The 112687-nt window shown below is 63.9% G+C and carries 107 protein-coding genes and 4 tRNA genes (1 of these 111 cut by a window edge); 63 read left to right on the top strand and 48 right to left on the bottom strand.

From position 1 onward, the window contains the following. Nucleotides 1-215, bottom strand: the start of a protein-coding gene (locus CCC_RS12110; RefSeq protein ID WP_009869401.1) for an SRPBCC family protein. It extends 247 nt beyond the left edge of the window; 215 of the gene's 462 nt are visible here — the first part of the coding sequence; its start codon is at nucleotides 213-215; its stop codon lies off the left edge, out of view. Nucleotides 216-303: 88 nt separating this feature from the next. Here CCC_RS12110 and CCC_RS12105 point away from each other — a divergent pair, with 88 nt between their 5' ends. Beyond that, the gene (locus tag CCC_RS12105) at nucleotides 304-1191 is read left to right on the top strand and encodes a DMT family transporter (protein WP_009869402.1); all 888 of its coding nucleotides are present in this window, start codon (nucleotides 304-306) and stop codon (nucleotides 1189-1191) included. Nucleotides 1192-1725: 534 nt separating this feature from the next. Next, nucleotides 1726-2604, top strand: a complete 879-nt coding sequence (rpoH, locus tag CCC_RS12100) for an RNA polymerase sigma factor RpoH (RefSeq protein ID WP_009869403.1) — start codon at nucleotides 1726-1728, stop codon at nucleotides 2602-2604. Between the two features lie 105 nt (nucleotides 2605-2709). On the opposite strand, the gene CCC_RS12095 is transcribed toward rpoH, so the two are convergent. The 3 genes from CCC_RS12095 to gltX form a co-directional block, all read right to left on the bottom strand. Then, on the bottom strand, nucleotides 2710-3051 hold the full coding sequence (locus CCC_RS12095) for a cyclic nucleotide-binding domain-containing protein (RefSeq protein ID WP_009869404.1): 342 nt from the start codon (nucleotides 3049-3051) through the stop codon (nucleotides 2710-2712). A gap of 197 nt (nucleotides 3052-3248) precedes the next feature. Further along, complete coding sequence (gene gltA / locus CCC_RS12090) at nucleotides 3249-4565, bottom strand: citrate synthase (protein WP_041041603.1); 1317 nt, start codon at nucleotides 4563-4565, stop codon at nucleotides 3249-3251. A gap of 49 nt (nucleotides 4566-4614) precedes the next feature. Then, nucleotides 4615-6048, bottom strand: a complete 1434-nt coding sequence (gltX, locus tag CCC_RS12085; RefSeq protein ID WP_009869406.1) for a glutamate--tRNA ligase — start codon at nucleotides 6046-6048, stop codon at nucleotides 4615-4617. Between the two features lie 176 nt (nucleotides 6049-6224). On the opposite strand from gltX, the gene CCC_RS12080 reads away from it, so the two are divergent. Then, nucleotides 6225-8357 carry a ComEC/Rec2 family competence protein gene (locus tag CCC_RS12080; RefSeq protein WP_009869407.1) on the top strand — a complete coding sequence of 711 codons (2133 nt, stop codon included), beginning with the start codon at nucleotides 6225-6227 and terminating at the stop codon, nucleotides 8355-8357. Nucleotides 8358-8366: 9 nt separating this feature from the next. Here CCC_RS12080 and CCC_RS12075 read toward each other — a convergent pair whose 3' ends face one another. Together CCC_RS12075 and CCC_RS12070 are read right to left on the bottom strand one after the other, a co-directional pair. Beyond that, the gene (locus tag CCC_RS12075) at nucleotides 8367-10085 is read right to left on the bottom strand and encodes an ATP-binding protein (protein WP_009869408.1); all 1719 of its coding nucleotides are present in this window, start codon (nucleotides 10083-10085) and stop codon (nucleotides 8367-8369) included. A gap of 63 nt (nucleotides 10086-10148) precedes the next feature. Further along, a complete protein-coding gene (locus CCC_RS12070) occupies nucleotides 10149-11450 on the bottom strand; it encodes a D-amino acid dehydrogenase (protein WP_269078881.1) in 1302 nt (433 codons plus the stop codon). Between the two features lie 50 nt (nucleotides 11451-11500). On the opposite strand from CCC_RS12070, the gene CCC_RS12065 reads away from it, so the two are divergent. Together CCC_RS12065 and CCC_RS12060 are read left to right on the top strand one after the other, a co-directional pair. Beyond that, complete coding sequence (locus CCC_RS12065; protein ID WP_041041599.1) at nucleotides 11501-12955, top strand: bifunctional ADP-dependent NAD(P)H-hydrate dehydratase/NAD(P)H-hydrate epimerase; 1455 nt, start codon at nucleotides 11501-11503, stop codon at nucleotides 12953-12955. Then, complete coding sequence (locus tag CCC_RS12060; RefSeq protein WP_009869412.1) at nucleotides 12948-14366, top strand: malonyl-CoA decarboxylase; 1419 nt, start codon at nucleotides 12948-12950, stop codon at nucleotides 14364-14366. The genes CCC_RS12065 and CCC_RS12060 overlap by 8 nt, the downstream gene beginning before the upstream one ends. 32 nt (nucleotides 14367-14398) lie before the next feature. On the opposite strand, the gene CCC_RS12055 is transcribed toward CCC_RS12060, so the two are convergent. After that, entirely contained in the window at nucleotides 14399-15730 is a 1332-nt protein-coding gene (locus CCC_RS12055; protein ID WP_009869413.1) for a globin-coupled sensor protein, read from the bottom strand. Between the two features lie 257 nt (nucleotides 15731-15987). Between CCC_RS12055 and CCC_RS12050 the strand changes: the two genes are divergently transcribed. From CCC_RS12050 to CCC_RS11915, 28 genes are all read left to right on the top strand, one after another. Continuing rightward, nucleotides 15988-16072: transfer RNA gene (locus CCC_RS12050), tRNA-Leu, on the top strand. Nucleotides 16073-16159: 87 nt separating this feature from the next. Continuing rightward, on the top strand, nucleotides 16160-17542 hold the full coding sequence (gene tig / locus CCC_RS12045) for a trigger factor (RefSeq protein ID WP_009869414.1): 1383 nt from the start codon (nucleotides 16160-16162) through the stop codon (nucleotides 17540-17542). A gap of 110 nt (nucleotides 17543-17652) precedes the next feature. Next, nucleotides 17653-18294, top strand: a complete 642-nt coding sequence (gene clpP, locus CCC_RS12040; RefSeq protein WP_009869415.1) for an ATP-dependent Clp endopeptidase proteolytic subunit ClpP — start codon at nucleotides 17653-17655, stop codon at nucleotides 18292-18294. A gap of 164 nt (nucleotides 18295-18458) precedes the next feature. Further along, the gene (clpX, locus tag CCC_RS12035; protein ID WP_009869416.1) at nucleotides 18459-19727 is read left to right on the top strand and encodes an ATP-dependent Clp protease ATP-binding subunit ClpX; all 1269 of its coding nucleotides are present in this window, start codon (nucleotides 18459-18461) and stop codon (nucleotides 19725-19727) included. A 252-nt stretch (nucleotides 19728-19979) separates the two neighbouring features. Further along, on the top strand, nucleotides 19980-22391 hold the full coding sequence (gene lon / locus CCC_RS12030) for an endopeptidase La (protein WP_041041597.1): 2412 nt from the start codon (nucleotides 19980-19982) through the stop codon (nucleotides 22389-22391). A gap of 227 nt (nucleotides 22392-22618) precedes the next feature. Beyond that, nucleotides 22619-22891 (top strand): HU family DNA-binding protein, encoded by a 273-nt coding sequence (locus tag CCC_RS12025; RefSeq protein ID WP_008617506.1) that lies wholly within the window; start codon nucleotides 22619-22621, stop codon nucleotides 22889-22891. Nucleotides 22892-22995: 104 nt separating this feature from the next. Continuing rightward, nucleotides 22996-23071: transfer RNA gene (locus CCC_RS12020), tRNA-Val, on the top strand. Nucleotides 23072-23198: 127 nt separating this feature from the next. Then, a tRNA-Asp gene (locus tag CCC_RS12015) sits at nucleotides 23199-23275 on the top strand. A 233-nt stretch (nucleotides 23276-23508) separates the two neighbouring features. Beyond that, nucleotides 23509-23874, top strand: coding sequence for an NADH-quinone oxidoreductase subunit A (locus CCC_RS12010; protein WP_009867777.1), 366 nt, complete (start codon nucleotides 23509-23511; stop codon nucleotides 23872-23874). Beyond that, nucleotides 23865-24431 carry a NuoB/complex I 20 kDa subunit family protein gene (locus tag CCC_RS12005; RefSeq protein ID WP_008617503.1) on the top strand — a complete coding sequence of 189 codons (567 nt, stop codon included), beginning with the start codon at nucleotides 23865-23867 and terminating at the stop codon, nucleotides 24429-24431. The genes CCC_RS12010 and CCC_RS12005 overlap by 10 nt, the downstream gene beginning before the upstream one ends. 22 nt (nucleotides 24432-24453) lie before the next feature. Continuing rightward, complete coding sequence (locus tag CCC_RS12000) at nucleotides 24454-25053, top strand: NADH-quinone oxidoreductase subunit C (protein ID WP_009867775.1); 600 nt, start codon at nucleotides 24454-24456, stop codon at nucleotides 25051-25053. Nucleotide 25054: 1 nt separating this feature from the next. After that, nucleotides 25055-26233 carry an NADH-quinone oxidoreductase subunit D gene (locus tag CCC_RS11995; protein WP_009867773.1) on the top strand — a complete coding sequence of 393 codons (1179 nt, stop codon included), beginning with the start codon at nucleotides 25055-25057 and terminating at the stop codon, nucleotides 26231-26233. Next, nucleotides 26230-26838, top strand: a complete 609-nt coding sequence (gene nuoE / locus CCC_RS11990) for an NADH-quinone oxidoreductase subunit NuoE (RefSeq protein ID WP_009867772.1) — start codon at nucleotides 26230-26232, stop codon at nucleotides 26836-26838. Before CCC_RS11995 ends, nuoE begins: the two co-directional genes overlap by 4 nt. Further along, the gene (gene nuoF / locus CCC_RS11985) at nucleotides 26838-28121 is read left to right on the top strand and encodes an NADH-quinone oxidoreductase subunit NuoF (RefSeq protein WP_009867771.1); all 1284 of its coding nucleotides are present in this window, start codon (nucleotides 26838-26840) and stop codon (nucleotides 28119-28121) included. Before nuoE ends, nuoF begins: the two co-directional genes overlap by 1 nt. 16 nt (nucleotides 28122-28137) lie before the next feature. After that, nucleotides 28138-30213, top strand: coding sequence for an NADH-quinone oxidoreductase subunit NuoG (nuoG, locus tag CCC_RS11980; protein WP_041041594.1), 2076 nt, complete (start codon nucleotides 28138-28140; stop codon nucleotides 30211-30213). Next, nucleotides 30206-31231, top strand: a complete 1026-nt coding sequence (nuoH, locus tag CCC_RS11975; RefSeq protein WP_041041592.1) for an NADH-quinone oxidoreductase subunit NuoH — start codon at nucleotides 30206-30208, stop codon at nucleotides 31229-31231. The genes nuoG and nuoH overlap by 8 nt, the downstream gene beginning before the upstream one ends. Nucleotides 31232-31244: 13 nt before the next feature. Continuing rightward, on the top strand, nucleotides 31245-31733 hold the full coding sequence (gene nuoI / locus CCC_RS11970) for an NADH-quinone oxidoreductase subunit NuoI (protein ID WP_009867456.1): 489 nt from the start codon (nucleotides 31245-31247) through the stop codon (nucleotides 31731-31733). Nucleotides 31734-31746: 13 nt separating this feature from the next. Further along, complete coding sequence (locus CCC_RS11965) at nucleotides 31747-32355, top strand: NADH-quinone oxidoreductase subunit J (RefSeq protein WP_041041590.1); 609 nt, start codon at nucleotides 31747-31749, stop codon at nucleotides 32353-32355. Next, nucleotides 32355-32666, top strand: coding sequence for an NADH-quinone oxidoreductase subunit NuoK (gene nuoK / locus CCC_RS11960; RefSeq protein ID WP_009867459.1), 312 nt, complete (start codon nucleotides 32355-32357; stop codon nucleotides 32664-32666). Before CCC_RS11965 ends, nuoK begins: the two co-directional genes overlap by 1 nt. Nucleotides 32667-32670: 4 nt before the next feature. Further along, nucleotides 32671-34599, top strand: coding sequence for an NADH-quinone oxidoreductase subunit L (nuoL, locus tag CCC_RS11955; protein ID WP_009867460.1), 1929 nt, complete (start codon nucleotides 32671-32673; stop codon nucleotides 34597-34599). Between the two features lie 18 nt (nucleotides 34600-34617). Next, complete coding sequence (locus CCC_RS11950) at nucleotides 34618-36132, top strand: NADH-quinone oxidoreductase subunit M (RefSeq protein WP_041041589.1); 1515 nt, start codon at nucleotides 34618-34620, stop codon at nucleotides 36130-36132. Between the two features lie 59 nt (nucleotides 36133-36191). Beyond that, complete coding sequence (gene nuoN, locus CCC_RS11945) at nucleotides 36192-37610, top strand: NADH-quinone oxidoreductase subunit NuoN (RefSeq protein WP_052473200.1); 1419 nt, start codon at nucleotides 36192-36194, stop codon at nucleotides 37608-37610. Beyond that, nucleotides 37607-38353: a biotin--[acetyl-CoA-carboxylase] ligase gene (locus CCC_RS11940; RefSeq protein WP_009868520.1), complete on the top strand. Its 747-nt coding sequence runs from the start codon at nucleotides 37607-37609 to the stop codon at nucleotides 38351-38353. The genes nuoN and CCC_RS11940 overlap by 4 nt, the downstream gene beginning before the upstream one ends. A 12-nt stretch (nucleotides 38354-38365) precedes the next feature. After that, nucleotides 38366-39148, top strand: coding sequence for a type III pantothenate kinase (locus tag CCC_RS11935; protein ID WP_009868519.1), 783 nt, complete (start codon nucleotides 38366-38368; stop codon nucleotides 39146-39148). Next, nucleotides 39145-40794 carry a ribonuclease J gene (locus tag CCC_RS11930; protein WP_009868518.1) on the top strand — a complete coding sequence of 550 codons (1650 nt, stop codon included), beginning with the start codon at nucleotides 39145-39147 and terminating at the stop codon, nucleotides 40792-40794. The genes CCC_RS11935 and CCC_RS11930 overlap by 4 nt, the downstream gene beginning before the upstream one ends. 81 nt (nucleotides 40795-40875) lie before the next feature. Next, nucleotides 40876-42921 (top strand): methyl-accepting chemotaxis protein, encoded by a 2046-nt coding sequence (locus CCC_RS11925; RefSeq protein ID WP_041041587.1) that lies wholly within the window; start codon nucleotides 40876-40878, stop codon nucleotides 42919-42921. Nucleotides 42922-42959: 38 nt separating this feature from the next. After that, a complete protein-coding gene (mobB, locus tag CCC_RS11920) occupies nucleotides 42960-43451 on the top strand; it encodes a molybdopterin-guanine dinucleotide biosynthesis protein B (RefSeq protein ID WP_041041585.1) in 492 nt (163 codons plus the stop codon). A 418-nt stretch (nucleotides 43452-43869) separates the two neighbouring features. Continuing rightward, nucleotides 43870-44505 (top strand): response regulator, encoded by a 636-nt coding sequence (locus CCC_RS11915; RefSeq protein ID WP_009868515.1) that lies wholly within the window; start codon nucleotides 43870-43872, stop codon nucleotides 44503-44505. 6 nt (nucleotides 44506-44511) lie between these two features. Here the strand turns inward: CCC_RS11915 and CCC_RS11910 are convergent, their stop codons facing one another. Genes CCC_RS11910 through CCC_RS11875 form a run of 8 tightly spaced genes read right to left on the bottom strand, consistent with a single transcriptional unit; the run spans nucleotide 44512 to nucleotide 51945 of the window. Beyond that, on the bottom strand, nucleotides 44512-45189 hold the full coding sequence (locus CCC_RS11910; protein WP_009868514.1) for an ABC transporter ATP-binding protein: 678 nt from the start codon (nucleotides 45187-45189) through the stop codon (nucleotides 44512-44514). After that, a complete protein-coding gene (locus CCC_RS11905) occupies nucleotides 45186-46433 on the bottom strand; it encodes an ABC transporter permease (protein WP_041041583.1) in 1248 nt (415 codons plus the stop codon). Before CCC_RS11905 ends, CCC_RS11910 begins: the two co-directional genes overlap by 4 nt. Nucleotides 46434-46445: 12 nt before the next feature. Continuing rightward, nucleotides 46446-47453: an efflux RND transporter periplasmic adaptor subunit gene (locus tag CCC_RS11900; RefSeq protein WP_041041581.1), complete on the bottom strand. Its 1008-nt coding sequence runs from the start codon at nucleotides 47451-47453 to the stop codon at nucleotides 46446-46448. Between the two features lie 17 nt (nucleotides 47454-47470). Next, nucleotides 47471-48790, bottom strand: a complete 1320-nt coding sequence (gene bioA, locus CCC_RS11895; RefSeq protein WP_009868511.1) for an adenosylmethionine--8-amino-7-oxononanoate transaminase — start codon at nucleotides 48788-48790, stop codon at nucleotides 47471-47473. Further along, nucleotides 48787-49404, bottom strand: a complete 618-nt coding sequence (gene bioD / locus CCC_RS11890; protein WP_009868510.1) for a dethiobiotin synthase — start codon at nucleotides 49402-49404, stop codon at nucleotides 48787-48789. The genes bioA and bioD overlap by 4 nt, the downstream gene beginning before the upstream one ends. Further along, the gene (locus CCC_RS11885) at nucleotides 49401-50135 is read right to left on the bottom strand and encodes a methyltransferase domain-containing protein (RefSeq protein ID WP_009868509.1); all 735 of its coding nucleotides are present in this window, start codon (nucleotides 50133-50135) and stop codon (nucleotides 49401-49403) included. The genes bioD and CCC_RS11885 overlap by 4 nt, the downstream gene beginning before the upstream one ends. After that, nucleotides 50132-50770, bottom strand: coding sequence for an alpha/beta fold hydrolase (locus CCC_RS11880; RefSeq protein WP_041041579.1), 639 nt, complete (start codon nucleotides 50768-50770; stop codon nucleotides 50132-50134). The genes CCC_RS11885 and CCC_RS11880 overlap by 4 nt, the downstream gene beginning before the upstream one ends. Next, nucleotides 50767-51945: an aminotransferase class I/II-fold pyridoxal phosphate-dependent enzyme gene (locus tag CCC_RS11875; protein WP_041041578.1), complete on the bottom strand. Its 1179-nt coding sequence runs from the start codon at nucleotides 51943-51945 to the stop codon at nucleotides 50767-50769. Before CCC_RS11875 ends, CCC_RS11880 begins: the two co-directional genes overlap by 4 nt. 111 nt (nucleotides 51946-52056) lie before the next feature. On the opposite strand from CCC_RS11875, the gene CCC_RS11870 reads away from it, so the two are divergent. From CCC_RS11870 to CCC_RS11860, 3 genes are all read left to right on the top strand, one after another. Continuing rightward, nucleotides 52057-52533: an AraC family transcriptional regulator gene (locus tag CCC_RS11870; protein WP_041041576.1), complete on the top strand. Its 477-nt coding sequence runs from the start codon at nucleotides 52057-52059 to the stop codon at nucleotides 52531-52533. 106 nt (nucleotides 52534-52639) lie between these two features. Further along, nucleotides 52640-53596 carry a biotin synthase BioB gene (gene bioB, locus CCC_RS11865; protein ID WP_041041574.1) on the top strand — a complete coding sequence of 319 codons (957 nt, stop codon included), beginning with the start codon at nucleotides 52640-52642 and terminating at the stop codon, nucleotides 53594-53596. 97 nt (nucleotides 53597-53693) lie between these two features. After that, nucleotides 53694-54083: a bacteriohemerythrin gene (locus CCC_RS11860; protein WP_052473169.1), complete on the top strand. Its 390-nt coding sequence runs from the start codon at nucleotides 53694-53696 to the stop codon at nucleotides 54081-54083. An 18-nt stretch (nucleotides 54084-54101) separates the two neighbouring features. On the opposite strand, the gene paaK is transcribed toward CCC_RS11860, so the two are convergent. The 3 genes from paaK to paaI are packed head-to-tail and all read right to left on the bottom strand — an operon-like array spanning nucleotide 54102 to nucleotide 57142. Continuing rightward, nucleotides 54102-55430, bottom strand: a complete 1329-nt coding sequence (gene paaK, locus CCC_RS11855) for a phenylacetate--CoA ligase PaaK (protein WP_041041693.1) — start codon at nucleotides 55428-55430, stop codon at nucleotides 54102-54104. Between the two features lie 53 nt (nucleotides 55431-55483). Next, nucleotides 55484-56686 (bottom strand): 3-oxoadipyl-CoA thiolase, encoded by a 1203-nt coding sequence (pcaF, locus tag CCC_RS11850; protein WP_009867695.1) that lies wholly within the window; start codon nucleotides 56684-56686, stop codon nucleotides 55484-55486. Next, nucleotides 56687-57142 carry a hydroxyphenylacetyl-CoA thioesterase PaaI gene (gene paaI / locus CCC_RS11845; protein WP_009867694.1) on the bottom strand — a complete coding sequence of 152 codons (456 nt, stop codon included), beginning with the start codon at nucleotides 57140-57142 and terminating at the stop codon, nucleotides 56687-56689. Between the two features lie 231 nt (nucleotides 57143-57373). On the opposite strand from paaI, the gene CCC_RS11840 reads away from it, so the two are divergent. Next, on the top strand, nucleotides 57374-58567 hold the full coding sequence (locus CCC_RS11840) for a GGDEF domain-containing protein (protein WP_041041572.1): 1194 nt from the start codon (nucleotides 57374-57376) through the stop codon (nucleotides 58565-58567). An 8-nt stretch (nucleotides 58568-58575) separates the two neighbouring features. Here the strand turns inward: CCC_RS11840 and CCC_RS11835 are convergent, their stop codons facing one another. Further along, nucleotides 58576-59040 (bottom strand): RidA family protein, encoded by a 465-nt coding sequence (locus CCC_RS11835; RefSeq protein WP_009866703.1) that lies wholly within the window; start codon nucleotides 59038-59040, stop codon nucleotides 58576-58578. Between the two features lie 161 nt (nucleotides 59041-59201). Here CCC_RS11835 and CCC_RS11830 point away from each other — a divergent pair, with 161 nt between their 5' ends. Further along, nucleotides 59202-59429, top strand: a complete 228-nt coding sequence (locus CCC_RS11830) for a DUF1127 domain-containing protein (RefSeq protein ID WP_041041569.1) — start codon at nucleotides 59202-59204, stop codon at nucleotides 59427-59429. Here CCC_RS11830 and CCC_RS11825 read toward each other — a convergent pair. Further along, complete coding sequence (locus tag CCC_RS11825) at nucleotides 59426-59896, bottom strand: thioredoxin domain-containing protein (protein ID WP_009866705.1); 471 nt, start codon at nucleotides 59894-59896, stop codon at nucleotides 59426-59428. The genes CCC_RS11830 and CCC_RS11825 overlap by 4 nt on opposite strands. A gap of 151 nt (nucleotides 59897-60047) precedes the next feature. Between CCC_RS11825 and CCC_RS11820 the strand changes: the two genes are divergently transcribed. Continuing rightward, the gene (locus tag CCC_RS11820) at nucleotides 60048-60806 is read left to right on the top strand and encodes a substrate-binding periplasmic protein (RefSeq protein WP_041041567.1); all 759 of its coding nucleotides are present in this window, start codon (nucleotides 60048-60050) and stop codon (nucleotides 60804-60806) included. 111 nt (nucleotides 60807-60917) lie between these two features. Further along, complete coding sequence (locus CCC_RS11815; protein ID WP_041041565.1) at nucleotides 60918-61097, top strand: hypothetical protein; 180 nt, start codon at nucleotides 60918-60920, stop codon at nucleotides 61095-61097. A 75-nt stretch (nucleotides 61098-61172) separates the two neighbouring features. Here CCC_RS11815 and CCC_RS11810 read toward each other — a convergent pair whose 3' ends face one another. Beyond that, the gene (locus CCC_RS11810) at nucleotides 61173-64994 is read right to left on the bottom strand and encodes a cadherin-like domain-containing protein (RefSeq protein ID WP_041041563.1); all 3822 of its coding nucleotides are present in this window, start codon (nucleotides 64992-64994) and stop codon (nucleotides 61173-61175) included. 146 nt (nucleotides 64995-65140) lie between these two features. Then, complete coding sequence (locus CCC_RS11805) at nucleotides 65141-66160, bottom strand: polyprenyl synthetase family protein (RefSeq protein ID WP_009868690.1); 1020 nt, start codon at nucleotides 66158-66160, stop codon at nucleotides 65141-65143. A gap of 129 nt (nucleotides 66161-66289) precedes the next feature. Between CCC_RS11805 and CCC_RS11800 the strand changes: the two genes are divergently transcribed. Then, on the top strand, nucleotides 66290-67042 hold the full coding sequence (locus CCC_RS11800; protein WP_009868691.1) for a tRNA1(Val) (adenine(37)-N6)-methyltransferase: 753 nt from the start codon (nucleotides 66290-66292) through the stop codon (nucleotides 67040-67042). Nucleotides 67043-67047: 5 nt separating this feature from the next. Further along, nucleotides 67048-67278, top strand: a complete 231-nt coding sequence (locus CCC_RS11795; protein ID WP_009868692.1) for a hypothetical protein — start codon at nucleotides 67048-67050, stop codon at nucleotides 67276-67278. On the opposite strand, the gene CCC_RS11790 is transcribed toward CCC_RS11795, so the two are convergent. From CCC_RS11790 to coxB, 4 genes are read right to left on the bottom strand one after another with little or no spacing between them, the layout of a single operon-like run. After that, entirely contained in the window at nucleotides 67279-68094 is an 816-nt protein-coding gene (locus tag CCC_RS11790) for a cytochrome c oxidase subunit 3 (protein ID WP_009868693.1), read from the bottom strand. It lies immediately after the preceding gene. Beyond that, on the bottom strand, nucleotides 68091-68645 hold the full coding sequence (locus CCC_RS11785) for a cytochrome c oxidase assembly protein (protein ID WP_009868694.1): 555 nt from the start codon (nucleotides 68643-68645) through the stop codon (nucleotides 68091-68093). Before CCC_RS11785 ends, CCC_RS11790 begins: the two co-directional genes overlap by 4 nt. Before the next feature lie 5 nt (nucleotides 68646-68650). After that, nucleotides 68651-70255, bottom strand: a complete 1605-nt coding sequence (ctaD, locus tag CCC_RS11780; protein ID WP_009868695.1) for a cytochrome c oxidase subunit I — start codon at nucleotides 70253-70255, stop codon at nucleotides 68651-68653. Continuing rightward, nucleotides 70252-71097, bottom strand: a complete 846-nt coding sequence (coxB, locus tag CCC_RS11775; protein WP_009868696.1) for a cytochrome c oxidase subunit II — start codon at nucleotides 71095-71097, stop codon at nucleotides 70252-70254. The genes ctaD and coxB overlap by 4 nt, the downstream gene beginning before the upstream one ends. A 216-nt stretch (nucleotides 71098-71313) precedes the next feature. Between coxB and CCC_RS11770 the strand changes: the two genes are divergently transcribed. From CCC_RS11770 to CCC_RS22565, 4 genes are all read left to right on the top strand, one after another. Further along, on the top strand, nucleotides 71314-71682 hold the full coding sequence (locus CCC_RS11770) for a rhodanese-like domain-containing protein (RefSeq protein ID WP_009868697.1): 369 nt from the start codon (nucleotides 71314-71316) through the stop codon (nucleotides 71680-71682). Between the two features lie 48 nt (nucleotides 71683-71730). Continuing rightward, nucleotides 71731-72024: a c-type cytochrome gene (locus tag CCC_RS11765; RefSeq protein WP_082036596.1), complete on the top strand. Its 294-nt coding sequence runs from the start codon at nucleotides 71731-71733 to the stop codon at nucleotides 72022-72024. Then, entirely contained in the window at nucleotides 72021-73292 is a 1272-nt protein-coding gene (locus tag CCC_RS11760) for an NAD(P)/FAD-dependent oxidoreductase (protein WP_041041559.1), read from the top strand. The genes CCC_RS11765 and CCC_RS11760 overlap by 4 nt, the downstream gene beginning before the upstream one ends. A gap of 68 nt (nucleotides 73293-73360) precedes the next feature. Beyond that, a complete protein-coding gene (locus CCC_RS22565) occupies nucleotides 73361-73534 on the top strand; it encodes a hypothetical protein (protein ID WP_009868700.1) in 174 nt (57 codons plus the stop codon). Nucleotides 73535-73735: 201 nt separating this feature from the next. Here CCC_RS22565 and CCC_RS11755 read toward each other — a convergent pair whose 3' ends face one another. From CCC_RS11755 to CCC_RS11745, 3 genes are all read right to left on the bottom strand, one after another. Beyond that, nucleotides 73736-73966, bottom strand: a complete 231-nt coding sequence (locus tag CCC_RS11755; RefSeq protein WP_009868701.1) for a TraR/DksA C4-type zinc finger protein — start codon at nucleotides 73964-73966, stop codon at nucleotides 73736-73738. An 80-nt stretch (nucleotides 73967-74046) separates the two neighbouring features. Beyond that, entirely contained in the window at nucleotides 74047-74523 is a 477-nt protein-coding gene (locus CCC_RS11750) for a hypothetical protein (protein ID WP_009868702.1), read from the bottom strand. 126 nt (nucleotides 74524-74649) lie between these two features. Continuing rightward, nucleotides 74650-74724 (bottom strand) — tRNA-Val (locus CCC_RS11745). 185 nt (nucleotides 74725-74909) lie between these two features. On the opposite strand from CCC_RS11745, the gene CCC_RS11740 reads away from it, so the two are divergent. The 3 genes from CCC_RS11740 (at nucleotide 74910) to CCC_RS11730 (ending at nucleotide 77502) form a co-directional block, all read left to right on the top strand. Beyond that, a complete protein-coding gene (locus CCC_RS11740; protein WP_041041557.1) occupies nucleotides 74910-75800 on the top strand; it encodes an N-formylglutamate amidohydrolase in 891 nt (296 codons plus the stop codon). Beyond that, complete coding sequence (locus CCC_RS11735) at nucleotides 75797-76390, top strand: GNAT family N-acetyltransferase (protein ID WP_009868704.1); 594 nt, start codon at nucleotides 75797-75799, stop codon at nucleotides 76388-76390. The genes CCC_RS11740 and CCC_RS11735 overlap by 4 nt, the downstream gene beginning before the upstream one ends. Nucleotides 76391-76698: 308 nt before the next feature. Then, nucleotides 76699-77502, top strand: coding sequence for a transglycosylase SLT domain-containing protein (locus CCC_RS11730; RefSeq protein ID WP_052473165.1), 804 nt, complete (start codon nucleotides 76699-76701; stop codon nucleotides 77500-77502). Nucleotides 77503-77505: 3 nt separating this feature from the next. Here CCC_RS11730 and CCC_RS11725 read toward each other — a convergent pair whose 3' ends face one another. From CCC_RS11725 to purE, 3 genes are all read right to left on the bottom strand, one after another. Next, nucleotides 77506-78111 (bottom strand): DedA family protein, encoded by a 606-nt coding sequence (locus tag CCC_RS11725; RefSeq protein WP_041041555.1) that lies wholly within the window; start codon nucleotides 78109-78111, stop codon nucleotides 77506-77508. A gap of 111 nt (nucleotides 78112-78222) precedes the next feature. Continuing rightward, nucleotides 78223-79332: a 5-(carboxyamino)imidazole ribonucleotide synthase gene (locus CCC_RS11720; protein WP_009868707.1), complete on the bottom strand. Its 1110-nt coding sequence runs from the start codon at nucleotides 79330-79332 to the stop codon at nucleotides 78223-78225. Continuing rightward, nucleotides 79329-79850: a 5-(carboxyamino)imidazole ribonucleotide mutase gene (purE, locus tag CCC_RS11715; RefSeq protein ID WP_041041553.1), complete on the bottom strand. Its 522-nt coding sequence runs from the start codon at nucleotides 79848-79850 to the stop codon at nucleotides 79329-79331. The genes CCC_RS11720 and purE overlap by 4 nt, the downstream gene beginning before the upstream one ends. A 149-nt stretch (nucleotides 79851-79999) precedes the next feature. On the opposite strand from purE, the gene CCC_RS11710 reads away from it, so the two are divergent. Continuing rightward, the gene (locus tag CCC_RS11710; protein ID WP_009868709.1) at nucleotides 80000-80740 is read left to right on the top strand and encodes a GGDEF domain-containing protein; all 741 of its coding nucleotides are present in this window, start codon (nucleotides 80000-80002) and stop codon (nucleotides 80738-80740) included. A 16-nt stretch (nucleotides 80741-80756) separates the two neighbouring features. On the opposite strand, the gene CCC_RS11705 is transcribed toward CCC_RS11710, so the two are convergent. Then, complete coding sequence (locus CCC_RS11705) at nucleotides 80757-81425, bottom strand: response regulator transcription factor (protein ID WP_041041551.1); 669 nt, start codon at nucleotides 81423-81425, stop codon at nucleotides 80757-80759. Between the two features lie 117 nt (nucleotides 81426-81542). Continuing rightward, on the bottom strand, nucleotides 81543-83621 hold the full coding sequence (locus tag CCC_RS11700; protein ID WP_009867471.1) for an ATP-binding protein: 2079 nt from the start codon (nucleotides 83619-83621) through the stop codon (nucleotides 81543-81545). A 127-nt stretch (nucleotides 83622-83748) separates the two neighbouring features. Here CCC_RS11700 and CCC_RS11695 point away from each other — a divergent pair, with 127 nt between their 5' ends. Next, on the top strand, nucleotides 83749-84411 hold the full coding sequence (locus CCC_RS11695; protein WP_041041686.1) for a hypothetical protein: 663 nt from the start codon (nucleotides 83749-83751) through the stop codon (nucleotides 84409-84411). Between the two features lie 10 nt (nucleotides 84412-84421). Here the strand turns inward: CCC_RS11695 and CCC_RS11690 are convergent, their stop codons facing one another. The 3 genes from CCC_RS11690 to CCC_RS11680 form a co-directional block, all read right to left on the bottom strand. After that, entirely contained in the window at nucleotides 84422-84970 is a 549-nt protein-coding gene (locus CCC_RS11690; protein WP_009867473.1) for a DUF882 domain-containing protein, read from the bottom strand. Between the two features lie 127 nt (nucleotides 84971-85097). Continuing rightward, nucleotides 85098-86705 (bottom strand): L,D-transpeptidase family protein, encoded by a 1608-nt coding sequence (locus CCC_RS11685; RefSeq protein WP_082036595.1) that lies wholly within the window; start codon nucleotides 86703-86705, stop codon nucleotides 85098-85100. 138 nt (nucleotides 86706-86843) lie between these two features. Next, nucleotides 86844-87278 carry a rhodanese-like domain-containing protein gene (locus CCC_RS11680; protein WP_009867008.1) on the bottom strand — a complete coding sequence of 145 codons (435 nt, stop codon included), beginning with the start codon at nucleotides 87276-87278 and terminating at the stop codon, nucleotides 86844-86846. 152 nt (nucleotides 87279-87430) lie between these two features. Between CCC_RS11680 and CCC_RS11675 the strand changes: the two genes are divergently transcribed. The 5 genes from CCC_RS11675 (at nucleotide 87431) to CCC_RS11655 (ending at nucleotide 94078) form a co-directional block, all read left to right on the top strand. Next, on the top strand, nucleotides 87431-89512 hold the full coding sequence (locus tag CCC_RS11675) for a nitrite/sulfite reductase (RefSeq protein WP_041041547.1): 2082 nt from the start codon (nucleotides 87431-87433) through the stop codon (nucleotides 89510-89512). Continuing rightward, nucleotides 89512-90210 carry a phosphoadenylyl-sulfate reductase gene (locus CCC_RS11670; RefSeq protein ID WP_009868124.1) on the top strand — a complete coding sequence of 233 codons (699 nt, stop codon included), beginning with the start codon at nucleotides 89512-89514 and terminating at the stop codon, nucleotides 90208-90210. Before CCC_RS11675 ends, CCC_RS11670 begins: the two co-directional genes overlap by 1 nt. Nucleotides 90211-90237: 27 nt before the next feature. Then, a complete protein-coding gene (gene cysD, locus CCC_RS11665) occupies nucleotides 90238-91038 on the top strand; it encodes a sulfate adenylyltransferase subunit CysD (RefSeq protein ID WP_041041684.1) in 801 nt (266 codons plus the stop codon). A 16-nt stretch (nucleotides 91039-91054) separates the two neighbouring features. Next, nucleotides 91055-92980, top strand: a complete 1926-nt coding sequence (cysC, locus tag CCC_RS11660) for an adenylyl-sulfate kinase (protein ID WP_041041545.1) — start codon at nucleotides 91055-91057, stop codon at nucleotides 92978-92980. 342 nt (nucleotides 92981-93322) lie between these two features. Next, on the top strand, nucleotides 93323-94078 hold the full coding sequence (locus tag CCC_RS11655) for an EAL domain-containing protein (protein WP_041041543.1): 756 nt from the start codon (nucleotides 93323-93325) through the stop codon (nucleotides 94076-94078). Between the two features lie 40 nt (nucleotides 94079-94118). Here the strand turns inward: CCC_RS11655 and CCC_RS11650 are convergent, their stop codons facing one another. Further along, on the bottom strand, nucleotides 94119-94610 hold the full coding sequence (locus CCC_RS11650) for an Hsp20 family protein (protein ID WP_009868128.1): 492 nt from the start codon (nucleotides 94608-94610) through the stop codon (nucleotides 94119-94121). 179 nt (nucleotides 94611-94789) lie between these two features. Here CCC_RS11650 and CCC_RS11645 point away from each other — a divergent pair, with 179 nt between their 5' ends. The 4 genes from CCC_RS11645 (at nucleotide 94790) to CCC_RS11630 (ending at nucleotide 98947) form a co-directional block, all read left to right on the top strand. Continuing rightward, the gene (locus CCC_RS11645; protein WP_169746891.1) at nucleotides 94790-96367 is read left to right on the top strand and encodes a fused MFS/spermidine synthase; all 1578 of its coding nucleotides are present in this window, start codon (nucleotides 94790-94792) and stop codon (nucleotides 96365-96367) included. Between the two features lie 9 nt (nucleotides 96368-96376). Then, entirely contained in the window at nucleotides 96377-97210 is an 834-nt protein-coding gene (locus tag CCC_RS11640; protein ID WP_009868131.1) for a metallophosphoesterase, read from the top strand. 72 nt (nucleotides 97211-97282) lie between these two features. After that, nucleotides 97283-97864, top strand: coding sequence for a TlpA disulfide reductase family protein (locus CCC_RS11635; RefSeq protein ID WP_009868132.1), 582 nt, complete (start codon nucleotides 97283-97285; stop codon nucleotides 97862-97864). A gap of 18 nt (nucleotides 97865-97882) precedes the next feature. After that, nucleotides 97883-98947, top strand: a complete 1065-nt coding sequence (locus CCC_RS11630; RefSeq protein WP_041041541.1) for a COX15/CtaA family protein — start codon at nucleotides 97883-97885, stop codon at nucleotides 98945-98947. A gap of 2 nt (nucleotides 98948-98949) precedes the next feature. On the opposite strand, the gene CCC_RS11625 is transcribed toward CCC_RS11630, so the two are convergent. Continuing rightward, nucleotides 98950-99747, bottom strand: a complete 798-nt coding sequence (locus tag CCC_RS11625; protein ID WP_009868134.1) for an RMD1 family protein — start codon at nucleotides 99745-99747, stop codon at nucleotides 98950-98952. Between the two features lie 181 nt (nucleotides 99748-99928). Between CCC_RS11625 and CCC_RS11620 the strand changes: the two genes are divergently transcribed. From CCC_RS11620 to CCC_RS11610, 3 genes are all read left to right on the top strand, one after another. Further along, on the top strand, nucleotides 99929-102499 hold the full coding sequence (locus CCC_RS11620; protein WP_041041539.1) for a PAS domain S-box protein: 2571 nt from the start codon (nucleotides 99929-99931) through the stop codon (nucleotides 102497-102499). A gap of 194 nt (nucleotides 102500-102693) precedes the next feature. Further along, nucleotides 102694-103137 carry a response regulator gene (locus CCC_RS11615; protein ID WP_269078880.1) on the top strand — a complete coding sequence of 148 codons (444 nt, stop codon included), beginning with the start codon at nucleotides 102694-102696 and terminating at the stop codon, nucleotides 103135-103137. A 59-nt stretch (nucleotides 103138-103196) separates the two neighbouring features. Next, nucleotides 103197-104279, top strand: a complete 1083-nt coding sequence (locus tag CCC_RS11610) for a cobalt-precorrin-5B (C(1))-methyltransferase (RefSeq protein WP_041041537.1) — start codon at nucleotides 103197-103199, stop codon at nucleotides 104277-104279. A 132-nt stretch (nucleotides 104280-104411) separates the two neighbouring features. Here CCC_RS11610 and CCC_RS11605 read toward each other — a convergent pair whose 3' ends face one another. The 9 genes from CCC_RS11605 to CCC_RS11565 all read right to left on the bottom strand — a co-directional run. Next, nucleotides 104412-105167, bottom strand: a complete 756-nt coding sequence (locus CCC_RS11605) for a cobalt-precorrin-6A reductase (protein ID WP_041041535.1) — start codon at nucleotides 105165-105167, stop codon at nucleotides 104412-104414. Beyond that, nucleotides 105164-105574: a response regulator gene (locus tag CCC_RS11600; protein ID WP_009867005.1), complete on the bottom strand. Its 411-nt coding sequence runs from the start codon at nucleotides 105572-105574 to the stop codon at nucleotides 105164-105166. Before CCC_RS11600 ends, CCC_RS11605 begins: the two co-directional genes overlap by 4 nt. 72 nt (nucleotides 105575-105646) lie before the next feature. Next, nucleotides 105647-107563, bottom strand: a complete 1917-nt coding sequence (locus tag CCC_RS11595; RefSeq protein WP_041041533.1) for an ATP-binding protein — start codon at nucleotides 107561-107563, stop codon at nucleotides 105647-105649. A 19-nt stretch (nucleotides 107564-107582) separates the two neighbouring features. Further along, on the bottom strand, nucleotides 107583-107957 hold the full coding sequence (locus CCC_RS11590) for a response regulator (RefSeq protein WP_041041531.1): 375 nt from the start codon (nucleotides 107955-107957) through the stop codon (nucleotides 107583-107585). A gap of 10 nt (nucleotides 107958-107967) precedes the next feature. Next, nucleotides 107968-108489: a chemotaxis protein CheX gene (locus CCC_RS11585; RefSeq protein WP_009869171.1), complete on the bottom strand. Its 522-nt coding sequence runs from the start codon at nucleotides 108487-108489 to the stop codon at nucleotides 107968-107970. Nucleotides 108490-108590: 101 nt separating this feature from the next. Further along, nucleotides 108591-109742, bottom strand: a complete 1152-nt coding sequence (locus CCC_RS11580; RefSeq protein WP_009869170.1) for a sensor histidine kinase — start codon at nucleotides 109740-109742, stop codon at nucleotides 108591-108593. 22 nt (nucleotides 109743-109764) lie between these two features. Continuing rightward, nucleotides 109765-110136, bottom strand: coding sequence for a response regulator (locus CCC_RS11575; protein ID WP_041041678.1), 372 nt, complete (start codon nucleotides 110134-110136; stop codon nucleotides 109765-109767). 241 nt (nucleotides 110137-110377) lie between these two features. Beyond that, nucleotides 110378-112156, bottom strand: coding sequence for an acyl-CoA dehydrogenase (locus CCC_RS11570; protein ID WP_041041529.1), 1779 nt, complete (start codon nucleotides 112154-112156; stop codon nucleotides 110378-110380). A 3-nt stretch (nucleotides 112157-112159) separates the two neighbouring features. Beyond that, the coding region (locus CCC_RS11565; protein ID WP_041041527.1) for an electron transfer flavoprotein subunit alpha/FixB family protein at nucleotides 112160-112687 on the bottom strand (528 nt) is incomplete at its 5' end.

Genomic DNA, 112687 nt, shown 5'->3' with positions numbered 1-112687 from the left:
CGCGCCTCCTCCACATCGGTGAGGGAAAGCAATCCGGTAAACCGGGCGGCCAAGGCTCCGACCCTAAGCGCCACGGTCGCGGTATAGGTTCCGGGGCCTGTGGCCTCAAGCGTCTCGCAGCCGGGGATGCAGGCAGCGAGAATGATCGGGTCGTTGAGGGCTTGCCAGACCTGGGCGCGCGTCGCGCCGATACGGTGCTCTCCATCGAAGTCCAATGGGTTTCTCCTGATTGATGCGGGAAAGAGTGGATCATGGCACGCCTGGCATGGCAAAGTCTGCGCCCCGATATTGGTAGGACCGGATATGCGTGCGGTGATCCTGCTGGCCTTGCTGGTCCTGGTCTGGGGCTGCAACTGGCCGATCATGAAGATCGGTCTGGCCCATATCCAGCCCCTTTGGTTCTGTGCCTTCCGGCTTGGCTTGGGCGCGCTCAGCATGTTCGTCATCCTGGTGCCGCTCGGGCGGTTGCGGCTGCCCCCTCGCGGGGATTGGCCGGTCCTGGCCTCGCTGGGACTGCTCAACATGGCTGCCTATCTGGTGCTGAGCAATCTGGCCCTGCTGGTGGTCCCCGCCGGGCGCTCGGCCATTCTGGCCTATACCACGCCGCTGTGGGTGGCTCCCGGCGCGGCGCTGTTCCTGGGGGAAAAGCTGACCCGTGGCAGGCTGGCCGGAGTGCTGTTGGGGCTGGGCGGCATATTGGTGCTGTTCAATCCGCTGAGCTTCGACTGGAGCAATGGCGAATTGGTGATCGCCAATCTGATGCTGCTGGCGGCGGCGTTGGTCTGGGCGGCGGCAATCCTGCATGTGCGTGGCCACCGCTGGTGTTCATCACCGTTGGATCTGGCGCCTTGGCAGATGCTGGTCGGTCTGGTGCCGGTAACGGCCGCCGCGGCGATTTTCGAAGGCGCGCCTCGGCCCGATGGCAGTTTCGAACTGGCCTGGACGCTGGCCTATAACGGAACCCTGGCGACGGCCTTCGCCTTCTGGGCGGCGGTGACGGTCAACCGGCTGCTGCCTGCCCTGACGGTCTCGCTCAGCTTTCTCTGCATTCCGGCGGCGGGCTTGGTATTTTCATCCCTGCTGCTGGGCGAGGGTCTGACGCTGACCAATATCGCGGGATTACTGCTGATCGCGGGCGGCGTCGGACTGGTGGCCCTGGTGGGGGCGCGCGAGCGTCGCGCCCCGTCCTGAAAAGACACAACCCTGAAAAACACACAACCCCGCCCCGGCAGGGAGGGCGGGGCGGGGTCCGTGCACTCCCACCCCCAAAGGGGAGAGGCGGGAGTCATGCTCTACGTTCGTCCGGTGGGGGAGGAGGCCCCTCTACCGTGGTACGAACTCATCATGACTCAGATTTCGTGCGCCGGAGTCGCATCTTTGGAATGGCGGCCATGCGCAGGGTGACGGCTTGCCACAATGCGGCCACGATCGCCTGATTAGCTGTCCTTACGAGCAGACGGCGGAGCCGTTTCGCCACCTCTTGATTTCGGCGGTGCCTTGTCGCCATAATAGAGATGGTGGAATCGGCCGGTGCCCATGATGGGGCCGGTCTTGCCGCCGGACGGGGTGCTGTCGCTTGTGACGGGCTCCGGGTCATGTTGCTCAACGGGAGGATATGACGATGCGTAATGTAATCATGGGCTTCGACTAGCGGTCTTTTCCGGTTTTCGAGCGGTTTCCTGGCGTGTTGGGCGCCGGGAAGGCATCAACTGGAGGGATTCGATCATGTCTGTAGCCAATCTTCCGGTCGTCGCAGGTGATGACGGCCTTGCCAAATATCTGAGAGATATCAAGGAATTCCCCGTCCTCGCCCCCGAGGAGGAATTCATGCTGGCCAAGCGCTGGGTGGACTACGAAGACACCGAGGCCGCCCACAAGCTGGTGACCAGCCATCTGCGTCTGGTGGCCAAGATCGCGCTGGGATACCGCCATTACGGCTTGCCGGTGGCGGATCTGATCAGCGAGGGCAATATCGGCCTGATGCGCGCGGTCAAGAAGTTCGAGCCCGACCGCGGTTTCCGTCTGGCCACCTATGCCATGTGGTGGATCAAGGCCTCGCTCAACGAATTCGTGCTGAATTCGTGGTCCATGGTCAAGATCGGCACCCTGGCGGCCCAGAAGAAGCTGTTCTTCAACCTGCGGCGCATCAAGTCGCGCCTGCGGCTGTTGGAATCGGGCGATCTGGCGCCGGAACACGTCACCACCATCGCCAGGGAACTGGATGTGGACGAGCGCGACGTGGTCGCCATGAACCGCCGCATGGCGGGCCGCGACTCCTCGCTCAACACGCCGGTGGGCGAAGGCGGGGCCGAGATTCAGGACCTGATGGCCGACGAGGCCGATAATCAGGAAACTTCGCTGGCCAAGCGTGAGGAACTGTCCAAGGGCCGGACCTTGATCGCCCGCGCCCTGGACAGTCTGACCGAGCGCGAGCGTGAGGTGTTCGTGGAGCGGCGCCTGCGCGACGATCCTCTGACTCTCGAGGAACTGGGCGGGCGCTATGGCGTCTCGCGCGAGCGGATCCGTCAGATCGAGGTCAAGGCCTTCGAGAAGGTGCGCGATCTGGTCCAGGCCGGTTTTCTGCCAGCACCCGCGCGGGCGTAGTTCGGTTTAAAGCTGCCGCGCACCCACCTCGCATCATGGCCGGGCGCGACCCGGCCATCCGTGGCCCCCGGATCAAGTCCGGGGGTGACGGGGGGAGGATGCGTGTCAGCCTAACTTGGCGGCCATGGTCCGGACGTTCTGGACCAGGATTTCCAGCAGTTTGATCACGAAGGGATCGACGCCCTTCAGCTTGGAATCCACCACCGAGCGGGGAATGACGATCAGAGTGGTATCGGTCTTGGCCCGCGCCGTGGCCATGCGCGGCGCACCGTCGATCAGGGCCATTTCACCGAAGATGGTGTTCTTGCTGAGCTCGGCGATCACGGTCTCGCCCTTGAGCAGTTCGATGGTGCCGGTCTGAATGATGAAGGCCTGATCGCCGGAACTGCCCTCCTTGAAAACGAAGCCCCCCGTGGGGACGACCTTGCGGTCGAGGAAGTTCATCATGGCCGTGTCTCCGGAATTGCGGTCAGTGCCATCCCGTCATGCTTACGGCCAGCAAGGCCAGCGCGGAAAGGACAAGGACCGCCGCGGCAAGAAGTGCGAGGCGACGGGTGTCGGGGTGAAAATTATCGTTGGCCGGTCTGGGAATACGTTGGGGCGGCGCCTTGCGGCGCCGCCCCTCCGATTTTCCTGAATCCGTCCTAGCCACGCTTGTGCAGCGGGACGAAATCCCGCTGCGCCGGGCCGACATAGAGCTGACGCGGACGGCCGATCTTCTGGTCCGGGTCGGTCAGCATCTCGTTCCACTGGGCGATCCAGCCCACGGTGCGGGCCAGGGCGAACAGGCAGGTGAACACCTGGGTGGGGATGCCCATGGCGCGGAAGATGATGCCCGAATAGAAGTCCACGTTCGGGAACAGCTTGCGCTCCACGAAATAGGGGTCTTCCAGGGCGATGCGCTCCAGCTCCATGGCCAGCTTCAGCAGGGGCTCGTCATGGACGCCCAACTCGCTCAGCACTTCGTGGCAGGTCTTCTGCATGATCTTGGCGCGCGGGTCGTAGTTCTTGTAGACCCGGTGGCCGAAGCCCATCAGACGGAAGGGATCATCCTTGTCCTTGGCCTTCTTGATGAATTCGGGGATGCGCTCCACCGAACCGATCTCGTGCAGCATCTGCAGCACGGCCTCGTTGGCGCCGCCATGGGCCGGACCCCACAGCGAGGCGATGCCCGCAGCGATACAGGCGAAGGGATTGGCGCCCGACGAACCGGCCAGACGGACGGTGGAGGTCGACGCGTTCTGCTCGTGATCGGCGTGCAGGATCAGGATGCGGTCCATGGCGCGGGCCAGGACCGGGCTGACCTTGTATTCCTCGCAAGGCGTCGCGTACATCATGTGCAGGAAGTTCTCCGAGTAGGAGAGCTTGTTCTGCGGGAACATGAAGGGCTGGCCCTGAGCATACCTGTAGGCCCAGGCGACGATGGTCGGCATCTTGGCCACCAGACGATAGCTGGCCACCATGCGGTGGTGCGGATCGTTGATGTCGATGGAGTCGTGGTAGAAGGCGGCCATGGCGCCGACCACGCCGCACAGCACGGCCATGGGGTGCGAGTCACGGCGGAAGCCGCGGAAGAAGAAGTTGATCTGCTCGTGCACCATGGAATGGTGGGCGATGTCGAATTCGAACTTGGTCTTCTGCTCGGCGTTGGGCAATTCGCCCTTGAGGATCAGATAGGCCACTTCCAGGAACGAGCAGTTCTCGGCCAGATCGGCGATGGCGAAGCCGCGGTGCAGCAGCACGCCAGCGTCACCGTCGATATAGGTGATGGCCGATTTGCACGAGCCGGTGGACATGTAGCCGGGGTCGTAGGTGAAGATATCCTGGCTGGCATACAAGGAGCGGATATCCGCCACCTTGGGGCCGATGGAGCCGGCCAGCAGCGGGAATTCGGTGGTCTTGCCCGTGCTGTTGTTGATCAGCGTGACGGATTCCTTGGGAGTCTTGTTCTCGTTCGTCATGTCTTCATACCCCGTGGTCTACTTCACTGTTTAAACGTGAGCGACGGCGTCAGGCCGCCGATGATGTGGTGGGCCGGGCGCCGCCCAGGGCGTCCGCGATACGGCCCAGTGATTCCTCTCGGCCCAGAACCTCCATCACCTCGAAGATGGGAGGAGAGACCGATGAACCGGCAAGGGCCGCCCGCAGGGGCTGGGCGATCTTGCCGAGCTTTTGCCCGCGCGCCTCGGCCAGACGGCGCGCGGCGTCCTCGAGCGCATCCCGTGTCCAGGCTTCCAGACCCGCGACCTCGGCCCGATAGGCTTCGAGGTCGGCGATGGCAGTTTCATCGGCCATGGTCTTGGCCGCCTTCTCGTCCAGGGCCAGCGGGCGCTGGGCCACATAGAACAGCGCCGAATCGGCCAGTTCCAGCATGGTCTTGGCCCGTTCCTTGAGACCGGTCATGCCGGTGCGCAGGCGAAGCACGCCTTCGCCGGACAGGGGCTTGCCCGTCTTGGCCTCCAGCAACGGGACCAGAACCTCGGTCAGTCGGCCATCATCGGCGGTGCGCATGTAATGGCCGTTGAGATTGGTCAGCTTGACGAAGTCGAAGCGCGACGGCGAGCGGCCAACCGAGTCCAGGTTGAACCATTCCGTGGCCTGCTCGGTGGAAATGATCTCGTCGTCGCCATGGCTCCAGCCCAGGCGCAGCAGGTAGTTGCGCATGGCCTCGGGCAGGAAGCCCATATCGCGATAGGCATCGACTCCCAGCGCGCCGTGGCGCTTGGACAGCTTGGCGCCGTCGGGGCCGTGGATCAGCGGGATATGGGCGAAGGTGGGAACCTCCCAGCCGCAAGCCTTGTAAAGCTGGTACTGGCGGAAGGCGTTGGTCAGGTGGTCGTCGCCCCGGATCACATGGGTGATGCCCATGTCGTGGTCGTCCACCACCACCGACAGCATATAGGTCGGCGTGCCGTCGGCGCGCAGCAAAATCATGTCGTCCAACTGGTCGTTGGCGACCCGAACATCGCCCTGAACCAGATCGGCGATGATGGTTTCACCTTCGACGGGCGCCTTGAGGCGCACCACGAAAGGAGTGCCAACCGGAGCATCGGAGGCGGGACGATCGCGCCAGATGCCGGGATAGCGCATGGGCAGGCCCTTGGCGCGCTGATCCTCGCGGATGGCGGTGAGTTCATCCTGGCTGCAGTAGCAGCGATAGGCCTTGCCCTCGGCCAGCAGTTGATGTGCCACCTCGGCATGACGGCCCGCGCGGGCGAACTGCATCACCGCCTCGCCATCCCAGTCCAGGCCCAGCCACCGGATGCCGTCGAAGATGGCTTCCACCGCCGCATCGGTCGAGCGCGCGCGGTCGGTATCTTCGATGCGCAGCAGGAACTTGCCGCCATGATGGCGGGCGAACAGCCAGTTGAACAGGGCGGTGCGCCCTCCGCCAATATGGAGGAAACCGGTGGGTGAGGGGGCGAAGCGAGTGACGACGGTCATGACGGTGCTTTCGGCGTCCTTTATGCCGAGTGGGACAAGGCTGCCTTGTGTAGCATATCTTTATGCCCCTGACAGCCCGGTGTTGGGGGTGGATGGCAAAAAACCCGCCCGATTGGATAGGGGTTTCCCCGACCGCGCGCTCCGGATCGGACGCGGCGGCGGGAATCTTGCGCGTAATGGCTGAGTCCGTGCTGGCCGAGCGCGGACGCTGGCCCCTTTGGCTGCCCGTTTTCCTGGGCGTGGGCATCGCCCTTTATTTCGCGCTTCCCGCCGAACCCTCGGTTTTTTGGGCGGCGGGTTTTGTCCTGGCGGCCGGGGCCGGGCTGTGGCTGGCGCGGGGGGAGAAAATTGCGCCGTTGCTGGTGGCTTCATGTCTGCTGGCGGTGGCCGTGGGATTCGCCGCCACCCAGTGGCGCAGCTTTCGCCTTGCCGGACCGGTCATCGAGCGCAACAGCGGCGCCTTGATGTTGGAAGGAATCGTGGTCGAGGTGGAAGTCCTGCCCGATGGCGGCGGCCGTCTTACCCTCGACCGGGTTTCCCATGACCGTGACGATGTGCTTACGCCCCTCAAGGCCCGCATCAAGGCCAAGCCCGGTCTGTCTTCCGCCATGGTGGGGGATCGGGTGCGGGTGCGCGCCATGCTGATGCCGCCGCCCCAACCGGCCATGCCCGGCGCCTTCGATTTCGCCCGCTTCGCCTGGTTCCGCCAGTTCGGAGCCATCGGCACGGCCCTGGGGCCGGTGGAGGTGACCGAGCCGGGGGCGGCCACAGGGTGGCGGGCCGATCTCACCACCACAATCAACGAGATCCGTCACGCCATCACCACCCGCATCATGGCGGTGTTGCCCGGGGACAGGGGCGCGGTGACGGCGGCCCTGACCACGGGCGACCAGATGCCCATCTCGGCCCCCATGATGCAGGCCTACCGGGATTCGGGGCTGGCCCATATCCTGTCCATCTCTGGCCTGCATATCACCATGGCGGCCGGTCTGGTCTTTGTCGGCCTTCGGACCCTGCTGGCCTTGTTTCCGCTGGTGGCGTTGCGTTATCCCATCAAGAAGTGGGCGGCGGCCCTGGCCATCGTCTTCGCAGGCTTCTACACCCTGCTGGCTGGGTCGCCGGTTCCGGCCCAGCGTTCCTTCTTCATGACCGGGCTGGTGCTGCTGGCGGTTTTGCTGGACCGTCGGGCGCTGTCCATGCGGCTGGTGGCCTGGGCGGCGGTGGCCATCTTGCTTTGGCAGCCCGACGAGTTGATCGGTCCCAGCTTTCAGATGTCGTTTGCCGCCGTTGTGGCCATGATCGCCGCCTATGAAAGCCTGACGCCGCGACAGACCCAATGGCGGGCCGCCCATCCCGGCTGGCTAGCCGCCATCGGCCTTTATGTGTTCGGTACGGTGGTGACCACCCTGATCGCCGGTTTCGCCACGGCGGTCTACGGCATTTATCACTTCAACCGCTTCGCCGTGTGGTCGGTGGCGGCCAACATGATCGCGGTGCCCTTGACCGGCTTTTGGGTGATGCCCTGGGCGCTGGTGATGTTCCTGCTCTTGCCCTTCGGTCTGGAAGCTCTGGCCTTGGTGCCGATGGGCTGGGGCGTCGAAGGGGTCAATTGGGTGGCCGTCTGGGTGGCCTCCTGGCCCAGTTCGGCGGTGACCCTGCCCATCTTGCCCCTTTGGGCCATGGTGGTGTTCACCTTGGGCGGGTGCTGGCTATGCCTGTGGCGGGGGAGATGGCGCTGGTGGGGGCTGGTTCCCATGATGGCGGCCTTGGCCTCCATGGCTTTCGCCCGGCCGCCCGACCTGCTGGTGGATGGGCGCGGCGACGGCATGGCGGTACGCTCCGCCGATGGCACTTTGCTGCTCAACGGCAAGGGGGGGGAGGATTCTCAAGGATACCTGGAGCCGCCGCGCCGGGCCCGAGGCCCGCGAACGCTGGCCCAAGAAAAGCTCGTCGCGGGACGGGCGGCTGCGCTGCGACGAGACCGGCTGCCTGTGGCGGGTGGAAGGCCGGGTGGTGGCTCTGGTCAAGGACGAGGAGAACCCGGAGAAAGCCTGTGCCGGCGCCGATATCGTGGTAAGCAGCGTGCCCCTGCGCGGGACCTGCCGGGGCGCCAGGGTGATCGTCGACCGCTTCGACCTCTGGCGCCGGGGGCCGTATGCCCTGTGGCTGGGACCGGACGGGGGCGTGACAATCGAGACGGTGGCGGGCTGGCAAGGCGACCGGCCCTGGGCCTGGCATCCCCATCCCCGCAAGAAGGCCAAAACTTCTCCACAGGCCCCTCCGCGCGAGCCGGAGGAGAAGAAGGATGACGAGGAGGATTAATCCCTAGTGGCGTCGTTGGCGGTGAAGAAGAAGGTAGAGCCTTCGCCCGGCTTGGATTCGACCCAGATCCGACCACCCAGGCGGGTGACGATGCGTTGACAGAGCGCCAGACCGATGCCGGTGCCGTCATAGGCTGAATCGGCGTGCAGCCGCTGGAAGATGACGAAGATCCGCTCGAAATGCTCGGGCTCGATGCCGATCCCGTTATCCTTGACCGCGAAACGCCAAAGAGTGCCGGACAGCCGGACCGCCTCGATGCGGATAAGGGGCTTGCGCTCGGGATGGCGGTACTTGATGGCGTTGCCCAGGAGGTTCTGGAACAGACTGGACAACTGGCTTTCATCGGCCTGGATGGTCGGCAGCGGGCCGACCGAGATGGTGGCGCCGTTTTCCTCGATCACCGCCTTCAAATTGCTGATGGCGATATCCGCGGCCCGGCCCGATGAAACCGGTTGCAGCGGCTTGGCCTGGCTGTTGATGCGGGAATAATGCAGAAGGTCGGTGATCAGCCGGTACATGCGCTTGGTCCCGGCGGTGAGGAAGGCGATATATTCGTTGGCCTCCTCGTCCAGCTTGTCGCGATAGCGGCGGTCCAGCATCTGGGCATAGCCGGTGATGACGCGCAGCGGCGTCTTCAGGTCGTGGGACGCCACATAGGCGAAGCGCTCCAGATCGGCATTGGAACGCTCCAGTAATTGGGCGGCGGCCCGGCTGGTGCGCTCGGCCTCGGCCAGGCGGCGGTTGCGCCCATCCATCACCAATATCAGCGTGGCGAAGGCCATGGCCGCCAGGGTGACGACGATCGTCTCGATCAGCTCGGAGCGTTTCATCTCGTCCAGACCGGCGGAAATGTCGGAATGGGCGAAGCCGACCACCACCACCAGGGGATAGTTCGCGAGTCGTTTGTACAAGAAGGTCCGTTCGATGCCGTCCAACAGCGAGCGCTTACGGAACCGTCCTTCCAGATTGCCCTCGGAATCGTTCCAGATCTGCAGCGTCCCCATTGGGGCGGCCTCCGCGACCGGCGGAGGCTGGCGCGCGATCAGCTTGCGATCCAGGCTGAAAATCGCCGCCGACGAGTTCTGCCCCAAGGTCATATCCCGGTAGAACGCGGCGATCTTGCTGGAATGAATATCGACAACAATGACACCGGTCAGTTCCTTGCCCACCAGCAGCGGCCGGGCGATATGGAAGAATTGCTGATCGGGCAGGGTGCTGTCGTTGACGGCGCTGATATGGATGGAATCGCTGGTGGTGCCCTGGAAGTGCAGGAAGACCGGCATGTCAGAATGGTCGGAGCCGGGCGTAAGGCTGGCATCCGTGCTGAACGTGACCCGTCCGCGGCGGTCCAGAACGGTCAAAGTGGTTGAATACAGATCGGATTTGGGCGGCGTGACCTGATCGAGAAAAAGTCCCAGATGCTGGGGGCCATCCTCCAAAACGAAATGTCGGGCCGATCGCAAATAGATGTCGGCCAGATCCAGCAGCCGGACGGTGTGCGTCTCGAAAGACAGCAGGATCTTGCTTGCCTGCGACTCGGCGAATGCGGTGCGCTCTTGCTCCATGTCGCGAAGATTGCTGACGATCACGGCCACATAGACGCCGATCAGGGCGGCGGTGGCGAAGACGACCCCGGCACGGCGCCACCATGTGCCGCGCGGAAATTCATCTCCGGGCTGGGCCGCCTCGTGAATGTCGCGGGAAATCTGGGGCAATGATGAACAGCCTGTGGCGATGACGGGACGGGGCGGCGATTCTATCGCGGATTTGTTCCTATGTCACTGGCGGGGCTGGGTGAACCGTCCCAGGCCCAATCCTTCCATGGGGATTTGGGGCGACAGGCCGGACACGAGATCGGCGATGACCCGGCCCGAGCCGCAGGACATGGTCCAGCCCAAGGTGCCGTGCCCGGTATTCAGCCACAGATTACGAAGGGGTGTCGCACCCAGAAGAGGGACGCTGTCGGGGGTAACGGGCCGCAATCCCGCCCAGGGTTCGGCCCGGTCGAAATCACCGCCATCGGGGAACAGCCGCCTTGCATTGTCCAGGATCAGGCGGGCGCGCACCGGGTTAAGGGTCAGGTCATAGCCCGCCATCTCGGCCGTTCCGGCGGCGCGCAATCGGTCGCCCAGGCGGGAATAGACCATCTTGTGCTCGTCATCGGTGATGGACACCGATGGTGCGCCTCCATGGCCCGCCACTGGCACGGTGATGGAATAGCCCTTGGCGGGAATGACGGGTAGGCGCAGGCCCAGGGGGCGGGCGAGAAGGGGACTGTCGCATCCGGCAGCCAGCACATAGGCCTCGGCACGGATCGTCCCTTGTGCCGTGGCCAGCCCAGCCACCCGGTCGCCATCCGGGATCAGGCCCTGGATGGGCACGTTCCAGCGGAACTCCACACCCTTGGCTTCGGCCAGGGTTGCCAGTCGGCGGGTGAATTTGTGGGCGTCCCCGCTTTCGTCATCGGGCGTGTAGATGCCGCCAGCCAGCTCGCTTTGCACGGCGGCCAGAGCCGGTTCGATGGCGACGCATTCGGCCGGAGTCCTGGGCAGACGCTTAAGGCCGTGGCGGATCATCACCTCGGCGGCGCGGCAGGCATGTTCGAATTCGGCGCCGTCGCGATAGACGTGGAGGATGCCCCGGATCTGCTGGTCGTACTCGATGCCGGTCTCCGCCCGCAATTCACCCAGGCAGGCGCGGGAATAGATGGCGACGCGCAAGGTGCGCTCGGTATTGATCTCGGCACGGGAGCGGGGACAGTTGGCGAGAAAGCGCAATCCCCAGGCCCAGAGCGCCGGGTCCCAACGGCTCCAGCGGAACAGCAGGGGCGCGTCCTCGCGGCCCAGCCATTTCAGCACCTTGGGCAGGACGGACGGATTGGCCCAGGGCTCGGCGTGACAAGGCGATATCTGGCCGCCATTGGCGAAGCTGGTTTCCAGCCCGGCGCCTTCGCGCCGGTCCACCACGGTCACGTCGTGACCGGCCTTGGCGAGATACCAGGCGCTGGTGGTGCCGATCACCCCGGCCCCGATGACGACGACCTTCACTTGCGTCCTCCTTGAGAGCCCAGAACACTTAATGCAGCCGCTCTGCGTTGGCAAATGGGCAGTTGCGCATTACCCTTCTAAGGATGAACCAAGAGATCCTCAGTGTTGAGCAGATGTACCGGGCCGATGCCCTGGCCCTGGCGGCGGGGATCGCTGGCGCGCGGCTGATGGAGGCCGCGGGCTGGGCGGTGGCCCGCGCGGCACGGCGCCTGCTGCCCAAGGGCCGGATCGCCATTTTGTGCGGTCCCGGCAATAACGGCGGCGACGGCTTCGTGGCGGCAAGGCTGCTGGCCCGCGACGGCTGGTCGGTGCGTGTCGCTCTGCTGGGCGCGGTGGAGCGTCTGAAGGGCGATGCCGCCATCATGGCCGGACGCTGGACGGGGCGGGTGGAGCCTCTGACCCCTGATGCGCTGCATGGCTGCGTCGGTGTGATCGACGCCCTGTTCGGAGCCGGTCTTGCCCGGCCTTTGGAGGGAGCGGCCAAGGCGGTGGTCGAGGAGATAGGCCGATTGCGCCTGCCAGTGATCGCCGTCGACGTGCCCTCCGGGGTTCATGGCGATAGCGGGGCGGTGCTGGGCCTTGCCCCCGATTGTCTGGCCACCGTGACCTTCTTCCGTCCCAAGCCGGGCCATTGCCTTTTGCCGGGGCGGCTGAAATGCGGCGAGCTGGTGGTGGCCGATATCGGCATTCCGGCTGCGGTGCTGGATGAAATCGCGCCGGATCTTTGCCGTAACGGGCCGGGGGTTTGGGCGCTGCCCGAGATCAAGGCCGAGGGGCACAAATATAGCCGCGGTCATGTCCTGATCCTAGGCGGCGCGGAGATGACCGGCGCCGCCCGGCTGGCGGCGCGGGCCGCGCGGCGGGTGGGGGCGGGCTTGGTCTCCATCGCCGCGCCTCCCGAGGCGTTGGGCGTCTACCGTGCCGGAGATCCCGGCGTGCTGGTCGCCAGTTCCGAGCCTTTCGCCGATCTGCTGGAGGATGGCCGCCGCAACGCCTTGCTGCTGGGCCCCGGCGGCGGAGTGGGAGAGGCCCTGGCGGGCAAGGTGCTGGCCGCTCTGGGCACCGGACGACCTTGCGTTCTCGATGCCGATGCCTTGAGCAGTTTCGAAGGGCGGAGCGCCGATCTGTTCCGTCATCTCTCGGATCGGGTTGTGCTGACGCCCCATGACGGCGAGTTCCGCCGCCTGTTCGGTGAGATGCCGGGCAGCCGACTGGAGCGGGCCCGCCATGCCGCCCGTTTGTCCGGGGCGATCGTGCTTCTGAAAGGGGCTGATACGGTGGTGGCCCACCCTAAGGGCGGCGCCACCATTACCACCGATGCTCCGCCCTGGTTGGCCACAGCCGGGTCCGGTGATGTCCTGGCGGGACTGCTGGCCGGGTTGCTGGCCCAGGGCATGGAACCGTTCGAGGCGGCTTGTGCCGCCGTTTGGCTGCACGGGCGGGCGGCGGCGGAGTTCGGTCCGGGCCTGATCGCCGAGGATCTGTCCGAGGCCATCCCGGCGATTTTGGCCGAGAGGAGATGGGACCCCCATGACTGAAGCGCAGACCAACGCCGCTTCCTTTCTATCCCGCCTGAAGGGACTGTGGCGCGATATCGCCCGTTCCGATGGGGCGGAAAAGATCCCGGCCCTGTCGCCCGGCCTGCCGGACGGCGATCTGGCGCGGCTGCGGATTCAGATGGAAGCCTGTCTGGACGCCAAGGGGGGCGAGGTTTCCGCCCGCGCCAGGGCCGCCGCCCTGGGGCGGGCCTATCTGTCCCTGTCGGCCGAGGGCAGGGCGCGTTTCCTCAAACTGCTGGCGGGCGCGTTCGGTCCTGACCGGGCGCGGGTGGATGCGGCGGCGGCCGCATTGGGCGAAGCGCGGGAGGAGGTTGCCCGTCTGCGCGCCGAGATGGAGTTGCGCCAGGCCCTGGAGCCGCCCCGGCTCAAACTGCTGACTCAGTTCAACGCTCTGCCCGAGGGCGTCAAGTTCCTGGTGGACATGCGCGCCGAACTGATGGGCCTGATGCGCGATCATCCCGATCTGGCGGCTTTGGAGGCCGACCTCAAGGGGCTGCTGACCTCATGGTTCGATGTGGGTTTTCTGGTGCTGGAACGCGTCACCTGGCGCTCTTCGGCGGCCGTTTTGGAAAAGATCATGCAATACGAGGCGGTGCATGCCATCCAGGGCTGGACCGATCTCAAGAACCGGCTGGATTCCGATCGCAGGCTTTATGCCTTTTTCCATCCGCGCATGCCCGACGAGCCGCTGATCTTCGTGGAGGTGGCCCTGCTTCCTGAGATGGCTGGCAATATCCAGGATCTGCTGGACCCCACCGCGCCCCTGGGCGACGTGGACAAGGCCGACACCGCCATCTTCTATTCCATCAATAACGCCCAGCGGGGGCTGGCCGGAATCAGTTTCGGCAATTTCCTGATCAAGAGGGTGGTGGATGATCTGTCGCGCGAGTTCAAGCAGATCAAGACCTTCGCCACGCTGTCGCCCATCCCGGGCTTCCGCCGCTGGCTGGACGGGCGCCTGACCGAGGGCGAACCGGGATTGCTGAGCGCCGCCGAGCACAAGGATCTGACGCGGGTGACCGGCGGCATGGGCGCCAAGGGCAGCCTCAAGGCCCTATTGGCCGAGCCAGACTGGACGGCCGAGCCTTTGCTGGCCCAGGCGCTGGAAGGGCCTTTGACCCGGCTGGCCGCCCGCTATCTGACCCGCGAGACGCGTTCGGGGGGGATGGCCGCCCTGGACCCGGTGGCCCATTTCCATCTGTCCAACGGCGCCCGTGTCGAGCGCATCAACTGGATGGCCGACATGTCGCCAAACGGCCTGGCCCAGTCGGCGGGGCTGATGGTCAACTATCTCTATGATCTTGACGACATCGAGGCCAATCACGAAGCCTATTCCGCCACGGGCAAGCTGGCGGTGTCGGCGCGGATCAAGGCTCTGTTGAAAGGATAGGGGGAGGGTATTGCGTCCCCCCCCCTGTCCGTTCAGCCAGCGCGGATCTGGCTGACGAAGCGGTCGACCTGGGTTTCCAACTGGTTGGAATTGCGCGACAGGGCCGAGGCGGCATCGAGAACCTGACGGGCGGCGGTGCCGGTTTCCGAGGCGGCGGCGTTGACGCGGGTAATGGTTTCGGTGACTTCCGACGTGCCCTGGGCCGCCTGCTGGACATTGCGGGCGATTTCGCCGGTGGCGGCACCTTGTTCCTCCACCGCGGCGGCGATGGAACTGGAAATCTGGTTGATTTGGCCGATGGTAGTGGCGATGCCGCCGATGGCGGTCACCGCATCGCGGGTGGCCGACTGCACCGCTGAAATCTGCGAGGCGATTTCCTCGGTGGCCTTGCCGGTCTGGTTGGCGAGGCTTTTGACCTCGTTAGCCACCACGGCGAAGCCCTTGCCCGCATCTCCGGCCCGCGCCGCCTCGATGGTGGCGTTCAGTGCCAGGAGGTTGGTCTGGGACGCGATGTCGTTGATCAGTTTGACCACCTGACCGATCTTGCTGGCGGCCTCGGCCAGGCTTTGCACCATCTGGTTGGTGCGGTCGGCCTCGACCATGGCGCTGGCGGCGATCTGCGCCGAGTGGGAGACCTGACGGCTGATTTCGGTGATGGAGGACGAGAGTTCCTCGGCGGCCGCCGCCACGGTCTGGATATTGACGGTGGCTTCCTCGGCGGCCGCCGCCACGGTGGTGGACTGGCGCGAGGTTTCCTCGGCGGTGGCGGTCATGGTCTGGGCCGTGGATTCCATCTGACTGGCGGAAGAGGCCACCGAGGCCACCAGCCCCTTGACCTCGCGCTCGAAGACATCGGCCTTGGACCCCAGTTCGCGGGCGATGATGGCGGCGGTGTTGGTCTCGATATAGACCGAGGTGGCCAGATCCATGTCCAGGAAGGCGGCCTTGTTGACGGCGGCCAGCACCTGGGTCAGGCGTTTGGGGTCCTTGCGGTAATGCTCGACCGCCACGCCGATCACCATGTTCAGCACGAAGCAATAGCCTGCCGTATACCACTTGGGATCGAGGCCGATGCGCTGGTGGACCTTGCCGATTTCGGTGACCTGAGCGAAATAGCGGTCGTCGAACTGGCCGAGGAACACGCTTTCCATCCAATGCTTCTTCTGCATGGAGCGCGCATGGGCCATGCGATCAGGATTGGCGAACATTTTCGCCGTGGCCGGATTGTTGCTCACATGACGATAGAAGGTGTCGAGGACCCCGTCGATATGACGGGACAAGACTTCCCGGAACTCCCGCAACGCCCGCTTGGTGTCTTCGTCGATCTGCAAGAATGCAATGCTGGATGTGCGGTCGAGTTCCATTTTGTCACCTAATTTGGGTCGTGATGCCAGGGAGTATGAGCCCGCCTCAATCTTGTTACAAACCCAATCCCATTGTGGAATAAAGATTTTCCGATCATTTCACTCGGAAATTTCAGGCCGATGATGCAAGGCCGGTTGCCAAACGGCTTTTCCCTATTTCCCTGGAAACGAACATGCTATAGACAGGACCCTCCCGACGGGGCGGCCCCAGGGTGCGCGGTTCTGCGCGCGTGGGTCCGTCGGCGTGCACGGTTCGTGCGGGCGTGGTGGAATTGGTAGACACACTGGATTTAGGTTCCAGCGGCGCAAGCCATGGGGGTTCAAGTCCCTTCGCCCGCACCATCCATCGCAGCCGGTACTGGGCTCTGGCGCATGCCGACCGGCGGGAACAGCGATTTCAACTCACTCGATTCGATTGGCGATAGACTGATGCAGGTAACCGAGATCAATGCCGAAGGCCTGAAGCACGAATTCAAGGTCGTCGTTCCCGCCCAGCAGCTGGAAACCCGGATGCAGGACAAGCTGGCGGAGATCGCCCGCACCGTGGCCATGCCCGGCTTCCGTCCCGGCAAGGTTCCCATGACCATCGTGCGCAAGAAGTACGGCGGCGCCGTGATGGGCGAGATCCTGGAAAACGCCGTCAACGACGGCGCCGGTAAGGCCATCACCGACAATGGTCTGCGCCCGGCCATGCAGCCCAAGATCGAGATCACCAAATACGAGGAGAACTCTGACCTGGAGTTCACCGTCTCGGTGGAAGTGCTGCCCGAGATCAAGATCATGGATTTCGGCACCGTCAATCTGGTGCGCGACAAGGCCGTGGTTCCCGATGCCGAGGTGGACGACGCCCTGGCCAAGATCGCCGAGCGCAACGAGAGCTCCGAGCCGGTCAAGCGCGCGTCGAAGTCGGGTGACGTTCTGGTCATCGACTTCGTGGGCAAGGTGGACGGCGTGGCCTTCCCCGGCGGCACCGCCGAGGGCTATTCGCTGAAGCTGGGCTCCAACACCTTCATTCCCGGCTTCGAAGACCAGCTGATCGGCAAGAAGGCCGATGCCGACGTCGAAGTGAATGTGACCTTCCCCGAGGGTTACGGCAACGAAGCCCTGGCCGGAAAGCCCGCCCTGTTCGAGGTCAAGGTCAAGGAAGTGCGCGCGCCGAAGGCCGCCGCCGTGGACGACGAACTGGCCAAGTCGGTCGGTCTGGAGAACCTGGACGCGCTCAAGACCGCTATCCGGGACGAAATCGCCCGCGAGTTGGACGGCGTGTCGCGCATCAAGCTGAAGCGCGCCCTGCTGGACGCGCTGTCGGCCGGTCATGACTTCCCGGTTCCCCCCAGCATGCTGGAAAGCGAGTTCGAGGCCATCTGGAAGCAGGTGGAAGCCGACAAGGAAGCCGGACGCCAGGACGCCGCCGATGCGGGCAAGTCCGAAGACGATCTGAAGGCCGAATACCGCACCCTGGCCGAGCGCCGGGTGCGCCTGGGCCTGCTGCTGGCCGAAGTGGGCCGGGTCAACGAGATCAACGTGACCCAGGAAGACGTCAACCGCGGCATCATGAATGAGGCCCGCCGTTACCCCGGTCAGGAGCATCTGGTCCTTCAGTACTACCAGAAGAACCAGGAAGCCCTGGAATCGCTGCGCGCTCCCATCTACGAGGAGAAGGTGGTCGATTTCATCCTGGAACTGGCCAAGGTGACCGATAAGGAAGTCTCGGTCGAGGATCTGCGCAAGGATCCCGACGAGGCTTCCGCCGAGGCCGCGTCTCCCAAGCCGAAGAAGAAGGCCGCCGCCAAGAAGAAGGCGGCCGAATAGGTCACGGTTTTTTCAGTGCAAAGCCCGCGATGTTCACCATATGAATATCGCGGGCGGCCAATCTCATCGGCGTCCGCCCCCGCCGTTGCCAAATCCAAGAAGGACGGAACATGCGCGAAAGAGACCCGATCGACGTCTATATGAACACCCTGGTTCCCATGGTCGTCGAGCAGACCAACCGGGGCGAGCGGTCCTATGACATCTATTCGCGCCTGTTGAAGGAGCGAATCGTCTTCCTCACCGGTCAGGTCTACGACGAAGTCGCCAGCCTGATCTGCGCCCAGCTGTTGTTTCTGGAATCCGAGAATCCCAGCAAGGACATCTCGTTCTACATCAACTCGCCGGGCGGCGTGGTGACCTCGGGCTTGGCCATCTACGACACCATGCAGTACATCCGCCCCGCCGTATCCACCCTGTGCATCGGCCAGGCCGCCTCCATGGGCTCGCTGCTGATGACCGCCGGTGAGAAGGGCAAGCGCTTCTCCCTGCCCAATTCCCGCATCATGGTGCATCAGCCCTCGGGCGGCGCCCAGGGTCAGGCCACGGATATCGAAATCCAGGCCCGCGAGATTCTGGCGCTCAGGGCCCGGCTCAACAACATCTATGTGGACCACACCGGCCAGCCGCTGGAAGTGATCGAGAAGGTGATGGAGCGCGACAAGTTCATGACCGCCGAGGAGGCCAAGGAATTCGGCCTGATCGACGAGGTGGTGAACAAGCGTCCTGTCGCCGAGGACGATTCCGCGTCCTAGGTTCCGTTCGGGCATAAGCGGCCGGGCCGATCCCTTGGACCAGGGGGATCAGCCCGGCCGTTTCCTTTTGCAGTCATGACAGAATTGTCGTTGTCTGGCGTGGCGGGCTGTGTCTAACATGATTTCGCGGGTGCGGTGCGGCCCCCTGATCCAATGGAGTTTCGATGACCAAGTCCACGAGCGGCGAATCCAAAAACACTCTGTACTGCTCGTTCTGCGGAAAGAGCCAGCACGAGGTGAGGAAGCTTATCGCCGGGCCGACCGTGTTCATCTGTGATGAATGCGTCGAGCTGTGCATGGACATCATCCGCGAAGAGCACAAGACCCATCTGGTGCGTTCGCGTGATGGCGTGCCGACCCCCAAGGACATCTGCCAGGTGCTCGATGACTATGTCATCGGCCAGGGCCATGCCAAGAAGGTGCTGTCGGTCGCCGTCCACAACCACTACAAGCGCCTTCAGCACGGCGGCAAGAACAACAATGAAGTCGAGCTGGCCAAGTCCAACATCCTGCTGATCGGCCCCACCGGCTGCGGCAAGACCCTGCTGGCCCAGACCCTGGCCCGCATCCTGGACGTGCCCTTCACCATGGCCGACGCCACCACCCTGACCGAAGCCGGTTACGTGGGCGAGGACGTGGAGAACATCATCCTGAAGCTGCTGCAGGCCGCCGAATACAATGTGGAGCGGGCCCAGCGCGGTATCGTCTATATCGACGAAGTGGATAAGATCAGCCGCAAGTCCGACAACCCGTCCATCACCCGCGACGTGTCGGGCGAGGGCGTTCAGCAGGCCTTGCTGAAGATCATGGAGGGCACCGTCGCCTCGGTGCCGCCCCAGGGTGGGCGCAAGCATCCCCAGCAGGAATTCCTGCAGGTGGATACCACCAATATCCTGTTCATCTGCGGCGGCGCCTTCTCGGGTCTGGAAAAGATCATCGGCTCTCGCGGGCGGGGCACCTCCATCGGCTTCGGCGCCGATGTGCGCGGCCCCGACGAGCGCCGCACCGGCGAGATCCTGCGGGAAGTCGAGCCCGAGGATCTGCTGAAGTTCGGACTGATCCCGGAATTCGTCGGCCGTCTGCCGGTTCTGGCGACGCTCGAGGATCTGGACGTCGACGCCCTGATCGATATCCTGTCCAAGCCCAAGAACGCCCTGGTGAAGCAGTATCAGCGCCTGTTCGAGATGGAGGACACCCGTCTGTCCTTCTCAGACGACGCGCTGAAGGCCATCGCCGAGAAGGCTATCGCCCGCAAGACCGGCGCGCGCGGGCTGCGTTCCATCATGGAAACCATCCTGCTCGACACCATGTTCGACCTGCCCGGCCTCGATGCCGTGGACGAGGTGGTGATCAACAAGGAAGTGGTGGAGGGTCGCGCCAAGCCGCTCTACATCTACTCCGAACGCCGCGAAGACGTGGGCTCCAGCGCTTAGGGCCTGCGAGAGGTGAAAAATCGGCAGGGGCGGGCTCCTTATGGGGGCCCGCCCTTCGCTTTTCCCACAAATCCTAGTGGTTCGCATCGGTCTGGGGCCAAAATGTGCATTGCGGACACCCCCGATAAGACACTAGAATCATCGGACATGGCTTGACGAGGGGCGGAATCCGTCCCAGCTAGAGCCTGTAAGGGTTACTGTACAAAGACGGGCCGGCCCGGTTGGGCGTCCCGCCGGCGTGAATGAGGCAGCATGGTTGATCTTCCTTCTGGCGATGTTTTCCCCGTCCTTCCGCTCAGGGACATCGTCGTTTTCCCCCACATGATCGTTCCGCTGTTCGTCGGCCGGGAAAAGTCGGTTCGCGCCCTGGAAGACGTCATGCGGGAAGACAAGCAGATCCTGCTGGTCGCCCAGAAGAACGCCGCCCAGGACGATCCCACCACTGACGACATCTATTCGGTGGGCACGGTGTCCACCGTGCTGCAGCTTCTCAAGCTGCCCGACGGTACCGTCAAGGTGCTGGTCGAGGGCGGCAAGCGCGCCCGCATCACCGGCTTTACCGAGAACGACGCCTTCTTCCAGGCCACCGCCGAGGTGGTGGACGAACGCGAAGGCGACCAGCAGGAGCTGGAGGCGCTGTCGCGCTCGGTGGTCAGCCAGTTCGAGCAGTACATCAAGCTGAACAAGAAGATTCCCCCTGAGGTTCTGGTCTCGGTCAATCAGATCGAGGACGCGGCCAAGTTGGCCGACACCGTCGCCTCCCATCTGGCGCTGAAGATCGCGGAAAAGCAGGAACTGCTCGAGGTCGAGGTGATTTCCGAGCGTCTGGAGCGGGTCTATTCCTACATGGAGGGCGAAATCGGTGTCCTTCAGGTGGAAAAGAAGATCCGCAACCGCGTCAAGCGGCAGATGGAGAAGACCCAGCGCGAGTACTATCTGAACGAACAGCTGAAGGCCATTCAGAAGGAACTGGGCGAGGGCGACGACGGCAAGGACGAAACCGCCGAGCTGGAAGAACGCATCGCCAAGACCAAACTGACCGCCGAGGCGCGCGAGAAGGCCCTGGCCGAGCTGAAGAAGCTCAAATCCATGAGCCCCATGTCGGCCGAGGCCACCGTGGTGCGCAATTACCTGGACTGGCTGCTGACCATTCCGTGGAAGAAGCGCACCAAGGTCAAGAAGGACGTCAAGCTGGCCCAGACGGTTCTCAATGCCGACCATTACGGTCTGGAGAAGGTCAAGGAACGCATCCTCGAATATCTCGCCGTGCAGATCCGCACCGACAAGGTGCGGGGGCCCATCCTGTGCCTGGTCGGCCCGCCCGGCGTGGGTAAGACCAGCCTGGGCAAGTCCATCGCCAAGGCGACGGGGCGCAACTTCGTGCGCATGAGCTTAGGCGGCGTCCGCGATGAGGCCGAGGTGCGCGGTCACCGCCGCACCTATATCGGCTCCATGCCCGGCAAGATCGTCCAGGGCATGAAGAAGGCCAAGAGTTCGAACCCGTTGTTCCTGCTCGACGAGATCGACAAGCTGGGCGCCGATTGGCGCGGCGATCCGGCGTCGGCCCTGCTGGAAGTTCTGGACCCCGAGCAGAACGCCACCTTCAACGACCATTACCTGGAGGTGGATTACGACCTCTCGGACGTGATGTTCGTCACCACCGCCAACACCATGCGCATGCCCCAGCCCCTGCTGGACCGCATGGAGATCATTCGTCTGTCGGGCTATACCGAGGACGAGAAGGTGGAAATCTCCAAGCGCCACCTGTTGCCTAAGGTCATCAAGGCGGCGGGCCTGCGCAAGGGCGAATGGTCCATCAGCGACGAGGCGCTGCGCCATATCGTGCGCTACTACACCCGCGAGGCGGGCGTGCGCAATATGGAGCGTGAACTGGCCAATCTGGCCCGCAAGGCGGTCAAGGAAATCGTTTCCACGGCCAAGACCAAGGTCGCCGTGACGCCGCGCAATCTGGAAAAGTATGCCGGTATCCACCGCTATCGCTTTGGCGAGGTGGAGGAGCAGGACATGGTCGGCGTGGTGACCGGTCTGGCCTGGACCGAGGTGGGCGGCGAATTGCTGACCATCGAGGCGGTCAGCATGCCGGGCAAGGGCACGTTCAGCCATACGGGCAAGCTGGGTGACGTGATGCAGGAATCCGTGCAGGCGGCCCGCTCCTATGTGCGGTCCCGCTCGGTCAGCTTTGGCATCAAGCCGACGGTGTTCGAGAAGCGCGACATTCACGTCCACGTCCCCGAAGGCGCCACCCCCAAAGATGGTCCCTCGGCCGGTATCGCCATGTGCACCACCATCGTCTCGGTGCTGACCGGCATTCCGGTGCGCCGGGATGTGGCCATGACCGGCGAGATTACACTGCGCGGCCGGGTCCTGCCCATCGGCGGTTTGAAGGAAAAGCTGCTGGCCGCTCTGCGGGGCGGCATCAAGACCGTTCTCATCCCCAAGGAGAACGAGAAGGATCTGGCCGAGATTCCCGATAACGTGAAGAAGGGGCTGGTCATCATTCCGGTGTCCACCGCCGACGAGGCTCTGACCCACGCCCTGGTTCACATGCCGGTGGCCATCGAATGGGACGAACCCACCGAAGTTGCCGAGGCCAAACCCGCCAAGGATGGTGAGGTAGCGGCCGGAGGGCTGGTCACCCACTGACCCTTCTTGCGGGTATTTTTTTAGGCCAAAGTCGGCGGTTTCCTTTGGAAACCGCCGATTTTGCATATGTATGGATGCTGCGGCGGGGGCTTGTATGCCAGCAAAGCCGCCATTTTTTACCGATTGCGCATTGACCTTATTCGATGGGCTGAATTAGACTGCCTCGGTCTAATTCGATAGGCGGTGTTGCTGGCTATCTTTGTCGGTATAACGAAGGGGGTCCTCAGGTGAACAAGAACGATCTCGTGACGGCTGTGGCTGGTGCCGCTGGCTTGTCCAAGGCCGATGCGGCTAAGGCCGTGGACGGTGTTTTCGAAGCCATTACCTCCGCGCTCAAGGGCGGCGATGAGGTTCGTCTGGTCGGTTTTGGCACCTTTGCCGTCGCGTCGCGCGCGGCGTCCGAGGGCCGTAATCCCCGCACCGGCGAAAAGATCAAGATTCCGGCCTCCAAGCAGCCGAAGTTCAAGGCTGGCAAGGGCCTGAAGGACGGCATCCAGTAAGGGGTGCCTTCTCGAAAGTACGTTGCACCGGCTGCCCCTTAAGGCGGCCGGTTTTGTTTTAAGGGCTTGCCCAAAACGCGCAGCCATCCTAGAACCTGCCTACCGGGCGGTTAGCTCAGCTGGTAGAGCGCCTGCTTTACACGCAGGATGTCGGCGGTTCGAACCCGTCACCGCCCACCAATCCATCTCCCAGAGTCAGCATTTAGACCGTTTAGCAAGTGCAAAATGGCATTTGAATGCGGCCTTGTTTGCTTGACAGGCCTTGGGGGGTGGATTACACCACGCCTACCCACGCGGGTGGCTGCGGGGGGGTGTAGCTCAGTTGGTTAGAGCGCCGGCCTGTCACGCCGGAGGTCGCGGGTTCGAGCCCCGTCACTCCCGCCATCCCGCCTGAGACCGATCGCCGAGCGAGGGGCTGGTGCGGTTGCGGGCGGGGGTGTCTGCGGTCTTTTGGTATGTTGCAGGAGGGGGTACCCGTTCGGCGCGTTCGCCAAAGTCGCTCATCCCACAGGTCGATCTCTTGCTTTGCAGCTCGGACACCGGCCGGTGACGGACGTGCGACGGCACGAAACGCCGGGGCTTCCTCCTGATTGGCACCTCTTGGTAGGGCAGGGACGATGGAAGCTTGGCTGCTCGAATATCTGCCGATCCTGATTTTCCTCGGCATCGCCATCGCGATTTCGGCGATCTGCGTCGGGGGATCTTGGATCGTGGCGCGCCAGAAACCCGACACCGAAAAGGCCACGGCCTATGAATGCGGCTTCGACGCCTTTGGCGACGCCCGTTCCCGGTTCGAGGTCCGGTTCTACCTCGTCGCCATCTTGTTCATCATCTTCGATCTGGAAGTGGCCTTTCTGTTCCCGTGGGCGGTCGCCCTGGGCAAGATCGGCATGTTCGGCTTCTGGTCCATGATGGTGTTCTTGGGCGTGCTGACCATCGGCTTCATCTATGAATGGCGAAAGGGAGCCCTGGAATGGGAGTGAACCCCGGCACCGGCGGCATTTTGTCGCCCGACCACGCGGCGGCGCTGCCTCCTGGCCCGGCCCAGGACGCGCTGCTTAAGGCCGTTACCACCGAGATTTCCGACAAGGGCTTCGTCCTGGCCTCTGTTGATGCCGTGGTCAACTGGGCCCGTACCGGCTCGCTTTGGCCCATGACCTTCGGTCTGGCCTGTTGCGCCGTGGAAATGATGCATGCGGGCTGTTCGCGCTATGACATGGACCGCTTCGGCGTCGTCTTCCGCCCCAGCCCGCGCCAAAGCGATCTGATGATCGTGGCTGGCACGCTGACCAACAAGATGGCCCCGGCTCTGCGCCGCGTCTATGACCAGATGGCCGAGCCGCGCTGGGTGATCTCCATGGGCTCGTGCGCCAATGGCGGCGGCTATTATCACTATTCCTACTCGGTGGTGCGCGGTTGCGACCGCATCGTGCCGGTGGATATCTATGTGCCGGGCTGCCCGCCCTCGGCTGAAGCGCTGATGTACGGCATCCTGCAGCTGCAGAAGAAGATCCGCCGCACCGGCTCCATCCTCCGATAGCGCCGAAGAGGGAAACCCCAAGATGACGCAAGCGCTGAAGGATCTGGGTGACTACATCGCCCAAGCCCTGCCCCAGGATGTGCTGGGAACCGAAGTCAATCGCTGTGACGAGCTGTCGCTCACCGTCAAGGCCGCCTCCATCGTCAAGGTGCTGAGCTTCCTGAAGGACGACGCGGGCTGTCTGTTCAAGCAGCTGGTGGATGTGTGCGGCGTGGACTGGCCGGGGCGCGAAAGCCGCTTCGACGTGGTCTATCACCTGCTGTCCATGAAGCATAACCAGCGGATCCGCGTGAAGGTCGCCACCGATGAGGAGACCGCCGTGCCGTCCGCCACCGCCGTGTTCAGCTCGGCTGGCTGGTTCGAGCGCGAAGTGTGGGACATGTACGGCGTGCTGTTCTCCGATCACCCGGACCTGCGCCGCATTCTCACCGATTACGGTTTCGAGGGTCATCCGCTCAGGAAGGACTTCCCGCTGACCGGCTATGTGGAGATGCGCTACGACGACGAGACCAAGCGCGTTGTCTACGAGCCGGTGAAGCTGACCCAGGATTTCCGCAGCTTTGACTTCCTGTCGCCCTGGGAAGGGCCGGGGATGCTGCCCGGTGACGAGAAGGCGAACTGAGATGGCCGAATCCCAGATCCAGAGCTACACCATCAATTTCGGCCCGCAGCATCCGGCGGCGCACGGCGTGCTTCGCCTGATCCTCGAGATGTCGGGCGAGGTCGTGGACCGCGCCGATCCCCATGTGGGCCTGCTGCATCGCGGCACCGAGAAGCTGATCGAGCACAAGACCTACCTCCAGGCGACACCCTATTTCGATCGCCTGGACTATGTGGGCACCATGAACCAGGAGCATGCCTTCGTGCTGGCCACGGAGCGGTTGCTGGGCATCGACATTCCGATGCGCGCCAAATTCATCCGCACTCTGTACGATGAGATCGGCCGCATCCTGAACCATCTGCTGAACGTCACCGCGTTCATCTTCGACGTGGGCGGCATGACTCCGCTGCTCTACGGCTTCGAAGAGCGCGAGAAGCTGATGGAGTTCTACGAGCGTGTCTGCGGTGCCCGCCTGCACGCCAATTACTACCGTCCGGGCGGTGTCGCCGCCGATCTGCCCAATGGTCTCCTGGAAGACATCGCCGAGTGGTGCGAGACCTTCCCGGCTGTGCTGGACGACATCGAGACCCTGGCCACCGACAACCGCATCTTCAAGCAGCGTGTGGTCGATATCGGCACCGTGACCGCCGAGCAGGCCCTGGACTGGGGCTTTACGGGACCCAATCTGCGCGCTTCGGGCATCGCCTGGGATCTGCGCAAGGCGCAGCCCTACGAAGTCTACGACCAGATGGAATTCGACATTCCGGTGGGCAAGAACGGTGACGGCTACGACCGCTATCTGGTCCGCGTGCTGGAAATGCGCGAATCCATCAAGATCATGAAGCAGTGCATCGCCAAGATGCCTGGCGGCCCGGTCCGAATCGAGGACAACAAGGTCACGCCGCCCAAGCGCGCCGAGATGAAGACCTCGATGGAATCGCTGATCCATCACTTCAAGCTGTTCACCGAGGGCTTCCGCGTCCCCGTTGGCGAGACCTATACCGCCATCGAGGCGCCCAAGGGCGAGTTCGCCGTCTATCTGATCGCCGACGGCACCGGCAAGCCCTATCGCTGCAAGATCCGTCCGCCGGGATATGTACACCTGCAGGCGCTGGACATGATGTCCAAGGGACACATGCTGGCCGACGTGGTGGCCAATATCGGCTCCATCGACATCGTTTTCGGCGAGATCGACCGATGAGCAATCACTCCTACGAACCGGAAAGCTTCGCTTTCACCCCCGAATACCTGGAGAAGGCCAAGGTCTTCATCGCCAAGTATCCCGCTGGCCGCCAGCAGAGCGCGGTGATGCCGCTGCTGGATCTGGCTCAGCGCCAGGAAGGCTGGGTCAGCCGCGCCGCCATGGAAGTCATCGCGGAGATGCTGGACATGGCCCCCATCCGGGTGGAGGAGGTGGCGACCTTCTACACCATGTATAACCGCAAGCCCGTGGGCACCTTCCACGTCCAGGTCTGCACCAATCTGCCCTGCATGCTCAGGGGCTCCGACGAAGTGGTGGCCGCCGCCAAGGCCGCGCTGGGTGTCGAGTTCGGCGAGATGACCGCCGACGGCAAGTTCACCCTGTCCGAGGTGGAATGCCTGGGCGCCTGCGTCAATGCGCCCATGATGCAGATCAACGACGACTACTACGAGGACCTTTCGGCCGAAACCACCAAGGCGGTGCTGGAAGCCTTCAAGCGGGGCGAGACGCCCAAGCCCGGTCCCCAGAACGGTCGTCAGTTCTCGTGCCCGGCAGGTGGTCCCACCAGTCTGACCGAATTGAAGTTCGAGGGGGGGAAGGCCTGATGCTGCGCGACTCCGATAGGATCTTCACCAACCTCTACGGCTTCCACGACTGGCGCCTGAAGGGTGCCCAGTCGCGCGGCGACTGGGACAATACCAAGGCGATCCTCGACAAGGGCCGCGACTGGATCATCGAAGAGATGAAGAATTCCGGTCTGCGTGGCCGCGGCGGCGCGGGTTTCCCCACCGGCGTCAAGTGGTCGTTCATGCCCAAGACCGAGGGGCCGCGCCCCCATTATCTGGTCATCAACGCCGACGAAGGCGAGCCCGGCACCTGTAAGGACCGGGAAATGATGCGTTTCGATCCGCATAAGCTGATCGAGGGCGCGCTGATCGCCTGTTTCGCCATCGGGGCGCATGCCGCCTATATCTATATCCGTGGCGAGTTCGTCCTTGAGGCCGAGCATCTTAACACCGCCATCGCCGAGGCGCGCGCCGCCGGTCTGCTGGGTCCCAACGCCTGCGGTTCGGGCTGGGATTGCGAGGTCTATGTCCATCGCGGTGCCGGTGCCTATATCTGCGGCGAGGAATCGGCGCTGATCGAAAGCCTGGAAGGCAAGAAGGGCCAGCCCCGCTTGAAGCCGCCGTTCCCGGCCGGTGTGGGCTTGTATGGCTGCCCGACCACGGTGAACAACGTGGAATCCATCGCGGTGGCGCCCACCATCCTGCGCCGTGGCGCCGCCTGGTTCTCCGGTCTGGGCAAGCCCAACAATACCGGCACCAAGGTGTTCTGCATCTCCGGCCATGTGAACACGCCGTGCAATGTGGAAGAAGAGATGGGCATCCCCCTGAAGGATCTCATCGAGAAGCATGCAGGCGGTGTGCGTGGCGGCTGGGACAATCTGCTGGCCATCATCCCCGGCGGTTCGTCGGTTCCCATGCTGAACAAGCAGCAGTGCGAGGAAGTCACCATGGACTTCGACGCCCTGCGCGCCATGCGTTCGGGCCTTGGCACCGCTGCCGTGATCGTCATGGACAAGTCCACCGATCTGGTCCGCGCCATCCACCGTCTGTCGCGCTTCTACTGGCATGAGAGCTGCGGCCAGTGCACGCCGTGCCGCGAGGGCACCGGCTGGATGAGCCGCATGATGGGCCGCATGGTCACCGGCGACGCCGAGTTGTCGGAAATCGATCTGCTGGAGGAAGTCTCCCGCCAGATCGAAGGCCACACCATCTGCGCCCTCGGCGATGCCGCCGCGTGGCCGATCCAGGGCCTGATCCGCACCTTCCGTCCCGAGATGGAGCGCCGGATCAAGGAACGCCAAGCCAAGACCCACGCGGCCTGAGAAGAGAGAAGACCCAATGCCCAAACTGACCATTGACGGCAGGGAAATCGAAGTCGAGGCCGGGACGACCATCATCCAGGCCGCCGACCAGCTCGGCATCGAGATTCCCCGCTTTTGCTACCACGAGCGTCTGGCCATCGCGGGCAATTGCCGCATGTGCCTGGTGGAAGTGGAAAAGATGCCCAAGCCGGTGGCGTCCTGCGCCATGCCGGTGGGCGAAGGCATGGTGGTGAAGACCAACACGCCGGGCGTGCGCAAGGCGCGTCAGGGCGTGATGGAATTCCTGCTGCTCAACCATCCCCTGGATTGCCCCATCTGCGATCAGGGCGGCGAGTGTGACTTGCAGGACCAGGCCATGGCCTATGGGTCCGACAAGAACCGCTGCAAGGAAGGCAAGCGCGCCATTCCGGACAAGGATTACGGTCCGCTGGTCCAGACCATGATGACGCGCTGCATCCAGTGCACCCGCTGCGTCCGCTTCATCTCCGAGATCGCTGGCACGCCCGTCCTGGGCGGCCTGGGCCGGGGCGAGCATCTGGAGATCGGCCGCTACGTCAATGCGGCGGTGTCGTCGGAATTGTCGGGCAATCTCATCGATCTGTGCCCGGTGGGCGCGCTGACCAACAAGCCGGCCAGCTATACCTACCGCGCCTGGGAGCTGAAGAAGACCGAGAGCATCGACGCCATGGACGCGCTGGGCTCGAATATCCGGGTGGACACCCGCGGCAACGAGGTCATCCGCATCCTGCCGCGAGTCGCCGAGGACGTGAACGAGGAATGGCTGTCCGACCGCTCGCGCTTCGCATGCGACGGTCTGAAGCGCCAGCGCCTCGACAAGCCCTATGTGCGTAAGGACGGCAAGCTGGTCCCCGCCACCTGGGCCGAGGCCTTCGCCGCCATCGCCGCCAAGGTGAAGGCAGCCGGAACCAAGATTGCCGCCATCGCCGGTGATCAGGCCGATGCCGAGACCATGGTGGCCTACAAGGATCTGCTGGCCGCGCTGGGCTCCCAGGCCATCGACTGCCGCCAGGACGGCGCCAAGCTGGACGCCAGCGTGCGCGCTTCCTACCTGTTCAACAGCAGTGCTGCCGGGATCGAAGAGGCCGACGCCCTGCTGATCATCGGCTCCAATCCGCGCAAGGAAAATCCGGTCCTCAACGCCCGCATCCGCAAGCGCTGGCAGAAGGGCGGTTTCAAGGTGGCCCGCATCGGCCATAAGGGCGACCTGACCTACAAGTACGAGCATCTGGGCGATGACGCCGCCATTCTCAAGGCCGTGGCCGATGGCAGCCATCCCTTCTTCGAGGTTCTGAAGAACGCCAAGAAGCCCGCCCTGATCCTCGGCCAGGGTGCCCTGTCGCGTGCCGATGGTGCGGTGATCCTGGGGCTGGCCCGCAAGCTGGCCGATGCCGCTGGTCTGATCAAGGACGGCTGGAACGGCTTCAACGTGCTGCACACGGCGGCCGCCCGCGTCGGTGGTCTGGATCTCGGCTTCGTGCCGGGCCAGGGCTGGCGCGACGTGGATCACATCGTCGACGGCGCCCATAAGGGCGATATCGCGGTGGTGTTCCTGATCGGTGCCGACGAGGTGGAGATGAAGGCCCTGGGCGACGCCTTCGTGGTGTATCAGGGCTCCCACGGCGATGCCGGGGCGCATCGCGCCGACGTCATCCTGCCGGGTGCCGCCTACACGGAAAAGAGCGCCACCTTCGTCAATCTGGAAGGCCGCGCGCAACAGACCCGTCTGGCGGTGTTCCCGCCGGGCGAGGCCAAGGAGGATTGGCGCATCGTCCGCGCCCTGTCCGAGGAACTGGGCAAGACGACCTTGCCCTATGACTCGCTGAAAGCCGTGCGCGAGCGTCTGGCCAAGGCCAGTCCGGTATTCGCCGCCATCGGCTCCGTCACCCCCGCCGCCTGGGGCGCCGCGTTCGGCGCCGAGGGCAGCCTGGAGAGCGGCGCCCTGGTGAGCAATATCGACAATTTCTATCAGACCGACCCGATCAGCCGCGCCTCCAAGACCATGGCGGAATGCACGGCAGCCTTCGGCGGTGGTTGCAACCACAAGCACAAGAAGACGGGGACCCATGGTTGACCTTCTGACCGGGCTGCTGCCCCCCTTCGTGTGGCGTCTGCTGATCATCGTTCTGCAGATCGTCGCCATCGTCCTGCCGCTCCTGATCGCGGTGGCTTACCTCACCTATGCCGAGCGCAAGGTCATCGGCGCCATGCAACTGCGCAAGGGACCCAACGTGGTTGGACCCTTCGGCCTGCTGCAGCCCATGGCCGACGGCCTGAAGCTGTTCGTCAAGGAGACGGTGCTGCCGACCTCCGCCAATCGCGCGGTGTTCGTGGGCGCGCCCATGCTCACCTTCTTCCTGGCCCTGGTGGCCTGGGCGGTGATCCCCTTCGACAAGGGCTGGGTGCTGTCCGACATCAATGTGGGCGTGCTCTACCTCTTCGCCATCTCGTCGCTCGGCGTCTACGGCATCATCATGGCGGGCTGGGCGTCCAACTCCAAATACGCCTTCCTGGGCGGCCTTCGATCGGCGGCGCAGATGGTGTCCTATGAAGTTTCCATCGGCTTCATCCTGATCTCGGTGCTGCTGACCGTGGGTTCGCTGAACCTGTCGGACGTGGTGATGGCCCAGAGCAAGCTGTGGTTCGTGGTTCCCCACTTCCCGCTGTTCATCTTGTTCATCATCTCCGGTCTGGCCGAGACCAATCGCGCCCCCTTCGATCTTCCCGAAGCGGAAGCCGAGTTGGTGGCGGGCTACAACGTCGAATATTCGGCCATGACCTTCGCCCTGTTCTTCCTGGGTGAATACGCCAACATGCTGATGATGGGGGCCATGACCTCCATCCTGTTCCTGGGCGGCTGGATGGCTCCTCCGTTCCTGGGCTGGCTGCCCATTCCCGGTCTGATCTGGTTCGTGCTTAAGATCTGCCTGGTGATGTTCGTCTTCCTGTGGGTGCGTGCCACCTTCCCACGTTATCGCTATGACCAGCTGATGCGTTTGGGTTGGAAGGTGTTCCTGCCGTTCTCGCTGTTCTGGCTGGTGCTGACCGCAAGCGTTCTGACCGCTTTCGGCTGGCTGCCGAACCAGGGTTAAGGAGAGAAAAGCGATGTCGTTCCTCGACCGCACCGCGCGCGCCTTTCTGCTGACCGAGCTCGTCCAGGGCTTGGCGCTGACGCTGCGCTATATGTTCAAGTCTAAGGTGACCATCAACTACCCCTATGAAAAGGGGCCGTTATCGGTCCGCTTCCGGGGCGAACACGCCCTTCGCCGTTATCCCAACGGGGAAGAGCGCTGCATCGCCTGCAAGCTGTGCGAGGCCATTTGCCCCGCCCAGGCCATCACCATCGAGCCCGAGCCTCGGCCCGATGGGTCGCGCCGCGCCCGGCGTTACGATCTCGACATGACCAAGTGCATCTATTGTGGTTTGTGCCAGGAGGCCTGCCCGGTGGACGCCATCGTCGAGGGGCCGAACTTCGAATACGCCACCGAGACCCGGGCGGAACTCATGTACAACAAGTCCAAGTTGCTCGCCAACGGCGACCGCTGGGAGGCCGAGCTGGCCTTCCGCATCGCCGCCGACGCGCCTTACCGGTGACGGGAGACCATCCATGTTCACGGCTCTGATCTTCTACATGTTTGCCGCCATCGCGGTGGCAAGCGGCGTGATGGTGATCTCATCGCGCAATCCGGTGCATTCGGTGCTCTGGCTGATCCTGGCGTTCTTCAACGCGGCGGGCTTGTTTCTGCTGCTGGGCGCCGAGTTCCTGGCCATGGTGCTGGTGATCGTCTATGTGGGCGCCGTCGCGGTGCTGTTCCTGTTCGTCGTGATGATGCTCGACATCAACATGGTGGAGTTGAAGGAAGGCTTCCTGCAATACTTGCCCACTGGCGCTCTCATCGCGGTGGTGTTGCTGGTGGAACTGCTGGCCATGTTCGGCGGCTGGGCCTTCGCGCCCGATGTGGAGGCCATGATCAAGGCGCCGACGCCGACGCTGGACCAGGCGTCCAACACGGTGGCGCTGGGCAAGCTGATCTATACCAACTACGTCTACCTGTTCCAGGCCTCGGGTCTGGTGCTGCTGGTTGCCATGATCGGCACCATCCTGCTCACCCACCGCAAGCGGACCGGCGTCAGGAAGCAGATCATCGCCGATCAGGTTGGCCGCTCGCGCGACTCGGTCGAGCTCAAGAAGGTCCAGTCGGGGAGGGGCATCTGATGTTCGAGATCGGTCTGTCCCACTATCTGGCGGTGGCCGCCATGCTGTTCACGCTGGGCGTGATGGGCATCTTCCTGAACCGCAAGAACGTCATCATCATCATGATGTCGGTCGAGCTGATGCTGCTGGCCGTCAATATCAACTTCGTGGCGTTCTCGTCCTATCTGAACGATCTGGTCGGTCAGGTCTTCGCCATGTTCGTCCTGACCGTGGCCGCGGCGGAAGCCGCCATCGGCCTGGCCATCGTCGTCGTCTTCTTCCGTAACCGCGGCTCCATCGCGGTGGAAGAAATCAGCCAGCTCAAGGGGTAAGCGGATGATCACTGCAACCGTATTCCTGCCGCTCCTTGGCGCCCTTGTCGCAGGCCTGTTCGGCCGCTTCATCGGTGATCGCGGCGCGCAGATCGTCACCTGCACCCTGCTGGTGACCTCGGCCGTGCTGGCCGGGCTGATCTTCCAGAAGGTCGCCTTAGGCGGCGAGGCCCAGACCGTGGTGGTCGCCGAGTGGATCCGCTCGGGCACCATGGCCGTCAACTGGTCGCTGAAGGTCGATACCCTGACCGCCGTGATGCTGATCGTCGTCACCTGGGTGTCGGCGGCCGTGCACATCTACTCGGTCGGCTATATGAGCCACGACCCCTCCATCTGGCGCTTCCAGAGCTATCTGTCGCTGTTCACCTTCGCCATGCTGATGCTGGTGACTTCGGACAATCTGGTGCAGATGTTCTTCGGCTGGGAAGGCGTCGGTGTCGCCTCCTATCTGCTGATCGGCTTCTGGTACGAGAAGCCCTCGGCCTCGGCCGCCGCCATCAAGGCCTTCGTGGTCAACCGTGTGGGCGATTTCGGCTTTGCGCTCGGCATTTTCGGCGTCTACTTCCTGTTCGGTTCGGTGGGCTTTGACGCCATTTTCGCCGCCGCTCCGGAAAAGGCCAATGCCACGGTGAACTTCTTCGGCGGCCAGTGGCACGCCATCACCATCTGCTGCCTGCTGCTGTTCGTGGGCGCCATGGGCAAGTCGGCCCAGTTGGGCCTTCACACCTGGCTGCCCGACGCCATGGAGGGCCCGACCCCGGTTTCGGCCCTGATCCATGCCGCCACCATGGTCACCGCCGGCGTCTTCATGGTCGCCCGCATGAGCCCGCTGTTCGAATTCTCGGACACCGCGCTGACCGTGGTGACCGTGGTGGGCGCGGCGACCGCCATCTTCGCGGCGACGGTGGGTTGCGTGCAGAACGACATCAAGCGGGTGATCGCGTACTCCACCTGCTCGCAGTTGGGCTACATGTTCTTCGCCATCGGCGTGTCGGCCTATCAGGCCGCCATTTTCCACCTGATGACCCACGCCTTCTTCAAGGCTCTGCTGTTCCTGGGCGCCGGTTCGGTGATCCACGCCATGAGCGACGAGCAGGACATCCGCCGCATGGGCGGCATCTGGAAGCACGTCAAGGTCACCTGGGTTCTGATGTGGATCGGTTCCCTGGCCCTGGCTGGCGTGCCCTTCTTCGCTGGCTACTATTCCAAGGACACGATCCTGGAAGCCGCTTGGGGCTCGCACACCATCGCGGGGCAGGGCGCTTATTGGCTCGGCTGCTTCGCTGCCTTCCTGACCGCCTTCTACTCTTGGCGCCTCCTGCTGCTGACCTTCCATGGTCGTCCCCGTGCGGACGAGCATGTGATGGCCCATGTGCATGAGAGCCCGGCCGTGATGCTGATTCCGCTGCTGTTCCTGGCCACTGGCGCCCTGTTCGCCGGTTGGGCGGGCTATGACATGTTCGTCGGCCATCACCAGCACGACTTCTGGCGTTCCGCCATCCTGGTCACCGAGGCTCATCCCTCGCTGGAGAACGCGCACCATGTGCCGTCCTGGGTGGCTTTGCTGCCCACCATTGTGGCGGTGTCGGGCATCGCGCTGGCCTATCTCTTCTACGTATTCGCTCCGGGACTGCCGGGGGCTCTGGCCAATGCGTTCCAGGGCGTCTACCAGTTCCTGCTGAACAAGTGGTACTTCGACGAGCTGTACGACATGCTCTTCGTGAAGCCCGCCTTCAAAATCGGCCGCGGTCTGTGGTTGGGTGGTGACGGCGCGCTGATCGACGGCGTCGGTCCGGACGGCGTGGCGGCGGCGACCCGCGCGGTGGCGGCCAAGGTGGCGCGCGCCCAGAGCGGCTACCTCTACCACTACGCCTACGCCATGCTGATCGGGGTGGCGGCCTTCGTCACCTGGTACATTTTCAACGCGCGCTGAGGACGAGGAAGACGCCCCATGAACGACTGGCCCCTTCTCTCGCTGACCACGTTCCTGCCCCTGGCCGGAGCGCTGTTCATCCTCACCATCCGCGGCGAAACCGAGGTGGTGGCGCGCAATGCCCGTAATGTGGCGTTGCTCACCTCCATCGCGACCTTCGTGGTCTCGCTGTTCATCCTTGCGAAGTTTAACGGCGCCTCGCCTGACTTCCAGCTCAAGGAAACCGCCCTGTGGTTCCCCGGAACCACCGTCACCTATTCCATGGGTGTGGACGGCATTTCCATGTGGTTCGTGCTGCTCTCCACCTTCCTGACCCCCATCTGCATCCTGGCCGCCTATGGCAGCGTGGAGAAGCGGGTCAAGGAGTACATGGTGGCCTTCATGATCCTCGAGACCATGATGATCGGCATGTTCTGCGCGCTGGATCTGGTGCTGTTCTACATCTTCTTCGAGGCCGTCCTGATCCCGATGTTCATCATCATCGGCGTCTGGGGCGGACAGCGTCGGGTGTATGCGGCGTTCAAGTTCTTCCTGTACACCCTGCTGGGATCGGTTCTGATGCTGATCGCCATGCTGGTCATGTACTTTGATGCCCACACCACCGACATTCCGTCGCTGATGGCGCATTCCTTCCCCTTCAAGATGCAGCTTTGGCTGTGGCTGGCCTTCTTCGCCTCCTTCGCGGTGAAGGTGCCCATGTGGCCGGTGCACACTTGGCTGCCTGACGCCCACGTCGAGGCCCCCACCGGCGGTTCGGTGATCCTGGCCGGTGTGCTGTTGAAGATGGGCGCCTATGGCTTCATCCGCTTCTCCATCCCCATGCTGCCGGATGCGTCGGTGTACTTCACACCGTTGATCTACACGCTCTCCATCGTCGCGGTGATCTACACCTCGCTGGTGGCCCTGGTGCAGGACGACATGAAGAAGCTTATCGCTTATTCCTCCGTCGCCCATATGGGTTACGTCACCATCGGCATCTTCTCCATGACCACCCAGGGCGTGGAGGGCGCGGTGTTCCAGATGCTGTCCCACGGCATCGTGGCCAGCGCCCTGTTCCTTTGCGTCGGCGTGATCTACGACCGCATGCACACCCGCGAGATCGCCCGTTACGGCGGTCTGGCCTCGCGCATGCCCATCTATGCCGTGGTGTTCATGGTCTTCACCATGGCGTCGGTGGGCCTGCCGGGCACCGCTGGGTTCGTGGGCGAGTTCCTGGTGCTGATGGGCGTGTTCCAGGTCAATACCTGGGTGGCGTTCTTCGCCGCCACCGGTCTGGTCCTGGGCTGCACCTATATGCTCTACCTCTATCGCCGGGTGGTGTTCGGCCGCCTGACGCGGGAGGACCTGAAGGGCATCCTGGACATGACGCCTCGCGAAATCGCGGTGTTCGCGCCCTTGATCGTCCTCACCATCTGGATGGGTGTCGCTCCCGGCACCTTCCTCGAGCCGATGCATGCATCGGTGACCAAGCTGATCTCCAATTACGAGCTAGCACGGGCCGCCCATGAGGGCCTGTCGCTGGCTGCCCGCTGAGGGGGACCTAAGACGTGATCAAGACTCTCGACCTCGTCCCGGTCCTGCCGGAAATCTTCATGGCAGTGGCCGGTCTGGCCCTGCTGATGCTGGGCGTGTTCCGTAAGGAAGACAGCACCAAGTCGGTGTCCGTCCTGGTAATCCTGGCGCTTGGCGCGGCCATGGTGCTGGTGTCGTCCTTGGGCGGCGACCGGCTGACGGCCTTCAACGGCCTGTTCGTGGCCGACCGCTTCGCCGGTTTTGCCAAGGGATTGGTGCTGGTGGCCTCGGCCATCGCCACCGCCATGTCGCTTCCTTATCTGGAACGCGAGAAGATCGGCCGCTTCGAATATCCGGTGCTGGTGCTGTTTTCCACGCTGGGCATGATGATGATGATTTCGGCCAACGATTTCATCGCCCTCTACCTGGGTCTGGAACTGCAGAGCCTGGCGCTCTACGTTCTGGCCGCCTATAACCGTGACAATGCGCGCGCCACCGAGGCGGGCCTTAAGTATTTTGTGCTGGGCTCGCTGGCCTCGGGCCTGCTGCTCTATGGCGTCTCGCTGATCTACGGCTTTGCGGGCACCACCTCGTTCGAGACCCTGGCCAACCTGTTCTCGGGCGGCCATGAACACCCGATCAAGCCCAATATGGGCATCATCGCCGGTCTGGTCTTCATTCTGGCCGGTCTGTCGTTCAAGGTTTCGGCGGTTCCCTTCCATATGTGGGCTCCCGACGTTTACGAGGGCGCGCCGACGCCGGTGACCTCGTTCTTCGCCGTGGCCCCCAAGATCGCCGCACTGTGCCTGCTGGTCCGGGTCATGACCGGCCCCTTCGCCGATCTGGTGGAGCAGTGGCGTCAGGTGGTGACCTTCATCGCCATCGGCTCCATGTTCGTTGGCTCCTTCGCCGCCGTGGTTCAGACCAATATCAAGCGTCTGATGGCCTATTCCTCCATCGGCCATGTGGGCTTCGTCCTGGTGGGTATCGCCGCCGGTACGACGCTGGGCATCCAGGGCGTGCTGATCTATCTCGCCATCTATCTGTTCATGAATGTGGGCGCCTTCGCGGTGATCCTGTCCATGCGCCAGAAGGGCCGGATGGTCGAGGGCATCGATGATCTGGCAGGCCTGTCCAAGACCCATCCCATGATGGCCTTTGTCATGGCGGTTCTGATGTTCTCCATGGCGGGCGTTCCGCCGCTGGCCGGGTTCTGGGGCAAGTTCTACGTGTTCATGGCCGCCATCGAGTCGGGCCTTTACACCCTGTCCATCCTGGGTGTGCTGTCCTCGGTGGTGAGCACCTATTATTATCTGCGCATCGTCAAGGTCATGTATTTCGACGAGCCGACCGAGGCCTTCGACAAGCCGGTGGGCACCTCCATGACCCTGGTGATGGCGGTTTCCACCCTGGTGATCCTGGCCTTTACCCTGATCCCGGCTCCGCTGGTGACCAGCGCCAAGGCCGCCGCCCAGGTTCTGTTCCCGGCGGCTGGATGATCAGCGAAACTCTGCCGGCGCCGTTCAGCCATCTGGGGCTGAACAGCGTCGGCAGCACCAACGACGAAGTGAGGCGGCGGGTCCAGGACGGCTCCGCCGCCGATCTTTTGGTGGTGACGGCCAAGCGCCAGACGTCGGGGCGCGGACGCAGAGGCCGGGTGTGGGAGAGCCCCGAGGGCAATCTCCACGCTTCCTTCGCCATCCGCGTCGAGCGTCCCCTGGCCGAGGCGGCCCAGATCGGCTTCGTGGCGGCGCTGGCCCTGGCCGAGGCCCTTGACGAACTGGTGCCGGGTCACGATGTGCGGGTCAAATGGCCCAACGACGTCCTGGTCGATGGGCGCAAAGTGGCGGGCATGCTGCTGGAGAGTGTCGGCGACGGCTGGCTGGTGTTGGGCATCGGCGTCGATGTGGAGTGCCGTCCAGCGCCCTCGGAGACGCTCTACGCCACCATCGCGCTGGCGGAACTGGGCTATGGTGGCGATAGTATGGTCGTGTTAGGCGCGCTTTGCCGCCATTTCGGCCCCTGGCTGGATCTGTGGCGGGCCGAGGGGTTCGCACCCATCCGGGCCGGGTGGCTGCAATGGGCGCGGGGTCTGGGCGAGGCGGCGCTGGTCCGTCTGGAGGCCGAGACCCTCTCGGGCGTGTTCAAGGGCCTGGACGAGGAGGGCGGACTGCTCCTCGATCAGGGCGAGGCCGGAATCCGTCGGGTTCTGGCCGGTGATGTGTTCTTTCCGGGATTGTGACGGAGCTTTTCCATGCTGTTGGCCATCGATTCGGGCAACACCAATATCGTCTTCGCGGTCTATGACGGCGACACCCTGCGCGGTGAGTGGCGCGCCTCGACGGATTCCGAGCGAACCGCCGATGAATTAGGGGTGTGGCTCACCCAATTGCTGACCATCGAAGGCCTGAACCGCCTGGACATCTCGGCGGCGATCATCGCCAGCGTGGTTCCGGCCATGGTCTTTGGCCTCAAGACCCTGTGCCGCCGCTATTTCAAATGCGAGCCGCTGGTGGTGGGCGACGAGGGCGTCGATCTCGGCCTGTCCATTCTGCTCGATCGTCCCGAGGAAGTGGGCGCCGACCGTCTGGTCAATGCGGTCGCGGCGCATAAATACTATAAGGGGCCGCTGATCGTTATCGATTTCGGCACGGCCACCACTTTCGACGTGGTGGATGATGTGGGCAATTACTGCGGCGGCGCCATCGCCCCCGGTATCAATCTGTCGCTGCAAGCCCTACATATGGCCGCCGCAAAGCTTCCACGCGTCGCCATCGGGCGGCCGCGCAACGTGATCGGGAGGGCGACGGTGCCGGCCATGCAATCGGGTATTTTCTGGGGCTATGTCGGCCTGATCGAGGGGCTTGTGAAGCGTATCAAGGAAGAATTCGGCTCAGACATGCTGGTGCTGGCCACCGGTGGTCTGGCGCCGCTGTTCGCCGAGGCGACCAAGGTGATCAACGCCCTGGATGCCGATCTGACGCTGCGGGGCCTTTTGGAAATCCATCGCCGGAATTCGGCTCCGGTGCAGGGATGAGCGAGGGAGAGCTCACTTTCCTGCCGCTGGGGGGCGTCGGCGAGATCGGCATGAACCTGGCGGTCTATGGTTACGGCGGCAAGTGGCTGATCGTCGATTGCGGCGTGTCCTTCGGTGACGAGACCATGCCCATGGTCGATGTTGTGATGGCCGATCCCACCTGGATCGAGGAGCGCCGGGACAAACTGGTGGGCATTGTTCTGACCCATGGTCATGAAGACCATCTGGGCGCCGTGCAATATCTTTGGGACCGCCTGCGCTGTCCCGTCTGGGCGACGCCGTTTTCGGCCTCGATCCTGAAGAACAAGCTGCACGAGACCGGCCTGCATACCCAGGTGCCTCTCAACGTAGTTGAGCTGGGCTCGCGCTTCAAAGCCGGTCCCTTCGAGATCGAAATGATCTCCATCACTCATTCCATCCCCGAGCCGAATCTGCTGGCCATCCGCACGCCCTTGGGCACGGTTGTCCATACCGGCGACTGGAAGTTCGATCCCGATCCGCTGCTGGGTCTTGCCACCGATACCGAGGCTCTGCGCCGGGTGGGCAAGGAGGGCGTTCTGGCCCTGATCGGCGATTCCACCAATGTTTTCACCAAAGGCCATTCCGGCTCGGAGTCGGAAGTGCGCGGCAGCCTGATCGAGTTGCTGGGGCGCTTTGACGGGCGCATCGCCGTGTCGTGCTTTGCCACCAATGTGGCGCGTTTGGAAAGCATTGCCGTGGCGGCCATGGCCAATGACCGCTCTGTCGCTTTGGTGGGCCGCTCGCTCTGGCGCATCGACAAGGCGGCGCGCGAAAACGGCTATCTCGCCGATCTGCCGCCGTTCCTCACCGAGCATGATGCCGCCTATCTGCCCAAGGACAAGGTGGTCTATATCTGCACCGGCAGCCAGGGCGAGCCCCGCGCCGCCCTGGCCCGTATCGCGTCCGGCGATCACCCCCATGTGAAACTGGGCAAGGGCGATGTGTGCATCTTCTCGTCGCGCATCATTCCCGGCAACGAGAAGGACATCTACCGGCTTCAGAATGATCTCGTCCGTCTGGGCGTCGAGGTGGTGACAGAGAAGGACGAGTTCGTCCACGTCTCCGGCCATCCGGCGCGCGAGGAGATGGAGGAGATGTATCGCCTGCTGCGGCCCCGTTTCGCCGTTCCCGTCCATGGCGAGGCCCGCCACCTGCAGGAGCATGCCCGTCTGGCGCGGTCCATGGGGGTGGAAGAGGCGATAGAGACCTGCAACGGCACCATGCTGCGTCTGGCTCCCGGCCCGGTGGAGGTGGTGGACCATGTCCCCACGGGCAAGCTCTGTGTCGATGGGCCGCGTATCGTGCGCATCGATTCCGAGATTCTGCGCAACCGCCGCCGCATGGTGTTCAACGGCTCGGCGGTGGTCACCGTGGTGCTGGACAAGTTCGGCAAGCTGCTGAATGATCCGCAACTGACCGCGCTGGGCCTTCTGGATGCCGCCCATGAGGCGGAGGAGCACGACACCGTGGTCGAGGCCGTGCGTGACGCCATCGAGGAATTGCCGCTGAAGGTGCGCAAGGATGACGGCGTGGTGCGCGAGGCCGCCCGGCTGGCGGTGCGCCGCTCGCTGCGCGACACCCACGGCAAGAAGCCCATCACCGACGTGCATCTGGTGAGAGTCTGAGTCACCAAACCGTCACCGTTCCGACACGGAAGAGTCCCGCTTGGTCCCTATGATCCCGGCGGAAATGATTCAGTCGAGGACATGACCGTGACTCAGGATAGCGCAACCGCTGCCATAGACGGCTTTCGGCCCCTTTCCTGGGGGCGTCTGACGGCAGGTGAACTGCCGTTTCTGGCCGCTTTGCCCATTCGCGGGCGGTTTGTCCTGCTGGTCATTCTGGCGCTGGTCGCCTCGGTGGTGTTCGGCAGCGTCTATCTGGCGGCGGGCCAGCGGATCGAGGCCATGCTGCAGGCTCAGGATTCCTACCGCCGCCTCAACGATCTGGCCGGGGATGTGCGCGCCCGCGCGGCGGTGGCCCAGAACCTGATGGAAGTGTTCGCCCGCGAACACGAGGCTGGCGTGGCTGACGAGTTGAAGCGCGACCTCGCCCTTATCCGCCAGCGTCTGGATTCTGTGGCCGAGTTGTCGGCGGGCGGTCCCATGGCCCAGGCGGTGGGCGAAGCCCAGGTCGGTGTCGAGTCCATCGACCGTTCCTTTGCCGTGCTGGAAGGCGACATGGCGCGTCTGGGACTGACGGCGCAATCGGGCTTGCGGGCCAAATTGACCGAATCATCGCGCGCGGTGGAGCGCGAATTGGCCATGTGGCCCGCCTCGGCGCCGCTTTCGCTGGCCATGGCCCGGATGCGCCTTGCCGAGCGGGATTTCATGCTGGACGGCCAGGCCGATGCCTTGGGGCGGCACCGGGCCGCCGCCGGGCAGTTGGATCTGGCGCTCGATTCCTCGGCCCTGCCCAATTCCACCCGCGACGACCTGCGGCGATTGACCTCCACCTATGGGGAGGATCTCAAGGGCTTTGCCGAGGGCACGTTGGCGGTGCGAACTGAACTGGCCGAAGTGCGGGCCGGATTCCAGGCGCTTCAGCCAGTGATGCAGCGCGTCCTTGCCTATGCCCGCGAAGGTATGGCCGAGGCCATCGCCGCCCAGGAAGCCGAACGCCGCGCCACCGGGCGTCAGGTCGCCTTGGTGGGGATCCTGGCCGGGTTGTCGTTTCTGGCCGCCTGCCTTGTGATCGCCCATTCCATCACCCGCCCGGTGCGGCTGATCCAAGACGCCATGGAGCGTCTGTCCCATGGCGATCACGGCATTGCCGTGCCCGGCACCAACCGCCGCGACGAGATCGGCGACATGGCCCGTGCCGTGGGCGTGTTCAAGGAAAACGCCATCGCCATGGTGCGGCTGCAGGAGGAGCAGCACTCCATCCGCGCTCAGGCCGATGCGGCCAATCGGGCTCATCTGGTGGCTTTGGCCGACGGTTTCGAGCAGGCGGTGAAAAGTACTGCCCATCTGGTGGCCTCCAATGCGGTGGGAATCCGCGATACGGCCGAGCGCATGACCTCGGGAGCGGACAAGGGCAAGAACAGCGCCATGGCCGTGGCCGAGGCCGCCCGGCAATGCCGCGCCACGGTACGCGCGGTCGCCACGGCGACGGCCGAATTGGGCGGCTCGGTGCGCGAGATTTCGGACAGCGCCGAGGGCGCCGCCGCCATCGCCCAGGATGCGGTGGGCCGCCTGAGTGCGACCACCGACCGGATCGAGAGCCTGTCGGAGGTCGCCGGTCGGATCGGCCGGGTGGTGACCATGATCGAGGAGATCGCCCAGCGCACCAACATGCTGGCGTTGAACGCCACCATCGAGGCGCAGCGGGCGGGCGAGGCCGGACGGGGATTTGCCGTGGTGGCGGACGAGGTGAAGCATCTGGCTCTTCAGACGGCCCGCTCGACCCGTGAAATCGCCTCCCAGGTGGCCGAGATCCAGGGCGCCACGGCGGATACGGCCTCGGCCATCGACGGGATCGGAGAGGCCATCTGGCGCATGGACCGCATCGCTGGCGAAGTGGCCCATGCGGTCGCCCGGCAGCGGGAGGTGACCCGTCGGATCGAACTCTGCGTTGAAGAGATGGACGGCGATGCCGCCGTGGTTGGAGACGGCGTGGCCTCGGTGACTCAGGCGGCTGTGCGCTATTGCGCGGCGGCCATCCGGGTCATCTGGGCGGCCAAGGATCTGGCACGCCCGGCCACGGCCTTGAATGATGAGGTGGAATCCTTTCTGTCCACGGTCAGGCGATAGCCCCTTGCCCATGGCGGCCGGTTTGATAGGCTGGCCCCATGAAAGTCTTTGGAATCGCTGGCTGGAGCGGCAGCGGCAAGACCACCTTGCTCATCCGGCTGATCCCGGCCCTGGTGGGGCGGGGCGTCAGGCTCGCCACCGTCAAGCACACCCATCACGATCCCGCCGTCGGTGACGAGGAGTGCCGGGCCCTGGCCCGTGCCGGCGCTGTGGAGTGCGTGGTCGCCTCGCCCCGCCGCTTCGCCCTGGTGCACGAAATCCATCCGGGCGAGGAGGAACCGCCGTTGGATTGGCTGGTGGCCCGTTTCGCCGGATGCGATCTGTTGCTTATCGAAGGCTATAAATGGGCATCCCATGCAAAACTGGAAGTGTGGGACCCGGGGCTCGGCAAGTCCATGCTGGCCCCTGAGGAAGCAACCGTCGTTGCCTTGGCCGCCGACGATCCGGTGGCGTTCGGCGCATTGCCCAGATTCAACCGGGATGATGTTGCGGGCATCGCGGATTTTATTTGTCAGTATTGCCAAATTTAACGTCGAGTATATTGTTCTTGTTGAAATCATATCCATTTGGATATTGAGGCTAACCAAAGAAACTGCCGAAAGAGGCCTGGATCCATTCCAGTGCGGTCAGGTGTCTGCCTGATGGTCGGTTCCTATGCATTTAGATAGAGCTTGCTTGTCTTGATAATTTACGGCTCCGGGAGGGCAGGTTATTTAGTTTTGGCGAATATCTGTCATGCTCTTGAAGATCCGCCGTTGCCCCTCCGGCCAAAGGGTGATTAGAATATTGCAGAATTTGGGGTTTGCTGGTCGGCCGGAAATGCCATTGGGGTGGCCCGGTCGCCGGAGTATAGATGGATGGTGCCTACCGCTTTTGCGGGGGCCCCGTCTGGTCGGGCCGAGGGGTTCGGTCGGGTCAGGCGGTAAACTTGATCGGGGAATGTGTGCAATGAAGGTTCTTCTTGCCGATGATCATGCGTTGTTCCGCGAAGGGGTGCGCATGGTTCTGGAAAGCCTGTCGGACGAACCGCTGGATATCATTGAGGCCAGCGACTTCAATCAGGTGCTGGCCCTGGTGCGTGGCAACGACAATTTCGATGTGGCACTTTTGGACCTGGCCATGCCGGGGATGGACGGTTTTTCCGCTATCGGTGCTGTAAGGCGTTCCGCTCCCGACATTTTTCTGGTGGTGGTTTCCGCGTCCGAGGAGCCGCAGACCGTGCGCAAGGCCTTAGATAGCGGAGCCCACGGCTATATTTGCAAGTCGGCGGGATCTGCTTCCATGATGGCTGGCATTCGCGCGGTGCTGGAGGGCGACACCTTTGTCAGCCCCCATATCATCGTTCCCGATTCGGCCGTACCGGCGGCAGGCGAAATCAATGGCGAGAAGTTGCAGTCCCTGCTGACTCCGCGTCAGCGCGACGTGTTGGGCATGCTGCGCCAGGGCAAATCCAATAAGGAAATCGCCCGCGATCTCAGTCTGGCCGAGATCACGGTCAAATTGCATGTCACCGCCATCCTGCGGGCGCTGGGCTGCGAGAATCGCACCCAGGCCGCCATCCTCGCCGCCAAGATGGGCGTCTGACTCTCCTCAAGGGACGATCCGGCCGTCCACCAGATGGATGCGCCGGTCTGCCATTTTCGCTAATTCGGCATCGTGGGTTACCACCAGCACCGTCCGGTTCTGGCGGTGGGCGAGATCGCGGAACTGCTCGAACACCAGATGGGCGGTACGGGTATCCAGATTGCCGGTGGGTTCATCGGCCAGGATCAGCGGCGGGTCGTTGGCCAGGGCGCGCGCGATGGCCACCCGCTGGCGCTGGCCGCCTGACAACTGATCGGGATATTTGCGCCGGTGATCGGCCAGTTCCAGGCAATCCAGCAATTCGGCCGCCCGGTCGCGGGCCTGGGCGTCGCTTAAATTTCCCAGGCGGCGGATGGGGATCTCCACATTGGCCTGGCAGGTGAATTCCGGCAGCAGGAAGTGGAACTGGAAGACGAAACCGATGGAGGCCAGGCGCAGCGCGGCCATGTCATCGGGATTGAGACCGGCGGTGTCTTGGCCTTGCAGCCACACCGAACCCGAGGTCGGCACGTCCAGCAATCCCAGCAGATAGAGCAGGGACGACTTGCCCGAACCCGATGGGCCGGTCACCGCCACGAACTCACCCCGGCTTACGCTGAGGTCGATGTCGCGCACCAGGGTTACCGGCACCAGACCGGGCAGGTCGCGGGTGACCGCGCGGGCTTGGACTGCGATCTCGGTCATCCCGCCCCCCTGACGATATCGACGGGATTGAGGCGGCTTGCGCGCCGCGCCGGGACCCAGGCGGCCAGGGTTGCCGAAGCGATGGCCATGGCGGCGCTGATGGCGTAGTGCTTCGGCGTGCGATACAGCACGAAGCCCTGGGCCTTGATGAAGCCCTCCATCTGGAAGTCCAGGGAGGCCATGAATTCGATCAGCCCCCACCCCATCAGCCAGCCGATCACCGTGCCGATCAGCCCGACGATCAGCCCTTCCATGACAAAGATGCGGCGCACGTCCTTGTCCCGAAACCCCATGGATTTAAGGATACCGATATCCCTGGTCTTTTCGAACACCACGGTGGAAATCACGTTGAAGATGCCAAAGCAGGCGACGATCAGAATGGCGCTGACCGTGGAATACATGATGGCGTTCTGGATGACGAAAATGCCCAGCACGTTGCGCGACTGCTCTTGCCAGGGCTCGGAGCGGTAGCCGAACTGGCGCTCGATGGCGGCGGCCAGGGTCCCGGCCTGCTCCACATCGTCCAGGCGCAGGTTGAGGCGGTTGATGATATTGGCGCGGTTCTGAAGAATTTGGGCCTTCTTCAGCAGGGTATAGGTCTCGAAATTATCGATGAGGGTGATGTTGCTGCGGAAGATTCCCACCACCTTCATCTTCAGCACCACGCCGACCGGTGAGACGGCGGAGATCAGGTCATCCTTGCGGATGCCCGCCTTTGCTGCGATGCCCTCGCCGATGATGATGGCGTTGGACGTGGTGTAAAGCGCATCCAGCGAACCCGACAGCAGGTCCTTTTCCAGATGGGTGACCTGGCGTTCGCGCTCGGGATTGATGCCGGTCACATTGACTGAAACATCCTTGCCGCCGAAGCGCAGCAGCAGATTGCCCGAAAGCGCCGGGGCGACATGGACGCCTGGCATTTCCTCCAGGCTGGCCAGCATGTTGCGCGCGCCTCGGATGCCGCGCACCTCCTCGCGGGGCTTGAGGCCGCGCAAGCTGACTGCGCCATCGGGAAAGGCCCGTTCCACCGCCTGTTGGGGCGCGGCACGGACCTCGTCCTTGACGATGATATGGGGCTGCACGTCGATGATGCGGGCGATGAAATCGCGCTGAAACCCCTGCATCATGGCTGAGATGCCGATGAAGAAGGCGACGCCCAAGGACACGCCCAGAAGCGAGACCAGGGTTTGACGTTGCCGGTGGCGCAGATGCGTCAGCGCGATGGACAGACCGAGCGGAAGCACCGATGGCCCTCCCTATTTCACCCGGACGCGGTCACCGGGCTTCAGTCCGGCAGGGGGCGAGGCGAGGATGGGGGTATCGGAGCCGAGACCCTCGGTCACTTCCACCATGGTGCGGCCGCGAATGCCAGTCTGCACGGCCTGGGAGGCGACCCGCCCATCCTGAACAGCCAGCACCTTGCCGTCCTTCAGTGCGGTGACGGGCACCAGAAGGACATCGGGATGCAAGGCGGTGATGATGTTGATCTCGGTGGTCATGCCCACCAGCAGCGGCGTGTCGTCGGGCAGCACCACCCGGACGCGGAAGGTCTTGTTGACCGGATCGCCCTTAGGCGTAATGCGGTCCACCTGGGCCTCCAGGACCCTTTCCGCAAAGGCATCGGCCTTGATCAGCACTTTCTGGCCGATCCTGACCCTCGCGATATCCTCCTCATCCACCTCGGAGGTGATGCGAAGGGGGCGCGGCGCGCCCACCCAGAACAGGGCGTCCTTGACCTCGGCCAGTTCGCCGATCTCGCCATCGCGTTTTAGGACCATGCCGTCCATGGGCGAGGTGACCAGCAGGTCGGTACGCTTTTGCCGCGCCGCATTGATGGCGGCGGTGACCTGATTAAATTCGCTCCGCGCCTTCTGGGTCGCCTCGGTGGAGCGGTAGCCGCGTTCGGTCAGCGCCGCCGAGCGGGTCATCTCTTCGCGCCAGTAGGCGGCCTTGGCCTCCAGCTCGGCGATGCGGGCGCTGGCCTCGCGGTCGTCCAGGCGGGCCAGCGGTTGGCCCGCCTTCACCATGTCGCCCTCGAAGGCCAGAATCTCGGCGATGCGTCCCGGCGATACGGGGGCGATGCGGGCCCATTTCTCCGCCTCCACCGTGCCGGTGGCGTAGATGGCTTCCACCGCCGTGCCGCGCTTAGGGAAAACCGCTTCGACCTCGGGGGCCGTGATGCGCCACCACCACCAGCCCCCACCGGCGGCGAGGGCCAGGAGAATGAGCAAAAGCGGAATCTGGCGTCGCAAAAGTTTGAACATCAGGAAGACATCATACGCTATTTGGCCAAATGGCGAAGAACCTCTTCGACCCCATCCCAGGCCCGCTCCAACTCTCCATCACCGATGCAGTAGGGCGGCAGCAGATAGAGCACATTGCCCAAGGGACGCAGCAGCAGGCCGCGCTCCAGGAAGGCGGCCTTCATCTTGGGTCCCACCACCGCTTCATAGCCCTTGCCGCCGCCGATGACGTCAAGCGCTGCCACCGTGCCGGTGAGGCGCGTATGGGCGACGTTGGAAAGCCCCTTCAGCCCGTCCAGACGGCGGCGGTGAATGGCCTCGATGGCCTTGATCCGCTCGAGGCAGGATGGAGCCTCCAGCAGATCGATGGAGGCCAGACCGGCGGCGCAGCCGATGGGATTGGCGGTGTAGGAGTGGCCGTGCAGGAAGGCCTTGGATAGGTCCTGGCCCAGAAAGGCTTCGAAGATGCCGTCGCGGGCCACTGTCATGGAGAGCGGCAGAAATCCGCCGGTCAGCCCCTTGGACAGGCAGATGAGGTCCGGCGTGATGCCCGATTTGACGCAGGCGAAAATCTCGCCGGTGCGTCCGAACCCGGTCATTACCTCGTCCAGGATCAGCAGCGAGCCATGCTCGCGCACCTTGGCCTCCAGCTTCCTCAGGAAGTTGGGGCGGCACATGCGCATGCCGCTGGCGCCCTGAATCAGCGGTTCGATGATCACGGCGGCGACGTGGTCGGGATTGGTGGAGAACAGCATGTCCAGCGCGTCCAGCGCCGCCAGCTCCTTGGCTTCCACGTCCTGGTCTCCATCCCAGGTGGCGGGGAAGGGCACTGTCTCGACCGGGAACAGCATCTCCTTCCAGGCCTCGAAATAGCCCGAGGAATGCCCCGCCGACATGGCGCCCGCCGTGTCGCCGTGATAGCCGCCCTCGAAGGCGATATAGGTGGAACGGTGTTGCCCCCGATTGCGCCAGTACTGATGCGCCAGCTTCAGGGCCACTTCCACGGCGGTGGAGCCGTCATCGGAATAGAAGACCCGGTTCAGGTCTTCCGGCAGCCGCTTGCACACCCTGTGCGCCAGCCGGGCGGCGGGCTCGTGGGTAAAGTCGGCGAAGATCACCTGTTCTAAGCGCCCGGCCTGATCGGCCACGGCTTGTGCGATGGCCGGGTTGGCATGGCCGTGCAGATTGACCCACCACGACGAGACCATATCCAGATATTCGCGCCCGTCGGCGGCGTAAATGGTGGCGCCCTTGGCGCCGAGCGCCAGGATGGACGGTTTGGCGGTGCCCGCCTGGGTGAAGGGATGCCAGACATGGCGGGCGTCCAGCGCTCGAAGTTCATCATAGGACAGGGTCATGGCTCACCAGGGCAGGCAAAGGAGGGGGACGGCAGACCGGCGATGGTCGCCGGCGTCACGGCGGGCAGGGGCTGGATCTCGGCCAGGACGCGCACGCCGCCGAAATGTTCGATGGCTTGACGGTTGGCGGGATTCTTCTGGCCGTTCATCACCACGCCCAACAGCGGCACGCGGCGGCGGCGCAGTATTTCCAGCGTCATCAGCGTGTGATTGATGGTTCCCAAACCCGACCGCGCGACCACGATCGTAGGAAGGGCCAGACGCGCCATCAGGTCGATCATCAGGGCGGCCTCGTTGATGGGCACCATGACGCCTCCGGCGCCTTCCACCACCAGGGGAGCGGAGGTCTGGGGCAAGACCAGGGCGGACAGGTCGATGCGGGTGTTTTCGCGGCGCGCCGCCTCGTGGGGCGACAAGGGCGCGGGCAGAACCACCGCCGAAGGGTGGATGTGGGCAGCCGGAGCCAAAGCGGCGACCGAGCCGAAATCGGTGCCCTGGGCCGAGCCGGTCTGGATGGGCTTCCAGTAATCGGCCCGCCAATGCTGGGCCAGCCAGGCCGAGACCAGGGTCTTGCCCACATCGGTATCGGTGCCGGTGACGAAGACGCCCCTCATCGGCGGTAATCCAGCAGCAGAATATCCCAGGTCATGGCGCAGGGACTCCCCAGGGCGGCGATGATGCGCCTGACCTGTCCCGGCGACAATGGGCGATGGCCGGGCTTGGGCGTCTGGGCGCCCAGCGCTTCCAAAGACAGCAGGAAATTGCGGGCGTCCTTGTAGCTGAGCGTGACGGGGCGCGATTCCACTTGGGCGCCGGGCAGCATGGCGGCCAGTGTCGCGGCTTCGGGATATTCGGGCACGCCAGAGTCCAGTCCCAGCTCCCCATGGGCCTGTTTCCACTGGATGAAGGTCCCGGCGCCCAAGGTGGTGAGCAGCAGCCTCCCCTCAGGCGCCAGCAGCCCGGTCAGCCGCCCCAGGGTGCCGGGCAGATCGGTAAACCACTGCGCCGCGAGCGACGAGGCGATCAGGTCGAACGGCCCGCTGACATCGGGCGCCTCGGCGTCCATCACTGCGAAGGATATATGGGGCAAGCGCGCCTGGGCCGCCTGGATCATCACCGGGCTGAGATCGGTGGCGAGAATGTGGGAGCCAGCGGGCAGGGCGGCGTCGAGACGCCGGGTCAGCAGCCCGGTGCCGCAGCCCAGTTCCAGTACCTTGAGCGGGGAGGAGAGGCGTCCCAGCCGGTCCACCAGGGCATCGGCGGCGCTGATCTGGGCATGGGCGGCGGACTCATAGGTGGCTGCGGCGGCCGAGAAGGCGCTGGTGATGGTCTTCTTGCGGCTCATGCCTCCAGCCTCGCGGCGAAGAGTCGGATTTGGGCGGCCACCCAATCGGGATGGGTGAGCGGCAGCAGATGCCCGGCGCCGTCCACCAAGGTCAGGGTGTCGGGGGCGAAACTGGCCGTACTCATGCCCTGGGGCACGATGGGGTCCGAGGTCCCCGCCAGGGCAAGGACCGGGCAGGGCAGCATCCTCAAGGCGGTGCGCTCGTCACAGCGGGCCAGCCAGGCCAATTCGTCCTTGAGCGGCGCGGCGTCGATGGCCGAAGTGTCGGGATTGTCGAGGCCGCACCGCGTCAGGAAGTCGGCGGTCACCTGGGCGGGCGTCTCATCGAAACGGGCCAGCATGCGCTCGATCAGCCGGGGCGGCACGCCTTCGACGAAGGTGGGCGAGCGGGTGAAGCGGGGAAAGGCATTGACCGCGAAAACTCCGGCCCAGGGACGCGGAATATGGGCCAGCGCCCAGGCCAGTCCCATGGAATGGGCGAGGATCAGAGGGCGTGGAACCTTTGGGCGCTTCGGCTGGCCATAGAATCCCATATCGATGCAATCGCCACGAAAATCGGGCAGGCGTTCGAGCACGGGCAGCCAGAAACCCGCATCAAAGCCCCAGCCATGGACGGCGAGCAGCGGGGGCGTCACCGGGTGGTCTCCACCGCATCGAGAATGGCGGCCAACAGCCTCTCCATATCGGCATTGGAATGGACGGCCGAAAGGGCGAAGCGGATGCGGCTGGTGCCGGTCGGAACGGTGGGCGGGCGGATGGCAATACCTAGGATTCCTCGGGCTTCCAGAGCCTTGGCCACGGCCAGGGTGCGGTGTTCATCGCCCAAGATCAGGGGCACGATCTGGCTGGCCGATGCGCCGCAATCAAGCCCTGCCGCCCGCAAACCGTCGCGCAGACGCCGGGCCATCAGGTGCAGCCGGGCGCGCTCGCCCTCCAGGCTTGGCACCAGATCCAGGGCGGCGTCCATGGCGCCCAGCACGGCGGGCGGCAAGCCGGTGGCATAGATCAGACCCGAGGCCCGGTTGATCAGATAGGAGCGCAACTGGGCAGAACAGGCCACATAGGCGCCGAAACTTCCCATTCCCTTGGAGAATGTGCCCATGGCCAGATCGGCGCCCATGCCTGGAGACAGGCCGAATCCTTGTGGCCCCATGATTCCGGTGGCGTGGGCTTCGTCCACATAGAGGAATGCGTCCCAGCGCTTGGCCAACTCGGCCAGGGCGGCCATGTCGGTGACATCGCCATCCATGGAGAACACCGTCTCGGTGACGATAAAGCGCGGCCCCGTCTTGTCGGAATGAGCTTTGAGCAGGCTTTCCAGATGGTCGAGATCGTCGTGGCGGTAGCGGTAGCGCCGGGCATCCGACAGTTCCAGCCCGGTATGCAGGCTGGCATGGATCAGCTTGTCGGCGAAGACCAGCGGTTCGGCCCCCCACAGGGCCTTGTCCAAAAGCGCGGGCAGAACCGAGGCGTTGCATTGCCAGCCGCTGGCCAGGACCAAGGCGGCTTCGGTCTGCTTGGCGCGAGCGATCTTGGCTTCCAATGCCTCGAGGGCGGCCAGATGACCGGTGACAAGGCGCGAGGCCCCCACGCCCGCTCCGAATTCGTTCAGCCAGCGCCGGGCGCGCTCGACCACGACCGGATTGCGCGACAGGCCGAGATAGTCGTTGGAGGAGAAGTTGATCAGCTCGCGTCCGCCCATGCGGATGCGTCCGGCTGGCATGGGCTCCGCCGGGCGCAGGCCCCGCTTGCGACCGGCCTGATCCAGGCCGTCGAGGAAGCGTCCGATGCTGTCGTCCAAGCCCTTCATCACCGCGATGTGATAGAGGGTTTTTTCCGGGGCCTCAATTCCAATTTGGCCGGGAAGGGCGATTGCACCTTGTGCTAGGGTCCGGCAAGGACGCCGCGAGGATGAAAGCTCATGCCCCAATCTTCACCACCCTATCCGATCCGCATTGTGGATTTTCCTGAAACCCCGGTGGCGGTCATGACCCATCGGGGCGACCCGGCCCTGATCGCGGAGACGGTTGGCCGCTTCATCGCCTGGCGCAAGGCCAACCACCTTCCACCCAGCCAGCATGCCACCTTCAACATCTTGTACGGTGGCCCCGATCAGGTGCCGCCTGCGGAATTTCGCCAAGATCTTTGCGTCGCCACCGGAGGCAAAGCAGTGGCGTTCGGCTCCGGGGTGGCGGCCGGAATCATCGCCGGTGGGCGCTGCGCCGTGCTGCGTCACGTGGGCCCAGACGATGGATTAGAGGCGGCCCTGACTTATCTGTATGGGGATTGGTTGTCCCAAAGCGGCGAGGAATTGCGGGATTCTCTTCCCTTCCTCCAACGTTTCCCCGAGCTTGCCGGGCATGACTCGCCGGTCGATATCTTTTTGCCGCTCAGGTGAGGGGTTTTCGCTTCTGTTGCAAAGGGCGTATCTGGAGGACTACATTGCGGCCCCCGCGAGACATCAGACGAGGACATAAGCGGTGACGGCTCAGGCAGCAGCGGCAATGGCGGCGAATGACCAGGAACTCCGGCACGACTGGAGCACCGAAGAGATCGAGGCGCTGTTCGCGCTTCCCTTCAACGACCTGATGTTCGAGGCGCAAAAGGTCCATCGCGCCCATTTCGACGCCAATCGGGTTCAGGTGTCGCGGCTGATCTCCATCAAGACCGGGTCGTGTCCCGAGGATTGCTCCTACTGCCCTCAAAGCGCCCATTACGCCACGGGCCTGGAGAAAGAAAAGCTGATGGCCGTGGAGGAGGTGGTCGAAGCCGCCCGCCAGGCTAAGGAGGAAGGCGCCTCGCGATTCTGCATGGGCGCCGCCTGGCGCGGCCCCAAGGGCGACGATTTCGAGGTGGCGGTGGCCATGATCGAGGGCGTCAAGTCGCTGGGCATGGAAACCTGCGCCACTTTCGGCCTGCTGGACAAGTGGCAGGCCCAGCGCCTCAAGGAAGCGGGCCTGGACTATTACAACCACAATATCGACACCAGCCCGGAGCATTATTCCGAGGTCATCACCACGCGGACCTTCCAGGACCGTCTCGACACCCTGGACGTGGTCAGGGATGCCGGGCTGCATGTGTGTTCGGGCGGTATCGTTGGACTGGGCGAGACGCGCACCGACCGCGCCCGCATGATCCAGACCCTGGCCAACATGCCCAAGCATCCTGACAGCGTGCCGATCAATCTCCTGATCCCCATCCAGGGCACGCCCCTGGCCGATGCCCAGCGCCCCGATTCCTTCGACTTCATCCGCACCATCGCCGTGGCGCGCATCACCATGCCCAAATCCTTCGTCCGGCTGTCGGCGGGCCGTGAGGGCATGACCGAGGAGATGCAGGCCCTGTGCTTCCTGGCCGGGGCCAATTCGGTGTTCTGCGGCCAGAAGCTGCTGACCGCCAAGAACGCCGCGCCGGGCCAGGACAAGAGCCTGTTCGGCAAGCTGGGCCTTCAGCCCATGTGATGCACTCCCCCCGGTTGGTGATCCGGGGGGAGGCCCTTGGAAATCGCTGTTCCCATCGCCATCTCCATGCCTGGAACCAGTGCGGGGGGAGAAGACGATGAGCCAAGCTGACAGCCATTCCGAAATGGATGCCGAACATCGCGTTCAGGTGGGACTGATTTCCGCACTGGAGCGTGCGGTCGAGGCCAGGGCGCCCCAGGCCGAGATCCAGGCCCTGGTGGAGCAGCTTATCGACTACACCGACGTGCACTTCATGTCCGAACAGCTTCTGATGCGCCTTGCCGCCTATCCCGATATCCACGGGCATGAGGCGGAGCATGACGGGCTGATGGAGCAGCTTCGCCGCATCCAGTCCGGATTCGACCTGGGCGATTCCGATGTGGTGATGGCGGAAACCCAGGTGCTGCGGAACCTGCTCATCGAGCATATCCGCACCCATGACCTGGTGTTCGCGCAGTATGTGAGCGAAACGACGGCTCCGGCCTGAGCCAGAGCCGCCTTCACCTCATGCCTTGGGGCGCTTGTCGATGACGCGCCGCGCCTTGCCCATGGAGCGTTCGATGGAATTGGGCGCCAGGACGTTCACCTTGGTGCTGATGCCGATATAGGACTTGATGTGGTGCTGCAGGTCCTTGGAGGCGGCTTCCAGCGCGCTGTCGTCATAGGGCTGGTCGGCGCGGACCTCCACATTGACCGCCACCGAATCCAGATGGCCGTCGCGGGTGACTTCCAACTGGTAGTGGGGGGCCAGGCGGTAATCCTTGAGGATCAGTTCCTCGATCTGAGTGGGGAAGACATTGACGCCGCGGATGATCAGCATGTCGTCCGAACGTCCGGTGATCTTGCCCATGCGCCGCATGGACCGCGCCGTGCCCGGCAGAAGCTGGGTCAGGTCGCGGGTGCGGTAGCGGATGATGGGCAGGGCTTCCTTGGTTAGGCTGGTGAACACCAATTCGCCCATGGAGCCGTCGGGCAGGACCTCGCCCGTATGGGGATCGATGATCTCGGGATAGAAGTGGTCTTCCCACAGATGCAACCCGTCCTTGGTCTCGACGCATTCGCAGGCGACGCCGGGTCCGATGACTTCCGACAGGCCGTAGATGTCCACCGCCTCGATACCCATGCGGACCTCGATCTCTTCGCGCATGGCGCCGGTCCAGGGCTCGGCGCCGAAGATGCCCACCTGGAGCGGACAGGTCTTGGTGTCGATTCCCTGGCGGTCCATCTCGTCGGCGATGGCCAGCATATAGCTGGGCGTCACCATGATGATCTCGGGCTTGAAGTCCATGATCAGCTGGATCTGCTTTTCCGTCTGGCCGCCCGACATGGGGATCACGGTGCAGCCCAGCGCTTCCGCGCCGTAATGGGCGCCCAGGCCGCCGGTGAACAGGCCGTAGCCGTAGGAGACGTGGCACTTGTCCGAGCGGCGTCCGCCAGCGGCGCGGATGGAGCGCGCCATGACGCCCGCCCACATGTCGATGTCGTTCTTGGTATAGCCGACCACGGTGGGCTTGCCCGTGGTGCCGGAACTGGCATGGACGCGGACCACGTCATCCATGGGCACGGCGAACATGCCGAAGGGGTAGGTGTCGCGCAGATCCGATTTGGTGGTGAAGGGGAACTTGGCCAGATCCTTCAATTCCTTGAAGTCGTCGGGATGGACGCCCTTCTCCTGGCACTTCTTCCGGTAGTGCTCGACATTATTGTAGGCATGGGTCAGCGACCATTTCATGCGCTCGGTCTGAAGCGCGGTGATCTGGTCGCGGCTGGCGATCTCGATGGGGTCGAGCAGGTCTTTCGCCGGTGGAACGCGGCGGTGTGCGGACTTAGACATGAACATCCTCCCGAAGGGGCGGGACCCTCTGACGGGGTCTCCGCCGGAAAAAACTACACTCTCTCGATGACCATGGCGATGCCTTGGCCGACTCCGATGCACATGGTGGACAGCGCCCGGCGCCCACCGGTCTGGGCCAGCTGCAAGGCGGCGGTGCCGACGATGCGCGCGCCGCTCATGCCCAGGGGATGGCCCAGCGCGATGGCGCCGCCATTGGGATTGACGCGCTGGTCGTCGTCGGCCAGTCCCAATTGGCGGGTACAGGCCAGGGCCTGAGCGGCGAAGGCCTCGTTGAACTCCATGACGTCGAGATCGGCTGTGGTGAGCCCCAGGCGCGCCAGCAGCTTCTGCGTCGCCGGGACCGGGCCGATGCCCATGATGCGCGGCTCGACGCCCGCCGTGGCCATACCCAGGATGCGGGCGATGGGGGTAAGCCCAAAGGCCTTGGCGGCGGCCGGAGAGGCGATCAGCAGGGCCGCCGCGCCGTCATTGACGCCCGACGCGTTGCCCGCCGTGACGGAGCCGCCAGCCCGGAACGGCGCCTTCAGCTTGGCCAGGCTTTCCAGGGTGGTTTCGCGCGGATGCTCATCGTTGCTGATCACCACCGGATCACCCTTGCGGGCGGGCAGGGTGACGGGGGAGATTTCCAGGGCGAAGCGGCCGTTCTTCTGCGCCGCCGAGGCCTTGGCCTGGGACTTCAGCGCGAAGGCGTCCTGATCCTCGCGGCTGACACCGAACTGCTCGGCCACGTTCTCGGCGGTCTCCGGCATGGAATCGGTGCCATAGGCCTTTTCCATCAGGGAATTGACGAAACGCCAGCCGATGGTGGTGTCATAAATGCGGGCGTCGCGGGAAAAGGCGCTGTCGGCCTTGTTCATGACGAAGGGGGCGCGGCTCATGCTTTCCACGCCGCCAGCGATCATCAGTTCGGCCTCGCCGCTCATGATGGCGCGGGCCGCATAGCCCACCGCATCCATGCCCGATCCGCACAGGCGGTTCAGCGTGGTGCCGCCCAGCGAGGTGGGAAGCCCTGCCAGCAGCAGCGCCATGCGCGCCACGTTGCGGTTGTCCTCGCCCGCCTGATTGGCGCAGCCGAAGGCCACCTCGTCGACGCGGCTCCAGTCCAGGCCTTCATGGCGGGCCATCAGGGCCTTGATGGGATGGGCGGCCAGATCGTCGGTTCTGACGCCGGACAGAACGCCCGCATAGCGGCCGATGGGGGTGCGGGTGTAATCGCAGATCAGCGCTTCGGTCATCTATGGATTTCCTTCGACCAAATGGCCTTCGAGAACGCGGCACTGGCCGCGGAACAGGGCGATCAGCTCGCCGCTCTGATTGGTGACGGTGCAGTCATAGGTGCCATTACGCCCCTTACGGTGCACTTCGTGGCATTGGGCGGTAAGGCGGTCGCCCAACCGCGCCGCCGCCGGATAGGTGATGGAGCAGGACAGGGCCACCGCCACCCGGTTATAGGCGTTGCAGGCACAGGCGAAGGCGGTGTCGGCCAGGGTATAGGTGACCCCGCCATGGCCGATCCCCGCGCCGTTCAACATGTCGGCGGTCACGGTCATGGACATGCGGGCATAGCCGGGGCGAATCTCGTCCAAGGCGATGCCCAGCGACCGGGCCGCGGTATCGCGCTCGGTGATGAATGCGCCGACGCGTTCGGCCAGGACCTTGCGCTCGGTCTCCTCGGTTGCCCTATGGGGCATCGTGTTTCACTCCCTGGGGTCTATCGCCCAATTTGGTATCGTAATACCGAATTAAGCCGGGGTCCGTCAATCGGCAGATGGAGGGGGAAGGGGTGCCGTGGTCCAGATCCCACTCGAAAGCATGAGCCTAAGGGCTGGACCATATACCCCAAGGAGGTAGTTTTCCTTGCAACCCTTCCAGTCCGGCATTACCGTCAGCCCTGGTCCGTGGAAGGGCGAAGGAAGCCGCGCGTGCTTGTTTTGAAAGCCGTCATCAAGAAGATTCTGGCTATCGTTTTCTCCGGAATGACGATGTCGGAAATTTTCGATCTGTTCCTGCCGACCCGCCAATCGGCCTTTGTTCAGCGTCGGCGTTCGCTCCTCATCCTATCGCGCGTCCGGCTGGTGGCTTTGACCTTCGCCGTACTGACGCCTTTGTGGATTCCCGTCGATCTGGTTATTTTCGAGACGACGCTGGCCATGTATCTGGCGGCGCTGCGGGTGATGGCCTCCATCGCCTTCGTGTTGCTGGCCCTTTCATTTCGCGGCTCGGACAGCGTGACGGTGGCGCGCTGGGGGCTGATCTGGCTGTTGACCATTCCCACGGTATTCTTCCTGATCAGCCATCCCCTGCTGGCCCAGTTCGCCATCAACGATCCGGCGCAGCAGGTGATCGCCGCCGGTTACGCCTTTTTGCCCTTCGTCATGGTTGCGGGTTTGTCGGTGTTTCCCATTACCGCCCTGGAAGGCGCCCTGTTGGGGCTGCCGCTGATCCTGGCCTATTTCCTGACCGGCGTTCTGGGGTACCAGTTGTTGCCCTTCGCCTCCCATCTGGGGGCCCAATGGCTGCTATTGCTGCTGGCCATGGTGGCGACCCTGGCGGGAATGAGCCAACTGCACTTCATGAGCCAGTTGGTGGACCAGTCGTCCCATGACGGCCTGACGCGAGCCTATAACCGCCGGGTGGGCGAGGAAATGCTGGTCCAGCAATTCGTCACCGCCGCGCGGTCCAAGATTCCGCTGTCGCTGGCCTTCGTTGATTTGGACAATTTCAAGTCCATCAATGATAAATACGGGCATGAGGAAGGCGATAACGCCCTGCGCATCGCCTCGACCTCGTTGCGCAAAGTGCTGCGCCGGGGTGATATCCTGATTCGCTGGGGTGGCGAGGAGTTCATCGCCGTGATGCCCAACACCGATCCGCCCGGAGCCGCCATCGCCATTGCCCGCCTACGTTCGGCGGGTCTGGGAATGCGTCCCGACGGCCTGCCATTGACGGCTTCCGTCGGAGTGGCCGAGCGGATCACCGACGGCATCGAGACCTGGAACGAACTGGTGGAACGCGCCGATCAGCGCATGTATGCCGCCAAGCAATCGGGTAAGAACCGGGTGATCGGCTGCGGCGACAAGGTGCTGGCCGAGACCGCCGCCTCCGAAGCCGTCTGATCTAATTCTCAGGCCAGTTCGAAAATTCCCTCGATCTCCACCGACGCGTCCAGGGGCAGGGCTGGCGCGCCTACGGCGACGCGGGCATGGCGCCCGGCCTCGCCCAGCACTTCGACCATCAGATCCGAGGCGCCGTTGATGACCTTGGGCTGATCGGTGAAGGAGGGGGCGGAGGCCACGAAGGCGGTCATCCTGACCAAGCGAACCCGCTCGAGGTTGCCCTCGGCTGCGGCGCGGGCCTGGGCCAGAAGATTGATGGCGCAAAGACGGGCCGCCCGGATGCCATCCTCGATGGCGACATCGCCGCCCAGCTTGCCGGTCACCGCCAGTTTGCCGTTCTCCATGGGCAATTGGCCGGAGATGAACACCAGATTGCCGGTCTTCACGAAGGGCACGTAATTGGCCACCGCGGCCGGAGGGGTGGGCAAGGTGATGCCCAGTTGCTTCAGGCGTTGGTCGATGGGGCCGCTCATTCTCCGCTCCCGGCTTGATGATGGAGGCATAGCCTATCCCTTGGCGGGCCGTCTGTCACCCACACCTGCGTCACCAGCATGGGCCCATGCAATCATGGAGATTGTTGCGGTGCACAATAATTCCATATGTTCATTGAAGTTATTTTAAGAACAGGTGCCCCATGTCTCTTTCCCCTACGATCCAGCCTTGCGCCCCCGCTCCGGCATCCGATGGTCGCTCCGTCTTGGGGACGATCCTGGAAATTCTGGAAAGCCGGGTGATGGCGCCGTTGTCCCTGCATCTGGAGCGGGCCCGCCTGCGCGATGAACTGGCCAGCCTGGATCACCGCGAGCTGAAGGATATCGGCATCAGCAATATCGACAGCTTCGTCGCTGGCTGGCGCCCTTAACGCTGACCTGAGCGCAGCCACGAGGCGAAGTCTTCGCGGGTGACGGTTCCCGTCACGGCTTTGCGCTCTCCACTGGCCGAGACAAACACGGTCATGGGCAGTTCGCCGTGCCAGGTCTTATCGATTTCGAAGCGAAGCCGCTCGGTGAAAAGGTCGGCGAAGGCCCAGCTTTCCATCTTCTCCAGCCCGGCCCGCTTCAAGGTCCGCTCCACCTTGGGCCAGTCCTCGGCCGGATCGGTAGAGACCAGAATCAAATCCATCCCTGTTTCCTTGACCATGTCGTGCCAGCGGGGCAATTCCACCAGGCAGGGGGCACAGGTCAGGGACCAGAAATGAACCGCAAAGGGGCGCGCGGCGTGGGCCTGGACCAGGCTTTGCCAGGAGCCGCGGGTGAAGGGGCGGGGATCGGCCTGGGCTGGCAGGATTGTGGCCAGAACCAGCAACGTCGCCGCGACGATGGATTTCAATACGCCGTCTCCCTCCAAATCTTGCCGTTCGACCCTATTGTCGCCGGGGCGGTGTGACGTTGACAACGGTCAAGGTCGTAACCTTTTGTCACAGTTGATCACGCCATGATGTCGTGCTTCTATTCTGGTCGGCAAATGTGGAGAAATGTCCATGGGTTTCGGATCGGCAATGGCTCGCGGGGCGGTGGCGGCCTTGTTGTGTCTGCTGGGCCTAGGGGCCTGGGCCCGTGACATTGTGGTCGGCGTCGAAGCCATCGATTATTCGCCGGTCTACGGCATGCGCGACGATCGGTTCCAGGGCGCGGCGCGTGAAATTCTTGATGCCTTCGCGGCGGCCCGTGGTCATCGTCTGACCTTTCAGGCCCTACCGGTCAAACGCCTTTATGCCGAGTTGAACCGTGGCGGCATCGATCTCAAATTCCCCGATTCCCCCGATTGGGCGCCGGCTCTGCGCCAGGGCGATGGCCCCGTTTTTTCCAAGCCGATCATCGAGTATATCGATGGGACCATCGTTCGCCGCGAGGCCTTGACCACGACACCGGATGGAATTCACAGTCTGGGAACCATCGCCGGTTTCACGCCTTATGCCTGGAACGAATGGCTCAAATCCGGCGCTGTCGAGCTTAAGGAGAACTCCTCCTTCGAACAATTGCTGCGCCAGGTGCAGACCCGGCGGATCGACGGCGCCTATGGCAATGTGGCGGTGGCCTTGAATGCCGCGGAAAATATAGCGGGACTGGCGGGCAGTCTGGCCTTTGCTCCCAATCTTCCCTATGTGGCCGACAGTTACCGTCTGTCCTCGGTCAAGGCGCCAGACGTGATCGCTGAATTTGACCTGTGGTTGTCCAAAAACCCCAAGCTCGTGGCCGAGATCATCGCCCGGACCGGCGCCGAAAAGGGCGTGCGTTAAGCCTGAACGGCTTTCATCATAAATTATGAAAATTTGATACGAGTCGTGGGACGCCGCTTCTCCGCCCCGGTGCTAGAATGCCTGGGTTGAAAAGCGAGGGGGGGCGTGAACATGGCATTTATCTGGGATGACGTTGCCGCCCTGCTGTCCCATCTGGACGCCGAAGCCGAGGATCGGGGCGTTGATTCCGATCTGGTTGAGGCCGAAGCCCGGCGCCTGATGGTCCTCTATCCCGGCATGGCTGGGATTCTGACCCCCATTGCCGAGAGACACTCCCGCCAGGCAGCCTGAGAGCGCCCGGTTCACTCTTACAAGGCCCCCAATCCGGCATGGATTGGGGGCCTTTTCGTCATGTCAGGCCCGGAATCACATGGGCGTGGTGTGGTCGTGGGCCTGGAACTGGTTGTGGTGGTCGTCGGTAACCTGATGCTGCACCGGAGCCTCGTCCTTGTGCTCCTGCGAATGATTATTCTGGCTGTTGCCGTGTTCGGCGTGCTGATCGGCCTTTTCGGTCCAGTCGGCATGCTCCGCCCCGGTATTGGCGCCGTGATCGCCATGTTCGGCCTGATCGGCCACATCGGTCCAGTTGTGGTGGGTATTCTCGGTCTCATGCCCGCCGCCGAAGTCGAACAGCATGGTGTGGGCCGAGTCGATGTCCGAGTCGTGGCTGCCCATGCCGTGGCCTTCGAAGCCGTGGCCCTGGTGGCCGCCGATATCGGTTCCGGTGGTGTCGAAGCTGTGGCTGGGGGCCTCCAGGGCCTCGTGAACGCCGATAGCCAGACTCTGTGACGCGGTGGGGACTTGGGCGCCATGGGCGTCCGTGGCGCTGACCGTCACGTTGAAGTCCGCCACGCTGCCATCGCCGGGAATGACGATCTTCAGGCTGGCGGCGTCGTGGGCCGACACGGAGAAGCTCCCGTCGGACCCGGCATGAAGGGTGCCGCTGTCGCTCACCAGGGTGCAACCGTCGGGGACGCCGCCCACATGGTAGGTGAGGTCCGCGCCGCCATGCTGGGCGCCATTGGCGGCGATGCTGAGATTGGCCTCGAGATGGCTGGGGGCGTGGTAGGCGCCGCCGTCATGATCCATGCCCGAGACATGGATGCCGCTATTGGCGCCTTGGGTGCTGGTTACGGTGAAGTCGTGGTGCACGGCGTCGTGCGAGGTCATGCCGTCAAGCTGGGCTTCGGTGATGGTGATGGAACCATCGCCACCCGCGGTCCAGACATGGCCGCCATCGCTGACAGTATCACCCGCATGCAGGCCAGTGACATGCACGCCGCCCAATTGCGATTCGTGGCCGCCCACGTCCAGATGGAAATTCTGGGTGTGAGTGGTGGTCGATGTCGTGTGGGACACGGCGCCAGCATTGCCGTCGTTGACCGTGTAGGTCACCGAACCGTTATGCAGGTCGGCCGAATGGTGCGACGAGTCCACCTGGACACCGCCCGACTTGGTTCCCGTTCCAGCATCGATGGAAGTGCCGTTCAGGGTGACGCTGTCCACGGTGATATTGGTGCCGTTGGCGCCCACGAAGCTGAGCTTGCCGCCGTCATGGACATCCAGTCCGGTGATGGTGGTGGTGCCCGCCCCGGCGTGGCCGACCACATGGCCGTCATAGACGATATCGAAGCCGTGCTTGTCGCCAGCCTGATCGGCGGTGGCATGAACCACCAATCTGCCGCTGTCATTGCCGAAGTCGCTGCCATTGCCGCCAGTGACCGAGGTCACGGTGGTGGTGTGGGCACTGTCACTGCCTATGGTGCTGCTCAGGGTCGCGGCCGGGTCGGCGGCAACATGCACATGGGCCGAGGTGGTCAGGGTGACCGACTCATTGCTTCCATGACTCTGATCGTGGTTGCCCTGAGCCGAGTGCTGGCTGGCGGAGCCGCCGCCACCGGAATGGCTGTCACCGGACTGGGACTGGCTGGAGCCGCCGCCACCGGAATGGCTGTCACCGGACTGGGACTGGCTGGAGCCGCCGCCACCGGAATGGCTGTCACCGGACTGGGACTGGCCGGAGCCGCCGCCACCGGAATGGCTGTCATTGGATGGGGGCGTGACCGGAGGACCGGGCTCGACCGGGGGCGTGTTGTCCTCGGTGGGCGTGGGCTCGACCGGGGGCGTGTTGTCCTCGGTGGGAGTGGGCTCGACCGGGGGCGTGTTGTCCTCGGTGGGAGTGGGATCCGCCGGAGGCGTGGTGTCGACCACCGGGGTGGGATCGGCCGGAGGCGTGGTGTCGACCACCGGAGTGGGATCGGCCGGAGGCGTGGTGTCGACCACCGGGGTGGGATCCGCCGGAGGCGTGGTGTCGACCACCGGGGTGGGATCCGCCGGAGGCGTGGTGTCGACCACCGGAGTGGGATCGGCCGGAGGCGTGGTGTCGACCACCGGAGTGGGATCGGCCGGAGGCGTTGTATCGACCACCGGAGTGGGATCGGCCGGAGGCGTGGTGTCGACCACCGGAGTGGGATCCGCCGGAGGCGTGGTGTCGACCACCGGGGTGGGATCGGCCGGAGGCGTGGTGTCGACCACCGGGGTGGGGTCGGCCGGAGGCGTGGTGTCGACCACCGGAGTGGGGTCGGCCGGAGGCGTGGTGTCGACCACCGGAGTGGGATCGGCCGGAGGCGTGGTATCGACCACCGGAGTGGGGTCGGCCGGAGGCGTGGTATCGACCACCGGAGTGGGATCGGCCGGAGGCGTGGTGTCGACCACCGGAGTGGGGTCGGCCGGAGGCGTGGTGTCGACCACCGGAGCGGGGGCTTCCACATCGAACCTAGCCGTACCGGGAACCGTGCCGCCATTGCCGTCGCTGATGGTGTAATGCAGGTCAACTTCGCCATGGAAGTTGGCATCGGGCGTGAAGGTATAAGTGCCGTCGTGGTTGTCGGTGATGGTGCCGTTATTGGCGCTGAGCGCACTCACCGACAAGGTGTCGCCGTCAACGTCGCTGGCATGGGCCAGCAGATCCTCGGCCTTGATGATGACCGCGTTGTTTTCGGCACTATTGGCCAATCCCACGTCGCTGGTGGTGGGCGCGTCGTTGACCGATGTCACTTCGAAGCTGGCGGTGCCGGGAACCGTACCGCCATTGCCGTCACTGATTGTGTAATGCAGATCCACATCGCCATGGAAATCGGCATTGGGCGTAAAGGTATAGGTGCCGTCGTGGTTATCGGTGATGCTGCCGTTGGTGGCGCTGAGCGCGGTCACCGACAGAGTGTCGCCATCCACGTCGCCGGCATGGGCCAACAGGTCCGAGGCGCGAATAATCACCGAGTTGTCCTCGGTCCCGGCGGCCAGAGTCACGTCGCTGGTGGTGGGCGCGTCATTGACCGATGCCACATCGAAGGAGGCCGCACCGTGAACCGTGCCGCCATTACCGTCGCTGATGGTGTAGGACAGGTCCACTCCGCCATGGTAATTGGCGTCGGGCGTGAAGGAATAGGTGCCGTCGTGATTGTCGACCAGGGTGCCGTGATTGGCGGTGAGATTGGTGACGGTCAGTGAGTCGCCGTCCGCGTCACCCGCGTTCTTCAGCAGGTCGCTGGTGCGGATGATGATGACGTTGTCTTCGTTGCCGCCCGTCAGGCTCACATCCTGGGTGGTCGGGGCGTGATTGACTTTATCGTGGAGTTCGGGGGCCTTTTCGGCCGCGTGTTCGGCCGGAACGGCGGTTTGCTGCACGCTGGTGGCGGGCGTGAAGCCGGCGATGGGGGCATTGCCCACCTGCGGCGCTTCGACTCGATCCTGGGGCTTGAACTCCGTATCCGGCCTGGCGAGATCGGCGAATTCCTGGACGTTCAGCTGGCCGGGGTGATTGGCCTGGACCTGAACGAAGGCGGCGTCATCACTTACGGTGACCGGCGCGCTGTCCAGGGGAGGAGGCGCCACATTGGCATCCTTGGAAGCGTCGATGGCCACATCCAGGCCCGTTTTCGCGCCACCGGACAGGCCGCCCAGATTTTGCGCCTGGGGACTGCCCGAGGAGCCCTGCTGCACATTGGCCAGGTTGCCCAATTGGGTGTCGCTGATATCGGCGCTGCGCACCGTGTTCAGGCGGGCGTCGCCCAGGCTGTTGCCATCGACCCGTGAGAGAACCGTAAGATCGTCGAGATCCTGCTTCGCCTTATCGCCGTCGCTGTTCTCGTTCACTTGGTTGGGCTGATCATTATGGTCGGCCATCATTCCCTCACTCGGTCGGATTTGCTTTTCGGCCATGAAAAAACCCGGCCTCAAGGAGGTCCGGGTTTCTAACAATTAAATGATTATATAGCTTTCCGGATGGCGTCAACGGAATTTATGCCGGAACGCCTGGTCGGTCAGAACTTTGGTCAGTAGGCCCTGTCAATGCAGAAGTCGATAACGTCGATCATGGCCTGCTTCACCGCGCTGTCGGGGAAGATGCCCAGTGCGTCACGGGCGATTTCGCCATAATGGCGGGCGCGGGCGATGGTGGCGGCCAGACTGCCGTGCTTTTCCATCAGCTTGATGGCGCGCCCGATGTCGTTATCGGCCTGATCCAGTTCCTCGAGACAGCGGCGCCAGAAGGCCCGTTCCTCGTCATCGCCGCGGCGGAAGGCCAGAATAACGGGAAGGGTGATCTTGCCCTCGCGGAAATCGTCGCCCACCGTCTTGCCCAGCACGGCCTGCTTGGCGGAATAGTCCAGCACGTCGTCGATCAACTGGAAGGCGATGCCCAGATTGAGGCCGTAGGATTCCAGAGCCTCTTCCTCGACCTTGGGCCGGTCGGCCACCACGGCGCCGATGCGGCAGGCGGCGGCGAAGAGGGCGGCGGTCTTGGACCGGATGACCTCGAGATAGGAATCCTCGCTGGTCTCGGTGTCGTTGGCGGTGATCAGCTGCAGCACCTCGCCCTCGGCGATGACCGAGGAAGCGTGGGACAGAATGGCCAGCACCGAAAGCGATCCGTCCTCGACCATCAACTCGAACGAGCGGGAGAACAGGAAATCGCCCACCAGCACGCTGGGCTTGTTGCCGAACAGGGCATTGGCCGAGGCCTGGCCGCGCCGCAGTTCGGACTCGTCGACAACATCGTCGTGCAGCAAGGTGGCGGTGTGAATGAACTCGACGCAGGCGGCCAGCTTGATATGGCGCTCGCCCGTGTGTCCGGCCAGCTTGGCCGAAGCCAGGGTCAGGACGGGACGCAGCCGCTTGCCGCCTGCCGCGATGATGTGTCCGGCCAGTTGCGGGATCAGCTCGACGGGGCTGTGCATACGGTCGACGATGGCTCGGTTGACCTTCTCCAGGTCGTCCTTGACCAGAGCAACAAGGGCGTCGAAGCTCTTCGCCTTCTTGCTGCGTTCGTCCTCGAAATTGACCACGATCGCCACGATACCGAAACTCCTGCCTCGCGGGGCATGCCTACCCGCGCGACGAACATAGTGTTGCCTGGGAAAGCGGGTCAAGCTTACATCGCCGATTGCTAATCGCTTTCACCCTGATCAAGAGTTTTGGAACCCATGGAGACGCCGGAACCCCTGACCGAAGACCTCCTGCTGAACGGCCGGGTGCGGCTGTTGCAGCCCCGGTACGGCTATCGCGCCGCCATCGATCCGGTCTTTCTGGCCGCGGCGGTTCCTGCCCGTCCGGGTGAGCGTATCCTCGATCTCGGCTGCGGCGTGGGGGCTGCGGCGCTGTGTCTGCTGGCCCGCTGTCCGGACGTGGTGGTCGAAGGTCTCGAGATTCAGGGGCCTCTGGCGGGCCTGGCGCGGCGCAACGCCGTTCTCAATGAGGCCGAGAGGGGTTTTGCCGTCCATGCGGGTGATGCGGCCCGGCCTCCCGCCGGGCTGGGCGGCTTCCATCATGTCATGACCAATCCCCCGTTTTTCGAAAGCGGCAGCGGCACGCGCGCCGCCGATGCGTCGCGGGCCATGGCCCATGAGGAGGGGGGGCTGGATCTGGCCGGCTGGATCAAGGCGGCGGTGAAGCTGCTGCGGCCCAAGGGGCGGCTCATCCTCATCCACCGCGCCGAACGCCTGGGCGACATTCTGGCGGGATTGCGGGGGCGGGGCGTGGGTGATGTGGCCGTCCTGCCCCTGTGGCCCAAGAACGGTCGGGGGGCGGGACGGGTGATCGTTTCGGCGCGCAAATCGGTGCGGTCGCCCCTGCGGCTGCTGCCCGGCCTTGTCCTCCATGATGACGCCGGGGCTTTCACCCCTGAGGCCCAGGCCGTTTTGCGCGGCGCGGCTCCCCTGGTGGGCGAAGAAGGATAGATTCGATGTTCTTGAAAATCCTGCTGACCGTCGCGGTGGTGGCCTTCATCTGGTTCGGATTCAAGTTTCTGGGCCGTTCGGCGGAACTGCGCCGCCGCGAAGAGGGGCGGCCAGTCCCATCGTCTTCCAAGGAGGACACAGCCGGGGCCGAAACCATGGTGGAGTGCCGGGTCTGCGGCACATGGCAACCCAGTCGTTCCGCCCGTTCCTGCGGGCGTGGCGACTGTCCGTATTGATCAGCCATTTCCCCACCAATAGACCCAGACGAACAGGAAGACCCAGACCACGTCCACGAAGTGCCAGTACCAGGCCGCCGCCTCGAAGCCCACATGCTTGTCCGGCGTGAAGTCGCCCTTCCGTACCCGGTTGAGGCAGACGCCCAGAAAGCAGACGCCGACGAAGACGTGGAAGCCGTGGAAGCCGGTGGCCATGTAGAACACCGATGGATAGATGCCGTCGGTGAAGGCGAACAGGGCCTGGCCGTATTCATGAATCTGCAAGGATAGGAACAGGATTCCCAAGGCGATGGTCAGCGCCAGCCACGCCTTGGTGGCGCCGCGGTGGTCATGGCGCAGGGCGTGGTGCGACTTGGTCAGCGTCACGCCTGAACTCATCAGGATCAGGGTGTTGATGAAGGGAATGTGCCAGGTGTCCAGGGTCTTGATCCCGGCGGGCGGCCATTGGCTTACCATGGGGGCCACGCCTAGGGCCGAGTAGAAATAGGCCCAGAAGAAGGCGGCGAAGAACATCACTTCCGAGGCGATGAACAGGCTCATCCCGAGGCGCAGTCCGTGACAGACCGCGAGCGTATGGGCCTGGCCCGAACGGGCTTCGCGGAAGATGTCGCGCCACCAGCCGAACATGGTGAGGCCCACCAGACCCAGGCCGATCAGCATCACCGTGGTATGGGCGTGATTGCGAAACCAGTCCACCGCGCCATAGACCAGGACCAGGGCCGAGATGGACCCCACCAGGGGCCAGGGGCTGGGATCGACCAGATGGAAGGGATGGGGCGCTGACGAAGCGCGGGGTGTCGCTTGGGCGTGGCTCATGACCGTCCTCTCTCGTCTTGGGCAGTTTTTGCATTGAAGAACGTATAGGACAGGGTGATGGTGGAGACTTCGTTGCTCAAGGGATCGGCGGCCATGGCCGGATCGATCACGAAGCTCACCGCCATGTCCACGCTTTGGCCCGGCTCCAGGGTCTGCTCGGTGAAGCAGAAGCACTGAATTTTGGACACGTATCTGCCGATCTTGTCCGGGGTGGCGTTATAGACCGCATTGCCGGTGATGGGCCGGTCCGACAGATTGGTGGCCGTGAAGACCGCCAGACTGTCCTCGCCCAGCCGCACCTTCATCTCGCGCGCCTGCGGGGTGAAGCGCCATTGCAGGCCCTTGGCCACCGAGGCGTCGAAGCGCACCGTCACCATCTTGCCCGTGGCCGAGGCGGAGTCCGCCGCCACCTGCCGTGGCGGGCCGCCGATGCCGGTGGCCTGGCAGAAGGCCTTGTAGAGCGGCACGCTGCCGATCACCAGCCCGACCATGGCCAGCACGATACCGACCAGTCCGGCCAGGGTCAGGGCGGAACGGCGTTGGCTGGTCATATCCCTTACTCCGCCGGAGTGGCGATATGGGGAAGTTCGTCGAAGCTGTGAAGCGGCGGCGGCGAACTGACCGTCCATTCCAAGGTGGTGGCGCCCGATCCCCAGGGATTGGCTTCCACCGCCTTGCCCGCAGAGAAGGTGCGCCACACCACCACCAGGAAGAACACGGTTCCGGCAAAGGCGATATAGGCGCCGATGGACGACACCATATTCCACCCGGCGAAGGCGTCGGGATAATCGGGAACGCGGCGCGGCATGCCCTGGGCGCCCAGGAAATGCTGCGGGAAGAAGGCGATGTTGACGCCCACGAAGGTCAGCCAGAAATGAATCTTGCCCAGGGTCTCGGGGTACTGGTGGCCGCTCATCTTGCCGATCCAGTAATAGAAACCGGCGAAGATGGCGAAGACCGCGCCCAGGCTCAGCACATAGTGGAAATGGGCGACCACGTAATAGGTGTCGTGCAGCGCCACATCCACCGGATTATTGGCCAGAACCACGCCGGTGACGCCGCCCATGGTGAACAGGAAGACGAAGCCCACCGCCCACATCATGGGAACGCGGAAGGTGATGGAGCCCCCCCACATGGTGGCGATCCAGCTGAACACCTTGATGCCGGTGGGCACGGCGATGACCAGGGTGGCGGCGGTGAAATAGGCGCGGGTATCCACGGCCAGGCCGGTGGTGAACATATGGTGCGCCCAGACCACGAAACCGACGAAGCCGATGGCCACCATGGCATAGGCCATGCCCAGATAGCCGAAGACCGGCTTTTTGGAGAAGGTGGCGATGATGTGGCTGATGATGCCGAAGGCGGGCAAAATCATGATGTAGACTTCGGGGTGGCCGAAGAACCAGAACAGATGCTGGTAGAGCAGGGGATCTCCGCCCCCGGCGGGCGCGAAGAAGGTCGTTCCGAAATTGCGGTCGGTGAGCAGCATGGTCAGCGCGCCAGCCAGAACCGGAATGGACAAGAGCAGCAGAAAGGCGGTGACCAGCATGGCCCAGACGAATAGCGGCATGCGGTGCATGGTCATGCCGGGGGCGCGCATATTGAGGATGGTGCAGATGAAGTTGATGGCGCCCAGAACCGAACTGATGCCCGCCAGATGCAGGCCCAGGATGGCGAAGTCCACCGAAGCGTCGGGGTGATAGGCAGTGGACAGGGGCGGGTACAATGTCCAGCCCGTGCCCGCTCCGGCACCCTCATACATGGACAGCAGCATCATGATGAAGGCGGGGGGCAACAGCCAGAAGCTGATATTGTTCAACCGGGGAAAGGCCATGTCGGGCGCGCCGATCATCAGCGGCACAAACCAGTTGCCAAAGCCGCCGATCAGGGCGGGCATCACCGTGAAGAACACCATGGTCAGCGCATGGGCGGTGACGAACACATTGTACATGTGCCAGTCGCCGTTGAAGATAGTGCCGTTGGGATGGGCCAACTGCATGCGGATGACCATGGACATGGCGCCACCCAGCAACCCGGCGATGACCGAGAAGATCAGGTAGAGCGTGCCGATATCCTTGTGATTGGTGGAGTATAGCCAGCGCCTCCAGCCATGGGGCTGGGCGTGGCCGTGATCCTGGTCATGGGTGATCGCGGTGCTCATGGACGGTTCCCCCCGGCAGTTTCGGCAAGGGCCACGGTTGTCTCGGGACGGGTGCCGTCCAGATGGGCGAAGGTCTTCTTGGCCTGGGCGACCCAGGCCAGGAACTCTTCCTTAGGGACCGCCTTGACGTGAACCGGCATGAAGCCGTGATTGACGCCGCACAATTGAGAACACTGGCCGTAATAGGTGCCGGGCTCCTTGACCTGGACCCAGGTCTCGTTGAGGCGTCCGGGCACCGCGTCGGTCTTGATGCCGAAGGCGGGCACCGACCAGGAATGGATGACGTCGTCGGCGGTCATCTGCAGGCGGATGGGCACGCCGGCCGGGACCACCAGGGTGTTGTCGGCGGTCAGGAGGCGCGGCTGGCCGGGCTTCAAGTCCTCGGCCTGCACCATGTTGCTGTCAAACTTGAAGTCGTGGTCGGGATATTCGTAGGTCCAGTACCACTGGTGGCCGACGATCTTCAGGGTCATCTCGGCGTCCTGGACCCGGTCCATGAAATAGAGCAGGCGGAAGGACGGTATGGCGATCAGAAGCAGGATCACCGCTGGAATGGCCGTCCAGACAACCTCCAGCGGCGTGTTGTGCGACCATGTGGCGGGCTTTGGATTGCGGTCGGCCCGGAAACGGGTGCAGGCGTAAAGCAGCAGCCCCGACACCAGCAGGGTGATCGCGACGATCACGACGTTGATGAAGCTTGCCAGCGAGGTGATGCGCTCCATGGTGGGCGATGCCCCCGGCTGGAACGAGAATGCCCAGGGCTGCGGTTCTCCGGCCATGGCCACCGGCGCCATGCCAATGACCGCAACCACCGCGGATAGGGCCAGATTGGACCTGTTCATGTGGATGTCCCTCCCCGCACCGGCCATCCGCAAAAAATCCCACTCGCGGATGAATCGATGCGTCTGAAAGTCATTCTTATTAGTGGGGTTGCTGTCATGCCATTCCAAGACCCCAGGGCAAAAAAGCTGGAAATCGTGCAAATGTTTTGCCTTTGGACTTGCATGGGGGCGGTGAGTTACTACATTCGCGATATCTGATAAAAGAGGATGTTCGGTATGCTGTCCCGCCTGTTCGGTCTCTCCTCCGCTCCCGCCAGCGATAAGGTCCATGTGGTTGCTCCCTCGCAGATCCGCCTGTGGTTGGCGGCGGATTCCATCGTCCTGCTGGATGTGCGCGAGCCCGACGAACACGCGGCGGAGTCTATCGATGGCTCCATCAATATGCCGCTATCCAGCTTCGATCCGGCCCGCATGCCCGAGATTCCCGATGGCAAGCGGCTGGTGATCCATTGCCGCAGCGGCGTTCGCTGCGGTACCGCCACCGAGAAGCTGCTGGCCGCCGGTTGGCAGGGCGAGATCCATCGCATGCAAGGCGGCATCCTCGGCTGGAAGGCGTCGGGCGGCCCCACCGCACCGAGACGCTGACAGGCGACTGTCATCGGGCTACAATGCCGCTCCGATAAGGGGGGCACCTTGCGCAGTCCTGCCGCGTTCATGGCTTTGATGGTGGCCGTCACCGCATCCCCGGCCGAGGCCGATGCCGTGGCGCGGGTCGAGGCCGAGACGTGTGCCGCCTGTCACTCCTCCGAAATCCACACCACCATTCCCGCCCTGGGGGGGCGTCCGGCGCCCGAATTGCTGCGTCTGCTGCTGGCGTTCCGTGACGGTTCGCGGTCCGCCACCATGATGGACCGCATCACCCGAGGTTACAGCGCCGGGGAATTGGAGGCCATCGCGGGCGAGATCGCCGGGAGGGCCAAGCCATGACGGCATTGCTGTCGCGCCGCGCGATGCTGGGCGGTGGCGCCGCCTTGCTGGCTGCCCCGGCCCTGGCGACAGGAGCAAAACAGGCTTCGGTGGTGATCGTCGGCGGCGGTTTCGGCGGCGCCACGGCGGCCCGCGCACTACGCCGGGCCTTGCCGGATCTGCGCATCATCCTGATCGAACCCAACCCTCGGCATGTGACCTGCCCCGGTTCCAATGCGGTGATCGGCGGCTTCGAAAGCCTGTCGCGGCTGGAACATGGATACGATCAACTCCGTTCGCGGTTCGGAGTCGAGGTGGTGCATGACACCGTCTCGGCCATCGAGGCGGAGCGGCGGCGGGTGCGCCTTGCGGGGGGGGCCGAGATCGGCTACGACCGGCTGATCGTTTCCCCCGGCATCGATCTGCGCTGGAACGAAATCGAGGGCTATGACCAGGGGGCGGCCGAGCGCATGCCCCATGCCTGGAAGGCGGGGCCGCAGACCGCCTTGCTGCGCCGCCGTCTGGAGGCGGTGGAGGATGGACAGGTGGTGGTCATCGCCGCCCCTGGCAATCCCTATCGCTGTCCCCCCGGCCCTTACGAGCGGGCCGGTCTGATGGCCTGGCACCTGTCTAGGACTCGCAATGGCTGCAAGATTCTGATCCTCGACGCCAAGGATTCCTTTTCGAAACAGGCCCTGTTCCAGGAGGGCTGGAAGGCCCTTTACGGCGATATGATCGAATGGGTGTCAGGCGCCAATAATGGGCGGGTGGTGCGGGTCAACGCCGCCGAGGGCTGGGTGGAGACGGATTTCGACCGCTTCACTCCGGCTCTGGCCAATATTATCCCGCCTCAAAGCGCCGGACGGATCGCTGTAACGGCGGGCCTGGCCGATGCCAGCGGATTTTGTCCGGTGGACCCGGTGAGTTTCGAATCCCGGCTGATCCCTGGCATCCATGTGATCGGTGATGCCTGTATTGCGGGCGAGATGCCGAAATCCGCGTCCTCGGCCAACAACCAGGCCAAGATCGCCGCCGCCGCGGTGGCGGCCTCGGTTGCCGGGCAGGGGGCGGCAGCGGGCAAGACCATCAATGTCTGCTACAGCCTGCTGGCGCCCGATTACGCCATCTCGGTGGCCGGTGTCTATGAGGCTGCGGGAGGGCGCCGGGTCGCGGTGCCGGGGGCGGGCGGGGTCAGCCCCTTGAACGCCGACCGCCACATCCGCAAGGCCGAGGCCGAATACGCCACAGGCTGGTACGACGGAATTTGCGCCGATGCCTGGGGCGCCTGATACCATCCGTTAAGGATAGGACCGTTAGTGTGTCCGGGTAGTCGCTTCCCGAAAAGGAGTGAACGACCATGGGCCAGAAGGCTGCGCGCCGCGAGAAATTGGCGGCAATCCGGGACCGGGTTTGGGCGATCATCGCCGCACCCGAGGTCCACTCCCTGATGTCGCGGGAGAGGGCTCTCGATTCCCTCGGTTATCTGTGGGAAATCGAAAAGGACGGCGGCAGCGCCCTTCTGGTCCTGTGATTTGAACCGGCCCGCTCCCTACTCGGGGGCGGGCCATTTCATCGCAACGCCCTCATGCGGCAGGCGGACGCTGCACGCGCAGGCGTGCATTCCAATGTTTGCCGGCGAAGCCGGCAGGCGTCCTTGCCTCCATCGCCATAAGGCGCGCGGTCCCTTGGGCCTAGCCAACCCGTAATGAGATTCAATCGACGCGGATTGGTGTCAGCGCGGGCCGCAGCGCCGCGCCAGGCGGGCGCGGGTCTCGGCCTCGTCGGCGCAATCGCGGCAATGCTTGGCATAGGGATTGGCTTGCAGCCGCTCGGGCTCGATCGTGTCGTTGCAAGCGCGGCAGATACCCGTGGAAAGCACCGATTCCGTCCGCTCCAAGACCGCTTGGATGGCGGCGGCGTTCAGCATGTCGGTGCGCTCGGCCGCGAGATCGATATCATCCATTCCCCAAACTCCATAAGAGTTGCCCAACCCGTCATATGGTGGCAGGAGGTTCGGAATGAATCAATATCTATGATGGATTGTTATTCCGGCTGTTTGGGAATCCAGGTGAGGACGGCGCCGCCGTCCTCCTGATTGCACAAATCGGACAATTTGGCGGCCGAGACGCGGAGCGGCATGGTGCCGTTGATGGACAGCAATCCCTTGCGCACCAGCTTCCAGCCGACCGAGACACAGACGCTGGGCGGGACATTGTCGGCGACCAGGGCCAGGACGGCGCCATTGCGTTCGGTGCGGATGGTGCCGCCGAAGACATGGGGGAAGGTGCCGCCACCGGCACGGGCGGCGGCCAGCATCTGGTCCGCGAAGGTTTCGGGCGTCGGGGCCGCGCCGTTTTCTCCCATATGGGGACGCATCAGCAGGGCGGCGGCTCCCAGAGCGGCGACCACCAGGACGATGCCGGTCATGGCCAGCAGTCTCGTCTTGCCGCCTCCAGAGGCGTTGCCCTCAGCGGGGGCATGCACGAAGGCCTTGGAATGGGTTGCCGAAGAGATGGCCATGACGCTTCCCCATCTTTCCTGGGGTGATAATGAGAATCACATCATGACATTGATTGATTAAGGCAAGGTTGACGGCGGCGGGGGGCTGAAACGGACGAAGGCCCCAGGTTTCCCTGAGGCCTTCGATGGTGGGCGGTACAAGGATTGAACTTGTGACCCCTGCGATGTCAACACAGTGCTCTACCGCTGAGCTAACCGCCCTTATCCTCCGCCGTCCCGTTCGCTTGGGCCCGGCCGAGGGACGTTCTTTTAGCGTCGTTCTTCGGGCATTGCAAGCCCTTCTGAAATGCCTGCACAATAGAAAATGCTCAGGGCGGAAAGTCGCCGAATTCCTGGAGCAGGGTATGACACGGGCCGGGCGATTTGCTAAGAAGGACGGGCAGACCATGGAAGCCATGCCCGCCGAGATGATGAATGACGATGCCGCCGTGTTGAGGGTGGTCGAGCCGCCCCGGCTATTGGTGCCGCTCGTCTTCGCCTCGCCCCATTCCGGGCGGGACTATCCCGCCGAATTCGTGGCGGCGTCCCGCCTGGACGCCCGCATGCTGCGCCGGTCCGAGGACAGCTTCGTGGACGAGTTGTATGCGGGCGTGGTCGATCTGGGGGCGCCGCTGATCAGCGCCTTGTTCCCACGGGCCTATTGCGATCCCAACCGCGAACCCTATGAATTGGACCCCGCCATGTTTTCGGGCGATCTGCCCGATCATGCCAATACCCGCAGCCCACGGGTTCTGGCCGGGCTGGGGACCATTGCCCGCGTGGTGGCCAGCGGGGCTGAGATCTATGCCGGGCGGTTGCCGGTGGCCGAGGCGGAGCGCCGCATCGCCCGCTGCTACCGTCCCTATCATCGCCGCTTGAAGGATCTGGTGGAGATCGCGCGCCGGGCCTTCGGCTGGTCCTTGCTGGTGGATTGCCATTCCATGCCGTCGGTGGGCGGCCCCATGGACCGCGATTCCGGCCTGAGCCGCGTGGATGTGGTGCTGGGGGATTGCTTTTCGGCCGCCTGCTCGCCGGTCTTCACCCAGGTGGCCGAGGATACATTCTCGCATCTGGGCTATCGGGTGGTGCGCAATGCCCCCTATGCCGGGGGGTTCACCACCCGGCATTACGGTCAACCGCGCCAGGGCAGCCATGCCTTGCAGATCGAGATCAACCGGGGTTTGTACATGGACGAGGCCCAGCACTGCCACGGTCCCGACTTCGCCAAGGTCCAGGCCGACATCTCGCGGGTGGCGTCGGCCCTGGCGGCAGCCGCCCAGGAGTTCGGGCGCAAATGAGCCGTTCGGGTACTCCACTGTCCGTCCAGATCCGCGACGCCACCGATGACGACATGGCGGCGGTGCAGGCCATCTATTCCTTTTATGTCACGCGCTCGGCCGCATCCTTCGAGGAAGATGTGCCCTCCGTCGAGGAAATGAAGGCCCGCCGCGCCGCCGTCGAGGCGCGCGGTTTGCCGTTCCTGGTGGCGGTGGAGGAGGGCGAGGTGTTGGGCTACACCTATGCCGGGCCGTTCCGCCAGCGCTCGGCCTATCGTTATACGGTGGAGGACTCCATCTATGTGGCGCCCTTCGTGGTGCGCCGGGGCATCGGCCGGGTCCTGCTGGCGGCGCTTATCGAGCGCTGCACCGAATCGGGATACCGCCAGATGATCGCGGTGATCGGCGATTCCGCCAATCAGGGCTCCATCGCCGTACACCGGGCGCTGGGCTTTGGCCAGGAAGGGGTGCTGCGCGGCGTGGGGCTGAAGTTCGGTCGTTGGGTGGATGTGGTGATCATGCACCGCACCTTGGGGGGAGATGACCGGCCGCTACCTGACGGCGCCAAAGCGCCGCCCCTGTTTTCGGCGTCGGACCCGGAAATTCCCTGATCTCCTCCGAGGGAGGGAGAAAAAAAGCCGCTGGGTTGCCCCAGCGGCTTGAGTTTAGGGAGGAAACGTCCAAGAAAGCAGTAAAGGGGTCCGGAGACTGGCCTTTGCTGCAGTGCAATATATATCGGGGGATTTTCTGCGGCGCAAGATAAAAATCCGTCGGGAAACCGCGGAAAACCGCCAAACAGGCCCATTTCCCCCATTGGTGGATGCAACACAGGTATGACCACTTTGATCCGGCAAAGTTGGAATTCCTGGCATGGGCTGTGCAAGAATGCGCCTGGGTCTGGGACCCCTAGGAGAGTGAGATGACGGTTCGGCGCATGGCATGGATAGTGGGAGCGGGGGCTGTTCTGGCCCTGGCCGCGCTGCCCGCCCGCGCCGTTCCCACCATTGCCAATGAAGGGCTGTGCGCCGCCGAGACTGCGGCGCAGGAGCGGCTTTACGGCATTCCCGCCGCTCTTCTCCACGCCATTTCCATCGTCGAATCCGGGCGCTATGACTCGTCGCACAAGGCAGTTATTGCCTGGCCTTGGACGGTGATGGCCGAGGGGCAGGGGCGATATTTGCCCAGTAAGGCCGAGGCCATCGCCGAGGTGAAGCGTCTCAAGGCCCGTGGCGTTCAGAATATCGATGTGGGCTGCATGCAGGTCAATCTGCGTCATCATCCCACCGCCTTCGCCAATCTGGAGGAGGCCTTCGATCCGGCGGCCAATGTGGGTTATGCCGCCCGCTTCCTCAAAGGCCTGTTCGGCGCCACCGGCCATTGGCCCACGGCGGCGTCCTATTACCATTCCCAGACCCCGCATCTGGCGGCGGCCTATCGGGAAAGGCTGATGAAGGTGTGGAACGCTCCGCCCGGCAGCACCGGCACTCAGGTGGCTTCGGCGCGGGTCAAGCCGGTTCCCTCGGCCCCGCCGTTGCAGCAGGTTCCCGGCAATGCCAAGGCGGAGGAAATTCGCAAGGCATGGCGCGAAAGCACCCTGGCGGCGCGCACCGAGACCGCCCGCATCGCCGAGGCCTATCGTCAGGCCAGGGTCACCGAATACCAGATGCGCCGTGTCAGGTTCCAGGAAGCCCGCAACGCGCTCTCGACCACCAGCCGTCACTGACGGCTAGGTCGGTTCCGAAGGCTCGGCCGCTTTGGGTGCGCTCTTGGCGCGTCCGCGCATGGCGCCAAATACTCCAAAGCCGATCATGAAGACGATGAATCCGCCCAGCACGAACCATTTGCTGTCGCCCAGCCATTCCTCCAGCTTGCGGCCCATGAAGAAGCCGCCCCAGGCGAAGGAATGAGCCCAGATGGCCGCCGCGATGAAGTTCAGCACCAGATATTTGACGCGCGGCACGCCCGCGATGCCGACGATGAAGGGCGCCACGTTGCGCACCCCATAGATCCAGCGGAACGACAAGATGAAGACGGCCGGGCTGCGGTTGACCGTCTCGAAGGCCCAGTCGATGCGTCCCGACAGACTGGGCCAGCGCTTGAGCAGCGGCGTCCCGTAGCGGCGGCCGATATAGTAATAGAGCTGGTCGCCGAAAAAGCTTCCGGTCAGCGCCGCCAGGGCCAGCATTTCCACATGGATGCGAAAACGGCCTTCCGAGGCCAGGACGCCCGTCACGATCACCACCGTCTCGCCTTCGACGAAGGTCCAGGCGGTAATGAACGGATAGAGCAGGTATCCGTATTGCGTCAGGACGTGGACGACCAGCTCTTCCAAGGCAAACCCATAGATCTAAAGGCTAAGGACCGGTCGCCAAAATCCGGCAATATGGGTCGGGGGTCAACGGCGAAATCGTGAGGTTACGAAATCGTCATTGCCATGGGCCGTTCACCGGTCGGATCGGGGCCAGATCCGGTTGACATGGCCCATCTTGCGCCCGGGGCGGGCCTCGGCCTTGCCGTAGAGATGCAGGCGCGCCGAAGGGTCCTTCAGGATGGCCAGCCACTGATCCACATCGGCGCCGATCAGATTCTTCATTTCGGCGTTGGAGTGGCGTTCCGGCGTGCCCAGCGGCAGACCGCAGACGGCGCGGATGAACTGCTCGAACTGGTCGGTGACGCAGGCATCCATGGTCCAGTGGCCGGAATTGTGCGGCCGGGGGGCCATCTCGTTGGCCAGAAGCCCATTGGGGGTGACGAACATCTCCACCGCCAGCAATCCCACCACGCCCAGCGCTTCGGCGGCGCGATGGGCGATATCCATGGCCTGACCGATGAGCGAGGGGGAGATGGGGGCGGGGACGGTGGTGGTGTCGAGGATATGGTCGCGATGGACGTTCCACACCGGATCGAAGGCGGCCCATTCGCCATCGGCGCCGCGCGCCACGATGACTGAGATTTCACCCAGAAAGTCGATAAAGCCCTCGAGAACGCCCAGACCGGCCTCGTCCAGTCCGGCGCCCAGGGCGGCCCAGGCCTCGGCCAGGTCGGTATCGGGACCGATCTTGACCTGGCCCTTGCCGTCATAGCCCAGCCGGGCGGTCTTCAGTACGGCGGGCCGTCCGATCGCGTCGATGGCCTGGCGCAGCTCGTCCAGGCTGCCCACCGGACGCCAGGGCGCGGTCTCGATGCCGATGGAATTGAAGAAGCGCTTTTCGTTGCAGCGGTCCTGGGCCACTTCCAGAACGCTCCAGCACGGCCGAACCGGTACCAGTTCGGCCATATGGCGGACGCTTTCCGCCGGAATATTCTCGAACTCGAAGGTCACCACGTCCACCGAACGGACAAAGCGCTCGATGGCGTCCTGGTCGTCGTAGCGGGCGATGGTGACGGCGTCGCTCACCTGGGCGGCGGGGGAGCCGGTCTCGGGCGTGAAGATGTGGACGAGATAGCCCAGCCGCGCCGCAGCCAGGGCGGCCATGCGGCCCAGCTGGCCGCCGCCGATAATGCCGATGGTGCTGCCGGGCGGCAGCGGTGACGACGTGGGGTCGTGGCTCACGGGCGGATCAGGTCGGGAGAATCGGGGTCTACGGGCGCCTCGGCCACGGATTCGGTCTGGCGGGCGCGCCAGGCTTCCAGAGCCTTGTCCACACCGGGCTCCATCAGGGCGATGACCGCTCCGGCCAGCAGGGCGGCATTGGTGGCGCCCGCTTTACCGATGGCCAGGGTTCCCACGGGAATGCCGCCGGGCATCTGGACGATGGACAGCAGCGAGTCCATGCCCTTCAGCGCCTTGCTTTCCACGGGCACGCCGAAGACCGGAAGCGTGGTCATGGCGGCGGCCATGCCAGGCAGATGGGCGGCGCCGCCAGCCCCGGCGATGATGACCTTGAGGCCGCGGCCCTTGGCCGAGGTGGCGTAGTCGTAGAGGCGCTTGGGCGTGCGGTGGGCCGAGACAACCCTGGTCTCGAAGGCGATGCCCAGATCGCTCAGCACCTGGGCTGCGTGACGCATGGTTTCCCAGTCGGACTGGCTGCCCATGATGATGCCGACCTGGGGAGGCACTACTTTGCCCATGCGCTGTTCCTACCCTGTCTCGGGAAGAGAAAGGGCGGAATTATATGCAGACGCGCCCCGGACGCAAGGACCGATTGGCGAAATTTCGGACAGGGTCAGAACCCCTGTGCTACCATGCCTTGAAATCGCTCTTCCTTTCAGGAGGACGGATGGCAAACCAGTTTCGCAGCGAGCCGGTTTACTCGGTCGGGCATGTCAACGAATACGCCCTGGACAGGGATTCCCATCCTCCGGGCCATCATCCCCATTCGCCCTATCCGCCCAACGAACCGCCCCATATCCAGCACAGCGTGGCCGATGTGGCCTCCATCCTGGGACTGCCCGATGCCGCCATCACTCCGGCGGTGCTCAAGGCGGTGACCGGCCTGCTGAGCGAGGCCGACCGGCTGCGCTGGATGGATTCCCAGTCCCGACGCCGCCAGGCGTTTCTCGAGGGGCTGGCCGATCGCGACGCGACGGTGCCCGCGCTGAACCGTCGCGGTTTCATCCGCGAGCTCGAGGGGCTGCTCAGCACCGGCCATGGCTCGGGAACCCTGGTTCTGCTGCATGTGGCCGGTATCGAGAGTCTGCGCCAGTCCCTGGGGCTGGCGGCGGGCGATGGGGCGCTGCGCCACGTTACCGCCCATCTGGTTGGGGCGTTGCGCAGCTCCGACCCGGTGGGGCTGATGGGAGGTAGCGACTTCGCCTTGCTGCTGTCGGGAACCGAGCTTGCGGCGGCGCGCGACAAGGTGCGCGACATCATGGAACGCATCAACCAGCAGCCATTCTATTGGCAGGGCGACGTTCACGCCTTCGCCCTGTTCTCCGGCTACCATGTGCTGCAGCCGGGCGAGAACGCGGAATCCGCCGTGGCGGCAGCCGACCGGGCACGGCGCGGGCTGGCCGGGTAACGGGGCCGTATAAAGCCTAATTGATGACTTCCGGCATCACCCAGCCCGATTGCAGGGCGATCCGTACCGCCTGGGCGCGGTTGGCGGCGCCGATCTTACGGTAGACGTTGCGCAGATGGACCTTGATGGTGATTTCCTGCAGGGAAAGCGCGATGGCGATTTCCTTGTTGGTGCGCCCCTCGACCAGTTGGGCAAGAATCTCGCCTTCGCGCCGCGACAGTCGGTCGAAGGGGGGGGGCGCGCCGGTGGGCTTGGCCGCCGCCGGATTGATGGTCTGGTTGTTGGGGTCTTCGAAGAAGGTGCTGGACGGGAGATACTTCTCGCCAGACAGGACCAGGCGCAGCGCATTGACCATGGCGGTTCCGCTGACCGTCTTGGGGATGAAGCCCGCGGCGCCCGCCTGCACAGCCGACACCACATGGTCGCGGGTGGAATAGCCCGAAACGATGACCACCGGTGTCTCTGGAATGCGGGTCTTGATCTGCTCCAGCCCCGAAAGGCCATCCATGCCGGGCATCATCAGGTCCAGAAGGACCAGCCCGATTCCCGGCTTTTCCTCGATGACCTTGATCGCCTCGCCCAAGGTGGCGGCGTCGAGAATCTCTGCGCCAGGGTCGAGTTCCTGCAGAAACGGTCTCAAGCCATCGCGTACCAATTTGTGGTCATCTGCCACCAGGATTTGCATGAGCCCCGCTCCCGACTTCGTTTGCCCGCGCCGTCAAGCGCTCCCCAACCTACCTGAAAGTATAAACGGGCTTTTGGGAACAAACAATGGCGTCTGAGAGCGTCTTGCCAAAATGTCCTAAACGGGCGGCCGCAGAAATACCGTGACCAGTTCCCCCAACTGTCCCAGGGCGACGGGCTTTTTCAGGACGGCGCAACGGTCGTCCTCCAGATTGGCGGCGACCCGCTCGGTGGCGCCCAGATGGCCGGTGACGATGACGATGGGCAGCAGCGGGTCGTAGTCGCGCAGCTTTTCCACCAGTTGTTCGCCATTGCCAGCGGGCATGCGCAGATCGGTGATGACCACGTCGGCGGGGTCTTCGGAGAACAACTTCCAGGCCTCGATTCCCGTCCCGGCGATGCTGACCCGATAGCCAAGCTCGCGCAGGTAGCGGGCCAGGGTCTGGGCGGCGGTGGCCTCGTCGTCAACCACCAGGATGTGTGCGTCGGCTGATACGGCCGACGGCGCCCGGCCCGGCGACAGAGAGGGCAGGGGCGTCGGACCGGCGGCATGCAGATCCAGCGGCAGGGTAATGACGAAGCTGGCGCCCTGGGGGCTCTCCCCCAAGGCCAGATCGCCCTTCATGGCGACAACGAGGCCATGACTGACCGACAGGCCAAGCCCCGTGCCGCGACCGGCCTCCTTGGTGGTGAAGAAGGGTTCGAACAGATGGGGTTTCATGGAATCGGGGATGCCTGGACCGTTGTCGTCGATGACGATTTGCACGCTGTCATCCTGGCGGGTGGCCCTGACCGCGATCTTGCCGGTCCAGTCGGAGGGCATGGCATCCTTGGAATCGCGCAGCGCGTGATGGGCGTTGTTCAGCAGATTCATCATCACCTGCTCCAACTGGATGCGCCGTCCGCTCACGGGAAGAGGGCCGGTGGGCAGGTCCAGATCGACGGTGATCCCGTCGGGGCGGAATTGACCTTCGAGCACTTCGACGGCGGAGCGTACCGCCAGAGCCGCGTCGAAAACCTGAATGGGAGCCGTGTCGCGGCGCGAGAAGATGCGGATATCGTCGATGATCTCGGCGGTCCGTTCACATTGCTCGGCGATCAGGGCGAATTGCTGGGTCTGGAATTCCTGTGAGGCCTTATCCCGCTCGATCAGCATCATGGCGCCCTCGGCGGCAAGACGGATGATGTTGAGGGGTTGGGACAATTCGTGGACCAGACCGGCGGCCATCTCACCCAGCGTGGCCAGTTTGGCGGTCTGCATCAGGGTTTCCTGCACCCTGGTGCGCTCGCTGATGTCGCGGACCACCAGCAGCCGGGCTGGAAGCCCCTTGAACGAGATGGAACAGGCCAGGACCTCCGCTTCGAAAGGCGTGCCGTCCAGGCGCAGCAACCGATAGTGATTGAGGATATGACCGGGCGGCGGCGCTTCCAGACGTTCCAGCGCGTCGTCGCGGCTTTCGGGATGGACCAGATCCAGGACCAGCCTTCCGGTGAGGCGGGATCGGGAACTGGCGCCGAAGGCGTGGATGGCGGCCTGGTTGGCAAACAAGATGGTGCCATGGCCATGGACGACGATGGCGTCGGGGGCCAGTTCCACCAGGGAACGGTAACGCTGCTCGCTTTCGGCCAGTTCACGGGCGACATGCTGATGGCGGCCGCGCATGCGTAGCGCGGCGATGCCGTGCGACAGATTGCGGGCCACGCCCATCAGCATGCCGACCACTTGGGCATCGAACATATTGGGCCGGGTGGCGTAGTACATGAGGGCGCCGATCCGTTCGTCACCCTCGCCGACGGGAAGGGCCACGCCCGAGCGGAAACCGAAGCGTTCCGCCTTGTCCCGCCAGGGGGCGAAATTCGGGTCAGTCAAGGTGTCCGCGACCACATAGGGCTGGCCGTTGCGGATGGCGATGCCGGTCGGGCCTTGGCCGGACGGGTCGTCGTTCCAACTGACGGTCAGGCCGTCCAGGTAATCCGCCGACTGCCCGGCACGGGCCATGATCGTGACCGGCCGCTCAGGCCCTTCTCCGGCATAACCGATCCAGCATAGACAATGTCCCGCCTCGGCCCCGATCCGGCAGATCTGTTCCAGTAGCTCCGTCTCGTCCGAAGCCCGCAACAGCGCCTCGGTGGTGCGGACCAGCAGTCCGGCGGCCTGATCCATACGGCGCCGTCCGGTATTGGTATCCTGGGACATGGGCGCCCTCTCCTTAAGCAGGGTACGATGATACGGCGTGCCAAGGGCGGCGCAACCGGATTGTTCCGGTGCTTGAGCCCAAGTCCTGCCCGTGCTTTGCTGCAAGACAATGTTTCGCGAGGGTCCCGTGCGCCATTTCATCGCCTTGTTGTTGATGTTCGTTTGGGGAGGTTCTGCCCTTGCCGCCGAACCGGCTCTCGACCTGCTGGACGTGCCGGTCTCCTATGCCGCCGCCTTTTCGGTCACCTCGTCGCGCGGCACCTATCACGGCCGGGTCTGGCATGCGCCCGGTCTGGAACGGCGCGAAGTCGCCACCACGGGCGGCGGCCAGGGCATCCTCATCGACCGCAAGGCCGACAGTGCCACCCTCCTGGGGCTGTCGGGCAAGTGGTATGTGGGACTGTCGCTGCGCGCCGCCGCAGGCATGGTCGGCGGGTTGGACGCATGGCAGGCCAATCGCACGCGGCTGCGCGACGAAACCGTCGGCGGTCTGCGCGCCACCCGCTGGAAGACCTTGGCCGAGGGGCCCAAGGGCGGCTTTTCCGGTGACATCTGGACCAGCCGCGACGGTATCGTGGTCAAGGCGGTGGGCGTGCTGAGCAGCGCCGACGGCGATGATTCCCCGGTGGAGATGACCTTGTCCGACGTGCGGGTCGGGCCGGTGGACCGTCAGATGTTCGACGTGCCCAAGGGCTGGTTCGGCTTCGACCTTCGCCAAGTGCCGCCGGACAAGGTGGTCCAGGCGGTCGAGTCTCTTCGGCCTATGCTCGAGGGCCGCAAGGGAAAGTAGGAGAAAGCTCCTACCAGGTCCGCACGCGGCCGGTGTCGATGTGGACGAAATCGGATTCGGGATACATGCCGACGCCTCCCGCCTTGAGCGACAGGGCGGCCTTACCCACATGGCGGGTGGCGTGGCCGGGCAGCCGGATATCCACCGCCTTGCCCTGGGTGTGCAGGGACTGGGTGGCGACGCCGTCGCTGAGCGAGGCCATGATGGCGTTGGTGGCGGGAGAGCGATAGCCGCAGATGATGTGGATCGGCCCCTTGGCGCCGACCTTGCGCTGGACCGAGTTCATCATGTCGAGCAGCTTGGGGTCCATGGGGTGGACCTGGCCGTTGCGGTGATCGCGCAGGAAACGGCTGATCTGGGCGATGGACTTGGTCTGGTAGCGCCCTTCGGCCCAATAGATGGACTTCAGCGATTCGCCCGTATGGGTGTTGTAAAGGTGGATCTGGCGCTCGGGCAGGCGCCGGACGGCGGCCTCGACCGGATTGCTGATCACCAGGGTGGCTGCCGCGCTCAGACCGAGTCCAAGGAAGCCACGCCGGCTTTTCGCCTTATCGAACATTCCCCCTCCGTCTCCGTGAACCGAGGCTCTCCCCCTCGGGTGGGGACCTTATTAGCATTTTCGGGCGGGCAGGAGTCAACTACCCCTTGGTCCGGTTTGCGGGTAGGTATGGCGATCGCGGATCGGGTCAGGACCGGCCCGATGCGGGGCGGGGCGCGGGACTCCGGCTGCGCTCCATGGCGGTCATAAGCCGTCGGTCATGGCCGTATATGTCGTCACGGAAGTGAAGAATTCCGGCCTCGTCGGTCCAGGCGGTCCAATACATCATGTAGACCTGGGTGGTCCGCTCCAGCATCAAGGTGCGGGTGGACCGATTGGCCGCGATGTTTTCCGCCAGCTTGCCCTGCCAACGCGGGCCCAGCATCAACTCGCCCAGTTCCACAGGCCGTTCCAGCCTGACGCAGCCATGGGACAATGCCCGGTAGGAGCGTCCGAACACCCTGCGGTTATTGGTGTCATGCATGTAGATATCGTCAGAATCGGTCAGGTTGAACTTCAACTGGCCAAGGGCGTTATCCGGCCCCGGAGGCTGACGCAGGCGATAGGGGAATTTCTTGCCGATGGCGTTCCAATCGACACCATCGCCCGCCGATTCCGGGCTGCCCTCAGGATAATCGACGATCTGGAGCTTGCTGCTGGTCAGATAGTTGGGATCCTTGCGCAGCTTGGGCAGGATTTCCTTGTTGGCGATGCTGGTCGGCACCCGCCAGGCGGGGTTGAGAACCACCGAACTCATGGTGGTGCTCATGCTGGGCGTTGGGTGCTTGACGTCGCCGACCACCACCCGCATGGACATGGCCACGGCCCCGTCCTCGACCACTTCCATCTGCTGGGCGGCGATGTTGACGGCGATGTGGTGGCGACCGAAGGAATGGGGCATCCAGCGCCAGCGTTCCATATTGACCGCGATCTGGCGCGCCCTGGCATCGGCGGGAACATTGAGATGAGCCAGAGTCTTGCCGCCGATGGTGGCGTCGGGCTCAAGACCGTGGCGGAGCTGGAAGCGCTTGACCGCCTCGGCCAGAGGGGCATCATAGGTCCGGCCCTCGGCCAGACCGTCGCCCAGATCGCCCGAGGCGATCAGACGGCGGCGCAGGACAGGGACGCGGTCGTCGGTGTCGCCTGGGACCAGCTTGGCGCCGTCGGGAATGCTGGGCCAGCCGCCTGCGGCGGCGATGGCGCGCGCCTTTTCCAATCCGTCACGCAGGCGCATATAGCCAACATATTGGGGGGATATGACGTCGATCTGTTCGGTCAGGGGCTTGCCCTCGGCAAGAGCCTTGAGGAAACGGGCGCCGTCGAACTCTCCACGAGTCTCGGCGCCGAACCCACCCAGATTGCGGGCCGGAAGGACGGCGCCGACGGACAAGTCGCGCCCGAAACGCAGCAGGGCCGCGCTGATCAGGACGTCGGCATCCATCTCTCCGGCGCCGGTGGGCAGGGCATAGGCCGCGGGGTCGAGTCCCTGCGCCAAGGCCAAACCGCTGATCTGGGCCAGCAATGCCTTGCCCGAGGCGGCATTATCGCCGCTCCAGGCGGGCAGGCCCTGGCGGGCACGGTAAAAATCCCGCAGAGCCTTGCCATCCTGGGCCGGGTCGGCCGTGGGCGCGGTGGCGATGGCCGCTTCAATACGTCGCTGCGTCTCGGCAGCGGATTGGGCCTGAGCAGGCACGTCCCAGCCGAGAACGGCCAGGCCCATGGTGAGCGAGAATAGCAGTGGGCGAGACGACAACACCGTTTGACCTCTGGCCCGGATGACGGGCAATCAACATTTTTGGCGTAAGGGTATGACCTTTCGCATGACTCGATATCAATCCTAATGGCCCGGGTGTCAACGGGCAACAGCGCGGCTATGCGTAATAATCTCGACGCATCAGCCTTGGACCCACGGAAGGGCCGAGGCTTTCCACCCGGCCACGGCGCCGCGGTGCTTGGCGGGGTCGTGGGGGCCCTCGAACCCATCCGTGATATTCCAGGCGGCGGTATAGCCTAATTGGGTCAGGAATTCAGCCGCAGCGCGCGAGCGCACGCCCGAGCGGCAAAGCAGCAATACCGTATCGTCTTTCTTCACGCCGTGGGCTTCCACTTGGGCGGCGAAGGCGTCGTTGCGGGCCATGGTGGGGAAAACCTGCCAAGAGACCAGCAGGACCTGCTTGCCCACCGGCGCCAGGTCGGGGACGCCGACAAAGGACCATTCCGCCTGGGTGCGGACGTCGATGATCTTGGCCGAGGGGTCGGAGGCAAGGCGGTCCCAGGCTTCGGCCGGGGTGATTTCACCGGCATAGCCGAGAGAGGAGAGGGTGGTCATAGCGGGGCTCCGAGGCTGTATTGTACATAAAAGCTAGTGCATAATAGATCTATTGTACACGAAAAATGTTGACTGCGATGTAAAATGTGCTGTAAACCGTTGTTAATCGAAAACACACACCTGTTTTGGTGTGAATAGCGCGAGGCTTTGTTATGAAGGACGCCACCCACGCCGACCTTTCCGTCATCGAGCCTCTGGTTCGCAGTTCGGATCTGGCGGAATACCGGCAAGGCCTTCAGCGCCATCAGAGCGGCGAATGGGATGCCGAGCGCTTTACCGCGTTCCGCCTGCGCCACGGTGTCTACGGCCAGAAGCAGGCCGGTGTCCAGATGGTTCGCATCAAGATTCCGGGCGGCATCGTGCCGACGCCTTGGCTGAAGACCCTGGCCCGCGTCAACCGCGATTTCGCCAAGGGTCCGGCCCATATCACCACTCGGCAGGATTTCCAGCTGTATTACGTGCCGCTGGAGCGTTCCGCCGACATGCTGGAAGTCCTCAACGCCGGGGGCATCACCACCCGCGAGGCTTGCGGCAATACGCTGCGCAACATGACGTCTTGCGCCCTGGCCGGGGCCTGCGGCCGCGAACTGGTGGACGCCGGCAAGGTGGCCGAGCAACTGGCGCGGACGTGGTTGCGTCATCCGCTGGTCCAGCACATGCCGCGCAAGATGAAGTTCACCGTATCGGGCTGTGCCACCGATTGCGGCGCCTCGCCCATTCACGACCTGGGCTTTGTCGCCGTGGAAAAGGACGGCAAGCCGGGGTTCAAGGTTCTGGCCGGCGGCGGTCTGGGTGGTCAGCCCATCATGGCGGCGGAAGTTCTGTCCTTCGTGCCTGAGGAGGACCTGCCCACCGTCATCGAGGCCACCGCCCGCATTCACCAGCGCTATTCCAACCGCCGCGACCGCGCCCTGGCCCGTCTCAAATTCGTTCTCAAGCGCTTTGGGGCCGAGAAGTTCACCGCCCTGTTCAGGGAAGAATTCGATCGTCTGAAGAACCTGCCGCAGCGCCCCTGGCAGCCCCTGGCCTGGCGCAAGCCGATTGAGGCCCCCGTGGCCCGCACCCCCGTGGGTGTGGTTCCCGGCCATGACGGCAAGGTGGCCCTGGTGATCTATGTGCCTCTGGGCAACATCGATTCCGATCAACTGGACGCGCTTCACGACATCGCCGTGAGGGCGGGGGTTACCCGCCTGTCCACCACCCGTGATCAGAAGCTGGCCCTTCTGGACGTGGCCAAGGACAAGGTCGATGAGGTGACGAGGGCCGTGCGCGCCATTGGCCTGGACATTCCCGCTACGGCCCTGGACGTTCCCGATGTGGTGTCGTGCCCCGGCACCACCACCTGCCGCATCGGCATCACCAATTCCCAAAGCTTCGGCATCCAGGTGGAGAAGGAGGCCCAAGGGGCCCCCGACGCCAAGGGCGTCTCGGTGCATGTGTCGGGCTGCCAGAATTCCTGCGGCCTGCATCATGTGGCCGATATCGGCTTGCATGGCATGGGCAAGAAGATCGACGGCAAGCCCGCGCCCCACTACCAGCTTCACTTCGGCGGCGACGCCTATGCCGGTCGGGTGGGGCTGGAGGGCCCCGTCGTCCCCGCCCGCCTCGCCAACCAAGCCGTTGCGCTGTTGCGCCGGGAAATCCAGGCCGCCCGCCTTGGGGGCGAGTCCACCCGCGCCTGGGCCGAGCGTCTGGGCAAGGATGGCATCAATGAGGTACTCAAGCCCCTGGCGGCAGCCGAGGGCGATGATCTGTTCACCGATTGGGGCGACAAGGATGTCTTCCTCGGTCCGCCCAAGGCCAAGGGCGAATGCGCCGCGCCCCAGGTCAGCACCACCTATTACACCGATTTGGCCGATGACGGGCTGATCAATCTGGACCGTTTCCTTGCCCGTGGCCGCTGGCCCGAGGCTCTGAAGGCTGGCGAGGTGGCGAGTGTCTACGCCCTGCGTCTGCTGCTGGCCACCCACGGGGTGGTGACCGAGGATGACCAGGACGCCGAATCGATCTTCGCCCTGTTCCGTTCGTCGCAGGCGGCCAGCATCGAAGCCGTCAACGCCTTCGAATCCGTGCTGGCCGAGCGCACCTCCGCCCTGGTGGCTGGAGAGGCGGCGAGCTACCGCGAGGCGGTGGCCTATTTCATCGATACGGTGGGTGTGCTGATTACCAAGCCCAAGGCGCCCGTGGTGGCCGAGGTGGGTGATCTGGCCTCGATCCTGTCGGGGGTGGCTTGATGTCCCTGGACGTCGAGCATCTGATCCGCCAATACGGCCATCTGGAAGGAAGGGAACTCCTTGCCGCCCTGGTGGCCGGTGATCTGGCCGGGCGTATCGCCGTGACCTCTTCCTTCGGGGCGGAATCGGCGGTGCTGCTCGATCTGGTGGCCCAGGTCGATCCCGGTCTGCCGGTGATCTTTCTCGACACCAACGAATTGTTTGATGAAACCATCGCCTATCGCAGCCAATTGGAAGCAATCCTGGGCTTGACCAATGTGCTGGCGGTCCATCCCTCCGAGGCGGAGTTGAAGGAAGCCGACGAGTTGTGGCGTGAAGATCATGACCGATGTTGCGAATTGCGCAAGGTCCGCCCCCTGGCCCGTGCCGTGAAGGGATTCGACGCCCTGGTGGACGGGCGCAAGCGGGCCCATGGCGCCGAGCGGGAAAACCTTGCCACCCTGTCCGATGGCGGCGGCGTGTTGAAGGTCAGCCCGTTGGCCAAGTGGAGCGCCGAGGAGATCGAGGCCTATTTCGTCAAGCGTAGCCTGCCGCGCCACCCTTTGGTGGCGCAAAACTACCGCTCCATCGGCTGCTGGCCCTGCACCCGCCCGGTGGATCCGGGCCAGCCCCTCCGGGCCGGGCGCTGGGCAGGCAAGGGCAAGAGCGAGTGCGGCATTCATACCATGTCCCTGGGCCTCGATGGCGCCGGGATCTGAACGCGGAAAGATAAGTAAGAGATGATCATGAACGATCTCGATGCCTTGGAAGCCCAATCCATCTACATCCTGCGCGAGGCCTTCAACCGCCTCGACAAGATCGCCATGCTGTGGTCGATCGGCAAGGATTCCAACGTGATGCTGTGGCTGGCGCGCAAGGCTTTCTTCGGCCATGTGCCCTTTCCGGTCCTGCATGTGGACACCCATAACAAGATCCCCGAGATGATCGAGTTCCGTGACCGCGTCGCCAAGGAATGGAATCTGCCGCTGATCGTCGGTGAGAATACCGAGGCGCTTGCCGCCGGAATGGGGCCGCACAAGGGCCGCGTCGAGTGCTGCACCGCGCTCAAGACCGAGGGGCTGAAGGCTCTGCTGGCTCAACATGGCTTTACCGGCGTCATCGCCGGTATCCGCCGCGACGAGGAGGGAACGCGGGCCAAGGAACGCGTCTTCAGCCCGCGCAACCAGTCGGCCGAGTGGGACTTCAAGGACCAGCCGCCCGAATTCTGGGACCAGTTCAAGACCGATTTCGCGCCCGGAACCCATCTGCGTATCCACCCGCTGCTGGCCTGGTCCGAACTGGATGTGTGGCGCTATATCGAGCGCGAGAACATTCCCATGGTTGACCTCTATTTCGCCAAGAACGGCAAGCGTTACCGTAGCCTGGGCTGCGCGCCCTGCACCGGTTCGGTGGCGTCCACCGCCTCGACCGTGGCCGAGATCATCGAGGAACTGGAGACCACCAAGATTTCCGAACGTTCGGGCCGCGCCCAGGACAAGGAATCCGAGGACGCCTTCGAGCGTCTTCGCGCTGGCGGTTATATGTAAACGGGGACATGGACTCATGAGCAGCATCGCAACCGCCCTTAAAGTGAACCCCGAGGTTTCCGTGTCTCACAGCGCGTCACCCATGAAGATCGTCGTCGTCGGTCATGTTGACCACGGCAAATCCACTTTGGTGGGGCGTATTCTCAACGAGACCGGCGCCCTGCCCGAGGGCAAGGTCGAATACCTGAAGGAAGTCTGCGACAAGCGCGGCATGCCCTTCGAATGGGCCTTCGTCATGGACGCGCTGCAGGCCGAGCGTGACCAGGGCATCACCATCGACACCGCCCAGATTCGCTTTCGATCCGAAGCCCGGCCCTATGTCATCATCGACGCGCCCGGCCACAAGGAATTCCTGAAGAACATGGTGTCGGGCGCGGCTTCGGCCGAGGCCGCCGTCCTGGTCATCGACGCCCATGAAGGCGTGCAGGAACAGTCGCGCCGTCATGGCTATCTGCTGCATCTGCTGGGCTTGCGCCAGATCGCCGTGGCGGTCAACAAGATGGATCTGGTGGACTTCTCCCAGGCCCGCTTCGAGGAAGTGAAGGCCGAGATCGTGGCCTATCTCAATTCCATCGGCGTCGAGCCCACCTATGTCATCCCGGTGGCGGCACGCTCGGGCGCCAACATCGCCTCGGTCGCCGCCGAGACCCCCTGGTACAAGGGCCCCAGCGTGCTGGGCGCGCTGGATCTCTTCGAACCCGCCAAGCCGCTCACCGATCTGGCGCTGCGCTTCCCGGTTCAGGATGTCTACAAGTTCGACGAGCGCCGCATCATCGCTGGCCGCATCGAATCGGGCCGCCTTAAGGTGGGCGACACCCTGGTCTTCGCGCCGTCGGGCAAGATGGCCAAGATCGCCACCATCGAGACCTGGGGCAATGTGGCGTCGGCGGTTTCCGCCGGTGCGGGCCAGTCGGTGGGCATCACGCTCGACGAGCAGATCTTCGTCGAGCGCGGCAATGTGGCCAGCCTGGAACTCCATGCTCCGAACCAGTCCCATGACCTGAAAGCCCGCGTCTTCTGGCTGGGCAAGGGGCCGTTGAAGGTGGGGTCCCGCTATAAGCTGAAGCTGGCCACCGCGGAACATGTGGTCGATGTGGTGGCCATCGAGCGCGTGATCGATGTGGAGGACCTGGCCAACCACCAGGGCTCGGAAGTGGCGCGCAACGCCGTCGCCGAAGTCGTCTTCCGGGGCAAGTCGCCCATCGCCCATGACTCGTTCATCGACAATCCCCGTTTGGGCCGCTTCGTCCTGGTGGAGGGCTACGATATCGTCGGCGGCGGCGTCATCGCCGAGGCCTCCTCCGACGAGGCCCGCAACCGGTCCACGCATGTGACCGAAGTGCCGCACAAGGTGGATGCCGAGACCCGCGCCATCGCCAACGGTCATCGTGGCGGCGTGGTCTGGCTGACCGGCCTGTCGGGGGCGGGCAAGTCGACCATCGCCATGGAAGTTGAGCGCCAGTTGTTCCTCAAGGGCTGGCAGGTCACCGTGTTGGACGGCGACAATGTGCGCACCGGCCTGTGCGGCGATCTGGGCTTCTCGGATTCCGACCGGGTCGAAAATATCCGCCGGGTGGGCGAGGTGGCCCATCTGTTCGCCGAGGCTGGCATGGTGGTGGTGACCTCGTTCATCTCGCCCTTCCGCGCCGATCGCGAGAAGGTACGCGCCATCAACCCGGACGCCTTTCACGAAATCCATGTGACCACCGGCTTGGACGAGTGCGAACGCCGCGATCCCAAGGGTCTCTACAAGAAGGCCCGCGCTGGGGAGATCAATGACTTCACCGGCGTGTCTTCTGCCTACGAGGCGCCCGCCTTGCCGGAACTGGCCCTGGCCACCGAGGGCAAGAGCGTGGATGAAAGCGTTGCCGACCTTCTACGCTATATCGACAACGCCTTCTCGCTTTCGGCCCGCGAACAGGCCAATGGCTGGGGGCTGTAACTATCTCTGACCTCCCCCCATTTCCGCGTGCGGGAGAGGGGGGAGGAGCGAGGCTGCGATGGCGCCTCCTCCTCACTGGTGATGATACCCATCAGGCAATACAATTTTAGAGGATGTTAGGCGGCGCCCTGTTCCACTTGTAAGCCGGGGTTAGGGTGAAGCCGGTGGAGCCGCTCTCGGTGGTTTTCGTATCCACCCAGATCGTTTCCGTCCTCGATCATGCCCAGCAATTGGGCCGAACCTTCCACACTTTTCAATTCTTCCTCCCTTGCGAAATGGGTTATGTCATAGGTACGGGGTGAGGCCTTTTGACGAAGAGCCGGAATCGTGAGAGATCCGAATATGACGAGACCGGGTGAGAATGCCGGATGTGCGGGAGAGTGTGCCGACCATTCGCAATTCTCGTTCGTGATGGCCTTCCAGCCGGTGGTGGATGTGGAGGCGCGCAGTATCTATGGCTACGAGGCCCTGGTGCGTGGTGCCGATGGTGAGAGCGCGGCCTCGGTTCTGGCCGGAATCACCGAGGACAACCGCTATGCCTTCGACCAGGCCTGCCGGGTCAAGGCCATCGAGACCGCCGCCCGGCTGGGGCTGGACCGCCGTCTCAACATCAACTTCCTGCCCAATGCGGTCTACCACCCCGAGGCCTGCCTGCGCCTGACCCTGATGGCGGCCGAGGAGAACCGCTTTCCCCGCCACCTGATTACCTTTGAGTTCACCGAGGACGAGCGGATTATCGACCGCGACCATCTCAAGGCCATCATCGAGACCTATCGCCGCTACGGCTTCAAGACCGCGCTGGATGATTTCGGCGCCGGTTTCGCCGGGTTGTCGCTTCTGGCCGACTTTCAGCCCGATTGCATCAAGATCGACCGTTGCCTGGTAACTGGCATCGACGGCGACCGGCCGCGCCAAGCCATCGTTAGCGGCTTGGTGAAGACGGCCGAAATGCTGGGTCTGTCCGTGGTGGCTGAAGGCGTCGAGCGGCGTGAAGAGGTGGACTTCCTGCGCGCCCAGGGCATCCGCCTGTTTCAGGGTTTCCTGTTCGCCCGCCCGGCGATCGAGAGCCTGGTCCCCGACAAGGGCATCAACTGGTAGACCGGGCGCCGCAGCGCCCGGCCCCTTTCACAAAAAACGGTCAGGCCGCGTCCTTCCTGCCGGGGCCTTCGATCAGCTTCTTGGCTTTGGCGAACAGGCTGGTGGGAGCCTCACCGGCAATCTCGATCCGGCGGGGCTTCATGGCCTCGGGGATCTCGCGAACCAGATCGATGGTGAGCAGGCCGTCGGCCAGATTGGCCCCGGTCACCCTGACATGATCGGCCAGGGAGAAGCGCCGCGTGAAGCCCCGCGAGGCGATACCCTTGTGCAGAAAGCCGGTGGTCTCGCCCTGCTTTTCCGCCTTCTTGCCGGTGATGCTCAGAGTGTTGTCCTGGGTTTCGATGTCCAGCTCGCCCGAGGTGAACCCAGCCACGGCCAGGGTGATGCGATAGTGGTCGTCGCCCGCCGCCTCGATATCGTAGGGCGGATAGCTGTTGGCGTCATCGTGCCGGGCGGCGGCCTCGGCCTGACGGGCCAGGCGCTCGAAGCCGATGGCGGTGCGCAGCAGGGGGGCGAAGTCGTAGGTCAACATGGTTCCATTCTCCTTTGCGAAGCAATGTCACGCTCTGGTCCGTCCTTGGTGGACCTGTCCGGACCCTCCATAGGCATCCGGTGAAAATGATTTAGGATGGCTTTTCACGGCTGCAAGGGTGGTTTGTTCTCTGACGATTTGCCATAGTCCCGGCGGCCGGGAATGGCGGGAGGACTGGAATGGCGCGGGCGACCATCGTGATCACGGGGGCGGCGATCTTGTGCCTGCAACTGATCGCGTCGCGGGTGATGACGCCGTTTTTCGGTGTCAGCCTGCTCATCTGGACCGGCATTCTCTCGGTGACGCTCCTGTGTCTGGCCCTGGGCTATTATTACGGCGGCGTCTTTTGCCGGTGCCGCGCAACGGAGGCAATCCGCAGCGCCTATTACCTCAGCCCAGCCCTTTCGGGTCTTTGGCTGGTGGCGGCAGTCCTGCTCTATCCGGTCTGTCTGGGGCCTTTGGCCTCGTTCAGCCTGGTGGGCGGAGCCTTCCTCGCCTCGCTCCTGATTCTGGCGGTCCCCCTGATCCTGCTTTCGGCGCTCAATCCGTTGCTGGTGGCGCTGGAACGTCCCCTGCATGGTGAGGCCGATGCCGGGGCTGGTTGGGTGTTCTTCATCAGCACCATGGGCTCGGTGGCCGGAGTGCTGGTGGCGGCCTTCGCCCTGATTCCCTATCTCAGCGGCCGTCACTCCATCTTGGTGATCGCCGCCGCGCTCTGCCTGCTGGCGGCCTTGGGGGCGAGGAGGGGGCGGGTGCTGGTTCTGGCCCTGGCCGGGCTGGCCGCCGCCTTGGCCCTGGGCCTCATCGATCCCGCCGGACGGGCCGGGCGGCTGACCCGCGACGGCGCCGAACGGCCTTGGTCGATCATCGCCACCTATCCTTCAGCCTTCGGGGTGCTGAAGGTGGTGGAGGTGGGCCAAGGCGATAATCTATGGCGGGTCCTGTTCAATGACGGTCTGGCCCAGAACGGCTTTGACGCCAAGGGACGCCCGGCGCTGCAGTTCACCCATTTCCTGGAGGCAGGCGCCGCCCATCTGGTTCCCATGCCGCGCAAGGTTCTGGTCCTCGGCCTGGGGGCCGGGGTGATCCCCGCCGCTTTCGAGGCCCGCGGCGCGAGAGTGGAGGTGGTGGAGATCAATCATCGTGCCTTTGAGGCGGCGCGGGACCATTTCGGCTATACCCCCGGTCCGGCCACCACCCTGATCTTCGCCGATGCCCGCACCGAGATGCGCGCCTGCTCTGCCGATCACGACATGGTCTTCGTGGATCTGTTTTCCGGCGACGGCATGCCCGAACATCTGCTGACCCGTGAATTCTTCACCGATGTGCGGCGCTGTCTGAATGAGGGTGGCGTGGTGGCCATCAACAGCTTCCTCGATACCGGTCATACGGAGCCCTTCCGCGCCGCGCTCGCCAGCCTGGTCGATGTGTTCGGCAAGGTGGCCTTCGTGGAACAGGCCCATCCTGCGTCGCGCTCCATCACCAATGCCTTCCTGTTCACCGCCCGCCAGCCCGGCCATCTCGACCGGCTGGCGATGATGCGCGTGGAGGAGGGACGGGTGTCGGCTGAGATGGCGGCGCAGATGTCCCAGTCGCTGCGCTCTCTACAGTGGATCGATGCCGCCTCGCCGTTGGTGGCGGGGGTTAGGGTGCTCACCGACGAGGCCAATCCCCTGGCCGCCCTGGCCGCACCGTCGCAGATGACCTTCCGCCGCCGGGCGGTGGCCACCATTCCCGATCCCATCTTAGTGGATTAGAGGCGTGCCATGACGAGACGGAAGTTCCTGGTTCTGGCGACTCTATTGGGCTTGGTGGCCGGGCTGTGGGGATTCGCCATCGAGCCGGGGCTCCTGGAAGATACCAGGCTGGAGGTTGAGGTGCCGCAGTGGCCCGTCGGCCAGAAGCCCGTCACCGTGGCATTTCTGACGGATTTTCATGTGGGCGCGCCGCATGTTGGGCTGGACCGGCTGGAGAAACTGGTCGCCCATGTGAATGAGGGGGCGCCGGATATGGTCTTGTTGGGCGGCGATTTCCTGATCAACGGTGTTCTGGGCGGAACGTATATTCCGCCCGAGCCCATTGCCCGACGGCTTGGCGCCTTGCGGCCGCCCCTGGGTGTGGTGGCCGTTCTGGGCAATCACGACTGGTGGAATGATGGACCAGGGATGGGGGCCTCCCTCGCTGCCCAGGGAATCGTGGTGTTGGAGAACCGGGCGATCAGGCTTGGTCCGATTTGGGTGGCTGGTTTGGCCGACGACACCACGCGAAAGCCCGACGCGAATGCGGCCATGGCCAGGGTGCCCAAGGGAACTCCATTGATCGGCTTGATGCATGATCCGGCCAATCTGCGTGATTGGCCAGGCAGGCTGACCATCATCCTGGCCGGTCATACCCATGCCGGGCAAGTCAGGCTGCCGCTGATCGGCTCTCCGATCATTCCGGGACGGGCGCCACGCGCCCATGCCTATGGCCTGATCAAGGATTACGGCCAGACGCTTTACGTCAGTGCGGGTATCGGGACCAGCATTCTGCCCGTTCGTTTCGGTGCCCCGCCGGAGGTGGTCTGGCTGACCTTGAGGGGAACGGGAACCACGCCCTAGGCTTGACCAAAAGCAAGTCCGTCCCCACCGTCTTCATGGTCTACTCCGGGCCGTATTTTTGGAAGGCAAACCATGTCCGACCGCATTCTCATCCTGGTGGCCCTGTCATTGATCATCGCCATGGTGGCGGGTACGGCGATTCAGATCCGCCGTCCGCAGCCCACCCCCATCTTGGTCAAGGAATCCATGCGGCGGCCGGACTATGCCATTCCATTGGACAATCCCATGACCACCGATATGGCGGGCGTGACCAAGCCGTTCCACGAGCGGCTGACCCGGCCCACCGTGGTGAATTTCTGGGCGTCCTGGTGCATTCCTTGCGTGCGCGAACTGCCGCTGTTCGCCAAGTTCAAACCCCTGGCCGAGGCGGTGGGCATTCAGGTCCTGACCATCAACGTGGATAAGGAAGGCGCGCCCGTAGCCAAGAAGTTCCTGGAGGAGCGGGGCATCGCCGACATGCCGGTAATTCTCGATCCCGACGGTTCGGTGTCCAAGTCGCTTCAGGTACGCGGAATGCCCACCGCTTTGCTGGTCAACGTCAAGGGCGAGGAAACCGCCCGCATGGAAGGCGAAGCCGATTGGTCGGGGCCGGGCGTGGTGGAACTGGTGGTCGATCTTTTGACGCTGCCGTCGCTTCCCGTACCGGCCCGCTAGAGTCCGAAGGGGGAATCCATGTCCACAATGTCGCGATCCTTTGGCCGTTCGGACCTTGCCAACGGCGCTCATCGCGACGTGGCCGTCTGGCTGTTGGCCTGCTGCTTCATGGTGGCGGTGATGGTGCTGCTGGGCGGGCTGACCCGCCTCACCCATTCCGGCCTGTCCATGGTGGAGTGGGAGCCCATCCGTGGCATCATCCCCCCTCTGGGCGATTCCGACTGGCAGCTGTTCTTCGAGAAGTACAAGCAGAGCCCCGAATACATCAAGGTCAATGCTGGCATGAGTCTGGCCGAGTTCAGGGGTATCTTCTGGCTGGAATATATCCACCGTGTGTGGGGCCGCCTGATCGGCGTGGTCTTCGGCCTGCCCTTCTTGTGGCTGGCCCTGTCGGGCCGGATCGGCCGGGCCATGGTCCCGCGTCTGGCCGGAGTGTTCCTGCTGGGCGCCGCCCAGGGCGGCATGGGCTGGTTCATGGTGAAGAGCGGTCTGGTGGACAACCCTGCCGTCTCCCATTACCGCCTGACCGCCCATCTGGCCCTGGCTTTTCTGATCCACGGCTGGATGTTCTGGCTGGCGCTCGACATCCTGGCCGACCATCGCCCCATCCGCCGTCGGGTGGCGGGAGAGACCGCGGGTATCCGGTCCTGGCTTTTCGTCCTGACCGGGCTGGTGATCCTTACCCTGCTGTTCGGCGGGCTGGTGGCGGGTCTCAAGGCGGGGCTGATCTACAACACCTGGCCTCTGATGGACGGCGCGTTGATCCCCAAGGATCTGTTCCCCGACGGCTTTCATTCGCTGTTCGAGGATATCAAGACCGTGCAGTTCGGGCACCGGACCCTGGCCGAACTCACCGTCGTCGTGGCGCTCTTGGGGTGGTTCCGGGCCCGCGCCCGCCTAGGCGGACAAACGCCCGCCGCGATCCATGCACTGGGGCTGATGGCTCTGGTTCAGGTGGGGCTAGGCATCGGCACCCTGGTCATGGTGGTGCCGGTATGGCTGGCTTCAGCCCATCAGATGGGGGCCATGGCGCTGCTGACCCTGTGCCTTTGGGCCCTCCACGACCTTGACCGGCGTCTCTGATCTCAGCCCGAGACCATCTCGTAGATGGAAATCAGGATCTCGAAGAGGATCAGGCCGACGATATACCACTCCACTTTCATGGAGGATCGGGTCTGAATCAGGTCAAGCAGGGTCTCGGCGGTGTCGGAGATCACTTCCAGCTTGCGATCCAGGGCCCGATTGCGGCCCGACAGATCGTATTCGCGTTCCAGGCGGATGAACAGGCGTTCCAGTTCCGGCCTGATCCATAGGACTTCAGGGCTTTCCAGCAATTCGACGCGGCCCACCATACGGTGTTCGGCCAGCAGCACTTCGCCGATCTGGGACAACAGCTGCTTGGTTTTGAGCTTGCGCAACGAGCCCTTGCTGAGAGAGACGGCCAGGGGCTCGATACTGTCGAAAACCTTGGCGATACGCTTTTCATAATGGCTTAGGACCAGATCGCGGGCCAGGACCTCGGCGATCAGCTGCAGATGCTGGGGACTGGGATCGGCCAGGAAGACCGTTCCCGACTGATCCACGCGATCCTCGCATCCGGGCTCGATCAGCACTTCGGCGGTGTCGCGGCCCTGGACGGGCAGGGGATCGGCCACAAGTTTGCCTAGCGAGGCGAGGAACACCGCCTCTTCCATGGGGTCCAGCCCGAACAGGACCGCCACGCCATAGCGGAACAGTACGGCATAGCCTTCGCGTCCGGCACGGATGATCAACGGCGCGGTGGCCAGGACAACGCCCTCTTCGAGGCGTTTGGTCTCGAGACGCTCGCCCAGCAGCAGGGCCTGGACGGTAATTCGGCGGGATGTGGCGGCGGATTGGATCATCGGGGGGCCATGACGTTTGATCCGCCAGTCTAACACTTTCCGGCCGTAGCGCGATCAGAGCTAGGCGGAATGTCACGGATTCTTCATGCGCATGGGCGATTTTGGGGCGGTTAGGAACAGTGCTTGAGAATGATTCCGAATTTGCATTACTTTGGCCTGGGTACGGGAGTCGGGAGGGGTTGTGGATTTCAAGTCTCTGCGTATCAGAATCCTTACGCTTTTCCTTCTGTCCTTCCTGGGGGCGGGGGCGGTTGTGGTCCTTGTGCTGTCCGGATCGCTGCAGCGGGACGTGGAAAGCCTGCTGGCCCGGCAGCAAGTCACCTTCGTTGGTGGTTTGGCCGAGGAGGTCGATCAGAAGATCAAGCTGCAGATCGAGGCCATGGAGAGGGTGGCCGCCCTGGTCTTGCGCGACGCAGACGCCACAACTCTTACGGCATTTCTCCAAGACCGAACTGGCATCAAGGGATTCTTCGCAGGCGGGCTGATGATCCTGGGACGCGACGGCGTTGTCCGGGCCGAGGGCCCCGCCCTAGGGCGGATCGGTAAGGATATGGCCGCCCTGGCCGGGGTAAAGTCCATGGTGGAGGCCGGGCATTCGGTGGTCGGCGAGCCCTATTTCGATCCCGCCCTCAATCAGCCTGCCGTGGCCATCGCCGTGCCGATCCGCCAAGGCGAAGCCGTTATCGGGGCCCTGGTGGGGACGGCCACGCTGAGCCAAAAAAATTTCCTCGGCCGTCTGGTCGAGCAGAAGGTGGGGGAAACGGGCGGGCTTTACATGGTATCGCCCAAATCCGGCCTTATCGTCATCTCCACCAATAAGGAGCGTATCTTCACCCCCGTTCCCGCGCGCGGACAGAACCGCATGCTGGATCGCTATATGGACGGATACGAGGGGTCGGGCGTGGCCTTCAGCTCGGTGGGGATCGAGGAACTGACCTCGGCCCGGCGAATCGCTTCCACCGGCTGGATGCTGGTGGCGCGGCTGCCCACCGCAGAGGCGTTCGAGCCCGTGGGGGGAATCAAGAACCGCCTCATGGTTGCCCTGGCCGTGCTGGGGCTGCTGTCGCTGGTTCTGCTTTGGCTTGTGCTGCGTGGCACCCTCGCCCCGCTGCGCCGCGCCACGGAACGGATTCAGGCCATGGTCGAGGGCCGGGTGCCGCAACAGGCATTGGAGGTTTCGCGCGGCGACGAGGTGGGGCGGCTGATCACCGCCTTCAACGCGCTTCAAGACAAGCTTGCCGTCGCCGATGACGCGCTGCGGGAGCGCGAAGCCCTTTACCATGCCCTGTTTTCCGGCTGCAAGGCGGTGGAGATGCTGATCGATCCCGCCGATGGCGGCCGGATCATCGACGCCAACCGCGCCGCCGAGATCTATTACGGCTGGACCCATGACCAGCTTGTCTCCATGCGTATTTCCCAGATCAATATCCTGGACCAGTCAGCCATCGCCGAGGAGATGCACAAGGCCAAGGCCGAGGAGCGGGATCATTTCGACTTCCGCCATCGCCTGGCTTCGGGCGAGATTCGCGACGTGGAAGTGTGGTCCGGGCCGGTACAGGTGACCGGCCGGAAATTGCTGTACTCCATCGTTCACGACGTGACCGCCAGGCGGCGCGCCGAGCACGAATTGGGTTCGCTGCTGGCCTTCCGCCGGGCCATCCTGGACGGGGCGGGCTCTTCCATCATCGCCACCACCATCGACGGCACCATCCGTCTGCTCAATCCCACCGCCGAGCAATGGTTGGGCTATGGCGCCGATGAGGTGGTCGGGCGCACGACGCCCGCGCTCTTCCACGACCCCGACGAGGTTGCAGCCCGGGCCGCACAATTGAGCCGGGAACTGGGGCGGGAGGTGGAGCCCGGTTTTGAATGTTTTGTCGCGAGAACCTTGCTTGGCGGCCAGCCCGACAGCGGGGAATGGACCTATGTGCGCAAGGATGGCGGGCGATTCCGCGTTCTGTTGACCATCTCGGCGCTTTATGACGACGACGGCCAACTCAGCGGCTTTCTGGGAGTCGCCCACGACATCAGCGCCCGCCTGTCCATGGAAAGGGAATTGCAGCGCTCCAATGCCGAACTGGAGAACTTTGCCTATGTGGCCTCCCACGACTTGCGCCAGCCCCTGCGCATGGTCAGCTCCTACCTAACCTTGCTGCAGCGCCGTCTGGGGGAGTCTCTCGATCAGGATTGCCGGGAATTCATCGCCTACGCCGTGGATGGCGCCCAACGCATGGACCATATGATCACGGATCTTTTGGGATATTCCCGTATTGGGAGAGGTGGGGCGCCGCAAGAAAAGGTCGATCTCGGCGATGTGATGAAACTGGCCCAGGCGAATCTCGGGGCGCTGATCGAGGAGAACGGGGCCGACATCACCGTATCCGAGGGGCTGCCGGTGGTGATGGGCAACGAGGTCGAACTGGAACGGCTGTTCCAGAACCTGATCTCCAATGCCGTGAAGTTCCAGGTGAAGGGCCGTTCCCCGCAGGTGGACGTGACCTGGAGTTCGTCGACGGACGAATGGATCATTTCCGTCCGAGACAACGGGATCGGCATCGATGAGGCCGGTCAGGCAAGGCTGTTTCAGATCTTCCAACGTTTGGTGGGACAAGATGAATATCCGGGCAGCGGCATTGGGCTGGCGTCTTGCCGCAAGATCGCCGAGCATCACGGCGGGCGCATCTGGGTGGAATCGGTGCCGGGCGAGGGGTCGGTCTTTCACGTGGCCCTGCCCAAGTCGGTGGTGCGCTGACGTCTTGCGACGGATGATTTGGGCCGAGGTTGCATATGATGTTTGAGTGCAACAATTCGTCTTCAAGGCACGGTTGCAAACAGGCCGCGCCGGGGATAGGCTGATTTCAGAACGTCGCATTCCGTGAGGGCGGCGTTTTTTGCGTTCTCGAAGGCCGAGTTGAAGAGTAGGGCTGGTCTATGCAGCAGAATCAGGTGGCACCATTCGAAGTTCTGATCGTCGATGACGAACCGGGCGACGTGGAACTGATCCGCTCGGCGATTCTCGATGGCCGTTTCATCTGTCGCACCCATGTGGCCCATGACGGCGTCGAGGCCATGGCCTTCATGCGCAAGGAGGGGCCGCAGCATGCCGAGGCGGTGACCCCGGATCTGGTTCTTCTTGATCTCAACATGCCGAAAATGACCGGGCGCGAAGTGCTGGCCGCCATGCGCTCCAACGATCATCTGTCGCGGATTCCGGTGGTGGTGGTGACCACTTCGGATGTGGAGCGCGACGTGTTGCAGGCCTATGACCTGGGGGCATCTGGCTTTGTGACCAAGCCGGTGGATATCGAGCAGTTGTTCAACGCCATTCACGGCATTCAGGATTACTGGTTCGGCGTGGTGCGCAAACCCGCTGTGGGCAGCGTCGCCTGATCCTTTTTCCATGAAATTCATGCTATGACGGGCCTGCGGATGTTTGGGCGCGGGTGGTCATGGCCGAGGAAGAGACGGATCAGCGTTTAAGACCGGGCTGGACCACCGGGGCCTGTGCCACGGCGTCGGCCAAGGCCGCCTGTTCGGCCTTGCTGGGCGAAGACTTTCCCGATCCGGTTTCCATCCTTCTGCCGGGTGGGCAGCAGCCCTCCTTTGCCTTGGCCGTGAAGGAAAGCGGTTCCGGCTGGGCGCGGGCCGGAGTGGTCAAGGACGCCGGAGATGATCCCGACGTGACCCATGGCGCCACCATCATCGCCACGTTGCGTCATGGCGCCGCGGGCTCCGGCCTGGTCTTCAAGGCGGGGCCGGGCGTGGGCACCATCACCAGACCCGGCCTGCCCCTGGGGGTGGGAGAGCCCGCCATCAATCCGGTGCCGCGCCGGATGATGGCCGAGGCCTTGGCCGCCATCACCGTACGCCATGGCGTGGCCTGCGACCTGGAGGTGGAGATTTCCGTGCCGGGTGGGGCGGATCTGGCCTTGCGGACCTGGAATCCCCGTCTCGGCATTCTGGGCGGGATTTCCATTCTGGGGACCACTGGGATTGTGGTTCCCTATTCCTGTTCCGCCTGGATACATTCCATCCAGCGCGGCATCGATGTGGCGCGGGCCTGCAAAGTGACGCATGTGGCGGGCTGTGTCGGTTCCACCTCGGAAAAGGCGGTGCGCCGGGCACTCGGTCTGGGCGAGGACGCGATCATCGATATGGGTGATTTCGTCGGCGGCATGCTGAAATATCTGCGCCGCCATCCGGTGCCCAGGGTCACCATCGCTGGTGGCTTCGCCAAGATGTGCAAACTGGCGGCCGGGCAGATGGATCTGCATTCCAGCCGCTCTCAGGTGGATATGCCCTGGCTTGCCGTCCAGCTTGCCGGGCTTGGCGCCGATGCCGGATTGGTCGCCGCCGCCAGGGGCGCCAATACCGCCCTGGAAGTGCTGGAGATGGCGCAGGGCCTTAGCCTGGGCGACGCCATCGCCGCCCAGGCCCTGGCCGCGGCCAGGGGCGTTCTCGACAATATTGATGTCAGGTTGGATGTGATGGTGGTGGACCGCCAGGGCGGGGTGATCGGCCGGGCTGGCTAATACCAATGCTCGATGAGCGGGACTCATTGAGCATTGGTTAGGCCCGAGGGGCCGCGCGCCTTATGGCGCGGAAGCCAAGCGACCCGAAAGGGCGCGCTGAGGCAGACTGAGGGCCCCATTGATCGGTTCCGATCAATGGGCGTCGATAAAATGCGACCGCACCCAGGCGGCCGCCTCTTCTGCCGAGCCGACACTTGGTCCCTCGGGACGCGGGGGGCGGCGGAGCATGAGAACCGGCAGGCCCAGTTCCGCCGCGGCGGTCAGTTTGGCCCGCGCGGCGGTGCCGCCGCTGTTGCGGCACACCAAGGTGTCGATGGCATGCTCGCGCAGCAAGGCTCGTTCGCCGTCCAAGGTGAATGGGCCGCGATCGGCGATCAGGGTGAAATGGGCAGGGCGCGGTTGCGGCGCGGTGCTTTCGGCGAAGCGCAGCAGGAACCAGATATCCTTCAGCCCGGCAAAGGGTGCCAGTTCCTGGCGTCCCACCGCCAGGAAGACCCGCTTGGACTCGGGTGTCAGATGAATGACGGCTTCGTCCCAGCTCCTCACCATGGTCCAGCGATCAGCCGGTCCGGCCTCCCATTGGGGCCGGTCGAGACGCAGGATGGGCAGGCCAAGGGCGGCGCAGGCCTGCGCGGCATTCCAGCCCATGCGGCTGGCAAAGGGGTGGGTGGCGTCGACGACTACGGATACGGTCTGGCGCTGGAGGTAATCCTTCAGGCCGTCCACACCGCCAAAGCCGCCGGTCCGGGTCTCGCCGTGGGGCAGGCGGGGTGTAACGGTTCGTCCCGCCAGGGAGTAAATGACCTTTCGGCCCCGCTCATCGGCCATGATCCGGGCCAGGGCGGCCGCCTCGGCGGTTCCGCCCAGAATCAGAACCGTGCCCGTCATCTCCCCTCGGCCAGGGGATCGGCGCTGAAGGGCCGTGACGGGATCGGAATACCGATCGCGGCCAGTTTGGCCGCCAGGATCTCCACGTCGAAGGGCTTCATGATGTATTCGTCAGCCCCTTCGTTCAGGGCGCGCTTGATGTGTTCCAGATCGCTCTCGATGGTGCACAGCACCACCTTGGGCGCCATGCCGCCCGGCGTGGCCCGCAGACGGGTCAGGAAGGTGAAGCCGTCCATGACCGGCATGTTCCAGTCCACCAGGACCAGATCGGGCATTCCGGCTGCGCAAAGATCCAGGGCCTCGGCGCCGTTCTCTGCCTGGGAGACCTGCAAATCCAACTGTTCGAGCATGCGGGAGTGGATTCGTCGGATCAGTTTGGAATCATCGATGACCAAGCAGTGGATCATGGCAAACAGTCTCGAACGAAGGGACGGATGGCAAGTATATGGATGGGGCCATCGCCGCGAAAATGAAAAGTCTTACAGACCGAATTGCCGGGTAAGCTCGGCCCTGGTGTTATTCCAGTCACGGCGCAACCGGTGAAGCAACCCTTCCACCTGGGGCATATCGCTGTCTTCCAAGGCCTTGGACATGGAAATCGCCAGGGCTTCCAGCCAGGGCGTTCCGGAATAGGCCGCCAGCCCCTTCAATTCGTGCAACGCCGCACCGGTGACCTGGATATCGCCTCCGGCATTTTCCAGGCGATTGCAGATATCTTCGCCGCTTTCGATGAAGGTGCGGGCCAGAATGGCGGCATTATCCGATCCCAATTGTTCGGCCATGCGGGCGATGGAGTAGCTGCTCCGCTCCCCGGCCCTGGCCTCGGGCGCGTGGCGGGGCAGGACTTCGGCGATGGCCGCGCGTAACAGCAGCGGATCGATGGGCTTGGCCACATGCCCGTCCATGCCCGCCGCCCGGCAGCGTGCGACATCATCGGCCATGGCATTGGCGGTCAGCGCGATGATGGGAATGGCGGCCAAGGCACCGGGGAGGCCGCGGATGCGCCGGGTCGCCTCGGGGCCATCCATCTCGGGCATCTGCATGTCCATGAGGATCAGGTCGAAACGTCCGTCTTGGAGTTTCTCCAGAGCTTCCAGGCCATTGTTGGCCAAGGTGACCCGATGGCCCTCGCGGTTGAGCAATCCGGCCGCCACCTTCTGATTGAAGACATTATCCTCGGCCAGCAGGATGGACAGGGACGGCAGGTTGGAGATTTCGGCCCGTGGGGATTGGGCAGCCGGGGCGGCGGTGTCCGGGTAGTCCAAATGGAACCAGAAACGGCTTCCCAGACCCTTGGTGCTGTCCACGCCGATTTTGCCGCCCTGGGCGTCCACCAGTTTCTTGCAGATGGCCAGCCCCAGGCCCGAACCGCCGAAGCGGCGGCTGATGGAGGCGTCGGCCTGATGGAACGGCTGGAACAAATTCTTGGCCTGCTCCGCCTCCAGTCCGATGCCGGTATCGATCACCGAGAATTCGTAGCGATTGCCTTCGCCGTCGCGGCGCAAGCGCAGGACCACACCGCCCTGGGTGGTGAATTTGATGGCATTGCCGACCAGATTGATCAGAACCTGACGCAGCCGGGCTCCATCGCCGCTGACCCAACCGGGCAGGGGGGATGGGGCGTCCAGGGCCAGGGTCAGATTCTTTTCCGTGGCGCGGCCGCGCAGCAGCGACACCACGCCCTCAACCGTATTGCCGAGGTGGAAGGGGGCGTCTTCAAATTGCACGCCGTCGGCTTCCAGGCGCGAAAAGTCCAAGATGTCGTTGATGATGCCCAACAGGGCCGCCCCGGAATCATGCACGACCGAAAGCTTCTCGCGGTCTTCCGCCGCCAGGGGGCGGTCCATCAGCAAATGGACCATGCCCAGGATGCTGTTCATGGGGGTGCGGATTTCATGGCTCATCACCGCCAGGAATTCTGATTTAGCGCGTTCGGCGTCACGGGCCTGGGTGACGGCCTTTTCAAGATCACGGTTCTTCAGCGCCAACTCGGCATGGGCCTCGGCGAGCGCGTTCTGAAAGCCCTTGAGAGCGCTGATATCGACGGCGATGGAATATTTGGCGCGCCGTCCGTCGAACCAGGTGAGGGAGGTCTCGCGCAGCTGGTACCAACGGTCGTCACGGTCATTGAAGTGTTCGAATTCCAGCGATACATCGCTTTCACTCGCCAGCATCTCGGGCATTTTGCAAAAGCGGCAGGGGGCTGCGTGATTGTAGATGGATTCGTAGCACTTGCGGCCTTGGACGACGCCCACCTTCTGGCGCATGGCGCGGTTGGTGCAGATGATGTCATGGGTGACGCAATCGGCCACATAGACCGGAAACGGAATGACGTCGAAGATCACTTCCCAGTAGCCGGGATCGCCGGGATTCAGGCCTGGAAAAGCACTCGTCATGCCAGTGGGTGTCCCCGGGTCAGGTAGAGCGGAGCATGACCTTGTCGATCATGTCGGAAAGCTTTTCAGTGCGCACCGGCTTCAGCACATAGCCCTTCGCACCCGCATCCAGCGAGTCGATGACCATCCGCTCCTGCCCATGGGAGGTGACCATGATGATATGGGCGGCGGGAAACTCGGCGATGATCTTGGCGGTGGCCTCGACACCATCCATATCGGGCATGGTGATGTCCATGGTGACCAGATCGGGATTGTGCGCGCGATAGGCCTCCACAGCTTCCGCGCCAGTGCCAGCGGTGCCCACCACTTTGTGGCCCAGCCCCTCCAGCATCAGAGTCAGCTTCTTGACCGCAATAAGTGAGTCATCGACGATAAGGACTTTATACGCTGACATCAGGCCTGCCCTAGAATTGGTAGTTCATATGGTCATCAAACAGGTCGCGCGGACCGACGAAACTTACGCTGACAATACCTCTTTCGGTACGTATCCTCATGCTCGCGAATACTGCGTTTTTTGGGCGATGAATGCAACGCGCATCCTCAATGATCACCGGTGGAGACAGGGCGATACTCTCCTCGATGTTCTGGAAATCCGTGGTACACAGCCCAAGAATGGTGTTGACGATCTCAGCGGCGGTTTCGCGGCGGTACAGGTCTTCCTCGCCCGGCGGAACCTCGATATCGGCGGTGACCCGGTGGAACAGGGCTTCGACCAGGGATGTCTCGAAACTGAAGGCGATCAGCAGACTGATGGGACCACCTAGTCCAGCGATGACGGTCATGTCGTGGAGGTGAAGTTTGGTGACGTCGCAGTCGAAGGTTTCCGCGCCATCGACGGCGATTACCGCTTCGGCGGCCAACACTTCCCGAGTCTGGCCGAGGATGGAGGCCATGACGCGGGGAATGATGGTTTTATTGAAGGTCATTTCCGTGTCGATCCTTGAGTGAAGCCGGGACACTGGTGGCTTCTCTGGCGATAATGGCATGAATCGGCAACCGGCGCGACGTCTTCTCTTGCGTGCAGGGCTTACCCGATTGGGCTGGATGCCATGGGCAGGGTGATGGTGAATTTGGATCCACCCGTGTCGGCCGCGCCGACTTCGATGCGGCCGCCGTGGCTTTCGATGATCTGTTTGACGATATAAAGGCCCAACCCGGCCCCTTTGGTTCCGGTGGCCGAAGGCGAGCGGTAGAACTTCTCGAAAACCCGTTCCGCTTCATCGGCGGGAATGCCGGGGCCGTGATCGGCGACGGTCATGACGGTTTGCGTGGGGCCGGACTCGAGCGACACCCGCACGGGGCCGCTGGCGGCGGGCGAGTATTTCAAGGCGTTGTCGATCAGATTGGACAGGGCGACCCGCAACAGCGCGGGATCGGCCGTGATCGTCGTTCTCGCCCCAATGCTCAGGTGAAGGCGTTCCGGTCCTCCGAACGCGGCCTTTTCGCGGCAGATCTCCTCGACCAGCGGGGCAATCTCCACCGTACGCACCTGAAGCGCCGCAACGGCGGAGGTGAAGCGGGCATCGGCCAGGCAGACATCGATCAGATCGGACATGCGGTGAACGGCCCGGTCGATCTTTCCGATCTCCTCGACCGCTTCAGGCTTGCCTCTGGTATAGATTTCCAGAACTTCGGCGGCGCCGCCGATGATGGACAGTGGCATGCGGAATTCATGGCTGACCATGGCCAGGAAGTTGCGCTGGTTCAGTGTGACTTCCTGCTCGGAATGCAGCGCGCCGTTCAGCCGGATATTCTTCAACGCCAGTTCGGCATGGGCCTCGGCCAGTGCGTTCTGAACTTCCTTCAGCGCGCTGATGTTGACGGCGATGGAGTATTTGGCCCGCCGCCCATCGAACCAGGCCACGATGGTCTCGCGCAACTGATACCAGTGGTCGTCCAGATCGTTGAAGTGCTCGAACTCAAGATAGTTGGTTCCGGCGGCGGCGGCGGCTTCCAGTTCCTTCATCTTGCAGAACGAGCAAGGCCCCGGCTGCTGGTAGATGGCGGCATAACACTTGTCGCCGGGATTGATCTCTACCCGCTGCTTCATGGCGCGGTTGGCGCAAACGATGTCGAACGTCGTTGTGTCGGCCACATAGACCGGGAAAGGGATGACGTCGAAGATGACTTCCCAATAGCCGGGATCGTTGGGATTACCACCGGGAAATGCGCTCGACATCGATCCTCACGCCATTACACGCTCAGGTGGAGCGCTCCATAACCTTGGCGATCATATCGGAGAGTTTCTCGATGCGCACTGGCTTTAGTACATAGCCTTTGGCCCCCGCATCGAGGGAATCGATCACCATCCTCTCCTGGCCGTGGGAGGTGACCATAACGATGCGGGCCTCGGGGAATTCGGCGACGATGGCCGAGGTGGCTTCCATGCCGTCCATATCGGGCATGGAGATGTCCATGGTCATCAGATCGGGACGGTGCTGGCGATAGGCCTCTATGGCTTCGCGGCCTGTTGATGCCGTGGCGACGACCTGATGGCCCAGCCCCTCCATCAAGACAAGGAGCTTCTTGACCGTAATGATCGAGTCGTCAGCGATAATAACCTTTAGTGGCATGATATGCAATTTTGTAATCTGTTTGTTTATTTCTGTGATAAGCGCCTCACAAGAAAAAATATTGCTGGATATTGTAGCGGGTATCAATGGGAAAACACTGACATTTTGCAAGTTAGCCATTAATGATTGAGCGCGGCTTGTTTCGCAAGATCCGACGGTTGGGGAGACGAAAAAGACCGGGCGTTGCCGCCCGGCCTTGATAACGTGGTTTGGAGTTGGACCGGCAGGGCGGTTCAGTTCATCAGAGAATCGCCTCATCCACTCCCATGACGGTGGCGGAACCGGCGATCACCGTCCGCTCCAGGGCAATGGCCTGGGGCAGGACATGCTCGGCATAGAAATGGGCGGTGGCCAGTTTGGCGGCATAGAAACCGTCATGGTCACGGCCCGTATCCAGGGCCGCCTTGGCGACCTTGGCGGCAAGGGCCACCTGCTGTCCGCCGACCACGATGCCGAACAGATCCAGGGTCGGCACAGCGGCGGCGGCGGCCAGGCGCGGGTCTTCGGCGGCATGATTGACCAGCCAGTCCACCGTGCGGGCGGCCGCCGCGGCCCCTTCGGACAGGCGATTGCCCGTGGCGGCCAGGGCGGTGATAGGACTTGCCGACAGTTCCACCGCCAGACCGGCGATTTCGGCCAGCATGGTGCGGGCGAAGGCGCCCTTGTCGCGCAGGATCTTGCGGCCTATCAGGTCGTTGGCCTGAATGGCGGTGGTGCCTTCATAGATGGTGGTAATGCGGGCGTCGCGCAGATGCTGGGCGGCCCCGGTCTCCTCGATATAGCCCATGCCGCCATGGACCTGAACGCCCAGAGAGGCGATGTGCTGGCCCAGTTCAGTGCACCAGCCCTTGGCGATGGGGGTCAAGAATTCCAGACGCTGATTGGCCTCGTAGCGGGCGTTGGGTTCCGGGTGATGATGGGCGATATCGGCCGAGGCGGCGGCGGTGTAGTGGATGCCGCGCATGGCCTCGATGCCGCTTTTCATGGTCATCAGCAGGCGGCGCACATCGGGGTGGTGGACGATGCCCGCCGAACCGCTGCCGGTCCAGCCCGCAGGCTTGCCCTGGACGCGGTCGCGGGCGTAGTTGCGGGCCTGCTGATAGGCGCGCTCGGCGATGGCCAGACCCTGAAGACCCACGGCCAGACGGGCGTGGTTCATCATGACGAACATGTATTCCAGGCCGCGATGGGGCTGACCCACCAACTCGCCCAGGGCGCCCTCGTGATCGCCGAAGCTCATCACGGCGGTGGGGCTGCCGTGGATGCCCAGCTTATGCTCCAGGGACACGCATTTGAGGTCGTTGCGCGAGCCGTCGGGCAGGATCTTGGGGACCACGAACAGGGAGATGCCCTTGACGCCCGCGGGCGCGTCGGGCAGGCGGGCCAGAACCAGATGGACGATGTTGTCGGCCAGATCGTGGTCGCCATAGGTGATGAAGATCTTCTGGCCCGACAGGCGGAACTTGTCGCCGTCGGGAACCGCCTTGGATCGAATGGCCGCCAGATCGGAGCCCGCCTGGGGCTCGGTCAGGTTCATGGTGCCGGTCCATTCGCCGGTGACCATCTTAGGCAGGTAATACGCCTTCTGCTCCTCCGAGCCGTACAACGACAGAGCGTTGACGGCGCCCTGGGTCAGCATGGGGTTCAGGGTAAAGGCCATATTGGCTGCCTGCCACATCTCGTGGACGGCGTGGTTGAACAGATTGGGCAGGCCCATGCCGCCGTAATCGGGCGAGAAGGGCAGACCGTTCCACCCCCCTTCGACGATGGTATTCCACGCTTCCTTCCAGCCCGGCGTGGTACGCACCACGCCGTTCTCCAGGGCGGCTCCGTTCTGGTCGCCTTCACGGTTCAGGGGCGACAGCACGCCTTCGGCGATATGGCCCGCCTCGGTCAGGATGGAATCGGCTGTTTCCGAAGTGGCGTCCTCGAAACCGGGCAGGGCGGTGATGGAGTCCAGGCCCACCACCTCTTCCATGGTGAAGCGGATATCTCTGAGCGGCGGAATATAGGTGGTCATGGATCAGCCTCCCAGGGCGGCGGAGAGTTCGGGCAACACCTTGAACAGGTCCGCCACCAGGCCGTAATCGGCGACCTGGAAGATGGGGGCCTCTTCGTCCTTGTTGATGGCGACGATGACCTTGGAATCCTTCATGCCAGCCAGGTGCTGGATGGCGCCCGAGATGCCGACGGCGATGTAAAGGTCAGGCGCCACGATCTTGCCGGTCTGGCCCACCTGGAAGTCGTTGGGGACGAAGCCCGCATCCACGGCGGCGCGGCTTGCGCCCACGGCGGCGCCCAGCTTGTCGGCCACGGCTTCCAGCAGGTGGAAGTTGTCGCCCGACTGCATGCCGCGACCGCCCGAGATGATGATCCGGGCGCTGGTCAGTTCGGGGCGCTCGGACTTGGACAGCTGTTGCCCGACGAAGGAGGACAGCGCCGGATCGGCACCCGCCGCCACGCTTTCCACCGGGGCGGAACCGCCCTGGGCGGCGGCCTCGAAGCCGGTGGCGCGCACGGTGATCACCTTGATCGCGTCCTTGGACTGCAC

This window comes from Paramagnetospirillum magnetotacticum MS-1 (genome assembly GCF_000829825.1).
Lineage (GTDB): Bacteria > Pseudomonadota > Alphaproteobacteria > Rhodospirillales > Magnetospirillaceae > Phaeospirillum > Phaeospirillum magnetotacticum.
Note: the sequence above shows the minus strand (reverse complement) of the source record. Positions and strands in the feature narration are given on the sequence as shown.

What these genes read in the sequence shown, in the direction of transcription:
- CCC_RS12105 (WP_009869402.1), top strand. Translation starts at nt 304, where the DNA reads ATGCGTGCGGTGATCCTGCTGGCCTTGCTGGTCCTGGTCTGGGGCTGC.
- rpoH (WP_009869403.1), top strand. Translation starts at nt 1,726, where the DNA reads ATGTCTGTAGCCAATCTTCCGGTCGTCGCAGGTGATGACGGCCTTGCC.
- CCC_RS12095 (WP_009869404.1), bottom strand. Translation starts at nt 3,051, where the DNA reads ATGATGAACTTCCTCGACCGCAAGGTCGTCCCCACGGGGGGCTTCGTT.
- gltA (WP_041041603.1), bottom strand. Translation starts at nt 4,565, where the DNA reads ATGACGAACGAGAACAAGACTCCCAAGGAATCCGTCACGCTGATCAAC.
- gltX (WP_009869406.1), bottom strand. Translation starts at nt 6,048, where the DNA reads ATGACCGTCGTCACTCGCTTCGCCCCCTCACCCACCGGTTTCCTCCAT.
- CCC_RS12080 (WP_009869407.1), top strand. Translation starts at nt 6,225, where the DNA reads ATGGCTGAGTCCGTGCTGGCCGAGCGCGGACGCTGGCCCCTTTGGCTG.
- CCC_RS12065 (WP_041041599.1), top strand. Translation starts at nt 11,501, where the DNA reads ATGAACCAAGAGATCCTCAGTGTTGAGCAGATGTACCGGGCCGATGCC.
- CCC_RS12060 (WP_009869412.1), top strand. Translation starts at nt 12,948, where the DNA reads ATGACTGAAGCGCAGACCAACGCCGCTTCCTTTCTATCCCGCCTGAAG.
- CCC_RS12055 (WP_009869413.1), bottom strand. Translation starts at nt 15,730, where the DNA reads ATGGAACTCGACCGCACATCCAGCATTGCATTCTTGCAGATCGACGAA.
- tig (WP_009869414.1), top strand. Translation starts at nt 16,160, where the DNA reads ATGCAGGTAACCGAGATCAATGCCGAAGGCCTGAAGCACGAATTCAAG.
- clpP (WP_009869415.1), top strand. Translation starts at nt 17,653, where the DNA reads ATGCGCGAAAGAGACCCGATCGACGTCTATATGAACACCCTGGTTCCC.
- clpX (WP_009869416.1), top strand. Translation starts at nt 18,459, where the DNA reads ATGACCAAGTCCACGAGCGGCGAATCCAAAAACACTCTGTACTGCTCG.
- lon (WP_041041597.1), top strand. Translation starts at nt 19,980, where the DNA reads ATGGTTGATCTTCCTTCTGGCGATGTTTTCCCCGTCCTTCCGCTCAGG.
- CCC_RS12010 (WP_009867777.1), top strand. Translation starts at nt 23,509, where the DNA reads ATGGAAGCTTGGCTGCTCGAATATCTGCCGATCCTGATTTTCCTCGGC.
- CCC_RS12005 (WP_008617503.1), top strand. Translation starts at nt 23,865, where the DNA reads ATGGGAGTGAACCCCGGCACCGGCGGCATTTTGTCGCCCGACCACGCG.
- CCC_RS12000 (WP_009867775.1), top strand. Translation starts at nt 24,454, where the DNA reads ATGACGCAAGCGCTGAAGGATCTGGGTGACTACATCGCCCAAGCCCTG.
- CCC_RS11995 (WP_009867773.1), top strand. Translation starts at nt 25,055, where the DNA reads ATGGCCGAATCCCAGATCCAGAGCTACACCATCAATTTCGGCCCGCAG.
- nuoE (WP_009867772.1), top strand. Translation starts at nt 26,230, where the DNA reads ATGAGCAATCACTCCTACGAACCGGAAAGCTTCGCTTTCACCCCCGAA.
- nuoF (WP_009867771.1), top strand. Translation starts at nt 26,838, where the DNA reads ATGCTGCGCGACTCCGATAGGATCTTCACCAACCTCTACGGCTTCCAC.
- nuoG (WP_041041594.1), top strand. Translation starts at nt 28,138, where the DNA reads ATGCCCAAACTGACCATTGACGGCAGGGAAATCGAAGTCGAGGCCGGG.
- nuoH (WP_041041592.1), top strand. Translation starts at nt 30,206, where the DNA reads ATGGTTGACCTTCTGACCGGGCTGCTGCCCCCCTTCGTGTGGCGTCTG.
- nuoI (WP_009867456.1), top strand. Translation starts at nt 31,245, where the DNA reads ATGTCGTTCCTCGACCGCACCGCGCGCGCCTTTCTGCTGACCGAGCTC.
- CCC_RS11965 (WP_041041590.1), top strand. Translation starts at nt 31,747, where the DNA reads ATGTTCACGGCTCTGATCTTCTACATGTTTGCCGCCATCGCGGTGGCA.
- nuoK (WP_009867459.1), top strand. Translation starts at nt 32,355, where the DNA reads ATGTTCGAGATCGGTCTGTCCCACTATCTGGCGGTGGCCGCCATGCTG.
- nuoL (WP_009867460.1), top strand. Translation starts at nt 32,671, where the DNA reads ATGATCACTGCAACCGTATTCCTGCCGCTCCTTGGCGCCCTTGTCGCA.
- CCC_RS11950 (WP_041041589.1), top strand. Translation starts at nt 34,618, where the DNA reads ATGAACGACTGGCCCCTTCTCTCGCTGACCACGTTCCTGCCCCTGGCC.
- nuoN (WP_052473200.1), top strand. Translation starts at nt 36,192, where the DNA reads ATGGCAGTGGCCGGTCTGGCCCTGCTGATGCTGGGCGTGTTCCGTAAG.
- CCC_RS11940 (WP_009868520.1), top strand. Translation starts at nt 37,607, where the DNA reads ATGATCAGCGAAACTCTGCCGGCGCCGTTCAGCCATCTGGGGCTGAAC.
- CCC_RS11935 (WP_009868519.1), top strand. Translation starts at nt 38,366, where the DNA reads ATGCTGTTGGCCATCGATTCGGGCAACACCAATATCGTCTTCGCGGTC.
- CCC_RS11930 (WP_009868518.1), top strand. Translation starts at nt 39,145, where the DNA reads ATGAGCGAGGGAGAGCTCACTTTCCTGCCGCTGGGGGGCGTCGGCGAG.
- CCC_RS11925 (WP_041041587.1), top strand. Translation starts at nt 40,876, where the DNA reads ATGACCGTGACTCAGGATAGCGCAACCGCTGCCATAGACGGCTTTCGG.
- mobB (WP_041041585.1), top strand. Translation starts at nt 42,960, where the DNA reads ATGAAAGTCTTTGGAATCGCTGGCTGGAGCGGCAGCGGCAAGACCACC.
- CCC_RS11915 (WP_009868515.1), top strand. Translation starts at nt 43,870, where the DNA reads ATGAAGGTTCTTCTTGCCGATGATCATGCGTTGTTCCGCGAAGGGGTG.
- CCC_RS11910 (WP_009868514.1), bottom strand. Translation starts at nt 45,189, where the DNA reads ATGACCGAGATCGCAGTCCAAGCCCGCGCGGTCACCCGCGACCTGCCC.
- CCC_RS11900 (WP_041041581.1), bottom strand. Translation starts at nt 47,453, where the DNA reads ATGTTCAAACTTTTGCGACGCCAGATTCCGCTTTTGCTCATTCTCCTG.
- bioA (WP_009868511.1), bottom strand. Translation starts at nt 48,790, where the DNA reads ATGACCCTGTCCTATGATGAACTTCGAGCGCTGGACGCCCGCCATGTC.
- bioD (WP_009868510.1), bottom strand. Translation starts at nt 49,404, where the DNA reads ATGAGGGGCGTCTTCGTCACCGGCACCGATACCGATGTGGGCAAGACC.
- CCC_RS11885 (WP_009868509.1), bottom strand. Translation starts at nt 50,135, where the DNA reads ATGAGCCGCAAGAAGACCATCACCAGCGCCTTCTCGGCCGCCGCAGCC.
- CCC_RS11875 (WP_041041578.1), bottom strand. Translation starts at nt 51,945, where the DNA reads ATGAAGGGCTTGGACGACAGCATCGGACGCTTCCTCGACGGCCTGGAT.
- CCC_RS11870 (WP_041041576.1), top strand. Translation starts at nt 52,057, where the DNA reads ATGCCCCAATCTTCACCACCCTATCCGATCCGCATTGTGGATTTTCCT.
- bioB (WP_041041574.1), top strand. Translation starts at nt 52,640, where the DNA reads ATGGCGGCGAATGACCAGGAACTCCGGCACGACTGGAGCACCGAAGAG.
- CCC_RS11860 (WP_052473169.1), top strand. Translation starts at nt 53,694, where the DNA reads ATGAGCCAAGCTGACAGCCATTCCGAAATGGATGCCGAACATCGCGTT.
- paaK (WP_041041693.1), bottom strand. Translation starts at nt 55,430, where the DNA reads ATGTCTAAGTCCGCACACCGCCGCGTTCCACCGGCGAAAGACCTGCTC.
- pcaF (WP_009867695.1), bottom strand. Translation starts at nt 56,686, where the DNA reads ATGACCGAAGCGCTGATCTGCGATTACACCCGCACCCCCATCGGCCGC.
- paaI (WP_009867694.1), bottom strand. Translation starts at nt 57,142, where the DNA reads ATGCCCCATAGGGCAACCGAGGAGACCGAGCGCAAGGTCCTGGCCGAA.
- CCC_RS11835 (WP_009866703.1), bottom strand. Translation starts at nt 59,040, where the DNA reads ATGAGCGGCCCCATCGACCAACGCCTGAAGCAACTGGGCATCACCTTG.
- CCC_RS11830 (WP_041041569.1), top strand. Translation starts at nt 59,202, where the DNA reads ATGTCTCTTTCCCCTACGATCCAGCCTTGCGCCCCCGCTCCGGCATCC.
- CCC_RS11820 (WP_041041567.1), top strand. Translation starts at nt 60,048, where the DNA reads ATGGGTTTCGGATCGGCAATGGCTCGCGGGGCGGTGGCGGCCTTGTTG.
- CCC_RS11815 (WP_041041565.1), top strand. Translation starts at nt 60,918, where the DNA reads ATGGCATTTATCTGGGATGACGTTGCCGCCCTGCTGTCCCATCTGGAC.
- CCC_RS11810 (WP_041041563.1), bottom strand. Translation starts at nt 64,994, where the DNA reads ATGATGGCCGACCATAATGATCAGCCCAACCAAGTGAACGAGAACAGC.
- CCC_RS11800 (WP_009868691.1), top strand. Translation starts at nt 66,290, where the DNA reads ATGGAGACGCCGGAACCCCTGACCGAAGACCTCCTGCTGAACGGCCGG.
- CCC_RS11795 (WP_009868692.1), top strand. Translation starts at nt 67,048, where the DNA reads ATGTTCTTGAAAATCCTGCTGACCGTCGCGGTGGTGGCCTTCATCTGG.
- CCC_RS11790 (WP_009868693.1), bottom strand. Translation starts at nt 68,094, where the DNA reads ATGAGCCACGCCCAAGCGACACCCCGCGCTTCGTCAGCGCCCCATCCC.
- CCC_RS11785 (WP_009868694.1), bottom strand. Translation starts at nt 68,645, where the DNA reads ATGACCAGCCAACGCCGTTCCGCCCTGACCCTGGCCGGACTGGTCGGT.
- ctaD (WP_009868695.1), bottom strand. Translation starts at nt 70,255, where the DNA reads ATGAGCACCGCGATCACCCATGACCAGGATCACGGCCACGCCCAGCCC.
- coxB (WP_009868696.1), bottom strand. Translation starts at nt 71,097, where the DNA reads ATGAACAGGTCCAATCTGGCCCTATCCGCGGTGGTTGCGGTCATTGGC.
- CCC_RS11770 (WP_009868697.1), top strand. Translation starts at nt 71,314, where the DNA reads ATGCTGTCCCGCCTGTTCGGTCTCTCCTCCGCTCCCGCCAGCGATAAG.
- CCC_RS11760 (WP_041041559.1), top strand. Translation starts at nt 72,021, where the DNA reads ATGACGGCATTGCTGTCGCGCCGCGCGATGCTGGGCGGTGGCGCCGCC.
- CCC_RS22565 (WP_009868700.1), top strand. Translation starts at nt 73,361, where the DNA reads ATGGGCCAGAAGGCTGCGCGCCGCGAGAAATTGGCGGCAATCCGGGAC.
- CCC_RS11755 (WP_009868701.1), bottom strand. Translation starts at nt 73,966, where the DNA reads ATGGATGATATCGATCTCGCGGCCGAGCGCACCGACATGCTGAACGCC.
- CCC_RS11750 (WP_009868702.1), bottom strand. Translation starts at nt 74,523, where the DNA reads ATGGCCATCTCTTCGGCAACCCATTCCAAGGCCTTCGTGCATGCCCCC.
- CCC_RS11740 (WP_041041557.1), top strand. Translation starts at nt 74,910, where the DNA reads ATGGAAGCCATGCCCGCCGAGATGATGAATGACGATGCCGCCGTGTTG.
- CCC_RS11735 (WP_009868704.1), top strand. Translation starts at nt 75,797, where the DNA reads ATGAGCCGTTCGGGTACTCCACTGTCCGTCCAGATCCGCGACGCCACC.
- CCC_RS11730 (WP_052473165.1), top strand. Translation starts at nt 76,699, where the DNA reads ATGACGGTTCGGCGCATGGCATGGATAGTGGGAGCGGGGGCTGTTCTG.
- purE (WP_041041553.1), bottom strand. Translation starts at nt 79,850, where the DNA reads ATGGGCAAAGTAGTGCCTCCCCAGGTCGGCATCATCATGGGCAGCCAG.
- CCC_RS11710 (WP_009868709.1), top strand. Translation starts at nt 80,000, where the DNA reads ATGGCAAACCAGTTTCGCAGCGAGCCGGTTTACTCGGTCGGGCATGTC.
- CCC_RS11705 (WP_041041551.1), bottom strand. Translation starts at nt 81,425, where the DNA reads ATGCAAATCCTGGTGGCAGATGACCACAAATTGGTACGCGATGGCTTG.
- CCC_RS11700 (WP_009867471.1), bottom strand. Translation starts at nt 83,621, where the DNA reads ATGTCCCAGGATACCAATACCGGACGGCGCCGTATGGATCAGGCCGCC.
- CCC_RS11690 (WP_009867473.1), bottom strand. Translation starts at nt 84,970, where the DNA reads ATGTTCGATAAGGCGAAAAGCCGGCGTGGCTTCCTTGGACTCGGTCTG.
- CCC_RS11680 (WP_009867008.1), bottom strand. Translation starts at nt 87,278, where the DNA reads ATGACCACCCTCTCCTCTCTCGGCTATGCCGGTGAAATCACCCCGGCC.
- CCC_RS11675 (WP_041041547.1), top strand. Translation starts at nt 87,431, where the DNA reads ATGAAGGACGCCACCCACGCCGACCTTTCCGTCATCGAGCCTCTGGTT.
- CCC_RS11670 (WP_009868124.1), top strand. Translation starts at nt 89,512, where the DNA reads ATGTCCCTGGACGTCGAGCATCTGATCCGCCAATACGGCCATCTGGAA.
- cysD (WP_041041684.1), top strand. Translation starts at nt 90,238, where the DNA reads ATGAACGATCTCGATGCCTTGGAAGCCCAATCCATCTACATCCTGCGC.
- cysC (WP_041041545.1), top strand. Translation starts at nt 91,055, where the DNA reads ATGAGCAGCATCGCAACCGCCCTTAAAGTGAACCCCGAGGTTTCCGTG.
- CCC_RS11655 (WP_041041543.1), top strand. Translation starts at nt 93,323, where the DNA reads ATGACGAGACCGGGTGAGAATGCCGGATGTGCGGGAGAGTGTGCCGAC.
- CCC_RS11650 (WP_009868128.1), bottom strand. Translation starts at nt 94,610, where the DNA reads ATGTTGACCTACGACTTCGCCCCCCTGCTGCGCACCGCCATCGGCTTC.
- CCC_RS11645 (WP_169746891.1), top strand. Translation starts at nt 94,790, where the DNA reads ATGGCGCGGGCGACCATCGTGATCACGGGGGCGGCGATCTTGTGCCTG.
- CCC_RS11640 (WP_009868131.1), top strand. Translation starts at nt 96,377, where the DNA reads ATGACGAGACGGAAGTTCCTGGTTCTGGCGACTCTATTGGGCTTGGTG.
- CCC_RS11635 (WP_009868132.1), top strand. Translation starts at nt 97,283, where the DNA reads ATGTCCGACCGCATTCTCATCCTGGTGGCCCTGTCATTGATCATCGCC.
- CCC_RS11630 (WP_041041541.1), top strand. Translation starts at nt 97,883, where the DNA reads ATGTCCACAATGTCGCGATCCTTTGGCCGTTCGGACCTTGCCAACGGC.
- CCC_RS11625 (WP_009868134.1), bottom strand. Translation starts at nt 99,747, where the DNA reads ATGATCCAATCCGCCGCCACATCCCGCCGAATTACCGTCCAGGCCCTG.
- CCC_RS11610 (WP_041041537.1), top strand. Translation starts at nt 103,197, where the DNA reads ATGGCCGAGGAAGAGACGGATCAGCGTTTAAGACCGGGCTGGACCACC.
- CCC_RS11605 (WP_041041535.1), bottom strand. Translation starts at nt 105,167, where the DNA reads ATGACGGGCACGGTTCTGATTCTGGGCGGAACCGCCGAGGCGGCCGCC.
- CCC_RS11600 (WP_009867005.1), bottom strand. Translation starts at nt 105,574, where the DNA reads ATGATCCACTGCTTGGTCATCGATGATTCCAAACTGATCCGACGAATC.
- CCC_RS11595 (WP_041041533.1), bottom strand. Translation starts at nt 107,563, where the DNA reads ATGACGAGTGCTTTTCCAGGCCTGAATCCCGGCGATCCCGGCTACTGG.
- CCC_RS11590 (WP_041041531.1), bottom strand. Translation starts at nt 107,957, where the DNA reads ATGTCAGCGTATAAAGTCCTTATCGTCGATGACTCACTTATTGCGGTC.
- CCC_RS11585 (WP_009869171.1), bottom strand. Translation starts at nt 108,489, where the DNA reads ATGACCTTCAATAAAACCATCATTCCCCGCGTCATGGCCTCCATCCTC.
- CCC_RS11580 (WP_009869170.1), bottom strand. Translation starts at nt 109,742, where the DNA reads ATGTCGAGCGCATTTCCCGGTGGTAATCCCAACGATCCCGGCTATTGG.
- CCC_RS11575 (WP_041041678.1), bottom strand. Translation starts at nt 110,136, where the DNA reads ATGCCACTAAAGGTTATTATCGCTGACGACTCGATCATTACGGTCAAG.
- CCC_RS11570 (WP_041041529.1), bottom strand. Translation starts at nt 112,156, where the DNA reads ATGACCACCTATATTCCGCCGCTCAGAGATATCCGCTTCACCATGGAA.